This window comes from Dokdonia sp. LLG6352-1 (assembly GCF_045055815.1).
Classification (GTDB): domain Bacteria; phylum Bacteroidota; class Bacteroidia; order Flavobacteriales; family Flavobacteriaceae; genus Dokdonia; species Dokdonia donghaensis.
Genome location: NZ_CP159329.1, coordinates 345,375 through 437,500, shown reverse-complemented (window position 1 = coordinate 437,500; position 92,126 = coordinate 345,375). Strand labels below are relative to the sequence as shown.

At 39.4% G+C, this 92,126-nt stretch carries 80 protein-coding genes, 1 tRNA gene and 1 other RNA gene (1 of these 82 only partly in view); 38 read left to right on the top strand and 44 right to left on the bottom strand.

Going from position 1 to position 92,126, the window contains the following annotated elements; genetic code table 11:
- Positions 1–25 precede the first annotated feature (25 nt).
- A complete protein-coding gene (locus ABVM49_RS02020; RefSeq protein WP_375253249.1) occupies positions 26–247 on the bottom strand; it encodes a DUF6095 family protein in 222 nt (73 codons plus the stop codon).
- Positions 234–1,049, bottom strand: coding sequence for an N-acetylmuramic acid 6-phosphate etherase (gene murQ, locus ABVM49_RS02015; RefSeq protein WP_405202809.1), 816 nt, complete (start codon positions 1,047–1,049; stop codon positions 234–236). The genes ABVM49_RS02020 and murQ overlap by 14 nt, the downstream gene beginning before the upstream one ends.
- A gap of 296 nt (positions 1,050–1,345) precedes the next feature.
- Here murQ and ABVM49_RS02010 point away from each other — a divergent pair, with 296 nt between their 5' ends.
- The 14 genes from ABVM49_RS02010 to ABVM49_RS01945 all read left to right on the top strand — a co-directional run bounded on the left by ABVM49_RS02010 (position 1,346) and on the right by ABVM49_RS01945 (position 13,433).
- Positions 1,346–1,636 (top strand): hypothetical protein, encoded by a 291-nt coding sequence (locus ABVM49_RS02010; protein WP_035327369.1) that lies wholly within the window; start codon positions 1,346–1,348, stop codon positions 1,634–1,636.
- A gap of 6 nt (positions 1,637–1,642) precedes the next feature.
- Positions 1,643–1,933 (top strand): cell division protein ZapA, encoded by a 291-nt coding sequence (locus ABVM49_RS02005; RefSeq protein WP_035327370.1) that lies wholly within the window; start codon positions 1,643–1,645, stop codon positions 1,931–1,933.
- 54 nt (positions 1,934–1,987) lie between these two features.
- Positions 1,988–2,110, top strand: a non-coding RNA gene (ssrS, locus tag ABVM49_RS02000) — 6S RNA.
- A 125-nt stretch (positions 2,111–2,235) separates the two neighbouring features.
- Complete coding sequence (gene rny / locus ABVM49_RS01995; protein ID WP_038599361.1) at positions 2,236–3,801, top strand: ribonuclease Y; 1,566 nt, start codon at positions 2,236–2,238, stop codon at positions 3,799–3,801.
- Positions 3,802–4,240: 439 nt separating this feature from the next.
- Positions 4,241–4,858, top strand: coding sequence for a GNAT family N-acetyltransferase (locus ABVM49_RS01990; protein ID WP_035336340.1), 618 nt, complete (start codon positions 4,241–4,243; stop codon positions 4,856–4,858).
- The gene (gene argG / locus ABVM49_RS01985) at positions 4,858–6,039 is read left to right on the top strand and encodes an argininosuccinate synthase (protein WP_035336342.1); all 1,182 of its coding nucleotides are present in this window, start codon (positions 4,858–4,860) and stop codon (positions 6,037–6,039) included. The genes ABVM49_RS01990 and argG overlap by 1 nt, the downstream gene beginning before the upstream one ends.
- The gene (gene argC, locus ABVM49_RS01980; protein WP_405202807.1) at positions 6,036–7,010 is read left to right on the top strand and encodes an N-acetyl-gamma-glutamyl-phosphate reductase; all 975 of its coding nucleotides are present in this window, start codon (positions 6,036–6,038) and stop codon (positions 7,008–7,010) included. Before argG ends, argC begins: the two co-directional genes overlap by 4 nt.
- A 16-nt stretch (positions 7,011–7,026) precedes the next feature.
- The gene (gene proC, locus ABVM49_RS01975) at positions 7,027–7,815 is read left to right on the top strand and encodes a pyrroline-5-carboxylate reductase (protein ID WP_405202806.1); all 789 of its coding nucleotides are present in this window, start codon (positions 7,027–7,029) and stop codon (positions 7,813–7,815) included.
- Between the two features lie 18 nt (positions 7,816–7,833).
- On the top strand, positions 7,834–8,958 hold the full coding sequence (locus ABVM49_RS01970) for an aspartate aminotransferase family protein (RefSeq protein ID WP_405202805.1): 1,125 nt from the start codon (positions 7,834–7,836) through the stop codon (positions 8,956–8,958).
- Complete coding sequence (locus ABVM49_RS01965) at positions 8,955–9,920, top strand: N-acetylornithine carbamoyltransferase (RefSeq protein ID WP_405202804.1); 966 nt, start codon at positions 8,955–8,957, stop codon at positions 9,918–9,920. The genes ABVM49_RS01970 and ABVM49_RS01965 overlap by 4 nt, the downstream gene beginning before the upstream one ends.
- Complete coding sequence (argB, locus tag ABVM49_RS01960; RefSeq protein WP_405202803.1) at positions 9,910–10,695, top strand: acetylglutamate kinase; 786 nt, start codon at positions 9,910–9,912, stop codon at positions 10,693–10,695. The genes ABVM49_RS01965 and argB overlap by 11 nt, the downstream gene beginning before the upstream one ends.
- The gene (locus ABVM49_RS01955; protein WP_405202802.1) at positions 10,686–11,756 is read left to right on the top strand and encodes a M20 family metallo-hydrolase; all 1,071 of its coding nucleotides are present in this window, start codon (positions 10,686–10,688) and stop codon (positions 11,754–11,756) included. Before argB ends, ABVM49_RS01955 begins: the two co-directional genes overlap by 10 nt.
- Before the next feature lie 54 nt (positions 11,757–11,810).
- Positions 11,811–13,094, top strand: coding sequence for an argininosuccinate lyase (gene argH, locus ABVM49_RS01950; RefSeq protein WP_405202801.1), 1,284 nt, complete (start codon positions 11,811–11,813; stop codon positions 13,092–13,094).
- A 57-nt stretch (positions 13,095–13,151) separates the two neighbouring features.
- The gene (locus ABVM49_RS01945; protein ID WP_405202800.1) at positions 13,152–13,433 is read left to right on the top strand and encodes a DUF2188 domain-containing protein; all 282 of its coding nucleotides are present in this window, start codon (positions 13,152–13,154) and stop codon (positions 13,431–13,433) included.
- A gap of 166 nt (positions 13,434–13,599) precedes the next feature.
- Here ABVM49_RS01945 and ABVM49_RS01940 read toward each other — a convergent pair whose 3' ends face one another.
- From ABVM49_RS01940 to ABVM49_RS01920, 5 genes are all read right to left on the bottom strand, one after another.
- Entirely contained in the window at positions 13,600–14,496 is an 897-nt protein-coding gene (locus ABVM49_RS01940; RefSeq protein ID WP_405202799.1) for a hypothetical protein, read from the bottom strand.
- A gap of 155 nt (positions 14,497–14,651) precedes the next feature.
- Positions 14,652–15,767, bottom strand: coding sequence for a 3-isopropylmalate dehydrogenase (gene leuB, locus ABVM49_RS01935; RefSeq protein ID WP_405202798.1), 1,116 nt, complete (start codon positions 15,765–15,767; stop codon positions 14,652–14,654).
- 77 nt (positions 15,768–15,844) lie between these two features.
- Positions 15,845–16,435 carry a 3-isopropylmalate dehydratase small subunit gene (gene leuD / locus ABVM49_RS01930; protein ID WP_405202797.1) on the bottom strand — a complete coding sequence of 197 codons (591 nt, stop codon included), beginning with the start codon at positions 16,433–16,435 and terminating at the stop codon, positions 15,845–15,847.
- Positions 16,435–17,820 (bottom strand): 3-isopropylmalate dehydratase large subunit, encoded by a 1,386-nt coding sequence (leuC, locus tag ABVM49_RS01925; RefSeq protein WP_405202796.1) that lies wholly within the window; start codon positions 17,818–17,820, stop codon positions 16,435–16,437. The genes leuD and leuC overlap by 1 nt, the downstream gene beginning before the upstream one ends.
- A 50-nt stretch (positions 17,821–17,870) precedes the next feature.
- Positions 17,871–19,043 carry a 2-isopropylmalate synthase gene (locus ABVM49_RS01920; protein ID WP_405202795.1) on the bottom strand — a complete coding sequence of 391 codons (1,173 nt, stop codon included), beginning with the start codon at positions 19,041–19,043 and terminating at the stop codon, positions 17,871–17,873.
- 118 nt (positions 19,044–19,161) lie between these two features.
- On the opposite strand from ABVM49_RS01920, the gene ABVM49_RS01915 reads away from it, so the two are divergent.
- Positions 19,162–20,724, top strand: coding sequence for a hypothetical protein (locus tag ABVM49_RS01915; protein WP_405202794.1), 1,563 nt, complete (start codon positions 19,162–19,164; stop codon positions 20,722–20,724).
- Positions 20,725–20,770: 46 nt separating this feature from the next.
- Positions 20,771–21,631: a DMT family transporter gene (locus ABVM49_RS01910; RefSeq protein WP_405202793.1), complete on the top strand. Its 861-nt coding sequence runs from the start codon at positions 20,771–20,773 to the stop codon at positions 21,629–21,631.
- Positions 21,632–21,638: 7 nt separating this feature from the next.
- Here the strand turns inward: ABVM49_RS01910 and ABVM49_RS01905 are convergent, their stop codons facing one another.
- Positions 21,639–22,328, bottom strand: a complete 690-nt coding sequence (locus tag ABVM49_RS01905; protein ID WP_035336357.1) for an RluA family pseudouridine synthase — start codon at positions 22,326–22,328, stop codon at positions 21,639–21,641.
- Between the two features lie 34 nt (positions 22,329–22,362).
- Positions 22,363–23,181, bottom strand: a complete 819-nt coding sequence (gene panB / locus ABVM49_RS01900) for a 3-methyl-2-oxobutanoate hydroxymethyltransferase (protein WP_035327403.1) — start codon at positions 23,179–23,181, stop codon at positions 22,363–22,365.
- A gap of 60 nt (positions 23,182–23,241) precedes the next feature.
- Between panB and ABVM49_RS01895 the strand changes: the two genes are divergently transcribed.
- Positions 23,242–23,751 carry a nuclear transport factor 2 family protein gene (locus tag ABVM49_RS01895; protein ID WP_405202791.1) on the top strand — a complete coding sequence of 170 codons (510 nt, stop codon included), beginning with the start codon at positions 23,242–23,244 and terminating at the stop codon, positions 23,749–23,751.
- A gap of 13 nt (positions 23,752–23,764) precedes the next feature.
- Here the strand turns inward: ABVM49_RS01895 and ABVM49_RS01890 are convergent, their stop codons facing one another.
- From ABVM49_RS01890 to gldJ, 9 genes are all read right to left on the bottom strand, one after another.
- On the bottom strand, positions 23,765–24,514 hold the full coding sequence (locus ABVM49_RS01890) for a hypothetical protein (RefSeq protein WP_405202790.1): 750 nt from the start codon (positions 24,512–24,514) through the stop codon (positions 23,765–23,767).
- 79 nt (positions 24,515–24,593) lie between these two features.
- Positions 24,594–26,030 carry an L-serine ammonia-lyase gene (locus ABVM49_RS01885; protein ID WP_405202789.1) on the bottom strand — a complete coding sequence of 479 codons (1,437 nt, stop codon included), beginning with the start codon at positions 26,028–26,030 and terminating at the stop codon, positions 24,594–24,596.
- Positions 26,027–26,536, bottom strand: coding sequence for a GNAT family N-acetyltransferase (locus tag ABVM49_RS01880; protein WP_405202788.1), 510 nt, complete (start codon positions 26,534–26,536; stop codon positions 26,027–26,029). The genes ABVM49_RS01885 and ABVM49_RS01880 overlap by 4 nt, the downstream gene beginning before the upstream one ends.
- Before the next feature lie 6 nt (positions 26,537–26,542).
- Positions 26,543–27,067: a type II CAAX prenyl endopeptidase Rce1 family protein gene (locus ABVM49_RS01875; RefSeq protein WP_375252602.1), complete on the bottom strand. Its 525-nt coding sequence runs from the start codon at positions 27,065–27,067 to the stop codon at positions 26,543–26,545.
- 187 nt (positions 27,068–27,254) lie between these two features.
- On the bottom strand, positions 27,255–28,277 hold the full coding sequence (gene galE, locus ABVM49_RS01870) for a UDP-glucose 4-epimerase GalE (protein ID WP_405202787.1): 1,023 nt from the start codon (positions 28,275–28,277) through the stop codon (positions 27,255–27,257).
- Between the two features lie 50 nt (positions 28,278–28,327).
- The gene (locus tag ABVM49_RS01865; RefSeq protein ID WP_405202785.1) at positions 28,328–29,971 is read right to left on the bottom strand and encodes a solute:sodium symporter family transporter; all 1,644 of its coding nucleotides are present in this window, start codon (positions 29,969–29,971) and stop codon (positions 28,328–28,330) included.
- Positions 29,972–30,151: 180 nt separating this feature from the next.
- Entirely contained in the window at positions 30,152–33,331 is a 3,180-nt protein-coding gene (glpK, locus tag ABVM49_RS01860) for a glycerol kinase GlpK (protein ID WP_405202783.1), read from the bottom strand.
- A gap of 90 nt (positions 33,332–33,421) precedes the next feature.
- A complete protein-coding gene (gene murF / locus ABVM49_RS01855) occupies positions 33,422–34,696 on the bottom strand; it encodes a UDP-N-acetylmuramoyl-tripeptide--D-alanyl-D-alanine ligase (protein WP_405202782.1) in 1,275 nt (424 codons plus the stop codon).
- 70 nt (positions 34,697–34,766) lie between these two features.
- Positions 34,767–36,428: a gliding motility lipoprotein GldJ gene (gldJ, locus tag ABVM49_RS01850; protein WP_405202781.1), complete on the bottom strand. Its 1,662-nt coding sequence runs from the start codon at positions 36,426–36,428 to the stop codon at positions 34,767–34,769.
- A gap of 213 nt (positions 36,429–36,641) precedes the next feature.
- Here gldJ and porU point away from each other — a divergent pair, with 213 nt between their 5' ends.
- From porU to ABVM49_RS01800, 10 genes are all read left to right on the top strand, one after another.
- On the top strand, positions 36,642–40,451 hold the full coding sequence (porU, locus tag ABVM49_RS01845; RefSeq protein ID WP_405202780.1) for a type IX secretion system sortase PorU: 3,810 nt from the start codon (positions 36,642–36,644) through the stop codon (positions 40,449–40,451).
- A 46-nt stretch (positions 40,452–40,497) separates the two neighbouring features.
- The gene (porV, locus tag ABVM49_RS01840; protein WP_405202779.1) at positions 40,498–41,688 is read left to right on the top strand and encodes a type IX secretion system outer membrane channel protein PorV; all 1,191 of its coding nucleotides are present in this window, start codon (positions 40,498–40,500) and stop codon (positions 41,686–41,688) included.
- 33 nt (positions 41,689–41,721) lie between these two features.
- Positions 41,722–42,204 carry a cytidine deaminase gene (locus ABVM49_RS01835; protein WP_405202778.1) on the top strand — a complete coding sequence of 161 codons (483 nt, stop codon included), beginning with the start codon at positions 41,722–41,724 and terminating at the stop codon, positions 42,202–42,204.
- A 183-nt stretch (positions 42,205–42,387) separates the two neighbouring features.
- Positions 42,388–43,386, top strand: a complete 999-nt coding sequence (gene pdhA, locus ABVM49_RS01830; RefSeq protein WP_038599444.1) for a pyruvate dehydrogenase (acetyl-transferring) E1 component subunit alpha — start codon at positions 42,388–42,390, stop codon at positions 43,384–43,386.
- A gap of 3 nt (positions 43,387–43,389) precedes the next feature.
- Positions 43,390–45,036 (top strand): pyruvate dehydrogenase complex dihydrolipoamide acetyltransferase, encoded by a 1,647-nt coding sequence (locus tag ABVM49_RS01825; protein WP_405202777.1) that lies wholly within the window; start codon positions 43,390–43,392, stop codon positions 45,034–45,036.
- Between the two features lie 63 nt (positions 45,037–45,099).
- Positions 45,100–46,110 carry a M28 family metallopeptidase gene (locus ABVM49_RS01820; RefSeq protein WP_405202776.1) on the top strand — a complete coding sequence of 337 codons (1,011 nt, stop codon included), beginning with the start codon at positions 45,100–45,102 and terminating at the stop codon, positions 46,108–46,110.
- A gap of 22 nt (positions 46,111–46,132) precedes the next feature.
- The gene (locus ABVM49_RS01815) at positions 46,133–46,813 is read left to right on the top strand and encodes an SDR family NAD(P)-dependent oxidoreductase (protein ID WP_405202775.1); all 681 of its coding nucleotides are present in this window, start codon (positions 46,133–46,135) and stop codon (positions 46,811–46,813) included.
- Positions 46,814–46,816: 3 nt separating this feature from the next.
- Entirely contained in the window at positions 46,817–47,413 is a 597-nt protein-coding gene (locus ABVM49_RS01810) for a SprT-like domain-containing protein (protein WP_298351547.1), read from the top strand.
- An 8-nt stretch (positions 47,414–47,421) separates the two neighbouring features.
- Positions 47,422–48,507 (top strand): mannose-1-phosphate guanylyltransferase, encoded by a 1,086-nt coding sequence (locus ABVM49_RS01805; protein WP_405202773.1) that lies wholly within the window; start codon positions 47,422–47,424, stop codon positions 48,505–48,507.
- Positions 48,507–49,997 (top strand): DUF389 domain-containing protein, encoded by a 1,491-nt coding sequence (locus ABVM49_RS01800; RefSeq protein ID WP_405202772.1) that lies wholly within the window; start codon positions 48,507–48,509, stop codon positions 49,995–49,997. Before ABVM49_RS01805 ends, ABVM49_RS01800 begins: the two co-directional genes overlap by 1 nt.
- A gap of 88 nt (positions 49,998–50,085) precedes the next feature.
- Here ABVM49_RS01800 and ABVM49_RS01795 read toward each other — a convergent pair whose 3' ends face one another.
- The 7 genes from ABVM49_RS01795 to gcvP all read right to left on the bottom strand — a co-directional run bounded on the left by ABVM49_RS01795 (position 50,086) and on the right by gcvP (position 58,406).
- Positions 50,086–50,847, bottom strand: a complete 762-nt coding sequence (locus ABVM49_RS01795; protein ID WP_375252423.1) for an ABC transporter ATP-binding protein — start codon at positions 50,845–50,847, stop codon at positions 50,086–50,088.
- Positions 50,848–51,585, bottom strand: coding sequence for an ABC transporter permease (locus tag ABVM49_RS01790; RefSeq protein WP_038599464.1), 738 nt, complete (start codon positions 51,583–51,585; stop codon positions 50,848–50,850).
- Positions 51,586–51,659: 74 nt separating this feature from the next.
- On the bottom strand, positions 51,660–52,751 hold the full coding sequence (locus ABVM49_RS01785; protein WP_405202770.1) for an alkaline phosphatase: 1,092 nt from the start codon (positions 52,749–52,751) through the stop codon (positions 51,660–51,662).
- Between the two features lie 64 nt (positions 52,752–52,815).
- On the bottom strand, positions 52,816–53,667 hold the full coding sequence (locus tag ABVM49_RS01780) for a glycosyltransferase family 2 protein (RefSeq protein WP_405202769.1): 852 nt from the start codon (positions 53,665–53,667) through the stop codon (positions 52,816–52,818).
- 1 nt (position 53,668) lies between these two features.
- The gene (locus ABVM49_RS01775) at positions 53,669–54,190 is read right to left on the bottom strand and encodes a methyltransferase (RefSeq protein ID WP_405202768.1); all 522 of its coding nucleotides are present in this window, start codon (positions 54,188–54,190) and stop codon (positions 53,669–53,671) included.
- A 55-nt stretch (positions 54,191–54,245) separates the two neighbouring features.
- Positions 54,246–55,304 carry a 3-oxoacyl-ACP synthase III family protein gene (locus ABVM49_RS01770; RefSeq protein ID WP_405202767.1) on the bottom strand — a complete coding sequence of 353 codons (1,059 nt, stop codon included), beginning with the start codon at positions 55,302–55,304 and terminating at the stop codon, positions 54,246–54,248.
- 252 nt (positions 55,305–55,556) lie between these two features.
- Positions 55,557–58,406 (bottom strand): aminomethyl-transferring glycine dehydrogenase, encoded by a 2,850-nt coding sequence (gene gcvP, locus ABVM49_RS01765; protein ID WP_405202766.1) that lies wholly within the window; start codon positions 58,404–58,406, stop codon positions 55,557–55,559.
- Positions 58,407–58,536: 130 nt separating this feature from the next.
- On the opposite strand from gcvP, the gene ABVM49_RS01760 reads away from it, so the two are divergent.
- On the top strand, positions 58,537–59,388 hold the full coding sequence (locus ABVM49_RS01760) for a hypothetical protein (protein ID WP_405202765.1): 852 nt from the start codon (positions 58,537–58,539) through the stop codon (positions 59,386–59,388).
- Here the strand turns inward: ABVM49_RS01760 and ABVM49_RS01755 are convergent.
- The 7 genes from ABVM49_RS01755 to ABVM49_RS01725 all read right to left on the bottom strand — a co-directional run bounded on the left by ABVM49_RS01755 (position 59,369) and on the right by ABVM49_RS01725 (position 63,137).
- A complete protein-coding gene (locus tag ABVM49_RS01755; protein ID WP_375252430.1) occupies positions 59,369–59,620 on the bottom strand; it encodes a hypothetical protein in 252 nt (83 codons plus the stop codon). The two genes, ABVM49_RS01760 and ABVM49_RS01755, sit on opposite strands and share 20 nt — an antisense overlap.
- 81 nt (positions 59,621–59,701) lie before the next feature.
- Positions 59,702–60,253 (bottom strand): sigma-70 family RNA polymerase sigma factor, encoded by a 552-nt coding sequence (locus ABVM49_RS01750; protein ID WP_405202764.1) that lies wholly within the window; start codon positions 60,251–60,253, stop codon positions 59,702–59,704.
- A 69-nt stretch (positions 60,254–60,322) separates the two neighbouring features.
- Positions 60,323–60,799 (bottom strand): SRPBCC family protein, encoded by a 477-nt coding sequence (locus ABVM49_RS01745; protein ID WP_405202763.1) that lies wholly within the window; start codon positions 60,797–60,799, stop codon positions 60,323–60,325.
- A gap of 5 nt (positions 60,800–60,804) precedes the next feature.
- Positions 60,805–61,719 (bottom strand): TIGR01777 family oxidoreductase, encoded by a 915-nt coding sequence (locus ABVM49_RS01740; protein ID WP_405202761.1) that lies wholly within the window; start codon positions 61,717–61,719, stop codon positions 60,805–60,807.
- Positions 61,720–61,722: 3 nt separating this feature from the next.
- Positions 61,723–62,103 (bottom strand): hypothetical protein, encoded by a 381-nt coding sequence (locus tag ABVM49_RS01735; protein ID WP_405202760.1) that lies wholly within the window; start codon positions 62,101–62,103, stop codon positions 61,723–61,725.
- A 5-nt stretch (positions 62,104–62,108) separates the two neighbouring features.
- Positions 62,109–62,546: a hypothetical protein gene (locus tag ABVM49_RS01730; protein WP_299150621.1), complete on the bottom strand. Its 438-nt coding sequence runs from the start codon at positions 62,544–62,546 to the stop codon at positions 62,109–62,111.
- A gap of 87 nt (positions 62,547–62,633) precedes the next feature.
- Positions 62,634–63,137 carry a GbsR/MarR family transcriptional regulator gene (locus tag ABVM49_RS01725; protein ID WP_298351593.1) on the bottom strand — a complete coding sequence of 168 codons (504 nt, stop codon included), beginning with the start codon at positions 63,135–63,137 and terminating at the stop codon, positions 62,634–62,636.
- Positions 63,138–63,225: 88 nt separating this feature from the next.
- Here ABVM49_RS01725 and ABVM49_RS01720 point away from each other — a divergent pair, with 88 nt between their 5' ends.
- A complete protein-coding gene (locus ABVM49_RS01720) occupies positions 63,226–64,446 on the top strand; it encodes a glycosyltransferase family 4 protein (RefSeq protein WP_405202759.1) in 1,221 nt (406 codons plus the stop codon).
- Between the two features lie 40 nt (positions 64,447–64,486).
- Here the strand turns inward: ABVM49_RS01720 and ABVM49_RS01715 are convergent, their stop codons facing one another.
- The 3 genes from ABVM49_RS01715 to ABVM49_RS01705 form a co-directional block, all read right to left on the bottom strand.
- Complete coding sequence (locus tag ABVM49_RS01715; protein ID WP_405202758.1) at positions 64,487–66,517, bottom strand: M3 family metallopeptidase; 2,031 nt, start codon at positions 66,515–66,517, stop codon at positions 64,487–64,489.
- A gap of 258 nt (positions 66,518–66,775) precedes the next feature.
- Positions 66,776–67,255 carry a 5-(carboxyamino)imidazole ribonucleotide mutase gene (gene purE, locus ABVM49_RS01710; protein ID WP_298351604.1) on the bottom strand — a complete coding sequence of 160 codons (480 nt, stop codon included), beginning with the start codon at positions 67,253–67,255 and terminating at the stop codon, positions 66,776–66,778.
- 10 nt (positions 67,256–67,265) lie between these two features.
- Complete coding sequence (locus ABVM49_RS01705) at positions 67,266–68,420, bottom strand: 5-(carboxyamino)imidazole ribonucleotide synthase (protein ID WP_038599502.1); 1,155 nt, start codon at positions 68,418–68,420, stop codon at positions 67,266–67,268.
- Between the two features lie 138 nt (positions 68,421–68,558).
- On the opposite strand from ABVM49_RS01705, the gene ABVM49_RS01700 reads away from it, so the two are divergent.
- From ABVM49_RS01700 to ABVM49_RS01685, 4 genes are all read left to right on the top strand, one after another.
- The gene (locus ABVM49_RS01700; RefSeq protein ID WP_081965013.1) at positions 68,559–69,674 is read left to right on the top strand and encodes an adenylate kinase; all 1,116 of its coding nucleotides are present in this window, start codon (positions 68,559–68,561) and stop codon (positions 69,672–69,674) included.
- 50 nt (positions 69,675–69,724) lie between these two features.
- Positions 69,725–70,723: a GTPase ObgE gene (obgE, locus tag ABVM49_RS01695; RefSeq protein ID WP_405202756.1), complete on the top strand. Its 999-nt coding sequence runs from the start codon at positions 69,725–69,727 to the stop codon at positions 70,721–70,723.
- Between the two features lie 65 nt (positions 70,724–70,788).
- Positions 70,789–71,319, top strand: coding sequence for a DUF4136 domain-containing protein (locus ABVM49_RS01690; protein WP_405202754.1), 531 nt, complete (start codon positions 70,789–70,791; stop codon positions 71,317–71,319).
- Between the two features lie 43 nt (positions 71,320–71,362).
- Positions 71,363–72,334, top strand: a complete 972-nt coding sequence (locus ABVM49_RS01685) for a tetratricopeptide repeat protein (protein ID WP_405202753.1) — start codon at positions 71,363–71,365, stop codon at positions 72,332–72,334.
- Positions 72,335–72,336: 2 nt separating this feature from the next.
- Here the strand turns inward: ABVM49_RS01685 and ABVM49_RS01680 are convergent, their stop codons facing one another.
- The 8 genes from ABVM49_RS01680 to ABVM49_RS01645 all read right to left on the bottom strand — a co-directional run bounded on the left by ABVM49_RS01680 (position 72,337) and on the right by ABVM49_RS01645 (position 88,049).
- Entirely contained in the window at positions 72,337–73,074 is a 738-nt protein-coding gene (locus tag ABVM49_RS01680; protein ID WP_405202752.1) for a M15 family metallopeptidase, read from the bottom strand.
- A complete protein-coding gene (locus ABVM49_RS01675) occupies positions 73,071–74,006 on the bottom strand; it encodes a GNAT family N-acetyltransferase (protein WP_405202751.1) in 936 nt (311 codons plus the stop codon). The genes ABVM49_RS01680 and ABVM49_RS01675 overlap by 4 nt, the downstream gene beginning before the upstream one ends.
- A 23-nt stretch (positions 74,007–74,029) precedes the next feature.
- Positions 74,030–74,311, bottom strand: coding sequence for a GNAT family N-acetyltransferase (locus tag ABVM49_RS01670; RefSeq protein WP_035327485.1), 282 nt, complete (start codon positions 74,309–74,311; stop codon positions 74,030–74,032).
- A 72-nt stretch (positions 74,312–74,383) separates the two neighbouring features.
- Positions 74,384–75,532: a gliding motility-associated C-terminal domain-containing protein gene (locus ABVM49_RS01665; RefSeq protein WP_405202749.1), complete on the bottom strand. Its 1,149-nt coding sequence runs from the start codon at positions 75,530–75,532 to the stop codon at positions 74,384–74,386.
- A gap of 4 nt (positions 75,533–75,536) precedes the next feature.
- Positions 75,537–76,163 carry a hypothetical protein gene (locus ABVM49_RS01660; RefSeq protein WP_405202747.1) on the bottom strand — a complete coding sequence of 209 codons (627 nt, stop codon included), beginning with the start codon at positions 76,161–76,163 and terminating at the stop codon, positions 75,537–75,539.
- Between the two features lie 155 nt (positions 76,164–76,318).
- Positions 76,319–77,047 (bottom strand): hypothetical protein, encoded by a 729-nt coding sequence (locus ABVM49_RS01655; protein WP_038599522.1) that lies wholly within the window; start codon positions 77,045–77,047, stop codon positions 76,319–76,321.
- A 7-nt stretch (positions 77,048–77,054) separates the two neighbouring features.
- A complete protein-coding gene (locus ABVM49_RS01650; RefSeq protein WP_405202746.1) occupies positions 77,055–78,509 on the bottom strand; it encodes a hypothetical protein in 1,455 nt (484 codons plus the stop codon).
- Positions 78,510–78,524: 15 nt separating this feature from the next.
- Entirely contained in the window at positions 78,525–88,049 is a 9,525-nt protein-coding gene (locus tag ABVM49_RS01645) for a hypothetical protein (protein ID WP_405202745.1), read from the bottom strand.
- Positions 88,050–88,368: 319 nt separating this feature from the next.
- Here ABVM49_RS01645 and ABVM49_RS01640 point away from each other — a divergent pair.
- Positions 88,369–88,441, top strand: a tRNA-Gly gene (locus ABVM49_RS01640).
- 59 nt (positions 88,442–88,500) lie between these two features.
- On the opposite strand, the gene pepE is transcribed toward ABVM49_RS01640, so the two are convergent.
- Positions 88,501–89,205 (bottom strand): dipeptidase PepE, encoded by a 705-nt coding sequence (gene pepE / locus ABVM49_RS01635; RefSeq protein WP_405202744.1) that lies wholly within the window; start codon positions 89,203–89,205, stop codon positions 88,501–88,503.
- 156 nt (positions 89,206–89,361) lie between these two features.
- Between pepE and ABVM49_RS01630 the strand changes: the two genes are divergently transcribed.
- The 4 genes from ABVM49_RS01630 to ABVM49_RS01615 form a co-directional block, all read left to right on the top strand.
- Positions 89,362–90,126 carry a carboxypeptidase-like regulatory domain-containing protein gene (locus ABVM49_RS01630; RefSeq protein WP_405202743.1) on the top strand — a complete coding sequence of 255 codons (765 nt, stop codon included), beginning with the start codon at positions 89,362–89,364 and terminating at the stop codon, positions 90,124–90,126.
- Complete coding sequence (locus ABVM49_RS01625) at positions 90,119–90,892, top strand: hypothetical protein (protein WP_038599534.1); 774 nt, start codon at positions 90,119–90,121, stop codon at positions 90,890–90,892. The genes ABVM49_RS01630 and ABVM49_RS01625 overlap by 8 nt, the downstream gene beginning before the upstream one ends.
- 71 nt (positions 90,893–90,963) lie before the next feature.
- Positions 90,964–91,458 carry a DUF6702 family protein gene (locus tag ABVM49_RS01620; protein WP_405202742.1) on the top strand — a complete coding sequence of 165 codons (495 nt, stop codon included), beginning with the start codon at positions 90,964–90,966 and terminating at the stop codon, positions 91,456–91,458.
- A gap of 63 nt (positions 91,459–91,521) precedes the next feature.
- On the top strand, positions 91,522–92,126 hold the 5' portion of the coding sequence (locus ABVM49_RS01615) for a M1 family metallopeptidase (protein ID WP_375252657.1). The gene runs 1,702 nt beyond the window's last position; only the first 605 of its 2,307 coding nucleotides appear in the window; the start codon lies at positions 91,522–91,524; the stop codon falls past the right edge of the window.

The window sequence follows — 92,126 nt, the reverse complement described above, 5'->3', positions numbered from 1 at the left end:
AGTTTATAGATTGTTACTTTGATAACTAATCATTAAAGAGTGCTCCCATAAGAGTGCGTATTCCTTTGAAACCAAAATAAATCGCTGCAACCAGTAGAACTATGCCTATGCCTAATACAGGTATAAACATAGGGTGGTCTTGATTCTTAAACGAAGAGTTGAGAACAATAGGAGCTGTAATGAGAAGTATTAATGTACCGCCCATAAGCTTAACACCTTTTAGTAATTTTTCTTTATTTGTGTGCATAGTTGTCTATCGCTTTACGCACGCTACCGTGTGCTGTTAGTAATCTATTGGCCTCGTTGTAGTCTATTTTCAAGTGGTTTGCAATCATTTTTGTGCCGCGATCTACTAGCTTATCATTGCTAAGCTGCATATCCACCATTTTATTACCTTTAACGTGACCCATTTTAATCATCGAAGCTGTTGAGATCATATTCAGTACAAGTTTTTGTGCTGTACCTGCTTTCATACGCGAGCTGCCAGTTACAAACTCGGGTCCTACAACTACTTCTATAGGATAAAGAGCCGTTTGTGCAAGAGGACTCCCAGCATTGCAAGTGATACAACCTGTTGTAATAGCATTTGCATTACAGGCCTCAAGAGCAGCTATTACGTAAGGTGTGGTGCCAGATGCGGCAATACCTATTACCACATCGTCGCTTGTTACATTGTGTGCCTTAAGGTCATTCCATCCTTGATTTGTGCTATCTTCGGCAAACTCGACAGCATCTCGTATAGCTTTGTCACCACCCGCAATTATTCCTACTACTAGATCTTTACTTACACCAAATGTAGGTGGACACTCGCTGGCATCTACCACTCCTAGTCTTCCGCTAGTGCCTGCTCCCATATAAAAAAGGCGTCCTCCTTTTTTCATTTTGAGAACAATCAATTCTATAAGTTTTTCAATTTGAGGCAGCGCTTTTTCAACAGCAAGCGGTACCGTTTTATCTTCTGTATTGATATTAATGAGCAACTCTGAGGTACTCATATGTTCTAAATTGTCGTAGCGAGAATCCGTTTCGGTTGTTTTTGTAAAAGTCACAGTAGGTAATTGGTTTTTACAAAAATAGGTATAATGGCCCACAAGAACATTTGTTATTAAGTTTATGCTTATACATTTTACTAAGAGTTGACACGTCTAGTATTTAATTTTGATAATTGTTATTAGGATAATAAGGGGTGTGATTACGCTTTCGCGAAAGCGTAAAAAAGAAAATTTGTCATTAAAAATGTATTGATTTACTACCACAAATTGCGACTTTTAAATTTTAACGACTATCCATTGCACGGCTATTTTTCAAATGTTAACTTTGTGTTACGTAGAAATGCAGATGTTTTATGAGTAGTCTTTCTGAAGTTGTAGATTCTCTTGAGTACAAAATCGCTGCTTTGTTGAAACAATACAAAGATGTGAAGCAAACGCGGGTAGAACTGGAAACGGAACTTACCGCATTGCAACAAGAAAATCTAAAACTAAAAGAGGTGTTAGAAAATCGTGAGCAGAAGATAAAGACTCTCAAAACCGCAAATGCATTACTAGGCAGTAACGATTATAAAAGGGAAACCAAACTAAAGATAAACTCTTTAGTGCGTGAGATAGATGCTTGTATTGCATCACTTGCAGAATAATAAATTATGGCAGACAAGCTCAAAATCAAGTTGTCTATAGCAGATCGTGTGTACCCACTCACGATTCATCCATCCCAAGAAGAGGGATTGCGTAAAGCAACAAAAGAGATTGAGGCAATGGTCAAGCAATTTGAGCAAAGCTATGCCGTTAGAGATAAACAGGATGTACTCGCAATGTGTGCACTTCAATTTGCATCTCAGGTTACCCAAAAAACTATAAGTGAAGACTCACTAAGTGAGGAAACTGCGGCTAGATTACAAAAGCTGGCAGACCTTCTAGATGATAGTTTGTCATAACGTTCTTTACATACAACAGCATATTACTGCCTGCATTGATTATTATTTTGATAAACTCAACAGTTATTTTTTATAAAGAGTGACTCTAAGTTGTAAAAGCACGCCGTTACTAGACTTGTTCTAGGTAGACGGAACCTTGATCAGCTTTATAGCTCTAATCCTTACTATTAGGAGTTTATACGAAATGCACTATCAATGTGGGCTTTTTTTATATCTCATCGCGAGATAGTGAGGTTTTTAAAAACCTTAACAATCAACCATCAGTAGCGCCTGTAAAGGCATTATAATATTAAGTCAAAATTATGGAACATAACGCACTCTTGTTTATAGTAGGTGTGATTGCTCTTGCACTAGGATTCCTTATTGCAAAAATGTTAGAACGTAACAATGCATCACAAATCATTAAACGCGCAAAGAAAAGTGCTCAGGGCATCTTAAAAGAAGCTAAGTCTGAGGGCGAGTCTATCAAAAAAGATAAAATACTTCAAGCCAAAGAAAAATTTATCGAGCTTAAAGCAGAGCACGAAAAAGTAATCTTAGGAAGAGATAAAAAAATGAACGAGGCCGAGAAGCGCACTCGTGACAAAGAATCTCAAGTAAGTGGTGAGCTTTCGCGAAATAAAAAATTAAATCAATCTCTTGAAGATAGAATTAAAGATTACGATAAGCGCTTAGAATACGTCGATAAGAAAAAGGCCGAAGCTGAAAAAATGCACCAGAGTACGGTGCAGCAACTTGAGGTAATCTCTGGACTGTCTGCCGAAGAAGCAAAAAGTCAACTTGTAACTACTTTGAAAGACCAAGCCAAGGCAGATGCTATGAAGCACGTGCAAACTTCTATCGAGGAGGCAAAAATGACTGCAGAGCAAGAGGCCAAAAAAATTATCATTAATACCATACAACGCATAGGAACAGAGGAAGCAGTAGAAAACTGTGTATCTGTTTTTAACCTTGAAAGTGACGATGTAAAAGGTAGAATTATAGGTAGAGAAGGTCGTAATATACGTGCTATTGAAGCAGCAACAGGTGTTGAAATTATTGTAGATGATACTCCAGAGGCAATTATACTTTCTTGTTTTGACAGTGTGCGCCGTGAGGTAGCTCGTTTATCATTACACAAACTTGTAACAGATGGTCGTATACACCCAGCAAGAATTGAAGAAGTTGTACAGAAAACAACGAGACAAATTGAGCAAGAGATTGTAGAAGTAGGAAAGCGCACAGTAATCGACTTAGGAATACACGGTTTACACCCAGAGCTTATTAAAGCGGTAGGGCGTATGAAGTACCGTTCTTCTTATGGTCAAAACCTATTACAACACAGTAGGGAGGTTGCAAAACTTTGTAGTGTGATGGCAGCAGAGTTAGGCGTAAATGCAAAACTTGCTCGTAGAGCTGGACTTTTACACGATATAGGTAAAGTGCCAGATACAGAGACAGAAACACCACACGCAATCTTAGGAATGCAATGGGCAGAGAAGTATGGAGAGAAGCCAGACGTATGTAATGCTATAGGTGCTCACCACGATGAGATTGAGATGACAAGTTTACTTTCTCCTATTGTACAGGTTTGTGATGCTATAAGTGGAGCGAGACCAGGTGCACGTCGTCAGGTATTAGATTCATACATACAACGTCTCAAAGATCTTGAGGAAATAGCTTTTGGATTCCAAGGTGTGAAGAAGGCTTATGCTATTCAAGCAGGACGTGAACTACGTGTTATTGTAGAGAGTGAGAAGGTTAATGATGATAAAGCTTCATCACTATCTTTTGAAATTTCTCAAAAAATCCAAACAGATATGACCTACCCAGGTCAAGTAAAAGTTACCGTAATACGAGAGACCAGAGCGGTCAATATTGCAAAGTAACTGTAAGATTTAGTTATTATTTTTATAAAGAGGCTAGCGCATTATGCGCTAGCCTCTTTTGTTTTAAACCCCTTATGTTGAGTATTTCACAATCTAAAACCCATTAATTAAGATTCTTATAGTCAAGTCTAAAAATCTTATTTAATTACATAAAAAAGGTAGTTTTTATATAATTAATTCTAAAAGTGCATTGCTAGCTCAAATAAGTTGCTACCTTTGAGCCATTAGTATGAATAGAATAATTGCACATATCTCAAATAGCCTTACAGCACTTCTTGCTGCAAGACCTGCTATGCAATTACTTCCTGTTCCTGTACGACGCTTCCGCCGCCGCCCGTAAGGGTAGCTCATTAATGAGGGATGGCAGGTGAGTCCTATCCCGTTTTCCACAAAAGGAACCGTCACATTTTCAATATACATTTTAACTTAAATCATCGCTATGCAAATTGTTGTAGCCACGATTTCGCACACACCATATGCTCAGATTATCTGTGATACCATCGCAGAGTCATCTAAGGTACGTGGTACAGGAATCGCTCGTAGAACTCCAGAATATGTCATCTCAAAGATGGAAGCAGGTAATGCTGTCATCGCTTTAGAGGGTGACGTTTTTGCGGGCTTCTGTTATATAGAAGCTTGGGGACACGAGAAATTTATTGCCAACTCTGGACTTATTGTACACCCAGACTTCAGAGGACAGGGACTTGCCAAAAAAATTAAAGGAGAGATATTTACGCTTTCGCGAAAGCGTTATCCAGACGCAAAAATCTTCGGAATCACTACGGGTCTTGCTGTGATGAAGATTAATAGTGACCTAGGTTATAAACCCGTCACGTTTTCTGAACTCACAACAGATGAAAGCTTCTGGAAAGGTTGCCAGACCTGCAAGAACTTTGATGTACTCACACGTACAGAACAAAAGATGTGCTTATGCACGGGGATGCTCTATGACCCATCAAAAGAATCAAAATCTACAGAAAAAAATACTGTAAAAGCACCTGTTTTTAACAGGCTGAAACAAATAAAGGAAAAGCTATTCCTTAAAAAAAATAAGTAATGAAAAAATTAATCTTAGCATACTCAGGAGGACTCGATACAAGCTATTGTGTAAAATATTTTACTGCAGAAATGGGGTATGAAGTACACGCTGTAAGTGTAAATACAGGCGGATTTACAGATCAAGAAATCGCAAATAATAAAGAGAAAGCGCTTGCACTAGGAGCGACATCATATACAAACATAGATGCCATAGCTACTTTTTATGATACGGTGGTAAAGTATCTAATTTTCGGTAATGTACTTAAGAACAACAGTTACCCACTTTCTGTAAGTGCAGAGCGTATCGTACAAGCCATAGAGATTGCAAAATTTGCCAAAGCTCAAAACGCAGATGCTATTGCTCACGGTAGTACGGGTGCAGGTAACGATCAGGTGCGTTTTGATATGACGTTCCAGACCATTGTGCCAGAGTTAGAAATAATAACGCCGATAAGAGATCAAACGCTTTCGCGAAAGCAAGAAATCGATTACCTACAGAGTCACGGTATTTCTTGGTCTTGGGAGAAGGCACAGTATTCTATAAATCAAGGTTTGTGGGGTACAAGTGTAGGGGGTGCTCAAACTCTAACCTCACATCAAACACTGCCTGAGGATGCATATCCTAGTCAGCTGGAGGCTAGCGATTCACAAACCTTAAAGATTGGCTTTACACAAGGGGAACCTACTTCACTCAATGGAAAGCAAGGTTCACCAGTAGAGATTATAGAGCAACTAGAAGACATCGCAAGCAAGTATGCCATAGGTCGCGGGATGCACGTGGGAGACACCATTATTGGTATAAAAGGAAGAGTAGGTTTTGAAGCTGCAGCTCCAATAATTATACTCGAAGCACATCGTACTCTTGAGAAACACACGCTTTCAAAATGGCAATTACAACACAAAGAAAACATTGCGTTGTGGTATGGAACTCACTTACATGAGGGATTATACCTAGAGCCTGTAATGAGAGATTTTGAAGCATTTTTACAGAGCAGCCAGAATACGGTGACTGGAGAAGTAGAAGTAGTATTACATCCATATAGATTTGAGGTAGTAGGCATCACATCAGATTATGACCTTATGCAATCTAAGGTGGCAAGTTATGGAGAAGAAAACCAAGGATGGACCGCCGCCGAAGCAAAAGGGTTTATAAAAATATTAGGTAATCAGTCTAGAATCATAGCAAACCAAAACAAATGAAAAAAATAGGAATTATAGGTGGCGCAGGTTATACTGCTGGGGAGCTCATTAGACTACTTATTCATCACCCAGAAGTTGAGATAGATTTTATATACAGCACAAGTAATGCTGGTAATGCAGTAGGTATTGTTCATCAAGATCTTGCTTATGTAGATCTTGCTTTTACAAGTGAGTTAAACACAAGTGTAGATGTAGTTTTTTTATGTCTAGGTCACGGTAACTCGGGTAAATTTCTGGAGCAATATAACTTTTCTTCAAGTACGAAGATTATTGATTTGAGTAATGAGTTTAGACTCAAAAGTGATGTCACTTTTAAGGATAGAACATTTGTTTACGGCTTGCCAGAAATCAATAAAGAGGAAATAAAAAATGCGCAAAACATTGCAAACCCTGGCTGCTTTGCCACTGCTATTCAGCTGGCATTATTGCCGCTGGCGAGCGCTTCATTACTCAGCCAAGATGTGCATATTAATGCCGTTACAGGAGCTACGGGAGCGGGAGTTAAGCCTAGTGCTACTACGCATTTTGGGTGGAGAGATAATAACTTCTCACACTACAAGGCTTTCAATCATCAGCATCTTGGGGAGATAGGAGAGTCTGTCGTTCAGCTGCAAGAAAGTTTTGATAGCGAACTTCATTTCATTCCGCAGCGTGGTAATTTTTCTAGAGGGATTTTTGCAACTGCCTACACATTTTATGAGGGTACGATTGAAGAGGCATATGCGCTTTATGAGGATTTTTATAAGGACTCCGCTTTCGCGAAAGCGGTAAAAGCACCTTTACACCTCAAACAAGTGGTAAATACAAACTACTGTTTTATACACTTAGAAAAACACGGCAATAAATTATTGATCACCAGTGTGATTGATAATCTCTTAAAAGGAGCGAGTGGTCAAGCTGTAGAAAATATGAATCTAATGTTTGGTTGGGCTCAAGATACGGGACTCCAACTCAAAGCAAGTTATCTCTAATAGTTAAGATAGACATATGAAAATAGCAATCATAGGAACGGGAAATTTAGGTCTTGCCATCGCAAAAGGACTCATCACAAACAATGCGGTGACTAGCTTATATCTTACTAAAAGAGATATTTCTAGCATCGAAAAATGGGATGCCTACAAGGAAGTAATAACGACTAGCGATAACCGTGAGGCTGTTGTAAAAAGCGACATTCTCATTTTTGCAGTACAGCCAGGTCACTTTGCAGGTATACTTGAAGATATTAAAGAATTACTTACAGAGAAACACATTATTATCTCTACGATAACTGGTTTCAAAGTGCCACAAATCGCTGAAATTGTAGGAGACGATCAATTTATTATACGAGCGATGCCCAACACAGCTATTGCTGTAGGGCAAAGTATGACTTGTTTATGCAGCAATTCAGTAGGCGAAAAGCGCATTGCCATAGCCGAAGCCATTTTTAATAAACTAGGCACAAGTCTTATTATTCCAGAAGGACAGATGCAAGCTGCTACGGTAATCTGTGCGAGTGGTATTGCTTTCTGGATGCGATTGATAAGAGCAACTACGCAGGGTGCCATACAACTAGGTTTTGACGCAAAAGAAGCGCAAGAACTTGCTATGCAAACCTGTCTAGGAGCTGCCACGCTCGTTATTAAATCTGGAAACCACCCAGAAGCAGAAATTGATAAAGTAACTACGCCAAAAGGCTGTACCATCGAAGGTCTCAATGAGATGGAACACTCAGGTTTAAGCTCGTCTCTCATAAAGGGAATCGTGGCTAGTTATCAAAAAATTAATAGCATCTCATAGTGCTTAAAAATAAAGAGTATGAAATTATTTGATGTATATCCACTTTATGATGTTGCTCCTCTTAAGGCTAAGGGATGCTATGTGTACGATCAAAGTGGTCAAGAGTATCTTGATTTATATGGCGGTCACGCTGTGATCTCTATAGGTCACGGGCATCCTCACTACATAGAGAAATTAAAAACGCAGATGGATGCCATTGGGTTTTATTCTAATGCAGTTCAGAATCCGCTGCAGGTGGAGGTTGCTCAGAAATTAGGAGCACTTTCTGGTTGTGAAGATTATGATTTGTTTTTCTGTAATTCTGGCGCAGAGGCAAATGAGAACGGATTAAAACTAGCGTCATTTGACACAGGTAAAAGTCGCGTGGTAGCCTTTAAAAATAGCTTTCACGGGAGAACATCTGCCGCCGTAGCAGCTACCGATAATCCTAGCATCGTTGCGCCTATAAATGCACAACACCAAGTATCCATACTTGACTTGGGTAATACAGAGCAACTAGAGGAAACTTTGCAACAAGGAGATTGCTGTGCGGTGATTTTAGAATTTATACAGGGCGTAGGAGGTTTAGATCAATCTACAGAGCTGTTTTATCAAGATGTTGCCGCGCTTTGTAAAAAATATGATGTAAAACTCATTGCAGACGAGGTACAATCTGGTTTTGGTAGATCTGGAGAGTTTTTTGCTTTTCAGAAATATAATATCACTCCGGACATTATCACGATTGCAAAAGGAATGGGTAACGGCTTTCCCGTGGGCGGTGTGCTGGTGCATCACTCTATTGAGGCGCGATATGGGATGCTTGGAACGACCTTTGGCGGTAATCATCTTGCTTGCGCTGCTACACTTGCGGTTCTCGAAGTGATTGAAAAGGAACATTTGATGTCTCACGCAAAGGAAATGGAAACCTACTTTAGGGAGAAAGCACTTGCCTTTGGCAACAGGGTGACTGTAAAAGGTCGCGGATTAATGCTAGGGCTAGACTTAGGCTACGATGTAGGAGCATTACGCAAAAAACTAATTTACGAGTATCACATTTTTACGGGAGGAGCAAAAAACAAACACGTGCTCAGAATACTTCCACCACTTACAATTCAAAAACCACAGATAGATTTACTATTTGAAGCATTACACAAAGAGTTATGAAGAACTACATATCCATAAATGATATTCCTAATTTAGAAATGGCGATTAAAGAAGCGCTGTATATGAAGGAGTATCCGTACGCTTTCGCGAAAGCGGGAAAACAAAAAACCTTAGGTCTTCTATTTTTTAACTCAAGCTTACGTACAAGACTAAGCACCGAAAAAGCTGCCAAAAACCTTGGGATGGAGACAATGACACTCAATGTAAATAGTGATAGCTGGCAACTAGAGTTTGAAGATGGTACTGTGATGGATGGCACAAAAGCAGAGCATATTAAAGAGGCTGCGCAGGTGTTATCGCAATATTGTGATGTGCTAGCTGTGAGAGCTTTTCCAGGGCTGTTAGATAAAAGTCAAGATGAGCTAGAGGTCGTACTTGCTGCATTTATGCAATATGGGAGTGTGCCCGTTGTAAATCTAGAAAGCAGTACGGCGCATCCGCTACAAGGCTTTACAGATGCAATCACGATTTACGAACTCACCGAAAGTCTACGTGCAGCAAATAAAAAGCCTAATATCGTGTTGACCTGGGCACCACACCCTAAAGCCTTGCCGCACGCAGTTGCAAACTCATTTGTACAAACGATGCAGAAGGCAAATGTAAATTTCACAATTACTAATCCAGAGGGTTATGATCTCAATCCAGAAATACGTGGAGAAGTACCGGTGATTCATAACCAGAAAGAAGCCTTTGCAAATGCCGATATCATTTACGTAAAAAACTGGAGCAGCTATGAAGATTATGGCAAGGTGCAATCGCAAGACAGTAACTGGATGATTAATACCGAAAAACTTAAGGGAACCAATCAAGCCAAAGTTATGCATTGCCTTCCCGTGCGCCGTAACGTTGTCATTTCAGATGATGTGCTAGACACCGCGTCAAGCGCTGTAATTCAGCAAGCTGGTAATAGAACGTGGGCTGCACAATGGGTGCTTAAAAACATACTGGACAATGATAAATAAACAGCAACTCACCGTAGTAAAAATAGGTGGAGACATTGTAGATTATGATGAGCTGCTCACCTCATTTTACACGCATTTTAAGGCAATTTCTGGTCCTGCTATTATCATACACGGTGGAGGAAATAAAGCTTCCGCTTTACAAGAGCAGCTGGGTTATGTCCCAGTAAAAGTAGAAGGGAGAAGGGTGACAGATGAGACTACGCTGGAGGTTGTAACAATGGTGTATGCCGGACTTCTCAACAAGAAGCTTGTCGCTGGCCTACAGGCAAAAGGTAAAAACACCATAGGACTTTCTGGCGCAGATGGTGATGCCGTGAGAGCGCATAAACGCGAAGTGACGACGGTAGATTATGGTTTTGTAGGAGATATAGATAGAGTCAATGTGAGTTTTATAAATGACCTCCTTTCTGACGGTAAAGTGCCTGTATTTTCGGCAATTACGCACGATGGTAATGGGCAATTACTCAACACCAATGCAGATACACTCGCTGCCAAAATTGCGATAGCAATGAGCTCTTTCTACAACGTTCAGTTGTTTTATTGTTTTACAAAACCAGGTGTCCTTGAAGATGTAAATAATGATGAATCGATAGTGACGAGCATAGATAAAGGGCTTTATAAAGAGATGAAAACAGCGGGACAAATATTTGAAGGTATGATTCCTAAACTGGATACTGCTTTTGAGGCGCTAGATCAAGGCGTTATGAGAGTGCATCTGGGCGAGGTTGATATATTGAGCGATAACACTATAAAACACACGACACTATGTCTTTAAAAACTCAAATAGATAGCGCCGTAGCATTACTACAATCACTCATTGAGACACAAAGTTTTTCTAGTGAAGAAGATGGCACAGCTTTACTTATAATAAACTGGCTAGAGGAGAAGGGGATTACGCTTTCGCGAAAGCGTAACAACATCTACGCATTTAATAAACATTACGACGCATCAAAACCGTTATTGCTTCTCAACTCGCATCACGATACGGTTAAGCCAAATAAAGGATATACAAGAGATCCTTATAATGCCGAAATTAAGGACGGAAAATTGTACGGTCTAGGAAGTAACGATGCAGGTGCAAGTCTTGTAGGATTGCTTACTGCGTTTGTACATTTTTATGAGCGTGAGGATTTATCTCATAATATTGTAATTGTAGCTTCTGCCGAAGAAGAGTCAAGTGGTCCAAATGGTCTTAATAGTATGCTTGCGCATCTGCCTGAGATAGATGTTGCCATTGTAGGCGAGCCTACATTAATGAACCTCGCCATTGCCGAAAAGGGGTTGGTTGTTTTCGATGCCGTAGTAAAAGGAACGGCAGGTCACGCAGCGCATATAAAGGGGAATATGGCTATTTATAATGTGATAGAAACCCTGCAGTGGTTTGAAAATACAACTTTTGAAAAAGTGTCTGATACGCTGGGTGCTACTAAGGTTACCGTAACTCAAATTAATGCGGGTAGTCAGCATAATGTAGTGCCTAGTCAGGTAGAACTCGTCATAGATGTAAGAGTAAACGAGCATTACAGCAACCAAGAAATCGCCGATTATATGGTGGCAAATGTGCCGTGTGACACAATACAGCCACGGTCATTGCGATTAAATAGTTCGCGTATTTCAAAGGAGCACAAATTAGTACAAGCAGGAATAGCGTTAGGTAGAGAAACCTACGGTTCGCCTACCTTATCTGATCAAGCCTGCTTGAGTTGTCCATCTTTAAAACTAGGTATAGGCGACAGCACTCGCTCTCATATGGCAGATGAGTTTGTCTATGTACACGAGATAGAGCAGGGGATAGCATTATACATCGAGCTCTTAGAAAAATTTTTAACCGCATAAATAATATGGGTTGTTGCAATAGTGTGAACAGCATAACCTACAAATAAGATACCTATGAAACTTTGGGAAAAAGGAATACCAACAGATCAAAAAATAGAAGCATTTACGGTGGGTAATGATCGTGAGATTGACATCCATATTGCTAAGTATGATTTGCTAGCTAGCAAGGCACACGCGACGATGCTTGCATCTGTAGGCTTGCTTACACAAGAGGAGAGCGAGCATTTAAATAAGCAATTAGACCTTATGCTCAAGCAAGAGCAGGAAGGAACATTTGTTATAGAAGCAGATTTTGAAGATGTACACTCTAAGATAGAAAGTGATCTTGTAAAAGCACTGGGAGATACCGGTAAAAAAATACACACAGCGAGATCTCGTAATGATCAAGTTATTGTGGCGTTAAACCTTTATTTTAAAGCAGAATTATCTCAAATTACACAAGGAGTAGAGAAATTGTTTGACACACTTTTAAAGCTTGCAGAGGCGCATAAAAACACCCTACTACCTGGATATACGCACCTTCAAGTGGCGATGCCGTCATCATTTGGGCTTTGGTTCTCTGCCTATGCAGAGTTACTTATAGATGACCTTTACTTACTCAAAGCAGCGCAGAAGGTGGTAGATCAAAATCCGCTGGGGAGTGCAGCTGGTTATGGATCTAGTTTTCCTATCGATAGAGAGATGACTACCAAGCAACTTCAATTTGCCGATTTAAAATACAATGTAATTGCAGCTCAACTATCAAGAGGGAAGTCTGAGCGTACGGTAACACAAGCTGTAGCAAATATTGCCAATACCTTGAGTCGTTTTGCAATGGATATATGTCTGTACTGCTCTCAAAATTTTGGGTTCATTAAGTTTCCAGATGCACTTACTACGGGGAGTAGTATAATGCCGCATAAAAAGAATCCAGATGTTTTTGAATTGCTTCGTGGTAAGTGCAATCAGTTGCAAGCAATCCCAAAAGAAATGATTATGATAACAAATAATTTACCAAGTGGTTATCATAGGGACTACCAGTTACTCAAAGAAAATGCTATCAAGTCTGTTGAGGACCTTAAGGTCGTGTTAGATATTTTTGAATTTTCTATTGCTCAAGTACAAGTGCAGGATGTTAATCTGGATGATGAGAAGTATCAACACCTTTTTACCGTAGATGCTATTAATGATCTTGTAACCGCTGGTGTGCCTTTTAGAGAAGCATATAAGCAAATAGGGGAGCAGGTAGAAAATGGTTCTTTTACAGCAGGAAATACAAAGGAGCACTCACACTTAGGAAGCATACATAACCTAGGTCTTGATAAGATACAAGCCAAATTCGACAAGGCGGTATCTTAATGAGTATGGAAGGCTCTATACACATAATGAGCTTATGTAAAATAGTATCTTCGTATTATGAGTAGTATTAAAACCTTTTTGCGTTCATTACTAGAAATAGTAGAAAGCGTATATGAAAACTCTCACAAGGCAAGTAGAAAACGTACTTGGCATCAGCACGTTGTGCCCTATGAAGGGGACTGGGCTGTGAGGCGCGAGGGTAACAAGCGTATCACTTCAAAGCATCAAAAGCAGAGTACTGCCATACGTAAAGCAAAGAGTATTGCACGTAAACGCAAGGCAGATGTAATTATACATCGTGCCGGCGGTGGGATACGTGAGCGCATAAGTTATGACTAGGATAGCTATTTTTTATACAAATCAACCTTAGAACCATCTATGCTTGCATTTTGTAATGAAGCGATGCAAAACTCGCGGTAGGTAAAGCAAATGATAAGAAAATAAAAAAATCCCATCAATAGATTGATGGGATTTAAAGTTTTTAGATAGTACGATTATTGTAGCTCTACTCTATCAAAACAGCATTTTCAGGAACATCAAAATAGCTGTTTTCTATATCTTTTTTAAATGTAATATCAGATACATCAATAGTTGTGATATGCTCGCCAGCTTTTTCATTGTCGGTGAGCCAGTGGGTTTTATATCCTGTGGCAAACTCTATACCGTCTACAATAGTTGTTCCCTCTACAGTCATTAATTTTTCTGGTAGGTGACCACCATCAGGAAAATATTTAGGGTAAGAAACGATGTAACGTATTACCGCTAGTTTGTGATTATCTTTCCCAAAATAAAGTACATAATAATCATCTGGTGCGTCTCCCGTTCCTGCGGCAAATGTTACTTTTATAGCGTCATAGCTAGTATTATTAAGAGTTTTATCTGCAAGCTTTTCAAGATTAACACCTTCACCATCTAGTATAAAAGGCTGCGCTAGAAAGTAATAAGGAGTAAGTGCCCAAAAACGCATATCAAAAGGAAAAGCGGTAGAGTCTTTCACTTTTTTCCAAGTTTTCTCACCTGTCCACCCAAATTCTTGAGAGCGATCCTCTACGTGTTGATGACGTGCCTTATTACTCCAAGTATCAATGGTTTGATAAGTGTTACGGCGTGTGCTCCCATCTTCAGGTCTATAGTCAAAGTGAAAAGAAAGCGGTCCATTTTTAAAATAAGTATCCAGTCCGCCGTGTGCTTCCATCGCTTGCCACACTATTTTTCCGGCATCTGTTTTAGTAAGTCTAGCTTGCGCTTCACCTACACGTTTCTCAATCCACGAGTCTGGCTTTACAGCAAGATCTGGATTTATAGCTACCTCGTTAGATGTTGTCGTGGTTTTAGTTTTTGTTTCTTGGCAAGACACACAGGCAAGTATTGCAATACCTAATGCTAGAATAATCTTCTTCATCTTTTTAATATGTTGGTGAGTAAAGAAAGTTTGGTCTATTTCTATTCTTCTAACTTACATAGCAGTGTATTAAATAAATGCTAAAACATCATAGAGATAAAATAAGAGTGGAATTACGCTTTCGCGAAAGCGTAACTCTTACAACTAAAGTCTTATTAAATAATCGTGCTCTGTCCTGCGTGTATGTTATTAAAATTACGGTTGGTGTCTTCTGGGTTTAAGATATAATCTGCAATAAAGTCACCCACTTTTGAAGTACTTAACGGGTTTTCTGGTTTGAGATCTTCTGTTGTAAAACCTAGTTCTAAAGATTTTTCTACAGCGGTTTCTATACTTTCAGCCTCGTCTTGAAGCCCGAGATGTCTCAATAACATCGCAGCAGATAAGATAGAAGCCAGCGGATTTGCAATTCCCTTGCCAGTAGCTTGCGGGTAAGACCCGTGTATAGGCTCAAAAAGTGCATTTTCTGTACCTATAGAGGCAGAAGCTAGAAGTCCTATAGAACCACCAATTACACTTGCCTCATCAGATATAATATCACCAAACAAGTTTTCTGTTAAGATCACATCAAACTGCTTTGGGTTTAAAATCATTTGCATCGCTGCATTGTCTACAAAGAGAAAATCTACCGCTACATCAGGATATCCTTTGGCAATCTCAGTTACTGTTTTTCTCCACAGCCTTGATGTTTCTAGCACGTTTGCTTTATCTACGAGCGTCAATTTTTTTCGTCTGTTTTGAGCCTCTTTAAAGGCTAGATGTGCCATTCTTGTAATTTCTTTTACAGAATATGAGCAACCGTCTGAGGCTACTTGACCATCATCACTAAGATGTTTCTCACCAAAATAGATGCCACCTGTGAGTTCGCGATAGATAGACATATCCGCGCCAGAAATGATCTCTCTTTTAAGAGGTGAATTATCTATAAGTTGCTCGTAAGCCTTTACAGGGCGTACATTACAAAACAATCCTAGTGACTTGCGAAGTCTCAAAAGGCCTTGTTCTGGGCGAACTTTGGCTGTAGGGTCATTGTCATATTTGGGATCACCAATGGCCCCAAACAATATAGCGTCAGATGCCTCACAAATGTCTAGTGTTTCCTCAGGAAGCGGATTGCCCGTCGCGTCTATGGCGCAAGCACCCATCATTGCTTCTGTATATGTAAAGTGATGTCCGTATTCGTCTGCCACTGCCTCTAGGGCTTTTTTTGCTTGAGCAGTAACTTCTGGTCCTATCCCGTCTCCAGGTATGATTGCAATATTAAAATCCATAGTGTGTGTTTGAATTATGTACTAAATCCCCGCCTTAGTAGGCGAGGATCTGGTAACCATTTATATATTGTGTTCTTTTAAAACACCATTCGTTCTTTTTCAAAGGCTTCTATTTCGGCCTTTTTACTTAGTAGAAAGTCGATATCATCATATCCATTAATCATACAAACCTTCTTGTAAGGATCTATTGCAAATTCCGCTTTCGCGAAAGCGGTTTCAACCACCTGATTTTTTAGATCTATTGTAATAGGTAACTCAGGATTTGCTTCTATACCTGCTAGTAATTCCTTAAGGTATTCTGGCGTCACCTGAATAGGAAGCAAGCCGTTGTTAAGTGCATTACCTTTAAAAATATCTGCAAAAAAGCTTGAGATGACTACTTTGAATCCATACCCTACAATTGCCCAAGCAGCGTGCTCACGGCTAGACCCACAACCAAAGTTATCTCCAGCTACCAGAATTTTTGCTCCAGCATATTGTGGTTTATTAATAGGGAACTCTGCATCCAGCGTTCCATCTTTTTTAAAACGCCAGTCTCTAAAAACGTTATCACCAAAACCTTTCTTATCTGTCGCCTTCAGGAAGCGCGCAGGGATAATCTGGTCTGTATCAATATTTTCTATAGGTAGTGGTACTGCTGTGCTTATGAGTTTTGTAAATTTTTCCATTAGGCTACAGCTTCTTTTGTGACGTCTACTATTTTACCAGCTATTGCGGTTGCAGCAGCAACAAGGGGGGATGCAAGAATCGTCCTTGCGCCTTGTCCCTGGCGACCTTCAAAATTTCTATTTGAGGTAGAAACACAGTACTCTCCAGCGGGAATTTTATCGTCATTCATCGCTAGACAGGCTGAACAGCCAGGCTGCCGTAAGGCAAACCCAGCCTCTTCAAACACCTCTTTAAGCCCCTCTTCTTCGAGTTGCTTTGCTACTTGTTGTGAGCCAGGTACTAGCCAGGCGTTCACATTTGCAGCTTTATGTTTTCCGCGCACGTATGATGCGGCTATTCTAAAATCTTCTATTCTTGAGTTTGTACAACTTCCTAAAAACACATAATTAATAGGCGTGTCTAGTAATTGTGCTCCACCTTTGAAGTTCATATACTCCAGCGCTTTCTCAAAGGTCATATCGCCTTTTTCGGGTATAGCGCCGTTTATTTTTATTCCCATTCCTGGGTTTGTGCCGTAGGTGAGCATAGGTGCTATATCTTCGGCATCAAAGTGATATTCTTTGTCAAAAGTGGCATCTTGGTCTGTAGGGAGTGTTTTCCAGTAGGATACCGCTTTCGCGAAAGCGTCACCCTGCGGAGCAAATTTGCGTCCTTCTACATAATCAAAAGTGGTTTGATCTGGGGCAATCATACCGCCACGAGCACCCATCTCGATACTCATATTACAAACCGTCATACGGCCTTCCATACTCATCTCTTCAAAAACGTTACCTGCATACTCACAGAAGTAACCTGTACCAGCGTTTGTGCCAATTTTTGAGATGATGTACAAAATGACGTCCTTAGGAGAAACGTGCGGTGCAAGAGTTCCATTTACAGAAACGCGTAAGCTTTTAGGCTTGTTAAGTAACAAGCTCTGACTCGCAAATACTTGTCCCACCTGGCTCGTCCCGATACCAAAGGCAATAGTGCCAAAGGCTCCGTGTGTTGAGGTGTGACTATCGCCACAAACCATTGTCATACCTGGTTGTGTGATGCCCAGTTCTGGTGCCATCACGTGTACAATACCATTGTATTTGTGACCTAGACCGTAGAGGGTGATGTTATGTTTCTCACAGTTTTTTGTGAGTTGTTGTAATTGCTTGCGAGACATCTCATCTCTAATAGGTAAATGTTGATCTTGAGTTGGGGTATTATGATCTGCCGTGGCAACTATTTGATCTGGACGCGCTACAGCAATGCCACGTTCCTCAAGCTCATTAAATGCCTGCGGACTCGTCACTTCGTGTATCAAGTGCTTGTCTATATATAAGATTTGGGGTCCGTTATCTACCGTGTCTACCACGTGTGCATCCCAGACTTTATCAAATAGTGTTTTTCCCATTGCTATGTATACTCTCGTAAATTACGTGTGTAATTATGATGTTTTATAAGTTATGCTACGGCTCCAGCTTTGCACTGTATGTGTTGCATAATCATATGTATGTCGTTGTCTTTTACTTCCTTTTGTCTATCTGCCACATTAAGAAACTGCTCATAAGCAGCATCTAGTTGAAGTTTTGTTAGTTCGTATCCTACTTTTTTTGATCTGTAAGCAAGTGCTGCTCTACCGCTTCTTGCTGTAAGCACGATAGATGTCTCGTTTACTCCTACATCTTTAGGATTCATAATCTCGTAGGTCTCTCTGTTTTTTATCATACCATCCTGATGGATTCCTGAGCTGTGCGCAAAGGCATTTGCACCTACAATGGCCTTGTTAGGTTGTACGACCATTCCCATCTTATCACTTACCATACGGCTCGTGTCAAAAAGGAGTTGAGTATTTATGTCTGTATGAAGATTAAGTGTGGGGTGTTGTTTAAGGATCATTACTACCTCCTCTAGAGAGGTGTTACCTGCACGCTCACCTATACCGTTTATGGTACATTCTATCTGTCTTGCTCCATTTATCACACCTGCAATACTGTTTGCAGTGGCTAGGCCAAGATCATTGTGACAGTGGCAAGAGAGGGTTACGTTTTCTATACCCTTCACGTTTTTACGCAAGTATTTAATTTTTGCTCCATATTCTTCAGGTAAACAATATCCTGTAGTATCTGGAATATTAAGAACGGTTGCTCCGGCTGCGATGACTCGCTCAAGCACCTTTGCAAGAAATGCATTATCTGTACGACCCGCATCTTCTGCATAAAACTCTACATCATCAACAAAATTTTTCGCGTAAGCGGTTGCTTTTACAGCGCGCTCTATAATCTGCTCTGGTGTTGCATTAAATTTATACTTCATATGCGACTCGCTAGTACCTATACCAGTATGTATTCTAGGTCTAACTGCATATTTTAAAGCTTGTGCGGCAACCTCAATATCTTTCTCTACTGCGCGAGTGAGACCGCATACGGTTGCGTTTTTTACAAGTTTTGAAATCTCCTCTACAGAGCTAAAATCTCCAGGAGAGGAAATAGGAAAACCAGCTTCTATAACATCTACACCTAAAACATCGAGACGCTCTGCTATAGAGAGCTTTTCTTTTTTGTCTAGTTTACAACCAGGTACCTGCTCTCCATCACGAAGAGTCGTGTCAAAAATCTGAACTTTGTCGTTTTGCATAGCTTTCATTTCTACACGAATTTATACCTTGCTTATTCTTTGAGAATCTTTCAAATGAGAGGTCTTACGATATCAAGGTTAATTTTAGTCTAATCAAATATCTGTATTTCAATTAGTTATGAGAAAAATCATTACAACGCTTAATGATCATAATGACTCTTTATTTATTTTAATAAAGTCATTATCTAAGAGTGAAAAACGACAGTTCAAGCTGTACGTAGGCCGACTAGTGGGAAATAGCGAGGCAAAATTTTTACAACTTTTTGAATTTTTAGACAAAGAGAAAACATACAATGAGGCTGCTATTTTAAAGTCTGGAATTGTTACCAAAACACAACTATCTAACCTCAAAGCGCATCTTTATAGGCAACTTTTAATAAGCCTGCGGCTTACTCCTGCACATCAAAATATACGTGTGCAAATACGAGAGCAGCTTGATTTTGCAACCATACTATATCAAAAAGGGTTGTACAAGCAAAGCCTTAAAATTCTAGATAAAGCCAAAACTATGGCGCTAGAGAATGAGGAGAAAAATGTTGCATACGAGATTGTAGAGCTAGAAAAAATTATAGAAACCCAGTATATCACCAGAAGTATAGCCACCCGTGCAGATGAGCTTGCTGTGCAAGCCAAAAGCCTTAGTGAACAAAACGTTATGGCGAGTAAGCTATCTAACTTGTCGTTGCAACTTTATAGTATTATGCTCAAAACGGGCTATGTAAAAAGTGATAAGGAAAAGCAAGAGCTTACAGATTACTTTGATGGACACTTGCCTAATTATGATTACGACTTGCTCAATTTTAGAGAAAAGATGTGGTTATATAAAGCGCATCTCTGGTACAGTTTTCTTATTCAAGATTTTCTTTCTTGTTACAAGTATGCAGATCGTTATGTGCGCTTATTTGATGAGAACCCTTTAATGATAAAACAGAACCCTGTTTTTTATCTCAAAGGGATACATTATTTACTAGAGTCATTATTTTACCTCAAACACGAGTCAAAATTTAGAGAAGCGCTAGAGAAGCTCACCACTGTAAAGGAAAACCCTAACTTCCCTAAAGGTGATAATCTAGATACACTCCTGTTTTTATATACGAGTAGTAACCGCTTTAATCATCGCTTTATGATCGGCGAGTTTAAAGATGGTGAAGATCTCGTTAAGGAGGTGCTCACTGGATTAAAATTGCCCAAATACCGTATAGATGAGCATCACGTGATGATCTTTTATTACAAGATGGCGAGTCTATATTTTGGGGCGGGTGATAACATAAAATGTATTGAGTACTGCCAGAAAATTATAAATAATCATAGCCTTAAGAGCCGTGAAGACTTGATGTGCTTCTCACGTATTCTTAATCTCATCGCTCATTATGAAGCTGGCAAAGATTACCATCTTGAGTCATTGTTAAGAAGCACCTATAAGTTTCTTATTAAGATGGATGATATGCACGAGGTACAAAAGGAGATGATTAAATTTGTGCGCAACCTGGGAGATATCTATCCTCACGAACTTAAAGCCGAGTTTAAAAAACTTCATAGTACGCTCAAACAATACGAAGACGATCCTTACGAGCGCAGAGCCTTCTTATATCTAGATGTGTTGTCTTGGCTAGAAAGTAAGATAGAAAATAGACCGGTTGCAGATGTGATTAAAGAAAAAGCGCAAAAATTAATAAGGTAATCTTCTACTTTATCTTTTTACAACATACATACCCTAACACCATTTAATGTCAAATAACACCACCCGCCATATATTAGAAATTAACCTAGCAATGCTTTTTGTAAGCACCTCGGGAGTACTAGGTAGATACATCGATTTGCCTCCAGCCGTAACCATCGGTATACGCTCATTTCTTGCAATGTTACTACTGGGGCTATTTGTAAAATGGAAAGGTTTTTCTTTTACGCTTGCGCGAAAAGACATACTCGCAATTGCCCTATCTGGAGTTTTTATGGGGCTACACTGGATTACCTATTTCTACTCATTACAATTGTCTAACGTGGCGATAGGGATGTTATCGTTATTTACATATCCAGTAATGACAAGCTTACTCGAGCCTGTGTTTTTAAAAACACAGTTTTCAAAAATGCACTTGCTACTAGGGGTACTTGTCTTGATAGGCATTTACTTTCTTGCGCCTTCTTTTGATACAGAAAACGACTACTTCCTTGCGATATTAATAGGTTTACTGTCGGCATTATGTTTTGCAATACGTAACCTCTTGGTAAAAACAAAAATAGGCTCCTACAACGGGTCTGTAGTGATGTGGTATCAAACGCTGGTGATAGCAATAATGCTTATACCAGCATATTTCATTTTTGAGGCCGAAGGATTTGTAAAAGAGCTTCCTTATATAGGGATGCTTGCCCTTATAACTACTGCTTTGGGACACACGATGTTTCTCTTTAGTATTAAAAGGTTTTCTGTGACGGCTGCTAGTTTAATGGGAAGCGTACAACCTATTTACGGAATCATCCTTGGTATTATTTTTCTTAACGAAATACCTGGATGGCGTACCGTTTTAGGAGGTTCTCTTATTTTATTTAGTGTAGTGGTAGAGAGCTTAAGAGCGTCGCGAAATAAGTAGGAAGCCCCTAGTTACAGGCCTTCCACACAGCATCTCCTTCGGGCACTTGAGCTACAAAGGTCATTTCTTCCTTTTTTACGGGGTGGGTGAGGGTAAGCTTTCGCGAAAGCAAACTTATACTACCATCAGGATTACTGCGGTCAAAACCATATTTAAGATCTCCCTTTATAGGGCAACCTATGGCCGTAAGCTGTGCGCGTATCTGGTGATGTCTTCCAGTGTGTAGGTCTATCTCAAGAAGATAAAATGTCTTAAGCTTTTTAATCACTCTGTAATCTAGAATAGCCTTTTTACTGTCTGGCACTTCGTGTTTGTGAGCGTAGCTTTTGTTTTGTTTTGGGTTGCGTTTTAAAAAGTGGGTAAGCGTGCCACTCTCTGCCGGAGGCGGATTTTTTACAAGTGCCCAGTATGTTTTTTTAGTCTGTCGCTCAGAAAACATCTTGTTAAGACGTGGTAACGCCTTGCTGGTACGGGCAAAAATAACAATGCCAGAAGTAGGTCTGTCTAGCCTGTGTACCACACCTAGATAAACCGCTCCTGGCTTATTATACTTTACTGCAATATATTTTTTTACAACTTCGCTTAGTGGCAAGTCTCCCGTTTTATCTCCTTGCACAATATCACCACTACGTTTATTAACCACGATAATGTGGTTATCTTCATATATAACGTTGAGGTTTTCTGGCGTGGAGTGCATTGTGGGTGGTTACCGCTTTCGCGAAAGCGTACTATTAATACTGCTCATCTTCATTAGGGAAGTCCTGTGATTTTACATCTGCACTGTACTTCTCAAAAGCAGAGGTCATCTCAGTATGCATATCTAGATAACGACGTAAAAATCGCGGGTTGAACTCGTGAGTCATACCCAGCATATCGTGTGTTACAAGTACTTGTCCATCTACTCCAGCACCAGCACCAATCCCTATAACGGGTATGGTTAAACTCTCAGCTACTTCTTGAGCAAGCTTAGCAGGTACTTTTTCTAGTACGAGAGCAAAACAACCTGCTTTTTGAAGCATAAGGGCATCTTCTTTGAGTTTTTGAGCTTCTTCTTCTTCCTTAGCTCGTACTGTATATGTACCAAATTTATAGATACTTTGAGGGGTAAGTCCTAGGTGACCCATTACTGGGATACCTGCGTTAAGGATACGTTTTATGCTTTCTTTTACTTCTTTACCACCTTCAAGTTTTATAGAGTGACCTCCAGATTCTTTCATAATACGTATGGCAGATCTTAGCGCTTCTTTAGGATCACTTTGATAACTACCAAAAGGTAGATCAACCACTACTAACGCTCTGTTTGCCGCTCTTACAACAGAAGAGGCGTGGTAAATCATCTGGTCAAGAGTGATAGGTAATGTTGTCTCGTGGCCAGCCATTACGTTTGATGCGCTATCACCTACAAGAATCACATCTATACCCGCACCGTCTACAATTTGAGCCATTGTATAATCATAGGCTGTGAGCATTGATATTTTCTCTCCTCGAGATTTCATCTCAGTAAGAGACTTTACGGTTACTCTTTTATATTCTTTCTTGGCTGTAGACATTTGTTTATTTTTTCTGTTACAAAAGTAGTAAATTAGATACCTATGTGTTAAACATTATAGATGCGACTCAAATATCTTTTTATTCCTATGATTGCGGTGTTCTTATTATTTGCCTTTGTAAAGGCAGATAAAGATTACTACAAGACTGCAAATCAAGATGTTTATAGTGAACAGGTAGTTAAGGAGGTGGTGCAAACTTTTTTTGAGGGATTTCACACTCAAGACTCTATTTTAATTAAAAAGGTCGTACATCCAGATGTAATGATGCAATCTATAGGCAAGGGAGAACTAGGCGAGGTACAACTGAGCAAGCAAGACTTTAGTGGGTTTTTAAAGTCTATTTGTAGTATACCTGCGAGTACCACGTTCGAAGAGCGTATAGATAGCTATGAGATAAAAATGGATGGCAAGATGGCAAATGTCTGGACACCATATTCTTTTTACATAAATGGTAGTCTAAGTCATTGCGGGACTAATAGCTTTCAACTTTTTAAGCGCAACGGTGTCTGGAAGATATTTTACATAGTAGACACACGTGATCGCGAGGGTTGTGGCGAGAAGCGAGGATAGCTGCAGTAGCTCTCTAATCTAGCTTGTATATTAATCTAAAGTCCATATTAAATTCAACACCGGTTGTGAAACCCTCGATACGCTTTGGGTCTGTATCGCCGAAGAAAAAGTTATCTTCAAAATCAAATCTATTAAAGGTTGGATTTTGAATATCACTATATCTATTATCTTTAAAACGTATACCAAGACCAAAGTTAACACGGAGCATAAGTTTATTTGATAATCTAGTGTACTCTCCAAAATTTACTAAAAATCCATTTTTCACACGTTGATAATCTGCACGCTCGTATGATACTTGTGTAACAGTTCCATTTAAATCATTTACTGGCTCAAAAGTGTCAAAAAGTAGTGTTTCTTTACTGTTTATGTAAAACAACTCTAGCCCAATATAATTTGTATACTTTTCACCTTTGCCTATAAAGTAAAGTACCTCTGGACGTATTTCAAACAATCTATAGTTCTCAGACTCTTCACTAGTAAATGGTAGTCCTTGAAAACCTACTCCCACACTACCGCCTACAGACCAGTGAGTGTTAAGCGATCTCGTGTACCCTACATTTATTCTAGGAAAAGGCGTGATAGGACTTACTAAACTAAGACTCACATATGATTTTACGGGTATTCTTGAGATGCTATCTCTCCGCTCTATTTTTTTAATACGCTTCTCTACACGTATTGCTTTTCTTTCTTCTCTGGTAGTTTGTGATAGTGCAAAGTGAGTTGTAAATAAAAAAAGAATAAGTAGGCTTCTAGTAATTCTCATTTGTGGTAGGATTTAGTGAGGATTCTTTACCAAGATACAGAATAGCAATTAAGGTTGCGTGATAGGTGGTTTTATATTTTTAACAATCTGACATTGCAACATTTATCGCAAGACCACCTTCTGAGGTTTCTTTGTACTTTGTGTTCATATCTTGTGCTGTTTGCCACATAGTCTCTATGACTTTATCTAGTGGGACTTTAGCATTTGCAGCATCTGCATCTAGCGCCATCTCACAGGCATTAATTGCTTTTATAGCTCCCATTGCATTGCGCTCTATACAAGGTATCTGTACAAGACCGCCTATAGGGTCACAAGTAAGACCTAAGTGATGTTCCATTGCAATCTCTGCTGCCATAAGAACTTGCTCTGGAGTACCGCCCATAAGCTCTGTAAGACCCGCTGCTGCCATAGCGCTAGAGACTCCTATTTCTGCCTGACATCCACCCATTGCAGCAGAGATGGTTGCTCCTTTTTTGAAGAGACTTCCTACCTCTCCGGCTACGAGCAAGAACCTTTTAATATCTTCAAAATTTGCATCGTGATTTTCTATAACGATGTAGTACATAAGAACAGAGGGTATTACGCCTGCGCTTCCGTTAGTAGGAGCGGTCACGACGCGGCCAAGAGATGCATTTACCTCATTTACTGCCAGAGCAAAGCAGGATACCCATTTTAATATTTCGCGAAAGCGTACTTCTTGCCCACGTATAGCTTCTATCCACTCGTACTTATCTGTGTATGCTGTGTTTTTTTGTAAGCGTAAGTGTGTGTCAAAAGCGCGTCTTCTCACATTGAGACCACCTGGGAGCGTTCCCTCGGTGTGACAGCCTGTATACATTGAGTCAAGTATTACATCCCAAATCTGTGTAAAACGCTCATCAATCTCCTCTTGAGTATTGAGGTACAATTCATTTTCTAAAATAATTTCAGAAATGGACTTGCCTTCTTGCTTACAGAATTTAAGTAATTCGGTTGCTTTTTCTATAGGCCTAGGGAAACATTCAAAGGCTATCTTCTTGCGCTGTGCTCTCTTTCTTTCTTTTTGAATTACAAAACCACCGCCTATCGAGTAGTACACCTCTCTTACTTTCTTCCCATTAGTAAGTGTTGCTGTAAAGCGTATTCCGTTAGGGTGAAAAGGGAGAAATTTTCTATTAAAAATAATATCCTCTTCTGGGTCAAAACTAAAGGTGAGTGACCCATCCAGCTCTAACCTTCTAAAGAGTTTTATGTGTTCTACCGTAGTCGGGATGTCTTCTATACTGCAGGTTGTAGGGTCTGCACCCGTAAGTCCCATAATAACGGCAACATCTGTGGCGTGCCCCTTGCCAGTGAGAGATAATGAGCCGTAGAGGTCTACTTTTAAACTCTCTATGAGCTCAAAGTTACCTTTGATCTTAAGTTTTTCAATAAATCTAATGGCCGCTCTCCACGGTCCTAGCGTATGAGAACTCGAAGGTCCCACACCTATTTTAAGCATATCAAAAACAGAAATAGCCTCTATTTGCTTGTTCATAGATCAAGTCGCATTATATAATCGGTTTGAATCTCTGCAATCATATCATAATCGTGAGTGCCTACTATCTTAAAACCGTGTTTTTTATAAAATTTTATGGCCTCTGGATTTTCTTCCCAAACGCCCAGCCAAATGTAGTTTTTTTCTAACTCCTTTGCTTTAGAAATCGAAAATTCTATAAGCTCGCTTCCATAGCCTTTTCCTAAGTAGGGGATATCTATGTAGATACGTTCTACTTCTAATCCATTTTTTTCTTGAAATTCTGTTTGTGCCTTGCCTGTATTGAGTTTTAAATAGCCTAGAATCTCCTCTTGGTCTTTGTAAAAATACCAGTATGAATCTGGGTTAGATAGTTGTTCTTTAAGGTGCGCTTTCGCGAAAGCGTATTCATAATACCTCTCAATCACACCAGGTGCATTTTTTGAAGCAAAAGCTGCCGAGTATGTGCGCATAGCAAGATCACGTAGGGTAGAAAGATCTTTTAATGTGATAGGAGTGAGGCGCATACTGACCTAGCTTGTTGTGGTACGAGAAATAATTAAAATAATGATTACAAAACCGTTATTCATCGCGTGGAGTGCCATAGGCCAAACGATGTTTTCATTTTTGATTTTAAGTAATCCCATCATAAATCCTGAAATTATTCTAGGTATAATAAGGGCAATAAGCGCTGCATTAAGCACAAAGGTGTCTACATAATTATTAATATGTACCATACCAAAAAGTAGCGAACTCACAACAAGAACAACCGTAGAATGTCGTGATAAAAAGTTGCGTATTTTGAGGGTGCTTTGCTCGGGTATAAGCTGTTTGAGAATTGTAAACACGGTAAATAAGAACACGGCTATAAACCCAAGTTTTACAGCCCAATGCACATCTGTAGGGATAAATTTATTTGAGTAAAAAAGTGGCCAGGAGCATAAAAGCAATATCACATCTGCGTGAGAAGGTTTTATAAGCGTGCGGAACATCATCTCCTCAATAATGGGAGCAAATATTACCGCGAGTACAAATAACTTAAGCGGGTTGTCTTGCAAGAGTTCCTTTAAGAAACTTTGCTCATATTGCGCTTCAAATAGATCTGGAAACTGAGTTTTTACAATGCCAAATGCAATGAAAAATACGATGTATAACGCCCAGAGATAGAGGTAATACCTTACGAGATTTGAGGTCTTATTGATAAGCTAGTTTTTGAGTAGAGTGACTTTTATTGAGAGAATAAAGTTACTCAATACTTCGCACTTTTTGCTCCCATTTCCAAGCGCTTGCTAGCATATCATCTAGACTACTTTTTGCAGTCCAGCCTAGCTCTTGATTTGCAAGTGTGGTATCTGCATAAGCAGCAACTACGTCACCAGGTCTTCTATCTACAATTTTGTAATTTAATTTTTTACCAGAAACGTTTTCAAAAGAAGTGATAACATCCATCACAGAGCTACCGGTACCAGTACCTATATTAAAGACCTCGTAGTTAGATTTGTTCTTGTTATTAAGTAAACGCTCCAGAGCTACGACGTGCGCTTTTGCTAGATCTACTACGTGTATATAGTCGCGTATGGCTGTGCCGTCTGGAGTAGGGTAGTCGTTACCATAAACAGATAGCTCTTCTCTAAGTCCTATAGCCGTCTGAGTGATATAGGGAACAAGATTTGCTGGTACTCCCAGCGGTAATTCACCTATATGTGTAGAAGGATGTGCTCCTATGGGATTAAAGTATCTTAATGCTATCGCCTTTAGTTCTGGCATTATTGAGCAGGTATCTCTTATAATCTCTTCACCTATCTGCTTTGTGTTTCCATATGGAGAGGCTGCTGGTTTAACGGGTGCACTTTCGGTTATAGGTAACTCGTCTGCCTGCCCATAAACGGTACACGAAGAACTAAAAATAAATGTAGGAAGCTCAAGTTTTTTAAGCTGTTGTAGTATGTATGTAAGTGTCCCTATATTATTTTCATAATACAGAAGCGGGTTTTTTACACTCTCACCCACCGCCTTTGAAGCGGCAAAATGAATTACTCCACCTATGTCTGCGTGTTTACTAAAAAAATCCTCAACAAGCTTTTTCTCACGTAGGTCAAAAATCTCTAAAGCTGGCTCTATACCCGTGATGGCAGTTATACCCGCAAGCACCTCTTGAGAAGCATTAGAACAGTCGTCTATAATAATAACATCGTAGCCTTTAGCTTGTAGCTCTACAACGGTATGAGAACCTATAAACCCTAATCCGCCGGTGACTAATATTTTCATAGTGGTGCGTGTTCTTTTTTTGCTTTCGCGAAAGCGTACTCAACCCTTTTTTAAAAAATGAAATACGTGCTTAATACGAGTAAAACGATACAAAGACCTACAATCCAAGCATATTTCCAAGGTGTAGTGTCTATGGCTTCCGTTTGTTTTGGGACGTAGATATCTTGCTTTGGCTTTATCATACCTACAACTACCATTATAAGAATATTTACTACAAATAAGATACCCATCACGTGTAAAAAGTGAGGAAAAGCCTCTGCTTCTATAATTGCCAGTTCTCCAGCGTCTGTAATTCCATTTACAGCAGCTTCGGTAAGAGCATTTTCTTGAAAGATAGGACGTAGGTACATACTTATTAAGTACATAATCACTCCGGCAATCATCACGATTTTTGCTCCTATTGCTGGCACTCGTTTACTCACAATACCTACTAATACTACCGAAAGTATAGGTACACTTAAACTACCTAGTGCTTGCTGTATATAATCAAATAATCCATCTGGCGCGTTTGCAATAAATGGAGCTATAATCATAGCTACAATCGCAAGGCCAAGTCCAAATATCTTACCTGCTTTTACGGCTTTATGCTCTGATGCGTCCCGTTTAAAAAATTTCTTGTATAAGTCAAAACCAAACAGTGTAGCACTACTATTTAATAAGCTATTAAATGAGCTTAATACCGCTCCAAAAAGTACGGCTGCAAAAAAGCCTACAAGGGCTGGAGGTAATACTTCTTTTACAAGGACAGGGTACGCCTTATCTGCAGATTCTAAGTTTTCACCAAAAAGGTGCCACGCAATGATACCTGGCAGTACTACTATCACAGGTATTAAGAATTTTACAAATGCTGCGAGCATCATCCCTTTTTGCCCTTCTTCAAGACTCTTTGCGCCAAAAACACGTTGTAAAATCGCTTGGTTAGTACCCCAGTAATAAATCTGAGCAATCATCATCCCAGTAAAAATAGTTCCAAAAGGAATAGAAGAGGTTACATCACCTGTGACATCAAATTTATCTTGGTTTTCTGTCCATAGCTCGTTGAGTCCATCACCCACATTACCGTCACCTATAAGCTTAAGTCCAAAATAAGGGATTAACAACCCACCTATTAAGAGGCCTATTGCATTTACAAGGTCAGATACGGCTACAGCTTTAAGTCCACCAAATATGGCATAAACAATACCTATAAGCCCTATCGTCCATACACATACCATTATGGTAGCAGCGTCAGACAGGCCTAGTAATTCTGGTAAGTCAAACATTGTACTAAATGCGATAGACCCAGAGTATAGTATAGTAGGAAGGAGAACTACCCCAAAGGCTAGTAAGAATAAGATCGAGAGTATGGCTTTTGTGTTTTCGTCAAAGCGTTCTTCTATAAACTCTGGTATGGTCGTGATACCTTTGTGCATATATTTTGGTAAAAAATAAACAGCCGTCACAACCATCGCAATGGCTGCTAGTGTCTCCCACGCCATTACTAAGATACCCTCAGAAAATGCTTGACCATTGAGACCTACTATTTGCTCTGCAGAGAGGTTTGTAAGTAGTAAAGACCCTGCTATGGTAAGTGCTCCTAAGCTTCTTCCTCCCAGGTAGTATCCGTCTGCACTTTTTTCGTCTGTGCCGCGGGTTTTCCACCAGGCGTATCCTGCTACTAGCAATGTAAATCCAAGAAATGAAATGAGTCCCATATGGTTAAGTATTTATTAGTCTAGGGTCTAAAATATGACTTTTTAATAGAATATTAGCACTTCTATTGCGAACCTTGTTACTATAACGTTTGCGTGTTTTTATTGCGCTTTCGCGAAAGCGGTCTCCTCATCATTGTATAATTCTCATTACTAATGGTTTTAACTATGGGGTGTAGTTTTTTAGGCAAACTCGCTTTCATAATAAGCACTTGCGTCTTGTAGTAAGAGATCGAGGTACTTGTTTTCTTTTGCCACACGAGCTTCGTCCCACCCTAAGTATTGTATCATATCTTCTTGCACAAGATCACGATAGAGATGTACAGAATGGATGTCAAAGTAAAGTCTACCCGTACGCCTCACAAAAAAGTCCGAAAGGCTGTTAGTCATCTCGTGGTGTACACTGTACCATACCTCTGCTCTTAGAAGTCGCTCTTCTGGATTATCATTTAAGAAGTAACTCATCTTTGAGATTATGGTATCACTTTGCTTACCATAAGTGGTGGCGAGGTACCAGCTCTGGTAGGAGTCTATGATACCCGCTGTCTCAAGTTGTTTTGCAATAGTGACTTGGTAAGCGTCTACCTCTTCGGTATTTGATAATGGAGTAGCAGTGAGGGGTATCTTATCTGTATACGAGGTGACGAGGTGACTTTTTTTCTTTTCTGGGATATCTTTAAGCACTCTATCTATTACTCGTTGAGCCATCTTGCGGTATCCCGTAAGCTTGCCACCAGCAATAGATATAAGACCCGTCTCTGAGACAAAAATCTCATCCTTTCTACTTAACTCAGATGGGTCTTTGCCATCTTCGTGTATAAGAGGGCGTAAGCCTGCCCAGTTTGACTCAATGTCATCTATTTTGAGTTGTAGGTCTGGAAACATATTATTTGTAGCGTCTAGTAAATATGTAGCATCTGCCTGTGTAGCAACCACTCTATTGAGATTGCCACTGTAATTTGTGTCTGTAGTACCTACATAGGTTGACCTTCCACGCGGAATGGCAAAAATCATACGTCCATCTGGCACGTCAAAATAGATAGATTGTGTAAGCGGGAAACGCTCTCTAGAGAAAACGATATGCACTCCTTTTGTGAGGTGAAGGTGCTTACTGTTCATAGAGTGATCTTTCTTTCTTAATAGATCTACCCAGGGACCTGCCGCAGAGACATAGTTTTGTGCTTTAAGTTTAAACGACTTATCGTTATTGTGGTCATAGCAGTGTAGGCTTTTGATTTTACCTTTTGAATCATACTTAAAAGAGGTCATCTCACAATAATTAATTATGGTAGCGCCAAAGCTTGCAGCTTTCTTAAGAAGTTCTACCGTAAGGCGCGCATCATCTGTGCGATACTCTGCATAGTAACCACCACCTATGAGATCTTTGGTATTAAGTAGGGGTTCTCGTGATGCAGTCTCTTCTGCGCTTAACATTTTACGTTTATCATCTCCCTCTACATTTGCAAGAAAATCATATACTTTAAGGCCTATTGCGGTCATCATCTTACCGTAAGTTCCGCCCTCTATTAGGGGTAATAACATCTTTTCTGGAACTACAAGGTGAGGAGCAAGTGTGTGCACAATAGCGCGCTCACTACCTGATTCTTTTACCAGACCTATTTCCATTTGTTTTAGGTAGCGCAAACCGCCGTGTATGAGCTTTGTAGATTTATTACTTGTTCCTGAGGCAAAATCATTTTTTTCTATAAGGCATACTTTCATCCCTCGTGAGGATGCGTCTAGAGCAATACCAGCCCCGGTAACGCCACCACCTATGATGATGAGGTCAAATTTTTCTCGCTGCGCTCGTTGTAATTGTCTTTGCCTATCAAGTACCGAAAACCTAAGTGGTGTGTCTTCTTGCGTAGCTAGCATTTGGTTTGTTGTGCTCTTTGTTCTTGCGACAGCATTTTTCCAACCGGTATATTTTTTTGATCGCTCATATTGAGTGATTTTAGGTTCAAAGATGGTGTCTACTTGGCGTATCTTGGCAATGTCTTTTTTGTTCCAAATACCAGACTGTATACCTGCAAGAAAGGCTGCGCCTAGTGCTGTTACTTCAAGCATTTTTGGGCGGTCTACTTGTACGTTAAGTAAGTCAGACTGAAACTGCATTAGGTAATTATTTGCCGTAGCTCCCCCATCTACTCTAAGGGTTTTCATTTGCTTGCCAGAGTCTTCTATCATTGCGTCGAGTACATCTCTGGTTTGGTATGCAATGGCATCTACCGTAGCCTTTATTATATCATTTTTTGTAGAGTCTAGTGTGAGACCATATATGGCTCCCTTTGCATCCATATCCCAGTGCGGAGCGCCTAGCCCTGCAAATGCGGGTACGATATAGAGATCATCTGTAGCTGGGGTGTTTACACAGATGCTTTCTGTGTCTTGAGCGTGATCTATAACATCTAGTTTATCACGTAGCCATTGTATAGAGGCGCCGCCTGCAAAAATGGATCCCTCTAGTGCATACTTTACCTTGCCATCTGGTAAGCTTGCACAGAGTGTAGTGAGTAACCCATTTTTAGATTTAAATGGTTTCTTTCCCGTATTCATAAGGACAAAACAACCGGTGCCGTAGGTGTTTTTTGCCACACCAGATTTGTATCCTCCTTGACCAAAAAGAGAGGCCTGCTGGTCTCCAGCAACACCACTTATAGGAATACTCGTACCATCTATTGTAATCTCGCCAAAATGTGATGCAGAGTTCTGTACTTGTGGTAACATTGAGCTAGGTATAGTAAGTGCATCTAGTAGTTTTTTATCCCACTCTAGATTTATGATATTGTAGAGCATCGTGCGGCTCGCGTTGGAGTGATCTGTAGCGTGTACCTTGCCATTTGTAAACTTCCAAATAAGCCAGGTGTCTATGGTTCCAAAAAGGAGGTCACCTTGCGCTGCTTTATCAGATGCGCTTGGTACGTTGTCTAAAATCCATTTTACCTTTGTGCCAGAAAAGTAAGAGTCTATGATGAGCCCAGTATTCTTACGCACATACTCGTCTAGGTTTTTTGATTTGAGTTGCTCACATATAGTTTTTGTACGCTTGTCTAGCCACACAATCGCATTATAAACAGGTTCTCCAGTATTTTTATCCCAGACTACGGTGGTCTCTCGCTGGTTTGTAATACCTATCGCAGCAATTTCTTCCGCACCAATATCAGAAGTTGATGTAACTTCTTTAAAAACAGATTTTTGGGCTTCATAAATTTCAAGAGGGTCGTGTTCAACCCAGCCGTGTTGTGGGTAATGTTGTTTGAGTTCTCTTTGGGCAATATTCTTTATAGTACCCTTATTGTCAAAAATGATAGCTCGTGTGCTGGTGGTACCTTGGTCAAAGGCAACAATATATTTTTTATCCATACTTTAAAAACCTTACTTGTACGTGGCTTTTAAAGTTAAGGTATTAACGGCAGTTCTTAAAACATCACCGCTTTATGTATGAAGCAATAGTTAAGAGGCGAGAATATCTAAAATACGCTCCATTTTCATACCTCGCGATCCTTTTATGAGTACTGTTGTGTCTGCTGGTATTTGTTTTGAGTACGCTTTCGCGAAAGCGTCATAACTCCCATAAACTTTTTGTTCAGGGTGAGGAGAAGAAGTTCCAAAATCTGGGCCTATCGCATAGACTTTTAAGATGTTAAGATTATGTGCAAGGTCTAAAATGGCTTGATGTTCTGCTTTTGAGGTTTCACCCACTTCAAACATATCTCCTATAAATGCAATTGCATTTGTGCCTGTGGCTTGCAGGTTTTTTAATGCAGCAGCCATACTTGTCGGGTTGGCATTGTAAGCGTCTAGTATAATCTTGTATGTGTCTTTGTCAATAATTTGTGATCTATTATTTGACGGCACATATTTTTCTATGCCATTTTTGATGTGGGTAAGTGGCACGTCAAAGTGATTGCCCATAGCCATAGCTACAGCAATATTTGAGAAGTTATATGTACCTATGAGATTACTTGTAATCGTAGTTCCACCCACAGTAATCTTTAAGTTGCCTGAGCCATCTTCTAGATATACTGGGTACTCGCTTTGTGATGAGCCAAAGGTTTTTGAAACAATATTTGCAGATTGTCGTACTTGAATCTCATCTTGATCATTTATAAAGACGAGCTCATTGTTTTCTCGGAGGTAATTATAAAGTTCACTTTTACCTTTTATAACACCTTCAAAACCTCCAAAGCCTTCTAGATGTGCTTTGCCAAAGTTTGTTACATACCCAAAATTAGGTTGTGCAATCTCACATAGCATTTTTATCTCCCCTTGATGATTTGCGCCCATCTCTACAATACCTATTTCTGTGCTAGCATCCATAGTGAGTAGGGTGAGTGGTACCCCTATGTGATTGTTGAGATTGCCTTTTGTGGCAATAACGTTGTACTGCTCAGACAGCACGGCATAAATAAGTTCCTTTGTAGTGGTTTTTCCGTTACTACCTGTGATGCCTATGATGGGTAAGTCTAGGTAGTTACGGTGATAATTTGCAAGTTGTTGTAAAGTACTTAAAACATCATCTACAAGTACAGACCTATCTGTAACATATTCTTTTTCATCTACAATTGCTAGAGACGCTCCAGATTTGAGGGCTTGCTGGGCAAATTTATTTCCGTTAAAATTTTCGCCTTTGAGCGCAAAATAAATTTGATTTTCTTCAAGGCTTCTTGTATCTGTACAAACACCATTGCTATCTAAAAAATGAAAATGCAACTCTGCTATAGTCATATCTTGTAAACTGTTGTATTAAAAAAGCCCTCACGAGAGAGGGCTTTTTGATATATGTTAATTAAGAGGGTTATCTAGCTCTCTTTCCGGTTTTTGATTTTGATCCTACACGAGACATCGCACAACGGAAACCAATATCATCTGTTGCCATACCTTGGGGTAAGAAACGGCGCTGTGCTGGGTCAAGCCAGTAAGCTCTGTCTCTCCAAGAACCTCCTTTGTAAACACGCACTTCGTCGTTTATTAAAGACGTTCTATTGTTAGATTCATCATAACGGCGCTCTATTGTTCCGGCACTATCTTGCTCAACTCTATGTTGTGGCGAGTTGTACATTTTTTTGCCAGATTCTGGGTTTTCTGCATCGTCATTAAACGACTCAAAGTATCTTGTAGATCTTCTGTCACCATCTCTAAAGTTACGGTTGTCACTTGTAGAAAACTGGGTTCTTAGGTAAGTCTCATCTTCATCTACCGGTACCTGTAGTATTTCTCCAGGTAAATCTCTTGCGATAATACTTCCGTTTGCAAGTGTGTCATATACGATAGAGTCTGTAGTAACTACTTTTACCTTTCCATCTTCTCCTATTGCATTCTTTGTGTAAACGTTACCACGGTAGTAGTTAAAGTCATTAAACTCATCATCTACTATAGGTCTATAAACATCTGCTACCCACTCAGACACGTTACCAGCCATATCGTAAAGGCCAAAGTCATTAGGCTCATAGCTCTTTACCTCTGCGGTAATATCTGCATTATCATCAGACCATCCAGAGATTCCTCCGTAATCACCATCTGCTTGTTTAAAGTTTGCTAAGTGATCTCCACGAGTACGTCTACTAGACGATCTTGTGTATGATCCATCCCAAGGATATTTTTTACGACCACGATAAACATTGTAGCTTCTTAACTCTGTAAGACCTAGAGCTGCATACTCCCACTCTGCTTCTGTAGGTAGTCTATAGTTTGGTAAAAGAACTCCGTCAGAACGTTGTACAAAAATGTTTGTACTATCATTTTGCTTCATTCTACGCTCACTAGCTTTTCCTCCACGAGCAAGACTATCACTTCCTCCATAGGTTAGTGTAGGTGCGTTTAAGTATGTTTCTGTATCAAAAGTAGAGCTTGCGTCTACATCAAATCTAGCGCCTCTAGCTGTAAATCCTTGCTCTTCTAGAATTAACTCGTTTACACGGTTAGATCTCCAGTTTGCATACTCTACAGCCTGTATCCAGCTCACACCCACCACAGGGTAGTTTGCATATGCAGGGTGACGTAGGTAGTTTTCTGTCATAGTCTCGTTAAAACCAAGACGGTTTCTCCATACTAATGTATCAGGAAGTGCTCCCTTGTAAATGTTTCTGTAATTTTCTTCTTCTGGTGGGAAAACCTTTTTAAGATAATCTAAGTACTCAAGATACATACCGTTAGTAACTTCAGTCTCATCTATGTAAAAAGATTGAACGTGCTGCTGGTTTGGAGAGTTATTCCAGTCGTGCATTACGTCATCTTGTACCTTACCCATTGTAAAAGTACCTCCCTCTACAAATACGAGTCCTGGTCCCGTAGCTTGCTCTTCATAATCTGTTTTAAGTTTAAAACCTCCGTTTTTACCGTCTACTTTCCAGCCAGTTCCTCTAGAGGAATCTTTGTAGTCGTTTGATTTACTGCAACTTGCTATTGAAAGAGATATCACAGCAAGCGCCAGCATTTTTAATGCTAAGTGTGGTTTCATAGGTATTAGGTTCATTAGATTTGGGGTTGCAATATAGTAATAACTCGTTAAAGTGCAAGCATTTTACGACGTCGAACCCAAAAAAATATTAACTAGTTATAGGTAACTCATTAGTAACGGCGTGATTTATTCTTTATTATTGTCCATACAAAAAAAATACTGCTATTGCCTCAGCTTTAATACTAAGCCCTGCGCCACTGCGTTACCATACTAATGAGATCTACCATTACCTTATTATTTTTATTACTTACAATCACTGCTTTCTCACAAACGGAGCAATTACGCCTTGATTGGGGTGAGATGACAAGGAGTACCAGTGCTGGCACCACATTAGAGTTTATTAATCTATCACAAGATAATGAAGGTAACTGGGAGTATCATACGCAATTTCCTACAGCTACTCGTCTGGATCCTGTCACAACACAGTTTGTAAACATACAGCTAGAGCCATTGCCATACGACCTACAGGGGCTAGTTAATAAGGATGATTTACCATCACAGGTGCGTCCTAAGATTAAGGCGGCTCGCGCTAGAGATAAAAATTATGGAGTTATTACATTTAATCCTTTTGTAAATCAAAATGGCCAAATAAAGAGAGTAGTGAGCGCTGGGGTTAATTACGCTTTCGCGAAAGCGCAATCTCAACAATTCTCATCCTTGCCTATTACAAATAGTGTACTTGCAACTGGTAATTTTTATAAGTTCTATGTAGAGGAAACTGGAGTGCACCGCATAAGCCGGAACTTTTTGCAAAGCCTTGGGATGAATGTAAACAACATAGATCCTTCAAAAATAAAAGTATATGGATATGGAGGTTCGCCGTTACCATTTCTCAATAGTGATAATACAGAGTTTGATTTAAGGGAGATTGCTGTGCAGATAGAAGGAGGTCAAGATGGCTCTTTTGACTCAAATGATGGTGTCTTGTTTTATGGAGAAAGCACCCGAAAATACCACGAAGAGTTAGACACACATATTAACCCCTATGCAGATAGGTCATACTATTATATTACTGTAGATGGAGATAATGGGCAGCGCATCCAGTCCTACATTGAACCTGCCGGGACACCTGCTGTAACTTATACTACGTATAACGACTATGAATTTTATGAAGAGGATGAGGTAAGTCTGGTTAAAATAGGAAGAAGATGGTTTGGAGAGTCTTTTAGTTTTGAGAATGAGCAGTCTTTTGATTTTGAGTTTACAAACGTAGTTCCCGGTCAGACAGCAAGCTTGCGAGTCGTGGCTGCAGCAACATCAGAGAGTTCTACGTCTTTTGATGTTTCGGTAAATGGTGCTGGTGTAGGCTCTATACCTATTTTACCTATCAATAGTATTGTGCTTGCAAGGGGAGATGAGCTTGAAGTGCAAGTTCCCATTACGAGTGAAGAAGTAACGGTTACCCTTACCTACAATAATAGTGGAAATCCTTCTAGTACCGGTTATTTAGATTTTATAAGTCTAGAGGTGCCGTCACAGTTAAGTGGTACAGGAGAGCAATTTAATTTTCGCAATGTAAATGCTGCTCTAGAGACAGGTGTAGGGGCATATACATTTTCTAATGCTCAGGGGTATTCTCAGATATGGGAGGTGACAAACCAGGCAAGTGTGCGTGCTTTGCAGATACAGGATCAGAGCGCTATTACTTTTAAAAGTAATCTTGGTACAGATAGGCGTTTTGTAGCGGTACACCCATCAGATTATTATGAGCCGCTTCGTGAGGGAGGTAGTGCCTTGGTAAGTAATCAAAATTTAAAGGGCACTATATTTTTGAATAGTAGCGGAAGCTTTCAAGATGTAGATTACCTTATGATAACTGATAACACACTGTTGTCACAAGCCGAAAGGTTAGCACAACATAATAGAGATTTTAGAGGTCTTAACGTCAAGACAGTAACGCTAGAGCAGATATATCAAGAGTTTGGTGGAGGTAAACAAGATATTGGGGCGATACGCAATTTTGTGAGATATGTTTATGAAAACGCATCGTCTGATGCAAATAGACTTAAATACGTATGCCTTTTTGGTGATACTTCTGTAGATTATAAAAATCGTATCACAGCTAATAATAATGTAATGCCCACATATCAAACTTTTGATAGTTTTAGTCTTGTGCGTTCTTTTATGAGTGACGATTTTTATGGTTCCCTAGATCCAGATGAGGGAAGGATGCTCGCCTCAGATAAATTAGATCTGGCTGTAGGGCGCATTGTGGCAGATACACCACAACTGGCAAATACAGTAGTAGATAAAATTATTAATTATGACGCAAGAGCATCTTATGGTAGGTGGCGTAATAATTTTGTCCTTGTCTCAGATGATGTAGATGAGGCATTTGAGTTTACTCAGCTTCAGGGCACGCTCGATAATCTAGGAGATCAGATAAGTGTAGAGAAGCCCTTTGTAAATGTGATAAAAATACATAGTGATGCTTTTCAGCAGCAATCTTCTGCTGGTGGGGATAGGTATCCTCAGGTAAATGAAGCTATAGAAAATGCTATAGAAGTAGGTTCACTCGTTGTGACTTACCTTGGTCACGGTGGAGAAGAACTCCTGGCAGCTGAGGCTATCGTTACTCAAAATGAAATTGACAATCTTGATAATGGTGAGCGATTACCGCTTGTAGTGACAGTTACGTGTGAATTTGGAAAATTTGATAACCCAGAGCGACCTACCGGTGGCGAAGAGCTTTTTTGGAATGCAGAAGGGGGAGCCGTAGGACTTGTTACTACAACTCGTGAGATAACAGTAACACTTGGAGTACAATTTAATAATGCACTCGTAGAGCAACTCTATTCTTTCGGGACTAATGAGGTACAGAGCGTCGCAGAAAATATAAGAGCTTCAAAAAATGGTATTTCTGATCCGTTAAGAAGGGTAATATTCTTTGTGGGCGATCCTGCTATGAAGCTAGCTTTTCCAAAACCAGATATACAATTGAGTGCGGTAAATGACGTACCCGTTACTGAGGAGTTACCTGTTCTGAAAGCACTGGATCTTGTAAAAATTAATGGACGAGTGACCACAGAATTCGGTCAAACGCTTACAAATTATACAGGCACACTTGCCGTGACTCTATATGATAAACGTATAGAGAGACAAACACTAGGTAATGACGGAGTACAAATAGGAGGAGATCTTGCAATAATGGATTTTACTACACTAGGAGCTGTACTCTATAGAGGTCAGGCCTCAGTGACTAATGGTAATTTTGAGTTTACATTTAGAATGCCACGAGATACAGCAATACCACTAGGTAACGGGAGACTCAATTTTTATGCAGAACGACTGGGAGTTTTAGAAGATCAGGCAGGAGTAAATGAAACCATAATTGTAGGGGGTCTTAACGAAGATGCTCCAGAAGATAACCTCGGACCTAGGATACGTCTTTTTATGAATGATGAAAACTTTGTAAACGGTGGTATTACAAATGACTCTCCTATTATTCTGGCAAAACTCGAAGATGAGAATGGTATAAACACTGCTAGTGGTATAGGTCACGATATAGTAGCGATTATAGATGGAGATGAAACTAATCCTATTATTATGAATGACTTCTATGAGACCGAAGTTGATAATTTTATGAAAGGAACAGCTGCTAGAAAAATTAGAAATTTAGAGCCGGGTCCTCATACACTTTCTTTTAAAGCTTGGGATGTATATAATAATTCATCTACGGCAGAGCTGCAATTTGTTGTTCTTGGAGATGATGAGATAGAGCTTGAGAATGTTCTTAACTACCCTAATCCATTTGTAAATTATACAGAGTTCTGGTTTAATCATAATCGCCCGTTTGAGCCTCTTGATGTTCAGGTTCAGATATTTACGGTTACAGGTAAGGTTGTGAAGACTATAAATCAGTCTGTGATGACAGAGGGATTTTTGTCTCGTGATATCACCTGGGATGGTCTAGATGACTTTGGGCAAGCAATAGGAAAAGGTGTGTACATCTATAAGATAACCGTAAAATCTACGTTAACAAACAAGCGAGTGGAGAAAATCGAGAAGCTTGTGATCTTATAATTATAAAAAAAATAAAAGTCTATATTTACCAAAATTACCCTTTAGTATGAATAAGTTTTTATCGCTGTTAGTAGCAGCTTTTATTTTGTCTAATGTGTCAGTTCAAGCACAAGATGACACAAATACAATTACCACTGCAGTTCCTTTTCTTGCTATCGCAGGAGACGCGCGTGCTGCAGGTATGGGAGAGCAGGGAGTTGCAACGAGCCCAGATGCTTATGCGGTGCAATGGAACCCGGCAAAGCTAGCCTTTCTGCCAGATCAACATAATGTGGGTATAAACTACACTCCCTATTTAGGAAATCTAGTAAACGACATAGGACTGCTCCAGGCAGTCTACGCAAACCGTATTGATGATCGTAGCGCATTTGCGGCTAGTCTACGTTATTTTAGTCTTGGTACAATTAATACAAGAACCGGTGCAGAAGGTCCTGGTTTAGATATCAAGCCAAATGAATTTTCTATAGACGCAACATATGCTCTTAAGCTAGATGATCAGTTCTCTATGGCGGTATCTGGACGTTTTTTACAGAGTAACTTACGTATACAGCAACTTGATGAGTTTGCAGATGCGAGTCCAGCGAGTTCATTTGGGGTAGATATCTCAGGTTATTACCAGTCTGAAGAGCAGGTATATAACAACTTTGATGGTAGATGGAGAGCAGGATTTAACATCTCAAACATAGGTCCTAAAGTAAGTTATGACGATGCTGGTCAAGAAAACTTTATCCCAACTAACCTAAAGTTAGGAGGAGGTTTTGACTTCATACTAGATAGTTATAATAAAATATTTGTAGGCCTTGAGTTTAATAAATTACTTGTACCTACACCACCTTTAAGAGGAAGAGTAGATACTAATGGGGATGGAGAAATCACATCTGAAGATGATGTTGTAATCATAGCAGGTCAAGATGATGATGTAAACTTCTTCTCAGGTATTTTTCAATCTTTTGGAGATGCACCAGATGGATTTAGTGAAGAGTTAAAGGAAGTGACCTGGTCACTTGCAACAGAGTATACATATAATGATGTGTTTGCTTTAAGAGCGGGATACTTTAATGAGAGCGATATAAAAGGAGCACGTAAATTTGCAACACTAGGAGCTGGGTTTGAATTTAACTCAATAGACCTAGATCTATCTTATTTATTTTCGACGGGATCTGTAAGAAGTCCTCTGGACAACACGCTTCGTTTTGGACTTACATTTACCTTTGGTGAAGAGTACGACGAGTACTAGAATTAAGACTTTCGCTTAAAGCGAAATAACTTTATGGAAAAAATAAAAATCGAATCGTTTCTTGATGTGTATTCCTCTAAGGATGAGCTTCCAGAAACGATTTCATCTTTAATGGATGCAGCATTTGCTGCCAGGGAGCGAGCGTATGCTCCATATTCTAACTTCTTAGTAGGTGCAGCACTTCTGCTAGATAATGGAGAAATTGTTACAGGTAATAATCAAGAGAATGCTTGTTATCCCGCTGGTCTATGTGCAGAACGCACAGCTATATTTTATGCCTCATCGCAGTATCCAGACGCAAAGATGCTCACGATGGCAATCACAGCACGCGCCAGAGATAAAGAAACAACAGATCCTATACCACCTTGTGGCGTGTGTAGACAGGCTATTGCAGAGTATGAGATCAAGCAAGCGGCGCCTATTGAGCTTTATTTTATGGGAGAAAAGGGCAAGGTGGTTAAGAGTGCATCTTTAGAAAACATACTTCCGCTGCTATTTACTTCAAAGTATCTATAATTGGTTCATTAGTAAAACCTAGGTTATGATGGGTGTGAGTACGCTTTCGCGAAAGCGTAAAAAGGCAACTATTTATTACGAAAGCGATTGCGTAATTTTTCCTCTCTTACAGTTTTTACATATTCCTTTAAATCGTTATTTTTGTTATTCGCCTAAAAATGGGTGGCATTTATACGCTTTTAAATGAAAAAAATCACGAAGGAAACCTACCTTAATTGGTACGAAGAGATGCTCTTCTGGCGCAAGTTTGAAGACAAGCTAGCTCAAGTATATATTCAGCAAAAAGTACGTGGCTTTCTACACCTGTATAATGGGCAAGAAGCAATACTAGCTGGATCACTACACGCAATGGATTTATCTAAGGATAAAATGATTACAGCATACCGTAATCACGTGCAACCTATCGGGATGGGAGTAGACCCAAAGCGAGTAATGGCAGAGCTTTATGGTAAAGGAACCGGTACCTCACAAGGTCTTGGAGGTTCTATGCACATATTTTCTAAAGAAAAAGGATTTTACGGAGGTCACGGTATCGTAGGTGGGCAAATCCCACTAGGTGCAGGAATGGCTTTTGGAGATAAGTATAACAAGACAGGTGCGGTGACGCTTTGCTACTTTGGAGACGGAGCAGCAAGACAAGGGTCATTACACGAGACATTTAATATGGCAATGCTCTGGAAACTTCCAGTAGTATTTTGTGTAGAAAATAATGGGTACGCAATGGGAACTTCTGTTGCACGTACTGCAAACCACGAAGATATCTGGAAACTAGGATTAGGATATGAGATGCCTTGTGGACCTGTAGACGCGATGAACCCAGTAGCCGTAGCCGAAGCGATGGACGAAGCTATCGAGAGAGCTCGTCGTGGTGACGGACCTACATTTTTAGAACTAAAAACATACCGTTATAGAGGTCACTCTATGTCTGATGCACAACACTATCGTACAAAAGATGAGGTGGCAGAGTATCAAAAAATAGATCCTATCACTCAAGTTAAGGAGGTTATCTTAGAAAAAGGTTATGCAACCCAAGAAGAGATAGATGAAATGGGCAAAAACGTTAAGAAACGCGTAGCAGAGTGTGAGAAGTTTGCAGAAGAAAGCCCGTTCCCAGATGTAAATGTTATGTACGACGTAGTGTACGATCAAGAAGATTATCCATTCATACCTCATAGATTATAAGTTATGGCAGAAGTAATAAATATGCCGCGTCTGAGCGACACGATGGAAGAAGGAACAGTCGCTACCTGGTTAAAAAGCGTAGGTGACAAGGTAGAAGAAGGAGACATACTAGCAGAGATCGAGACAGATAAAGCTACAATGGAGTTTGAGTCTTTTAACGAGGGTGTTTTATTACACATCGGGATAGAAGAGGGGCAAACTGCAAAGGTAGATACCCTACTTGCCATTATAGGTGAAGAAGGAGAAGATATCTCAGGACTGCTTAATGGTGACGCTTCCGCGAAAGAAGAAGAAACTTCAACTTCAGACTCAAGTGATTCAGAAGATAACGCAGAGGCAACAGCCGAAGATGATACTCAAGAAGAATCATCTAGCGATGTGCCAGAAGGAGTTATTGTTGTGACAATGCCTAGACTCTCAGACACAATGGAAGAGGGGACTGTAGCTACCTGGCTTAAAAGCGTAGGGGATATGGTAGAAGAAGGTGATATTCTTGCAGAGATAGAAACAGATAAGGCTACAATGGAGTTTGAGTCTTTTCAATCTGGAACGCTATTGCATATAGGTATCAATGAAGGTGAAACTGCAAAGGTAGATGCCTTACTCGCTATTATAGGCCCAGAAGGGACAGATGTCTCTGGAGTTATAAAAAGTGGTGGAGCCCCTGCAAAATCTGCACCTAAAAAAGAAGAAAAGAAAGAGGAGGAAAAAGAAGCGCCAAAAGCTTCAAAAGAAAATACAACCAGTGCGCCTAAGGCTGCTGCTCCAGCAAAAGCAACTACAACTACTAGCACAAGCGGAGGACGTATTTTTGTATCACCTCTAGCAAAGAAAATAGCAGAAGAGAAAGGTATAAATCTTGCTCAAGTAAAAGGAACTGGAGAAAACGGTCGTATTGTAAAGAGTGATGTTGAGAACTTCATACCTTCAGCAGGCGGTTCTGTGCAGCAGTTTGTTGCAACCGGAGAAGAAAGCTTTGAAGAGATAGAAAACTCTCAAATGCGTAAAGCGATTGCTCGTGGTCTTGGTAAATCTAAGTTTACAGCACCTCATTATTACCTGAACGTTGAGTTCAATATGGAGAATATGATGAGTTTCCGTAAGCAGTTTAACACACAGCCAGATACAAAGGTTTCTTTTAATGATATGATCATTAAAGCAACTTCTATTGCGCTTAAGCAACATCCTCAGGTAAACTCTCAATGGTTTGATGATAAGATGCGTCTTAACCACCACGTGCACATAGGTGTAGCTGTGGCTGTGCCAGATGGACTTGTTGTACCTGTAGTAGAGTTTGCAAATGAGAAGTCATTACAGCAAATTAATGCAGAGGTAAAAACACTAGCTGGTAAAGCGCGTGATAAGAAGCTTACCATCCCAGAGATGGAAGGTTCTACTTTTACGATATCAAACCTTGGTATGTTTGGAATAACAGACTTTACGTCTATTATTAACCAGCCTAACTCGGCAATATTATCTGTAGGAGCTATTGTAGAGAAGCCAGTTGTAAAGAATGGTCAGCTTGCAGTAGGTCACACGATGAAGCTTACGCTTGCTTGTGATCACCGCACAGTAGATGGTGCAACAGGAGCACAATTCTTACAAACGCTTAAAACATATATTGAGAATCCTGTACTTATGCTTGCATAGGCACACAGTAATTATAAATGTATAAACCCACGCATCTGCGTGGGTTTTTTTATCTTTAGCTTTATGAGAAAATTTGTAGTAATAAGCACAGCGGTACTACTTGCCGCTTGTAATTCAGGAGCACCATTAGTAGGTGTTAAGGGGGAGAATGTACCAGAGGCAAAAGCGTCTAGCCCTACTCAGGTAACGATGGTGATGCCAGACATCAAGAAGATGAAATCTGTAGAAAACACGATGACCTTCTTGGCGTCAGATGAGTTGCAAGGCCGTGATACGGGTAGTGAAGGTATAGAGATGGCTGCTCAGTTTATAGAGGCTCGCTTTAAAGATGCAGGGGTAAAACCGTATTATAATACTTATCGAGATAATTTTGAAGCAAAGGGGCGTGATGCTTATAATATTGTAGGAGTGCTTGAGGGTACAGATCCTGCGCTTAAAGACGAGGTTATTGTTATAGGTGCTCATTACGATCACATAGGTAATGGTAAAGCTGTAGATGGTGATGTAATTGCAAACGGCGCAAATGATAATGCAGCCGGTACAACAGCTGTACTAGCTCTTGCAGATCATTTTGCTAAGACAAAGAACAATAAACGAACACTCGTATTTACATTATTTTCGGCAGAAGAAAAAGGATTGTTAGGCTCTAAGCATCTTGCTAAAGAAATGAAAGTCGCAAACACTGCTGTCTATATGGTTTTTAATATAGAGATGATAGGAGTGCCTATGGTAGGAAAAGATCACACAGTGTATGCGTCAGGATATGAGATGTCTAATTTTCCCGAGGTGTTTAATAAATATGCTGGATCTAAGGTGGTAGGCTTTTTACCAAAGGCTAAAGAGTTTAACTTATTTATGCGAAGTGATAACTACCCGTTTTTCTTAGAATTTGGTGTTCCTGCACATACGATTTCTTCTTTTGACTTCACAAACTTTGATCATTACCACGGTGTAAATGATGAGGTAGAAGAGATGGATATCGCTTTTATGGAAAAAGCCATAAAACAATTTATACCAGGTCTAGAGGGACTGGTAAATAGCAAGACCCAAGAAGTAAAGGTTGTAAAGCAATAGCAAAGAGTAGATAAGACAGGTTATGAAAAGAGTTATTATTACCGGTACAAGTAGAGGGATAGGTTTTGAGCTTGCAAAGCAGTTTGCAAAGGAGGGGCATCAGGTACTTGCGCTTTCGCGAAAGCATAAAAGTTGTGCAGATATTAATCTACAAAACCTTACTGCATTTCCATTTGATATTACAAATCAAGATGATTTTCAAAAAGTTGTAGACTTTATAGAAAGCGACTGGGAAGGTGTCGATATCTTAATTAATAATGCAGGTGCATTATTAAACAAACCATTTGCAGAGACCACCATTGCAGATTTTGAGCAAGTCTATCGTGTCAACGTTTTTGGTGTAGCAGAGATGACTCGTACAGTGCTGCCTTATATGAGCAAAGGAAGCCACGTAGTGACTGTATCAAGTATGGGAGGAATACAAGGGAGTATGAAATTCCCTGGCCTTGCGGCTTACAGCTCAAGTAAAGGAGCAGTTATCACCTGGAACGAACTTCTAGCAGAAGAGTATAAAGAAAGCGGTATCGCTTTTAATGTGCTAGCTCTAGGGGCTGTACAAACAGAGATGCTAGAAGAAGCATTTCCGGGTTATGAGGCGCCGCTTAGTGCAGTGCAAATGGCAGATTATCTTTACGACTTCTCTCGTAAGGGTAATGCTTTTTATAATGGTAAAACACTGCAAGTGTCTGCAAGTACACCTTAATGTATGGTTGAAACCTTAAAAAAATACATTCCGGAGCGGGCAGCACCACCTGTTTTTGAGCTTATAAAAGAACACGGAGTGTATCTTAAAATTGTAAATGAGCGACTTACCAGGCACGGAGATTATAGAATATTACCAGACGGGCAACACCAGATTACCGTTAATGTAAGCCTTAACAAATACAGATTTCTCGTCACGCTAGTACACGAGATAGCACATCTCGTTGCGTTTAAAAAATACGGTAGGCGTATAAAACCCCACGGGAAAGAGTGGAAGCATACCTTCCAGCACCTTATGTTACCCTTTATACGGCCAGAGATATTTCCTCAAGATTTATTGCCTTATCTCGCAAGACATTTTAAAAATCCAAAGGCAAGTAGTGATACAGATGCACATCTTTCTGTAGCTTTAAAAATGTACGACCCACCGTCTGATAAAAATTATATATTTGAAATACCTACAGGAAGCACCTTTAGAATCCAAAATGGAAAAATTTTTCAGAAAGGAAATAAAAGAGTTAAAAGGTATGAGTGTGTGGAAGTTGCAACCGGAAAAGTGTATCTTTTTCAACCTAATGCAGAGGTAGAACAATTAAAATAAACACAAGTATGAAAGACAATAAAAACTATTATGCCCTTCTTATGGCAGGAGGTGTAGGTTCTAGGTTTTGGCCTGTAAGTACGCAAGCTTTCCCAAAGCAGTTTCACGATATGCTAGGTACGGGAGAAACTTTATTACAAAAAACGTTTAAGCGTCTTTCAAAGCTTGTTCCAGAAGAGCAAATACTTGTGCTTACTAATGTAGATTATAACGATCTCGTAAAAGAGCAATTACCAAAAATCGCACAAAAAAATATTGTGCTAGAGTCTGCAATGCGTAACACGGCTCCTTGTATTTTACTTTCGGCACTTAAGGTAGAAAAGGAAAACCCAGATGCGGTGATGATTGTAGCACCTAGCGATGCCTGGATTGAGGATGAAGATGCCTTTGTAGGTGATTTACAAAAAGCCTTTGATGCGGCAGAGAAGGAAGAGGCTATTGTAACTTTAGGTATACAGCCCACTTTTCCTAATACGGGGTACGGTTATATAAATTATGATAAGAGTGATAACGCTTTCGCGAAAGCGGTAAAACGTTTTACAGAAAAGCCAGATTACCCTACTGCCAAAGAATTTGTAGCCAGCGGAGAATACCTCTGGAATGCCGGAATGTTTATCTGGAGTGTAGAAACTGTGGTAAATAGTTTTAAAGAGTTTTTACCAGAGATGTATACGTTATTTAACAAGGGGAATGCTGTTTATAACTTGCCAGAGGAGCAAGCCTTTATAGATGAAGAGTATCCAAAGGCAGAAAATATAAGTATAGATTTTGGCGTGATGGAAAAACATCAAAATGTAAAAGTTGTCCCAGCTACTTTTGACTGGAATGATTTAGGTACTTGGGGGTCACTATATGATAAAATGCAAGGCGATTCTGGTGAAGATGCCGTAGTAAATGCACGTGTGATTGCAACAAACACATCGGGGAATATTATAAGAACGGCTAGTGATAAAGTGGTAGTTGTAGACGGACTTAAAGACTACATTATCGTCGAAAAAGAAGATGTTCTCGTTATTGTGCCAAAAAGTAAGGAGCAAGACATCAAGGAGATTCGTAATGAGGTACAATCAAAATTTGGTAATAATTTAGGATAGTGGAAAATAAAGATAATATAGGGGCAAATCCTGACCCAAAGCCTAGCGAGTTAGATATAAATCCTAAAGAAGATATGCGCGATGAGGCGCAGAGTGTCTGGGAGTCTATAAAGCAATTTTTAAACGATCTTCTTGATATACGAGAAGACACAGATCGCTCTACTACGGTAGAGGCGATACGTAAGGATATCCCTTTTAAAGGGCACAACGCGTGGATTCTTATATTTTCCATTTTTGTGGCGAGTATAGGTCTTAACGTGAGTAGTACGGCAGTAGTGATAGGAGCGATGCTTATAAGTCCGCTTATGGGACCTATTGTGGGTGTAGGACTTTCTATCGCTATAAACGATGCGCTTATGATGAAGCGCTCGTTTGTAAACCTTGCCGTTATGATTGTACTTAGTGTGCTCACGGCAACGCTATATTTTAGTTTATCACCAGTAAAGGAAGAAACTCCAGAGCTTATGGCTCGTACCTGGCCTACTATACTTGATGTATTTATAGCCATCTTTGGTGGTCTTGCACTTATTGTAGCAAAGACTAAGTCTGGTACAATTGCCAGTGTTATTTTTGGTGTAGCGATTGCAACGGCACTTATGCCGCCTTTATGTACTGTAGGGTATGGATTGTCACAATCTATTATAGGTAACAGTGAGGGGCTTTACTGGGCGCTTGGGGCGATGTATTTGTTCTCTATAAATGCTGTATTTATAGCACTAGCAACATTTACAGTATCAAAGCTTCTCAAATTCCCGCTTGTAAAATATGCAAATCAAAAAAGAAGGAAACGTACAACACGTATTGCTACGCTCATAGCGGTACTTGTTTTAGTACCTAGTGTATGGACTTTCTTAAGACTGCTCAATCAGCAAATTTTTATCGCAAAAGCAAAAGCTTTTGTGACGAATACGATTAAGTATGAAGGTGCAGAGATTGTAAAAGAAACTGATGACGCCGAGAAAAAACGAATAGATGTCTACCTTATAGGGAGTCTAGTGCCTCAAAATATTATAGATAGGTGGGAAGATGAATTTAAAAAAACAGAGGACTGTGAGAACTGTACGCTCGTAGTACATCAAGGTGCAGATCAAAGCGGAGAGCTAGCCGCTAGATTAAGTACAGAGGTGCGTTCTGGAATCTTAGAAGATCTATATGTAAAAAATCAAGAAGCAATGAGCTCAAAAGATGAGCAAATAAGATTGCTAGAAAATGAGGTGACACAACTTAGAAGTACTGCTTTGCCATTTGCATCTATGCGCAATGAGGCTAAGATTAATTATGATGGGCTCAAGCGTTTTGGGTATGCGACTGAGATTACTACAGACTTTAGTGGCGCTATAGATACACTCACCGTCGTGCGTGTGATGTGGGCAGATAGTTTATCTCAAGAGGTAAGATCAAGACAAGAACAAAAAATGGGTCTCTGGATTAAAGAACGTTTTACGCTAGATACTGTTGTGGTAAGTGGTAATGTTGAGGTAAGAAAGTAACGGAAAGTGTGGCTCTTCTCCATTACTGAGACAGTTGTGCTATTAGTATTTTGATTACGCTTTCGCGAAAGCGCAATTAAAACCTTTCTTACTTTGCGTTTTGAGCTTCTCTCACCATTTTAAACAGGTTAGAAGAATAGACAAAGTTTGTCACATCTTTATTATCTGTTTTAAAAATCTCGTGACGCGTTCCTTCCCAAGCGAGATGGCCTTTTTGTAAATATACAATGTGATCACCTATCTCCATTACAGAGTTCATATCGTGGGTGTTTATGATTGTGGTAATATCATATTCTATAGTAATCTCACGTATGAGATTATCTATTACCGTTGCCGTATTTGGATCAAGACCAGAGTTGGGCTCATCACAAAAAAGATACTTAGGGTTGTTTACAATAGCACGGGCTATGGCAACACGTTTTTGCATTCCTCCAGAAATTTCTGAGGGAAGTTTATGGTTTGCATTTTCGAGATTTACACGCTGTATCACTTCATTTGCTCTGGCGATGCGTTCCTTTTTTTTCATTTTGGTAAACATCTTGAGCGGGAAAGCGATGTTCTCTTCTACCGTCATAGAGTCAAAGAGGGCACTCCCTTGAAAAACCATTCCTATTTGCTCTCTCAGGTCACGTTGCTGCTCTTCATTAAGATCTGAGTATGCATTACCGTCATAAATGATCTGACCGCTATCTGGCTTGTGAAGACCTAACATTGTTTTTAAGAAAACCGTTTTTCCAGATCCAGACTGACCAATGATTAGGTTAGTTTGACCTGGTTTAAATGTGGTAGAGAATCCCTTGAGAACCTCAACATCTCCAAAACCTTTGCGTATGTTTTTTACCTCTATCATCTAGCTTAGTAATAATTGAGTTACTATAAAGTTTACAAGGATAATTGCAACACTAGTCCACACAAAGGATGTTGTACTGGCCTTACCTACCTCTAGTGCTCCTCCTCTCATAAAATACCCGTGATATGAGGGTATGGTTGCTAGTAAAAAGGCAAAAAGGAATGTCTTGAAAAAGGCATAAAATAATTGGAATGGTATAAAGTCTTCTTGTAGCCCAGATAAAAAGGCATCATTTGAGGTAAAGCCTCCGTAAACTGCAGCAGTATATGCGCCTATGATGCCTAAGAACATTGCTATTGCAATCACAAATGGATATACAAGCATTGCAACGATTTTAGGAAATATGAGGTAGTTAAGAGAGTTGATACCCATAACCTCTAGGGCATCTATCTGTTCTGTTACACGCATTGTACCTATACTAGATGTAATAAAAGACCCTACCTTACCTGCCATAATAATAGAGATAAATGTAGGTGCAAATTCTAGTATAACAGACTGTCTTGCTGCAAACCCTATAAGTGACTTTGGGATAAGAGGATTATTAAGGTTAAGCGCTGTCTGTATAGCAACTACACCTCCCACAAAGAAAGATATAAATGCTACAATACCTAGAGAGCCTATAATAAGGTCGTCTATTTCTTTAAAAATAAGATCGCTCAATACCTTACCTTTTGTAGGTTTTACAAAGGTGTCTTTGATCATTATAAAGTACGCTCCTATAGAGTGTAGGTATGACATTGAAGTAATTTAGAAAGCTAAAGTAGGGATTTATCAGTATGTTAAAATAGTATTTAAGATACCTTTATGAATACCTACTCTTTTATAAGAGCTTTAATCTTAGTGTAAATTGCGGTATTTTCATAAATACCCATAAACTCTGCAGCGCCCGGGCCATAAGCAAAAACAGGTACCATAGTAGCACTGTGACCACCAGTAGAAAATGAAGGGTTTATTTTATTATAGTCTCCCTCATCAGATGCGAGGGTAAAACCTCCCGTCTCGTGGTCTGCAGTTACGACTACAAGTGTATTTCCATCTTTTACGGCATAGTCAAGTACTTGACCTATTACAGTATCAAAATCTATAAGCTCGCTTACTAGATATTCTCCATCGTTATTATGTCCACCCCAATCTACTTGAGAGCCTTCTACCATTAAGAAAAAACCTTCTTTGTTTTTTGAGAGTCTTTTTATTCCCAGTTTTGTAGCATCATAAAGAAAAGAACCTCTGCCTTCTAGTACTTTAGGCATTCCTGAGTCTGCAAGTAAAAAGCCGTATTTTTTTGAGGCTTTCATTTTAAGTAAAGGGTCAAGACGATCTAAGTACATCTCATATCCAGAACCTTCTAGGGCAGCAACAAGATTATTGCCATCTTCTCTGTTTTCAAAAAACTTACGTCCTCCACCGGCAAAAAAGTCTACACCAGATGAGACAAGATCTTGAGCAATCTCAAGTTCCATTTTTCTATATTTCTGGTGTGCATAAAAACTTGCAGGCGTCGCGTGTGTAATCGTTGAGGTGGCAATAACACCAGTTGCAAAATTTCTTTTCTCCAGGTCTTCAAGTATAGTAGGTACAGCTATGGTATCTGTATTTACACCTATAGCTCCATTATATGTTTTTACTCCTGCAGAAAATGCTGTTGCTCCAGCTGCAGAGTCTGTTATAAGGTCACTGGCAGATGAAGTTTTAATAAGCCCTATGTGTTTAAATCTGTCATAGTTAGACGGCTGTGAGTTGTAAAACTGACTTGAAGAGATCTGACTTAAACCAGTTCCGTCTGCTATCATAAGGATAACATTTTTTGGTTTTTTGTTTTGTGCTGTGGTCTTTACAGAGGCGCAAGAAATAGTAAGCCCAATAAGGCAAAGAGATAGATATTGTGTAAAAGAGGTAAACTTCATTATGAGTCAATTTTTGTAAATGTAGTTAATGTCTACGGTACTGTTTTAAAGAAAAAGTTAAGAATTAGAGCCCTAGCTTTTTTCTTATACCAGCCCAGCGGGTAGTTCTTATAAAAGCACCCTCCTGTGGAGTCACGAGGTATTCTTTTTTTGCAGCTTTTGCTTTAAGATAGCCACTTATATAGTCTTTGAGCAATTTTATATTACCTTTTCTTTTAGCGAGCTTGGTAGATGCTATGAGTGTGAGTATAAGGCCATAGCGCATACCATAAAACGCTTCGCCTTGTTTGTATTGTGCACTTTTATTATAGGTATTTCCGGTAGGTTTAAGATGTTTTACGTGCAGAGTATCATCTGTGTGAATCTCCCATTTATGATATTTTGCGAGTAGCTCATCTATAGTATCCCATCCCATAGCTTTCTTTATACCGCCTATATCTTTAAAACAAGCTTTGCGGTATGCCTTGAGTGCACCTCTTATATGATCTTCATTAGTAAGGTTTTCTAGCTGCCATTTTCCGTCTTTTTCAATGTAACAGAAACCGCCTGCCATTCCAATAGCGTTGTTTTCTGTAAAAGCATTATTTACCTTTTCTATGTAGTTAGGCGGAAAAATGAGATCTGCATCATACTTGCAAATCACATCATACTCATCGTCTAGGCTTTCAAAACCTTTATAAAAAGCGTTTATGACTTTGCTTCCTGGTAGATGCTTGTCGCTACTTGTGATGTTGAGTAGGTGTATGTATGAGTGCGCTTTCGCGAAAGCGGAAACAATCTCGGCACTATTATCTGTGCTTTGGTCATTTACGACTACCACTTTTTTAGGAAGATGCGTTTGCGCTACCAAAGATGCAAGCGTCTGACCAATAAAAGCCGACTCATTGTGACAAGGGATGACAATATAAAAATCCATCTTACTTGCGAGTGGCGTAAATCAAATAATATCGAGGCGTAAAGAGACGTAGCAAGGGGCGGAAGCCTAGCTTTTTTACGGGATTAGTAAACTTCTCACGCTTTTGTATCTCCCATCCAGCCTTTTCAAATAACCAGTCAAACTGCCAGTCTTCAAACTCGTGATAATGTCTGTCCCACATATCTGTTTTAGATCTGTAGGCTGGAGAGAACCATAATTTGAGAGGCACGCTCGCCACTATCTTATTTGCTTTTATGTCTTGCAATACGGTAAAAGGAGAGAGTAGATGTTCAAAAATTTCAAATGCCGTAACGACCTCTGCATCTGCATTTTTTACAGCGGTGGTGTCTAGATCTAGGTCTTCGCCAGTTGTGTTTTGTACGTTGTAACCTTCACGCTCCATATATGCTACAAAGGGATTGCGCACGCCCAAGTCAAGTATGCTCTGGTCTGTGCTTACCACATCTTTTAAAAAATGTAGCGTGTGCTTATAGCGCTTGTTTGGAAACGTGTTTTCGTACAAGAATAATTGATTAAATGGTTATGCTTGATAATTTATTTACAAAAGTAAAGGTTGTCTAGTAACGATAAATCATCGCATTGATATTCATCCCCGCACCTACACTTGCAAAAATAACAACATCACCTTTGTTAATCTCGTGATTTTCTAACGCGCCTTGACGTACAAGGTCAAAAACGGTAGGTACTGTAGCAACTGAGCTGTTACCTAGTTTATTTATACTCATAGGCATAATGTGCTCTGGCATTTCTAAATCGTGCAGTTTGTAAAAACGACTCACGATAGCCTCGTCCATTTTCTCATTTGCCTGATGGATAAATATTTTCTTTACCTCGTCTATGCTACATCCGCTTTTTTCTAAACAAGACTTCATAGCTTGAGGGACTTGTGTAAGGGCAAAGTTGTAGATCTTGCGACCGTACATCTTGATGTATTTTGTGTCTTGGTTTGCCTCTGCGTTATATGAAGAGCCATTAAAGAGGAAGTAAGCCTCATCATAGGTAAATGTAGCCGTCTCAAAAGCAAGTATACCTGTATCGCTGTCATCTTCTTCTATGACACTAGCCCCAGCGCCATCACTATAAATCATACTATCACGATCGTGATCATCTACCACTCGAGATAACATCTCTGTACCTATAACCAGACATTTTTTTGCCATACCAGCCTTAATAAATGCTTGAGCTTGTATAACACCTTCAATCCATCCTGGGCAGCCAAAGAGGATATCATAAGCCACACATTTAGGGTTTTGAATACGTAAGTTGTGTTTTATACGTGATGCAAGACTAGGTACAATATCACTAAAATTTGAACCCTTTTGTACATCACCATAATTGTGAGCACAGATGATATAGTCTAGTGTTTCTGGATCTATTCCTGCATCTTTAATCGCACGCTCTGCAGCTTTTGAACCTAAGTCTGAAGAGTTCATCTCGCTAGGTGCGTAACGTCGCTCTTCAATTCCTGTAATGGCTTTAAATTTTTCTATAATAATTCCATTTTCTGAAGTTATTGCAGAGCCGTCCATATTCAAAAATGTATGATTTTGGAACTGGTCGTTTTTTTGAATCACATCAGGTATAAAACTGCCTAAACCTGTAATTTTAATTGCCATAAAGGGTGTTTTGTAATCTGGTAAAGTTACTAAAATGTATCGGGATAGCGGTGAGGCTTTGTTAATCTGACTTATTTTATGAAATCTATAATTTTCAACCTATTAAACGCCATTTAAAGCGAGTTATGATACGCACTTACACTATCATTGATATATTGTTAATTTTAAATAATGTTTTATACTTTTTCTTATAATATAAATGGTCTAAAGCATACGCTTTAGACCATTTCATTAATAGATTAGATAGGAGGGTTAGGCCTCCATATATTCTTCTATAGGCGCACACGTACATATTAAATTACGGTCACCATATGCATCATCTACACGGCGTACGGTAGGCCAGAATTTATTTTCGGCAACGTAGCTTAGTGGGTATGCTGCTTGCTCTCTACTGTATGTAAAGTCCCAAGTATCTGCTGTGAGCATTGCTAGGGTGTGAGGAGCATTTTTCATAATATGATTAGGCTCATCTGCCGTAGCTGTTTCTATCTCTTTTCTTATTGATAACATCGCATCACAAAAACGATCTAGCTCTTCTCTGCTTTCACTTTCTGTAGGCTCTATCATAATAGTTCCTGCAACCGGAAATGATACTGTAGGTGCGTGAAAACCATAATCCATAAGTCGCTTTGCAATATCTGTCACTTCGATACCTTTTGCTTTAAACGGGCGGCAGTCTATAATCATTTCGTGAGCTGCGCGACCGCGTTCTCCTACATAAAGACACTGGTAAGCACCATCTAGTCTTTCCTTAATATAGTTTGCATTAAGGATTGCATACTCAGTAGAGTGACGTAGTCCTGGTTCACCTAGCATAGTGATATATGCATAAGATATTAAGCAAGCTAGAGCAGACCCCCAAGGAGCAGCACTTATGGCTGTAATAGCTTTATCTCCTCCGGTTGTAATTACAGGGTTAGATGGTAAAAATGGAACTAGTTGCTTTGCAACACAAATAGGTCCTACTCCTGGACCACCGCCTCCGTGAGGAATAGCAAAGGTCTTATGTAGGTTAAGGTGACACACATCTGCACCTATCGCACCTGGGTTAGTAAGGGCAACTTGTGCATTCATATTTGCACCATCCATATATACCTGGCCACCGTTATCGTGTATGAGTTGCGTGATTTCTTTTACAGCACTCTCATAAACACCGTGTGTAGATGGATATGTAATCATAAGTGCGGCAAGATTGTCCTTATGCTTCTCAGCCTTCTCACGTAAGTCGTCTACATCAATGTTTCCATTTTCTAGCGCTTTAGTTACCACTACTTTCATACCTGCCATTACTGCACTTGCAGGATTTGTTCCGTGTGCAGAAGATGGAATGAGGCAAATGTTTCTATGGCTGTCTCCACGAGACTCGTGGTATGCTCTTATAACCATAAGACCTGCATACTCACCTTGTGCACCAGAGTTAGGTTGTAATGAAGTGCCTGCAAAACCAGTGATTTCGGTAAGTTGATCTTCTAGTTTTTTAAGCATTGTCTGGTACCCTTCTGCTTGGTCTAATGGTGCAAATGGGTGCATATTCCCCCACTGCGGATCAGAAAGTGGTAGCATTTCAGAAGCAGCGTTAAGCTTCATCGTACAAGACCCTAAAGAGATCATTGAGTGATTTAATGATAAATCTTTACGCTCAAGTTTTTTGATGTAACGCATTAACTCTGTTTCAGAGTGGTATGTGTTAAAGACTGGAAGCGTTAAAAATGATGTCTCACGTGCTACTGCTTCAGGTATCGCATTTCCTTCGGCGATTTCTGTTACTGTGATTGTTTCTTTTGAGTACGCTTTCGCGAAAGCGGAAATAATATCATTTACATCTTGAAGTGTTGTTGCCTCGTGTATAGATATGGCCACTGTCTCTGCATCTGGATAGTGGAAGTTAATCTCCATCTCTTGAGCCACTGCAGCTACCTTTGCAGCATCTGCCTTAATCTGGATAGTGTCAAAGTAACTCTCGTTTACTTGATATAATCCTAATTTTTCAAGTGCATCTGCTACAGTTGCCGCAGTATTGTGTACTTTATTTGCTATATTTTTTAATCCTTCTGGACCGTGATAAACACCGTACATACCTGCCATAACTGCAAGTAGTACTTGTGCGGTACAAATGTTTGACGTTGCTTTATCGCGTTTGATGTGTTGCTCGCGTGTTTGAAGTGCCATACGTAGAGCACGCTTACCATCTGTGTCTTTTGTCACACCGATGATACGGCCCGGGATACTTCTCTTATAAGCTTCCTTAGTTGCAAAGTATGCGGCGTGAGGACCTCCGTACCCTAGCGGAATACCAAAACGTTGTGTGGTACCTACCACCACATCTACTCCAAACTCGCCTGGAGCACGTAGTTTTACAAGGCTTAATATATCTGCAGCGACGGCTACTTTAATTTCGGCAGCATTTGCTTTTTCTACAAAGGCAGCATAATCATATACTTTTCCAGATACTCCTGGGTATTGTAAAATAGCCCCAAAGTATTCACTAGAAAAGTCAAAGTCTTCGTGCTTACCTACTACAAGTTCTATTCCTATAGGAGTAGAGCGTGTTTGTAGTAATGACAGCGTTTGTGGTAATATCTCTTCAGACACAAAAAACTTGTGTACACCTTCCTTCTTTTGTGCACGACTACGTACAGAAAATAGAAGTGCCATAGCCTCTGCAGCGGCTGTTGCCTCATCAAGCAGGGAAGCATTTGCAAGCTCCATACCCGTAAGGTCTGTAATCATAGTCTGGTAGTTGAGCAAAGCTTCAAGTCTTCCTTGTGCAATCTCTGCTTGGTACGGCGTGTATGCCGTATACCATCCCGGATTTTCTAAAATATTACGTTGAATTACTGCAGGAGTAATCGCTTGATTATACCCTAGACCTATAAATGATCTGTATACTTTGTTTTTGTTAGAAAGTGCAGTAATGTGAGCAGCAAACTCGTGCTCACTTATGGCTGGATCTAATGATAATGGATTGTCGAGTCTGATGTTATCTGGAATGGTCTCAAAAATGAGTTGTTCCATAGTCTCAACTCCTACGGTTTTAAGCATCTCTGGGAGATCACTTCTACGTGGGCCTATGTGGCGTAATGCAAACGAATCTGTATTCATCGTATTGATTTATTTAAGGATGCACAAAAATAATGCAATGAAACCGATTTTTAGTACATAATTCACAATGGGAGTACTAATGTTTTCAACCATATAGGTGGCTTATTAACAGTTGTAGTACTTTTGTCTAATGCAGCGCATAAAACGTCTTTTTGATTTTTATATAAATAGTAGTACTCACGTGAGTTTATCTGTTGTAGCACTAGGTTGGATTACCTATTTATCATTAGACATAAACGTTAATTTTATGGTGCTAAGTTTTTTGTTTTTTAGCACAGTGACGGGATATAATTTTGTTAAATATGCCGAAATAGCTGGTTTACATCACCGTAGTCTAGCACAATCCCTAAAAACAATCCAGATATATTCGGTTATATGTGGAGTAGGTATGCTGGTAACTTCCTTATTTATGTCACTAGAGGTGTGGGTTGCCTGTGGCATACTGGGGCTTGTGACGCTGCTGTATGCTATCCCTTTTTTTATGCCAAAAAACACAGCTTCACAAGTAAAAGGAAATTTGCGTAGTGTAGCTGGTCTCAAGATTTTTATAATAGGTGTCGTGTGGAGTGGGGTTACCGTAATCTTGCCGGTCTTGCAAGATGGAACTATTACTTGGGATGTAGGTGTTATATGTGTACAGCGCTTATTATTTGTGCTAGCGCTTATGATCCCTTTTGAAATACGAGATATGGTTTTTGATAATCTAGCTCTCAAAACTTTGCCTCAAGTAGTGGGTGTAAAAAAAGCCAAAATCATTGGAGTGACCTGGCTTTTATTATGCTGTATATTAGAATTCTTTAAAGATGAATTTAATCTTGATACCTTTTTAAGTCAGCTGTTTATTATGATGGTAACTAGTATTTGTATCTACCTATCACAAAAACGCTCTGCGGCTACAATGTACTTTTCTTCCTTTTGGGTAGAAGGAATACCATTATTATGGCTGTGGCTTGTACTTGTGATTAACTATTTGAGCTATTAAGCTGTTCTTGGAGGCGTTGTTTCATAACCTCTTTTTCAGAGGTACTTACCGTTTGCACAGTAGGATTATTTACAGCCTTCGTGAGTTTAGAATTTCTCATAGAGTATTTTCTACAAGCACGGCAGTAAATAAGGTGTATATTGAGACGCACCTTTTCCAAAAAAGTAGCCTCTTTATACTGGTTCTTGTCGCAAATGTGGTTAGCCTCGTGACATTCTGTTTTTAATTTCATTTCTTAAAATTTAGACCCTTGAGAGGGTTTCTTTTTAACTATGTAATCATATTGATTACGATTTTTTTATTCAGCTTGGGGTTATAGCCAGTCTTTTTCCATACAATTTGCCATAGCCGTTCGGGCTCTGTGTATGATCACCCAAAAATTAGACGGAGTAATATCAAATTCATTACAAATGGCTTCAGTATCAAAGTCATCTATAGTTTTCATCTTAAAAATACGGGCTTGTTTTTCTGGTAGTTTACCTAAGCAATTAAAGATTGCCTCGCCTAGCTCTACGTTTTGTATGCTATCTTCAGCTGTTTTATCAAAGGGGTCTGCTACGCGTTCTTCTAGCCAGTCGCCTTCACTTTCTTCATCCTTATAATTTATACGTACTTCTGCCTTACCCTTTTTAGAGTTGCTCTTACGATAATGATCTATAATTTTACGTTTTAAGATCGAGATGAGCCAGGTGCGCTCTGTCGCCTCACCCTTAAAATTCTTCATAGATTTTAATCCTGCAAGAAATGTTTCGGAAATAAGATCTTGTGCCACTTCGCGATCATTTACACGGGCAATCGTATAATTAAAGAGGTAGTCAGAATATTGATCTACCCACTTTGTTGGGTCTATTTGATTAGTTGCCATAAAGTAAAGGTCGCATTTGTAGGATGTAAATAACAGCTAAATATAAAATTTTTCTTTTGAACAGTATTTTTACGCTTTCGCGAAAGCGGAATCTCCACCGTTTTCTAGTGTGTATTTGAGATGCGCGTTCCTTTTCTTAATAAGACGAGTTAAATAATTATAGAGGATTGTTTTATCAAAAAAGTCTCCAGCAAGACCATATGGAGTTTTATAAGTAATGATATCCTGCATTTTAGTGCTACCATTCTGGTCTATGAAAATGTGCTTGTGGTGGAAAGATTTAAACCTACCTTTAATCATTTCATCTACAAAGGTTGTATAGGGTTCGTACTCTGTAATAAGACTCGCGTACGTTAACCAGAGGCCGAAATGTTTTCCTCGCCAGGTAACTGTTTCACCCTTTTTAATACAACCAGAAGTTACACCTGCTATCGCTTTTTCTTGCGATTGATCCATAGACTGCATATGAAAGTCTATGTTGAGCGATAGTTTAAAAACAGCCGCTACCGGAGCATTAATTATGGTTTCAAGTTGTATGGTGCTCATAGTTATTAAGCTAGTAAGTTATATAGTGCTTTCTTTAATTCTGGGTGTGTAAACGTAAATCCAGCTTTTATTAACCGTTCTGGTATCACATACCTGCTTTTAAGAAGTAATTCGGTTTCTGTTCTAATGATAAAAGCTCCTATCTCTAAAAGTGGTTTTGACGCAGGCAGACCAAAGGGAACTTTCAAAACAGATCTCATATACCTCATAAGTTCGCTATTAGTTGTGACCATAGGGGAGACTATATTAAATGGCCCTTTTAAAATATCGTTTTTAATTAAAAAGTCTAAGCTTCGCACAAAGTCATCTTGATGTACCCAGCTGAATTTTTGTTTACCATCGCCTTGTTTGCCACCTAGATCTAACTGAGTTATTTTTTTGATAGGTTGTAGTGCTCCTCCATCCTTCCCTAAAACGATAGAAGTGCGTAGCGCAACTTTGCGAGTAAGTGGAGTATCGCTGTCAAAAAAAGCTTGCTCCCACGCCTTTGCAACTTCTACAGAAAAGCCAGTGCCTACCTCACCATTTACCTCTGTCATAGGTGTTTCTAGCGAGTGTCTGTATATAGTAGCTGTAGATGAGTTAAGCCACACCTGTGGCGGATTGCTGCACTGAGAGATAGCCTTACCTATAATGGTTGTCGTGTCTACTCGTGAGTTTAAAATTGCGTCTCTGTTCTTTTTGTGATAACGACAGTCTACAGATCTACCAGCCATATTTATGACAACATCTGTATCTTCAAATTCGTTTTTCCATCCTGCTATATTTTTTGCATCCCACAGTACTGTACGAACATTGTGAGAAGATGCTTTTTGCTTTCGCGAAAGCAAAACTATTTCCTCAAATTGATTTTGAAAGTGGTTAATAAGTATACTGCCTAAAAAGCCACTACCGCCAGCGATTATTAATTTTTTCATCATTGCCTAAATTGTTTTATTTGATACGATTGATATGTCTTTTTCTTGCGAGGTAAGTGTATACTCGCTCTGCTTGTAGGTGAGTATTAAAAAGTAGATGCTTAGAGCAATGCCTAGTATGATAGGAAGCCAAAACAAGAAGTCAAACGATGAGAAATAGTTTAAACATAAAAGAAGCGAAAGGCTCAAGACTGTTACAACTCCATATATTATAAAGTACTTCTTAAGATGGGGCGCTACGTCAGACCAGCGAAATAGGAGGTACACAAAGCAACATAATTGTATGGCACCAGTTATGGGCAGGAAAAGTAGTCCGCCATAGACTGTTATAAATAAAATCGCATTAGTAATAATAAGCGTCTTGTTGATTAGGAATATTGTTTTCATTATTATCAGTTTAAAAGAGATGAGACATTATTAATAAATAGAATTGTAAAGACTACTGCAAAGAGCACAAAAAGTATATTCATACAATAGCCTCCTATTTTGAAAATTTTATCTTTAGGGATATCATACATAGGGTAGTATGCAATCTGTGTAGCTACTTTACCTACCCAGTAAGCTGCGATTAACCCTGTGAGAGCTATTGCTAGTTTGCTTTGGTTTTGTAATTCATTTGTAAGAAGTATTGCTATAAGTCCAAAAGAAAAGTTTAAACCCTGTATATACCTACCGTAAGTTTTTGCAATTTCTTGATTGAGTGGTTTTAATTTTTTCACATCAGTATACCAGTCAAAAACGCGATGGCGGATATATGGATATATCAATGCTGTAAAAATCTGGCCTATACCGCCTATAATAATTAACCAATTTGGAATGGGAATATTCATAATATTTATATTTCAGAAATTATTGAAACTTTAAGTGAAATAAAAAGCACTTTTACAGTGCCCCTTAAATGTTGAGGTTAACAATTGTTACTTCATTAACTTCATAATTGTTTTTGTAATCCAGCTTTCTTTATAGTCTGTAATTTTTTCTAGCATACTATCTGCCCTAGATACAAACTCATAAAGCTCTGCCGTTTTGGTCTTGAAGTGGGCAGCCTCTGTAGAGCCTGTTTCTTCTATACTACTTACTTCTTGCAGGACACGTAGCGTAGGTTTTATCTCTCTCTTGCTTCTTTCTTTGGCTATTTTTCTAGCAAGCTCATCTATGTTACTTTCGGCTACAAAATACTCTCGGCGTTCACCCGTTTTATACTCTTTAAAGATAATTCCCCAGTCTATAAGTGCTCGCAGGTTCATACTTGCGTTTCCTCTAGAGATATAAAGCTCGCCCATAATATCTTCCATACTGAGCGCCTCTGGAGACACCATAAGCAAGGCGTGTATTTGAGCCATTGTCTTATTAATACCCCATTGCGTACCTAGCGCTCCCCAAGTTTGTATAAACTTATTTTTTGCTTGATCAAATTCCATACGTCAAATATAAGAATGTTATTGTAATTTCAATAATAAATGAAAGTTAAATTTTTACTGTCAGTTTTGTTATCCCTATTTTTGGATTATGAATGTACTTGTAATCTCAACAGTTTGGGTGGAGCCCACTTCTTCGGCAGCAGGAAGTAGGATGTTACAGCTGCTTACTATTTTTAAAGAAAAAGGCTGGGATGTCACCTATGCAAGTACAGCCGGAACTTCTCAAAATGCAATCTCACTTAGTGATTTTGATATTGAGACCGCAACGATACAGCTTAACGATGATTCTTTTAACGCTTTCGCGAAAGCGTACAACCCCACCATCGTACTCTTTGATAGATTTATGGCAGAGGAGCAATTTGGCTGGCGAATAGACGAAGCGTGCCCCAATGCTCTAAAAATACTAGACACCGAAGATCTGCACTGCTTAAGAAAAGCAAGAGCGAAAGCCGTAAAAGAAGAACGAGTTTTTGAACACAAGGACTTAATTTCTGATATCGCCAAAAGGGAGATAGCCTCCATTTACAGATGTGATCTCACCTTAATGATCTCAACAGTAGAGATGGATTTGCTACAAACTTTTTTCAAGGTTCCTGCGTCATTATTGCACTATGTGCCCTTTCTAGTTTCTACACTTGAGACTGATTTTGTTCCTTTTAAAGAGCGCGCACATTTTATAGCCATAGGCAATTTTATACACCCGCCTAACTGGGATGCCACCCTAGAGTTAAAAAAATATATTTGGCCACACATACGCCAGCAATTGCCGCAAGCAGAGATGCATATTTATGGTGCTTACGTGCCAGAGAAGGCATTACAGCTGCATAATCCCAAAGAAGGGTTTTTGGTAAAAGGAAGAGCAGAGAGTGCTCACCAGGTGATAAGAAATGCCAGAGTTTTACTAGCGCCGCTTAGGTATGGGGCTGGTCTTAAAGGTAAATTTATAGATGCGATGCAATGTGGCACTCCATCTGTAACAACTACGATAGGAGCAGAGGGAATGAGCCAGCACCTAGACTGGCCCGGCAGTGTAAATGATGATTATGATGCATTTATAAAAGCTGCAGTCTCCTTATATAGTAATGAGTTAAAATGGCAAAAAGCCCAAGAAAATGGCGTAAGGATAATTAATACCAATTTTCAAAAAGATACTTATGCCAGCCTGCTTACAGATACATTACAGGATCTAATGGATAATTTGATTATGCATCGTGCTGCAAACTTTACAGGCCAGATGCTACAACATCACACAATGCGCAGCACACTCTTTATGTCAAAATGGATAGCAGAAAAAAATAAAAAGGAGTAAGCCACGCTTACTCCTTTTTATTTTTAATCGACTTAATATATTAATCTATAAGTCCTGCTCTTTTGAGTAGTGCTTCTGGTTTAGGTTCTTGACCTCTAAAACGTTTATAGAGTGTCATAGGGTCCTCAGTTCCTCCTTTTGAGAGTACGTGGTCCTTAAACTTAGTAGCCACGTCTTTATTAAATATCCCTTGTTCTTTAAAATATTCAAAAGCATCTGCATCTAGTACTTCTGCCCATTTGTAACTATAATATCCAGATGAGTAACCTCCTTGAAAGATGTGAGCAAAGGCTGTACTCATACAGGTCTCAGGAGTGTCTGGATATAAAGCAGTGTTGCCAAAGGCTTCTTTTTCAAAAGCTTTTACATCTGTTATATTACTCGGGTCTTGCCCGTGCCACGACATATCTAGCAACCCAAAGCTAAGTTGTCTCAATGTTTGCATTCCTTCTTGAAACGTTGCTGCGTCTTTTATTTTTTGAACAAGCTCCATAGGGATTACTTCGCCAGTTTCATAATGTGTTGCAAAAAGTTCTAGAGCTTCTTTTTCATAACACCAGTTTTCTAGCACTTGGCTAGGTAACTCTACAAAGTCCCAGTAAACAGAAGTTCCAGATAGGCTAGGGTAGGTAGTATTTGCTAGCATACCGTGTAACCCGTGACCAAACTCGTGAAAGAGTGTTGTAACTTCATTAAAAGTAAGTAGGGATGGCTTGCTAGGTGTAGATGGCGTGAAGTTACAAACGTTAGATATGTGTGGTCGCTCATTTACTCCATTCTCAATTTTTTGACCTTTAAAAGAGGTCATCCAGGCACCACCACGTTTTCCCTTTCTTGGGTGAAAATCTGCATAAAAAAGAGAGATGTAATTACCATCTACATCTGTAACTCTATAGGTTTTTACATCCTTATGATATACATCTACATCTGTTACCTGCTCAAACTGCAACCCAAAGAGACGTGTTGCTACTTCAAACACACCATTTATTACATTTTCTAATTTGAAGTAAGGTTTGAGTTGCTCGTCATCTAGGTTAAAGAGTTCTTTTTTTAGTTTTTCAGAATAGTAAGAGCCATCCCATTTTTGAAGTGCGTCTATACCGTCTTGTGTTTTTGCAAAATTTTCTAATTGTGCAAACTCTCTCTCTGCTGCAGGTTTTGCTTTTTCTAAGAGTTCGTTTAGAAAATCTTTAACCTTAGTTGGCGTTTGTGCCATACGTTCTTCAAGTACAAAATGTGCGTGCGTGTCATAACCTAGTAGCTGTGCACGCTCGTGACGTAGGTTAACAATCTCAATGACGTTTTTTTGATTATCGTACTCATTACCTTTAAAGGCTTTACTGCCAAAGGCAAGAGAAAGCTCTTTGCGTAGCTCACGATTATCTGCATATTTCATAAAGGGAATGTAACTAGGGTAGTCAAGTGTTACTACCCAGCCTTCTTTGTCTCTAGAAGCTGCCTCTGCTGCAAAGGCTTCTTTTGCACTTGCAGGGACTCCAGCAAGATCTTCTTCATTTGTGAGGTGAAGCTCGTAGCTGTTTGTTTCTGCCAAGATATTTTCGCCAAAACTGAGTTTTAATTTTGCGAGAGCTGTATCAATTTCGCGTAAGCGTGATTTTTTATCTTCAGGTAGGTTTGCCCCATTACGAGCAAAACTTTTATATTTTTTTTCTAGCAACGTTTTTTCTTCTACAGAAAGATCCAAATCATCTTTCTGGGCGTATATACTTTTAATGCGCTCAAACAGTGTCTCGTTAAGAGTAACATCATTGCTAAAAGCGGTAAGAAGTGGCGATACTTCTTGTGCTATTTTTTGAATAGCCTCAGAGGTCTCTGCGCTATTAAGGTTAAAAAACACACTAGAAATACGATCTAGTTGTTGTCCAGAATAGTCAAGAGCAGCAATCGTATTTTGAAAGGTAGGTGCCTCAGTATTATTTGTAATAGCATCTATCTCATTACGATTTATTTGTATCGCTTCTATAAAGGCTGGCTTAAAGTGCTCGTCCTTAATAGTATTAAATGGAGCTTCATTAAAGTCTTGTAAAAGAGGATTAGATGTAAGTGACATATGTGCTTTGAAAATTAGAATTCGTTATAAATGAGTCATTTATCGAAAAAATAACGCATTTTGTCGATATATGCGATATTTTTTTTATGTTCGCTCTGTCTATTTGAAATAGATATATATTTGAGAAAATATGAAATTGATTTCCCCCAATCGATGTAGATATTAAAAAGGTTTGATTAATATTTAGAATGGTTAATAAATACAGTATCAATCCCCCACAACTGCATTGATAAAGACCGCTCGTAAGAGCGGTCTTTTTTATTTAATGCTTTTTGCGCCTTCTATAACTTTTTGCTTGAGGCCTTCTTTATAGGCTAGCATTTTGTCTTGTAGTGCGCTATCTCTTGCGCCTAGAATTTGTGCGGCAAGTATTCCAGCATTTTTTGCGCCGTCTAGTGCTACTGTTGCAACAGGTACTCCGCCTGGCATTTGTAATATAGAGAGCACAGAGTCCCACCCATCTATCGAGTTGCGAGACTTAACTGGTACGCCTATCACTGGTAATGGTGATAAAGAAGCAACCATACCTGGAAGGTGAGCAGCGCCACCAGCACCAGCTATAATTACATTTATGCCACGCGTATGTGCATTTTTACTATAATCAAAAAGTTTATCTGGTGTGCGGTGTGCACTTACAATGTCTACCTCTATATCGATATCCATCTCTTTTAAGAAGTCTATAGCTTCTTGCATTACTGGGAGGTCACTCGTGCTTCCCATTATGATTCCTACTTTCATCGTGTTTGATTTATTGTGCGATTACTTTTATGCTTCCTTTTACCTTTTCGGCTACAGTTCTTGCTTTTTCTATATTGTGATCTACAATAGTTACGTGACCCATTTTTCTAAAAGGGCGCGTCTCCTTTTTACCATAAATATGAGGGGTTACCCCGTCCATACCCATTATATGCTCTATGTTTTCATATTTTACTGGGCCAGTATAGCCTTCATCTCCTACTAGATTTACCATTACAGAAGCCACTTTACTATCTGTATTGCCTAGCGGTAGATCTAAAATGGCTCTGAGGTGCTGCTCAAACTGGTTTGTAAAACTTCCTTCTATACTGTAGTGACCACTATTATGTGGTCTTGGAGCTACTTCATTTACAAGAATCTCATCATTTTCTGTCTGAAACATTTCTACAGCAAGTAATCCCACGTGACCAAAAGCGTTAGAAACCTTCTCTGCAATATCTCGTGCTTTTTGAGCTACGGTCTCATCTATACGAGCTGGGCAGATAACATACTCTACTTGGTTTGCCTCTGGATGAAACTCCATCTCTACCACAGGGTAGGTTTTAACCTCTCCAGATACATTGCGAGCTACTATTACGGCTAGCTCGTTTTTAAATGGGATCATCTTTTCGGCTATGCAAGGTACTTCTGGTAAAGTGTCAAGGTCACTTGCGGTGCGCACTACAGATACTCCTTTGCCATCATAGCCTCCTGTACAAGATTTCCAAATAAATGGTAGGTTGTCTAGCCATTGTGGAGATTCTTTTACCGCTTTCGCGAAAGCGTACTTCTCATAACTTGCCGTCGGGATGTTGTGCTTTTTATAAAAGTCCTTTTGTACACCTTTATCTTGTATGTTGCGTAAAACTGATGGTTGAGGATACACTTGTATGCCTTCCTTTTCTAACGTCTCTAGGGCATCGATGTTTACACTCTCTATCTCAAAGGTGAGTACATCTACTTTACGGCCAAATTTTACTACAGTATCATAGTCCATAAGACTACCTTGTGTAAAATGGTTGCAGGCAATCTTGCAGGGAGCCTCGTTGCTTGGGTCAAGTACGTAGGTCTGTATATCATACTTTCGGGTGTCGTAAAGCATCATTTTACCTAGTTGACCACCACCTAAGATGCCTAATTTAAATTGAGAAGAGAAGTAATTTTTCATAGCATATAAGTTTTCGCGAAAGCGAAAAATAGTGGTTCAAAAATACAAAATCGTCTGAGAGTAACTCATAATTATGTATTCATATCGAGATAGCTATAAGGACTGATTTTCAAATACTATCTTTGCCCTTTATTATTTATGAAAAATACAATTACACTTCACGACCTAACGTTTGAAAAATCTATTTCAAAAACAGATGTGCAACACGCTGTAAACGGTGTGGCTGTGCGTCTTAATGAAGATTATAGAGGTAAGCGACCGGTGTTTCTTACAGTGCTTAATGGTGCTTTTTTATTTAGTGCAGAGCTTATAAAAAAGTTTGACCACGAGTGCGAGATGAGCTTTATCAAGGTAGCTAGTTATGATGGAACTCAACAAAGCGATGAGATTCATACTGTAATGGGGGCAGAGCCATCACTAAAAGGACGAGATGTAATTGTGGTAGAAGATATAGTAGACTCTGGTAATACCATAGAGACTATTATAAAAATACTTGAACAAGAAGAGGTAGCGTCATATCGTATAGCCTCACTTTTATATAAACCAGAAGCCTATAAGAAGCCGTATAAGGTAGATTATATAGGCCTGGAAATTTCTAATGATTTTGTGGTAGGGTTTGGTCTAGATTATAATGGTCTAGGGCGTAACCTCACATCAATATATAAACTTAAAAAAACTCATATGACCAATCTGGTTTTATTTGGCCCTCCAGGTGCCGGTAAAGGAACACAAGCCGAAGTTTTAAAAGAGAAGTATGACCTAGTACATATAAGTACTGGTGATGTTTTTAGATACAACATAAAAAACGCTACAGAACTTGGAACACTGGCAAAGTCTTATATAGACAAAGGACAGTTAGTGCCAGATACTGTTACGATAGATATGCTTAGTGCAGAGGTAGAGAAAAATGCAGATGCAAAAGGATTTATTTTTGACGGTTTTCCACGTACAGAAGCTCAGGCAGATGCTCTTGCAACATTACTAGCTTCAAAAAATACAGAGGTTGCAGGTATGGTTGCATTAGAGGTAGATGATGAGGTGCTTGTACAGCGATTACTTGAGCGTGGTAAAACTTCTGGTCGTGCAGATGATGCAGATGAGGATGTGATACGTAATCGTATAAAAGTATATTATGCAGAGACGGCAATCTTAAAAGGATATTACGAGAAACAAGATAAGTACCACGGAGTAGATGGGGTAGGTAGTATAGAAGAGATTACTGCAAGATTAAGTGACGTGATTGACACGTTATAGATTAGTGAAGAACTAATCATTACAATTAAATATAAAAGGCTAGCTGAAAGATGACTGAAGGAAATTTTGTAGACTATGTAAAGATTCACACAACCTCTGGTAATGGGGGGTCTGGATCTGCGCACTTACACCGCGAAAAGTTTATAGAAAAAGGAGGCCCAGACGGAGGTGATGGTGGTCGTGGTGGACATATTATAGTGCGAGGTAACTCAAACTTATGGACACTTATCCACCTTAAATTTAAACGTCACTTGAGAGCTGGTCACGGAGGTAATGGTGCAAAGTCAAGATCTACTGGTCTAGATGGAGAAGATACCTATATAGATGTGCCTCTAGGTACTACAATAAAAGATACAGAGACAGATAAAGTCTTGTTTGAAATCACAGAGGATGGTCAAGAGTTTATCGCTGCCGAAGGTGGTATGGGAGGTCGTGGTAACTGGCACTTTAAAAGTAGTACTAACCAGACACCTAGATATGCACAACCAGGTATAGATGGTTATGAAGTCTCACTTACCTTAGAGCTTAAAGTTCTGGCAGACGTAGGTCTGGTAGGTTTTCCTAATGTAGGGAAGTCTACATTACTAGCATCTATCACAGCGGCCAAACCAAAAATCGCAAATTATGAGTTTACTACTCTTAAGCCTAACTTAGGTATTGTAGAGTACCGCGATTATAGGTCATTTGTAATGGCAGATATACCAGGTATTATAGAAGGAGCCTCAGAGGGTAGAGGGATAGGCCACCGATTTTTACGCCACATAGAGCGTAACTCTACATTGCTCTTTATGATTCCGGCAGATGCAGATAGTATCTCAGAGCAATATGAGATTTTGCTCAATGAGCTTAAAAAGTATAATCCAGAAATGCTCGACAAGAGCAGAATGATTGCTATTACAAAAAGTGATATGCTGGATGATGAGCTTAAGGCAGAGCTTTCTGAAGAGCTAGATAGAGAGGTTCCTATTCCTTATTTATTTATCTCTGCAGTTGCGCAACAAGGTCTTGTAGAACTTAAAGACGCCTTGTGGAAAATGATGAATGAGTAGTTAAGAACTAACAAAATATAATAATCCGTGTAAACCTTTGTTATCTTTATGCAAAACAAAGATTTATGCGGATTTTTTTATGCCTCATTATATGTGTACTACTCACGAGTTGCGGGACAACATTTGTAGACTATGACTATGATACAAAGGTAGATTTCTCAAAGCTTACCTCTTATAACTATGACTTCTCTGAATCAACTGGGCTACTTGAATTTGACGAGCGTAGAGTGGTGAAGTATACAGATAGTATGTTGCAATCTCGCGGTTATATTAAGGCAGAGACTAATGACTTTTTTATAAAAATTACATCCGAAGAGTATGAGACACGCTCTAGAAACACCTTAGGCGTAGGTGTAGGAGGCGGTGGCGGTGGAGGTACTGTAGGCGTAGGTGTAAGTGGCGGTATACCCATAGGCGGACCAGAGCGACACCTCAAGATGGTTGTTACTGTTTACAAAGCATTAGGTAATCAAGCCACGGTATGGGAGGCTATATGTGAGAGCGATATTAAAGTAAAGGCAAAACCTGATAAGCGGGATGCACATTTTAAAAAGTTAGTAGAAAAAATTTTTAACAAATTTCCGCCAGAGCAGTAATTGTACTTTGGCACCATAATGGTATATATTTGATTAAAATAATATGATGAAAAAGTGGTTTATTATTCTATTGTTTCCTGTAGCGCTTTGTGCTCAGAATGGGAGTGATAACGCTTTCGCGAAAGCGGAAAGCTATTTTAAACAATCTAAGTACAAACTTGCAAAGTCGCTCTTTTTAAATTATTTAAAAACACATCCTAAAGACCCTCAAACTCTAGAATATCTTGGAGATATAGAAGGATATACAAAAAACTGGGATGGAGCAATTCCTTATTACGAAGACCTAGTAGAAAAGTATCCAAACAACGCAAACTATCATTATAAATATGGGGGTGTACTGGGTATGAAAGCGCTTGCTGTAAACAAGCTGAGAGCTGCTACAATGATAGGAGATATAAAAGAACAATTTGAAACTGCAGCGACTCTCGATCCATCACATATAGAAGCACGCTGGGCACTTGTAGAGTTTTATATTCAGATACCAGGAATAATAGGCGGTAGTGAGGCAAAAGCAAGAAAATATGCAGACCAGCTACTAGATATATCAAAAGTAGATGGATATCTCGCTCACGGCTATATTGCAGAGTATAATGATAAACCTAAGCAAGCAGAGTATAATTATATAAAAGCTGTTGAGGTAGGTGGTTCTGTTACTTGTTATGCAAAATTACAAGAGCATTACGAGAAGAATAACGAACCACAAAAAGCCTTTGAAACGGCTTATGAGGCACAACAAAAACACGCTCAAGAAAACAGGTTGCAGTACCAGCTAGGTAAGGTAGCTGGGCAGTATGGTATAGGCCTCGATCAAGGTATTACAGGTTTACACCATTATATAAAATATCACTCTGCGGCAGATGGTGTGCCTAAGGATTGGGCCTATCTACGTCTTGCTCAAATCTACAAGCATAAAGGTGATAAAGAGAAAGCAGAGCAATGGATAAATAAAGCACTTGCTAGTAGGTCAGATTTTAAAGAAGCTCTGCAAGAGCGCAAAGCCATTATGAATTTATAATACTAAGGAAGTAGCGCAGGATTGATATCACCTACATTTTCCTTAAGATAGCGCTCTATAAAAGAGTCTGTAAAGTACTCACTTCCTAGTAAGTTTGCAGCTTGTAATTGCGACTTTATATCAAGCGCTTGATATGCTTTGAGGTAGTCTAAAGAGAGTGCTTTGTAGCTATAATGCCAGGGTTCATATTTAAAGCCTTTCCTGTCATACGTATCAGTGTAGACTAGATAAAAGCCAAAACTATTTGCGTGTGCATCCATCCATTCTTTAAACTTACAGAAGGGACCACTTCCGTGAAATTTTGACGGAACCAGTAATCCGCTAGTAACTCCTGGTGTTGCATCTACTATATCTATATCTGTACCCCAGTGATGCCTTGAGGTGCCAGGTATGGTAGAGTACTCAATAATTTTATTGATGGTTGCAAGGTGGCTTAGACCGCTTTCGCGAAAGCGTTTATACTTACGCTCCCATATTCTGTTTTGATGATTATAATCTCTGTAGCTTGACACTACTTGAAATTTTATACCATCTTTAAGAGCAGCGGCTTTCATCTCTTCAAAAGCGATGGCGGCATCTGGTCTAAGTCTATAAGTTGAAGTCTTGGTGAGCAGAGGTGAACCTTTGCCTAGTAGCTCATCTCTGTCTATCATCTCCAGGATTGCTGACCTAGCCGTAAGTGGGAGGGAAGCGGCAAGTATACCTAATGCTGTGAGTTTTGAAAATGATCTTCTATTCATAAGAGCTGCTTTTTCATTCTATAATGAGGTCCTACTTTAGGAATATCAAACAAGGTGCCATCTACTTGATAACCTAGGTTTTTATAAAACTGTAAAGCAACAACTCGGGCATTAAACCATAGTAGTGTTTTACCTTTTTCTTTAAGTAGTGCCTCGCCTCTTTTTAATAGGAGTTCTGCAATGCCTTTTCTTCTATACTCTGGTAAAACCGCCATTCCTCTTAGTCTATATTGTGCGCCAGTAAAGCCCTCGTGACTGTCATCCATAAAACTCGCAACGCCTATAATCTCATTATTATGAAACATACCCAGGTGAAAGGTACTTGCCTGCTCATCTGCCTCCATATAGACATCTTCTAGCGGGCGCCCTTTTCTCAAAACTGGATGCCGTACGGGCCAGGTTTCTTTGGCGCTTATTTCTTTGAGTTGATAAGCCTCATTTTTGAGATGATATAACCTAGTAGGCATATCGTGATGTGTGATGTTGTTTACAAAAACAAAGTTTAGCTTTTTTAAAACCTTTTGAGAAGCGGTATTGTTGTTATGAGTTCGCGCTATTATATAGGGTAGGTGAAGTTGTTTAAAAGCGTAGCTTATGCAGGCCTCACTAGCCTCGGTTGCATAGCCTTGATTCCAGTACTTTTCAAAAAACCTAAAGCCTAGATCTACCTGGCGATTATCTTGATTAAACTTAAGGCCACACCAACCTAAAAAAATATTGTCACTCTTGCGTGTTACTGCATACCTCCCTAAACCTGTTTGAGTCGTAGTATGAGCTTTGTGGTAGACTGTTGTAATATAGTTTTTTATAAAGGCTTGTGCTTCTTCTATGTTTTTAAAAGGAGCATCACCTGTATATTTAATTACCTCTAGATTTGTATTAAGGGCGTAAAGGTTTTCTGCATCTTGTGATGTAAATGGTTTAAGATACAAACGTTTTGTCTCGAGCACAGTCATTATGCCAGTACATCTTTATAATCTGGGTTACGATCAAATTGAACTTCGGCAAAGGGGCAAAGTGGATTTATTTTTAACCCTCTTTCTCTTGCAAAATCAACAGTGTGAGCCACAAGCCTTGATGCAAATCCTTTGCCTTCTTCTGGTATTTTGGTTTCTGTGTGGTCTATCGTGATTACTGAATCTCTATCTTTTGAGTAAGCGAGTTCTGAGATGATACCATTATCTCCCTTCATATAAAAAACACCTCTATCTTCTCTTTCTTTATGCTGGATATTCATATCTCTCCTTTTTCTGTTAAAGGTTGAAATATAGATTAAAGTGTTCTAGCAATGAGTGATTTTAGGAAAAATTTAGCGGTTTATGTAAAATGCACCGGCTTGATCTTTTTGATCTTTAAGTTTAAGGACATAGTAATAGGTTCCTACAGGCAGTTTGTTATCTTCTGCAATAGTGACTCTTCCTTGTGAAGTTCCATCAAAAGAGTTGTCATAGTTTTTCATACTAAAAACTTCTACACCCCATCTATTAAAGATAAACAGTTCATTATCTGGACTAGTTTCAAGACCTTCTATCACAAAGGTTTCATTAATTCCATCTCCGTTTGGAGAGAAGAATGTATAGACATTTATACCACTTCCAGCTTTGAGAACAGATCCAAGTGTGTATGCCGAAAAGTCGTTAGGGTCAAAAAGATCAGAAGTAATCTCGCCATTTACCTCATCGCCAGAAAAACTAGCATTTCCCAAATTCACCCATCTATTTAAAACATTAGAAAAGCCTACAACACGCAGTGAGCTCAAGCCATCTGCAAGTACCGGCACTTGAGTATCTTCATCCCAAGTCAGTTTTGCTTGTACTGGTAGCGGCCCGTTCAAATCCCAATACTCATTAGGATCTATAATAGACAATGTGTTTTCAAACAGGTCTGTGTTAAATGATCCAGGTAATGTACTTGGAGTATCTGGATCTTCAAAAAAGTATGCAGCTTGATAGGTAGTTATAGCCGGGTTGAGAGGAATCACCGTAAGCTGGCGAATTTTAAAGTCATCTCCTATGGGAAAGTCAAATTCTAGGTTACCTTGATTTGTAACATAACCATCTACGTGATTACTATCGCTTTCACCCAGATAGATCGCATTGTTTGTGAAGTCAAGATTAATACCAAGGTCTTCACGAGGAGTGGTAATTCTACCATTTATAAAATCTAGTAGGCTAGTGACTCCTACAGATACCTCAAAGTTGAGGTCATTTGGCACGTCAACTTCCATATTGAAGAATACAGGCTTGTTATTACCTAGTACAAAAAGTTCTTCAGTTGGATTGTAAAAGCCAGCGAGACCAAGATTGTTATCAAAATCACCGTCATTGATTAAATCCCCGTGAAAACCAATCGCACCGTCTTGATGAATCTGGATATTTCCAAAGTTGTGTAGGGATTCTTGCGCTTTCGCGAAAGCGTTAAAAAGAACAATGAAGGCAACTATAAGTCTAATTTTCATAATATTATAGTTTTGTTATTGAGGCATTAGTAAAAACGGCATTTAAATTTTGACCTCCTGCATTGAGAACATATTGAAAATTTATAATGTCATTTGCATTAAAGCTATAGGAAATAGTTCCAGAAGAACCCCAGTAGTCTCTGCTAGGTAAGGTTACAAAACCTCTAGAAAGATAACCTATAAGATTACCATTTTGTCTAGCTGCTAAGATATATTTTGTATTTCCGGCTGGCATATTGCTGGTAGATAACGATGCAGATAAGGCGTAAACGCCATCTTGCTCTATTCGTATTTCTGAATTTCCGACCACGGTAAATAAATCTTGGTCATTAGTCTGTATATGAGCGCTGGTAAGGGGCAAGTCAAAATAGGTGTTTGTTGCTGTTGGAAGAATTCCATTACCTCCATTTCTATTTAAAACGATTGTTCCTTTTTGACTACTTTGTAAAGTTTGCCACGCAACACCGTCATAAACTTTTAACCTATCTAGAGTAGTGTCATAAACAACCATCCCTTCTTTTGCCTCTGTTATAGCTTCAATATCTACTGTTGTAGCTTGATTAACACGCAGTAGGAGCTCTGCATTAGGAACTTGTGCGTTAGTAAAAGTGATAGCGCTTAATGCAAGCAAAACAAATAGTGCACAGTTTTTAAGAGTACCTCTTTCAGATTTTAGAATAGTTAAATTTAAGCTCAAAGTGAACATCATAATTTGTTCTTTCTTATTAGAAAGTTTATTTCTTAGCATAGAAGCAGGCTGCTTGTGATATGTTGTGCTATATCTCATTACTTATAAGCTGTGTATAAAACTAGTAGCGCCTCATTATTAACATCGTCAGGTTGTACGTCCACCAATGGGTTTGTGCTGTTTGCAGTAATTGTACCATTTGTATAATTTACAGTAATAGTAAACCCATCTGCAGTAAAGGAGGTAAATGCTCCTTCTATTTTACCTAGACTACTACCATTTTGATCACCGTATCGTATACCTATACAGTTGCTACTGCTGGCATATCTAGAGTTGTCATTTATAGAATTTCCGTGTCCTCCAGAATACATCACTTGTTGCGTTATTGTGCCGTCATCATCTCTTGCAAACCCTTTCATTGACCCAAAAGAGTTGTCAATGCCTCTATCATTGTTTCCTACGCCATTATCAGAATCAATATCCCGACTCTCTACATTTGCTGCCGCCGAAAAGGTTACCTGTGATGGCGTAAATGGAATGTCGCTTACTGTGACTACTCCTTCGCCAGAAATGATAAACCATCCAGTGTATATATTCTTCTCTGTAAGAAGTTCCAAAAATCCATTATTTGTATATTCAAAAATCCTATTTTCATCTGTATTATAAACGAGCATACCAATCTCTAGATCTGCGGGATCGTATGCGTCAATCTCTAACTGTGATGCCTTCTGTACATTAACTAAATATGCAGGGTCTGTGGTTTGCGCTTTCGCGAAAGCGTAAACAAACACAAGAAGTATAGTTATATATAAGGGGTTACGTTTCATAGTAATTTTATTCGTATGCTGTAAATAGAACAATTACAGATTCATCTAGTATGTCATTTTGTACTGCTGCCGAACCTGTCGTACCTAGTGTGTACGTTACATTAAGATTAAATCCATTTGCAGTAAAGCTTGCCATAGATGCAGAGATAACACCTAGATTATTTCCGTTATTGTTAGTATATCTTAAGCCTATGCACTGTGCATTATTAGCATATCTAGATATGTTATTTATAGAGCTACCACTTCCGCCAGAAAATATAACCGCCTGTGCAATAGGGCTACCTGCACGTGCAAATCCATTCATTGCCCCAAACGTGTTTTCTAGTAAACCAGTATTATTTGCTCCTAGCGCATTGTCATCATTAATGTTAAACGAACCTATGTTAGGATGCGCCTTAAAAGTAACCTGCGACGGTTGGAATGGAATGCCAACAATAGCCTGAGTATATGTCCCGGTAGTGGTAAGTGTTGTATTATCTATTATAAAAAAACCAGTATATGTACCTGATGGCCCTACGGGTCCTTGTGGTCCTGTTGCTCCATCTGCACCTGCGGGTCCAGCCGGTCCTTGAGGTCCTGTTGCTCCGTCTGCACCTGCGGGACCTGCTGGTCCTTGTGGTCCTGTTGCTCCGTCTGCTCCTGCAGGTCCAGCCGGTCCTTGAGGTCCCGTTGCTCCGTCTGCTCCTGCAGGTCCTGCAGGTCCCGTTGCTCCGTCTGCACCTGCAGGTCCAGCTGGTCCTTGAGGTCCTGTTGCTCCGTCTGTACCTGCAGGTCCAGCCGGTCCTTGAGGTCCTGTTGCTCCGTCTGCTCCTTTAGGTCCTACTGGTCCTTGTGGTCCTGTTGCTCCATCTGCCCCTGCCGGACCTGTTGGTCCTTGTGGTCCTGTTGCTCCGTCTGCTCCTGCCGGTCCTACTGGTCCTTGCGGTCCTGTTGCTCCATCTGCTCCTGCGGGTCCTGTTGGTCCTTGCGGTCCTGTTGCTCCGTCTGCTCCTGCCGGACCTATTGGTCCTTGTGGTCCTGTTGCTCCATCTGCCCCTGCGGGACCTACTGGTCCTTGCGGTCCTGTTGTTCCGTCTGCTCCTGCGGGTCCTTGTGGCCCTTGAGCTCCATCTGCACCTGCCGGTCCAGCTGGTCCTTGAGGACCAACAATACCTACAGTTACAGGAATGTTATTTTCATTTGTATATGTAGCAGTTCCATTACCATTATCTACGAGTGTGGTAACAGTTTCAGAAACATCAACTTCAGTCAGTATAGCCAAAAATCCTGAGGCGGTATATTCAAATATGCGGTTTACATCCGTATTATAGACTAACATCCCTATTTCCAGATCTGCTGGGTCATAAGCGTCTATTTCTGACTGTGATGCTTTCTGCACATTTATTAAATATGCGGGGTCTGTGGTTTGCGCTTTCGCGAAAGCGATCACAGAGATAAACAGAATAAATAATATTTTTTTCATAATAGGGGTAGGGGATTAAAATCCTGGAATGGTTAATACTGTAAACATAAATTCTGAGTTGAAGAATGCACGGTCAGAACCACCATTGTCATTATCTCCAATGTTAACTGTAAATCCAGCTCCAGATTGTGCCGAGTATGATATACCTGGATCATCATTTCCTGCGCCTGCTCTTCCTGGCTGGCTTAACTGAATGATATAATTTGCATTAGGTAGAGCAGTAGTAAATGTTACTCTATATGTTCCTGTGCCTATATTTACTACAGTTGCATTAAAAAGTGCTCCACCACCAGCAGCACCTACTTTTCCTACTGAATAAACCGTAGGAGCGACTGCCATAAATGCTCCACCATCTGTTCCGACAGAGAGCGCATTGTCTGCATCTGCACTTACAACTTGAGCGGTAAAAGGATTACCAGCCTCATCAGTATAGGTAATCTCTCCTGTTGCTGTAGCATCTGTGGTAGTAGGGGTGTCGTCTTGTGCAAAAGTTGTAACTGTTTCTGCTGCGGCATCTGCCCATTCTGTGCCGGTTGCAGTAGCTGTTAGTACTTGTCCTACTGTTCCAGGTAAATCATTTTCGTCAAGTACAGGCCCGTCAAGGTCTAAAGTTTCATTAATTGTTACTGTTGTTGCGTTACTAGTCTCATCAATATTGATTGCTTCTATTCCTCCAACCGTTAATCCAATTTCATCTGCCGCAGGACTGTACATTCCTGTATTTGTGTCATCTGTAAATCTATACGCAGGTTCGCTAGCATTACCATCAGAATTTAAAAAACCTGCAGAACGAATAGCTCCCGTTACTTGTAGCTTGTTATCTGGTGTATTAGTACCAACTCCCAATCTATTATTTGCAGCATCCCAAAATAACTGGTCATTATCTTCAGTAGGGGTTTCGTCTGCTCCTGCAAAGAAAATAGAACCTTCAGTTCCTGTATGTTCTAGTGAACTTAAATCTACTGGGTTTGGAGTGCCGGTTTCATCTATAAACTCTAACTCGTTTGTAGTGTCGTCAAAGGTTAGTGAAGTTACTGTTTCTTCAATAGCAAAAGGAGTTGCACCTTCATTATTATATGTTGCAATAAGATTTGTATTTGCCGCTGTATTTAAGTCTGTAACGTCTGTGATTGTTTCATCAATTTCAACTGCTGTTCCATCTGCGTTTGTAACTGTTGCGATAAGGTTACCTGCAATAACATCTGTGATTGCGACACCATTTGTATCGATGATAACATCAGAACCATCATTATTTGTGAATGTGTATGTTCCGTCCGCATTATCTGTGATGTCAGCTTTAGCTACGGTGATTGTTGCACCTGCTTCGTTTGTGAAGGTTACGTTTCCGTCAGTTTCATCAGAGATTGTAGTAACTGTTTCAGCAATTGTAAAAGCTGTTGCGTCTTCAGCATTATAGGTAGCAATGGTGTTTGTAACTGCCGCTGCATTTAAGTCAGTAACGTCTGTGATTGTTTCATCAATTTCAACTGCTGTTCCATCTGCGTTTGTAACTGTCGCGATAAGGTTACCTGCAATGACATCTGTGATTGCGACACCATTTGTATCGATGATAACATCAGAACCATCATTATTTGTGAATGTGTATGTTCCGTCCGCATTATCTGTGATGTCAGCTTTAGCTACGGTGATTGTTGCACCTGCTTCGTTTGTGAAGGTTACGTTTCCGTCAGTTTCATCAGAGATTGTAGTAACTGTTTCAGCAATTGTAAAAGCTGTTGCGTCTTCAGCATTATAGGTAGCAATGGTGTTTGTAACTGCCGCTGCATTTAAGTCAGTAACGTCTGTGATTGTTTCATCAATTTCAACTGCTGTTCCATCTGCGTTTGTAACTGTCGCGATAAGGTTACCTGCAATGACATCTGTGATTGCGACACCATTTGTATCGATGATAACATCAGATCCATCATTGTTTGTGAATGTGTATGTTCCGTCTGCGTTATCTGTAATGTCAGCTTTAGCTACAGTGATTGTTGCACCTGTTTCATTGGTGAATGTTACGTTTCCGTCAGTTTCATCAGAGATTGTAGTAACTGTTTCAGCAATTGTAAAAGCTGTTGCGTCTTCAGCATTATAGGTAGCAATGGTGTTTGTAACTGCCGCTGCATTTAAGTCAGTAACGTCTGTGATTGTTTCATCAATTTCAACTGCTGTTCCATCTGCGTTTGTAACTGTCGCGATAAGGTTACCTGCAATGACATCTGTGATTGCGACACCATTTGTATCGATGATAACATCAGATCCATCATTGTTTGTGAATGTGTATGTTCCGTCTGCGTTATCTGTAATGTCAGCTTTAGCTACAGTGATTGTTGCACCTGTTTCATTGGTGAATGTTACGTTTCCGTCAGTTTCATCAGAGATTGTAGTAACTGTTTCAGCAATTGTAAAAGCTGTTGCGTCTTCAGCATTATAGGTAGCAATGGTGTTTGTAACTGCCGCTGCATTTAAGTCAGTAACGTCTGTGATTGTTTCATCAATTTCAACTGCTGTTCCATCTGCGTTTGTAACTGTCGCGATAAGGTTACCTGCAATGACATCTGTGATTGCGACACCATTTGTATCGATGATAACATCAGATCCATCATTGTTTGTGAATGTGTATGTTCCGTCTGCGTTATCTGTAATGTCAGCTTTAGCTACAGTGATTGTTGCACCTGTTTCATTGGTGAATGTTACGTTTCCGTCAGTTTCATCAGAGATTGTAGTAACTGTTTCAGCAATTGTAAAAGCTGTTGCGTCTTCAGCATTATAGGTAGCAATGGTGTTTGTAACTGCCGCTGCATTTAAGTCAGTAACGTCTGTGATTGTTTCATCAATTTCAACTGCTGTTCCATCTGCGTTTGTAACTGTCGCGATAAGGTTACCTGCAATGACATCTGTGATTGCGACACCATTTGTATCGATGATAACATCAGATCCATCATTGTTTGTGAATGTGTATGTTCCGTCTGCGTTATCTGTAATGTCAGCTTTAGCTACAGTGATTGTTGCACCTGTTTCATTGGTGAATGTTACGTTTCCGTCAGTTTCATCAGAGATTGTAGTAACTGTTTCAGCAATTGTAAAAGCTGTTGCGTCTTCAGCATTATAGGTAGCAATGGTGTTTGTAACTGCCGCTGCATTTAAGTCAGTAACGTCTGTGATTGTTTCATCAATTTCAACTGCTGTTCCATCTGCGTTTGTAACTGTCGCGATAAGGTTACCTGCAATGACATCTGTGATTGCGACACCATTTGTATCGATGATAACATCAGATCCATCATTGTTTGTGAATGTGTATGTTCCGTCTGCGTTATCTGTAATGTCAGCTTTAGCTACAGTGATTGTTGCACCTGTTTCATTGGTGAATGTTACGTTTCCGTCAGTTTCATCAGAGATTGTAGTAACTGTTTCAGCAATTGTAAAAGCTGTTGCGTCTTCAGCATTATAGGTAGCAATGGTGTTTGTAACTGCCGCTGCATTTAAGTCAGTAACGTCTGTGATTGTTTCATCAATTTCAACTGCTGTTCCATCTGCGTTTGTAACTGTCGCGATAAGGTTACCTGCAATGACATCTGTGATTGCGACACCATTTGTATCGATGATAACATCAGAACCATCATTGTTTGTGAATGTGTATGTTCCGTCTGCGTTATCTGTGATGTCAGCTTTAGCTACGGTGATTGTTGCACCTGCTTCATTTGTGAAAGTAACGTTTCCGTCAGTTTCATCAGATATTGTAGTAACTGTTTCTGCAATTGTAAAAGCTGTAGCATCTTCAGCATTATAGGTAGCAATGGTGTTTGTAACTGCCGCTGCATTTAAGTCAGTAACGTCTGTGATTGTTTCATCAATTTCAACTGCTGTTCCGTCGGCGTTTGTTACTGTCGCGATAAGGTTACCTGCAATGACATCTGTGATTGCGACACCGTTAGTATCAATAATTACATCAGATCCATCATTATTTGTGAATGTGTATGTTCCGTCCGCATTATCTATGATGTCAGCTTTAGCTACGGTGATTGTTGCACCTGCTTCATTTGTGAAAGTAACGTTTCCGTCAGTTTCATCAGAGATTGTAGTAACTGTTTCTGCAATTGTAAAAGCTGTAGCATCTTCAGCATTATAGGTAGCAATGGTGTTTGTAACTGCCGCTGCATTTAAGTCAGTAACGTCTGTGATTGTTTCATCAATTTCAACTGCTGTTCCGTCGGCGTTTGTAACTGTTGCGATAAGGTTACCTGCAATGACATCTGTGATTGCGCCACCATTTGTATCAATGATAACATCAGAACCATCATTATTTGTGAATGTGTATGTTCCGTCTGCGTTATCTGTGATGTCAGCTTTAGCTACGGTGATTGTTGCACCTGCTTCGTTTGTGAAGGTTACATTTCCGTCAGTTTCATCAGAGATTGTAGTAACTGTTTCTGCAATTGTAAAAGCTGTTGCGTCTTCAGCATTATAGGTAGCAATGGTGTTTGTAACTGCCGCTGCATTTAAGTCAGTAACGTCTGTGATTGTTTCATCAATTTCAACTGCTGTTCCATCTGCGTTTGTTACTGTCGCGATAAGGTTACCTGCAATGACATCTGTGATTGCGACACCATTTGTATCGATGATAACATCAGATCCATCATTATTTGTGAATGTGTATGTTCCGTCTGCGTTATCTGTAATGTCAGCTTTAGCTACAGTGATTGTTGCACCTGTTTCATTGGTGAATGTTACGTTTCCGTCAGTTTCATCAGAGATTGTAGTAACTGTTTCAGCAATTGTAAAAGCTGTTGCGTCTTCAGCATTATAGGTAGCAATGGTGTTTGTAACTGCCGCTGCATTTAAGTCAGTAACGTCTGTGATTGTTTCATCAATTTCAACTGCTGTTCCGTCGGCGTTTGTAACTGTTGCGATAAGGTTACCTGCAATGACATCTGTGATTGCGCCACCATTTGTATCAATGATAACATCAGAACCATCATTATTTGTGAATGTGTATGTTCCGTCTGCGTTATCTGTGATGTCAGCTTTAGCTACGGTGATTGTTGCACCTGCTTCGTTTGTGAAGGTTACATTTCCGTCAGTTTCATCAGATATTGTAGTAACTGTTTCAGCAATTGTAAAAGCTGTTGCGTCTTCAGCATTATAGGTAGCAATGGTGTTTGTAACTGCCGCTGCATTTAAGTCTGTAACGTCTGTGATTGTTTCATCAATTTCAACTGCTGTTCCATCTGCGTTTGTAACTGTTGCGATAAGGTTACCTGCAATGACATCTGTGATTGCGACACCGTTAGTATCAATAATTACATCAGACCCATCATTGTTTGTGAATGTGTATGTTCCGTCTGCGTTATCTGTAATGTTAGCTTTAGCTACGGTGATTGTTGCACCTGCTTCATTTGTGAAAGTAACGTTTCCGTCAGTTTCATCAGAGATCGTAGTAACTGTTTCAGCAATTGTAAAAGCTGTTGCGTCTTCTGCGTTATAGGTAGCAATAGTGTTTGTAACTGCCGCTGCATTTAAGTCAGTAACGTCTGTGATTGTTTCATCAATTTCAACTGCTGTTCCATCTGCGTTTGTAACTGTTGCGATAAGGTTACCTGCAATGACATCTGTGATTGCGACACCATTTGTATCGATGATAACATCAGAACCATCATTATTTGTGAATGTGTACGTTCCATCTGCGTTATCTGTGATGTCAGCTTTGGCCACGGTGATTGTTGCACCTGCTTCGTTTGTGAAGGTTACATTTCCGTCAGTTTCATCAGAGATCGTAGTAACTGTTTCAGCAATTGTAAATGCTGTTGCGTCTTCAGCGTTATAGGTAGCAATGGTGTTTGTAACTGCCGCTGCATTTAAGTCTGTAACGTCTGTGATTGTTTCTTCAGCCGTTACATCTACAAACAATGCTCCGTCTGCACCTGCAGTGATGTTGTTATCTGCATCTGCTGATATTAGATTTACATTAGCATTAGTAGCATCTTCGTTTGCGTAAGTAAGTTCCCCAGCGGCGATTGCTAGTTCCGTTACTGTTTCTTCTATAGCAAAAGGAGTAGCATCCTCATTGTTATATGTTCCAATCAGGTTTGTGTTTGCTGCAGCATTTAGATCTGTAACATCGGTTACTGTTTGTTCAGCCGTTACATCTACAAACAATGCTCCGTCTGCACCCGCAGTGATGTTGTTCTCTGCGTCTGCTGATATTAGATTTACATTAGCATTTGTAGCATCTTCGTTTGCGTAGGTAAGTTCCCCTGCAGCAATTGCTAATTCAGTTACTGTTTCTTCTATATTAGTTAGTGTTCCGTCAGCTTCTGTGATAGTTGCAATAACCTTTCCATCATTAATATCTGCAACAACTATCCCATTTGTGTTTATGACTACATCAGACCCATCATTATTAGTAAATGTGTAAGTTCCGTTTCCATTATCTGTGATATCTGACTTAGCTACTGTTTGTGGATCTCCATTTTCATCTGTATAGGTAATTAAACCATCCATTGCATCGGCAAATGTTGTTACAGTTTCATTAATATCTGTTGCATTTCCTGCCGCGTCAGTAACCGTTGCAATTGTATTGCCTGCTACAGTATTTGTGATATTAAAGCCGTTGGTATCAATTACTGTGGTTATTCCTGTTTCATCGGTATAACCATAAGTTCCATTGCCATTATCAACTAGGGTTGATACAGAAGTGTCTGCGATGGTCGTTGTTGTTCCGCTTGCGTCTGTGAAATCATATGTTCCGTCACCGTTATCTACTAAGGCTACTGTTCCTGCCGCTGCGTTGATTTCGTCTATAGCATCTTGCACGTTTGTGGCTACGAGTCCTGAAGTCGTATTGTCATAAGGATTTGCAGAAGCGTTTGTGTCGATTACTTGTGTTGCTCCTGTTTCATCTGTGTATGTGTATGTTCCGTCTGCGTTGTCTACGAGTGTTGATATCGAAGTATCTGCGATAGTCGTTGTTGTTCCACTTGCGTTTGTGAAATCATACGTTCCGTCTCCATTATCTACTAGCGCTACTGTTCCTGCCGCTGCGTTTATTTCATCAATAGCATCTTGAACATTTGTTGCTACGAGTCCTGAAGTTGTATTGTCATAAGGATTTGCAGAAGCGTTTGTGTCGATTACTTGCGTTGCTCCTGTTTCATCTGTGTAGGTGTATGTTCCGTCTGCGTTGTCAACGAGTGTTGATATCGAAGCATCTGCAATAGTCGTTGTTGTTCCGCTTGCGTCTGTGAAATCATATGTTCCGTCTCCATTATCTACTAGCGCTACTGTTCCTGCCGCTGCGTTGATTTCATCAATAGCATCTTGAACATTTGTTGCTGCTAATCCAGATGTTGTATTGTCATAAGGATTTGCAGAAGCGTTTGTGTCGATTACTTGCGTTGCTCCTGTTTCATCTGTGTAGGTGTATGTTCCGTCTGCGTTGTCAACGAGTGTTGATATCGAAGTATCTGCAATAGTCGTTGTTGTTCCGCTTGCGTCTGTAAAATCATACGTTCCGTCTCCATTATCTACTAGCGCTACTGTTCCTGCCGCTGCGTTGATTTCATCAATTGCGTCTTGAACATTTGTTGCTACTAGTCCTGACGTTGTGTTGTTATATGGATTTGCAGAAGCGTTTGTATCGATTACTTGTGTTGCTCCTGTTTCATCTGTGTATGTGTATGTTCCGTCTGCATTGTCAACGAGTGTAGAGATAGATGTATCTGCGATGGTCGTTGTTGTTCCGCTTGCGTCTGTGAAATCATATGTTCCGTCGCCATTATCTACAAGTGCTACTGTTCCTGCTGCTGCGTTTATTTCGTCTATAGCGTCTTGCACATTTGTTGCTGCTAATCCAGATGTTGTATTGTCATAAGGATTTGCAGAAGCGTTTGTATCGATTACTTGTGTTGCTCCTGTTTCATCTGTGTATGTGTATGTTCCGTCTGCATTGTCAACGAGTGTAGAGATAGATGTATCTGCGATGGTCGTTGTTGTTCCGCTTGCGTCTGTGAAATCATATGTTCCGTCGCCATTATCTACAAGTGCTACTGTTCCTGCTGCTGCGTTTATTTCGTCTATAGCGTCTTGCACATTTGTTGCTGCTAATCCAGATGTTGTATTGTCATAAGGATTTGCAGAAGCGTTTGTGACAATTACTTGCGTTGCTCCTGTTTCATCTGTGTAGGTGTATGTTCCGTCTGCGTTGTCAACGAGTGTTGATATCGAAGTATCTGCGATAGTGGTTGTTGTTCCACTTGCGTCTGTGAAATCGTAAGTTCCGTCGCCATTATCTACGAGTGCTACTGTTCCCGCAGCTGCGTTTATTTCGTCTATGGCATCTTGCACATTAGTTGCTACGAGTCCTGACGTCGTGTTGTCATATGGATTTGCAGAAGCGCTTGTGTCGATTACTTGCGTTGCTCCTGTTTCATCTGTGTAGGTGTATGTTCCGTCTGCATTGTCAACTAGCGTTGAGATCGAAGTGTCTGAGATAGTTGTTGTATTTCCTAAAACATCTGTGAAAGTATATGTGCCGTCATTATTATCTGTAAGTGTTACGTTTACGGAGTTTATTTGGCTTAAGATTTCATCAATAGCATCTTGAACATTTGTAGATACTAAACCAGATGTTGAATTGTCATACGGATTTGCAGAAGCGTTTGTGTCTATATTTTGTGTTGCTCCTGTTTCATCTGTATAGGTGTATGTTCCGTCTCCATTGTCTACTAGTGTAGATATTGAGGTGTCAGAAATAGTTATAGTAGTGCCACTTGCATCTGTAAATTGATAAGTCCCATCGCCATTATCTATTAGGCCTACCGTACCTATAGCCGCGTTTATTTCTTCGATAGCATCTTGAACATTTGTAGAAAGTAAACCTGTCCCTGTATTATCAAAACTATTACCCTCGGCTGAAATGTCTATAATTTGCGTTGCTCCTGTTTCGTCTGTATATGTGTACGTTCCGTCTCCGTTATCTACTAAGGTGGAGATAGAAGTATCTGCGATAGTCGTGGCTGTTCCACTTGCATCTGTAAAAACGTAAGTACCGTCTCCATTATCTACAAGGGCTACTGTTCCTGCTGCTGCATTGATTTCGTCTATAGCGTCTTGCACATTTGTCGCAACAAGCCCTGATGTTGTGTTATCATAAGGATTTGAAGATGCCTGAGTGTTTATGATTTGCGAATTTCCATTTGCATCTGTATAGGTGTATGTCCCATCTCCATTGTCAATTATCATTGAAGCCATCTGGCATAGACTTAGCCAGTTAGATCCATCATATTGATAAAAACAGCCCTCGTCTGTATTAAAAACAAGACCTCCTGCAAGAGGAGTTATACTGTTCATTTGAGAAGTACTAACTCTTGTTGCCACAAGAACCTTGCTCGTGCTTTCAAGTTCGAGTAGCGATGCTGCATCTATAGTATTCGGATTATCACCTACCTTAACCTGACCAATGGCAGATATAGATAGTATGAGAAAACTTGTTAGGGTAAGTAGTTTTTTCATTTGAGGGATCATAAAATTAGCAATTTTCATTTTCGCGGAATTTACACATTTACTTGTACAAATTTTGTTAAAAATATATACGTAATGCAAAGCTTATTAGTTCTAATTTAGAATAAAATTTATTCTAGGTTCAAAGTTAAAATAAGGGCATTGTAAATCAGTAACTTTCAGACGAAGCGCAGTTTTGTATCGATGAAATGCATATTTTATAAAAATGTTGCATTCAAATATTTTTTAATTTTTTCCTTGTGTATCGTTTAAAAAGATTTATTTTTGCCTCGCTTTAATATTTAGGCTTGTTAGTAAAGCCTTTTGTTAATTACCTTTTGAAGAACAATCTTCAATAAATGCGGGAGTAGCTCAGTTGGTAGAGCGTCAGCCTTCCAAGCTGAATGTCGCCAGTTCGAACCTGGTCTCCCGCTCAAAGAAAAAGCCCTGTATATCTACAGGGCTTTTTTATTTTATTTCGCGAAAGCGTAATCTATAATTTAATTGTAGACAAAGAGTCAATCTCATAAGGCTCCTTATCTTGTTTAAATACTCGAGCTGTGTGGTCACCCTGTAATGTAATTTCTTTATCCTTTACTCGTATCCAGCTTCCTTCTCGCATTCCTAACACTGGGACTGTATTGTAAATGTGGTATTCTTTAATACGTGTCTCTCGGGTTTCACCCATATGCGTAGAGTCTGTATCTGGATCTAGGTAATGCGGGTTTACATTAAAAGGTAAAACTCCCAATGTTTTAAAACTTGGCGGGTAGGCAATAGGCATATCATTTGTAGTTTGCATCGTGAGGCCACAAAGGTTACTCCCAGCGCTTGTGCCTAGGTAGGGAGTGCCGTTTAAGATTACATCTCTGAGTGTGTGCATTACATCTAGTTTGTATAACTGGTTAACTAGTACAAACGTATTTCCTCCACCTGTAAATATACCTTGAGCAACCTTTAGGGCTTCTGTTGCGTCTTTATAAGTATGGAGGCCTCTTACAGAGATATTAATTTTTGAGAAAGCTTTTTGAGCAATAGTGGTATAATCATCGTGAGTGATGCCACCTGGTCGAGCATACGGTATAAATATAATCTCAGTTACATTATGAAATAACGTTTTAAGTTCTGGAAGGAGATACTCTAAATAAGTGCCTCCGTAAATAGTAGAGGTGCTTGCGGCGATAATATTTTTTGGCATATCAATTCTTTATTCAAAAATACAAACTAGAGCAGGTAAAGTGAATTAACAAAACATTAAACCTAAAGCGTAAAGAGCTGACCTATTTTTACAACCAACATAAAACAGTATACTATCGCGAGACATTACATCTATATAATTCCCATATTGTTATGTATGAGTAGTTTACTCACTGCTCAAAATAGCTCAATGTTAGAAGGTAAAATTCTTAATGATAGTATTGAGGTTGCTTCCATAACAGTTGTAAATATTAATATGCGCGCGGGTACTGTTACTAATCTAGATGGGGTTTTTGAAATACCAGTGCGAGTAAATGACACGCTTAACATAAGTGCTGTGCAGTATGAGAGTAAGCGCATAATAATTACTCCAGTCATATATAAACGTATGAAACTCTCACTTTATCTCATACCTAAACTCAATGAGCTAGATGAAGTGGTCATAAGTAACATTGATCTTACGGGAGATATAACTAAGGATCTCAAGGCAGTGCCACTTAAGAGGTTTATCTCGCCGTCATCTTTAGGTATACCAGAAAATGCAAAACCTTCGATGACAGTAGAAGAGCGTAGAGTTTATAGTGCTACTGCAGGAGCTGGTCCACTAGGCTCCCTTATAAACGCCATAAGCGGGCGTACCAAAATGCTAAAAAAGCATTTAAAAATTTCAAAATTTAAGATGATGGTTGAGCAAAATCATCAAACATTTTCTGATAGTACATATATGAAGTCTTTAAATATACCAGAAGACCTTATAGAAGATTTTGTATACTATGTTTTTGAAGATAAAAAAGCCGTACGTTTATCAAATCAAGGCGACACAATGGCTATCTTAGGTTTAATGTTACAAAAATCTACCGCATATTTGAAACGTAAGGAGTCTGAGGGCGTCTTACTTAATAAATCTACTAACGATGATTAAGTATATAAACTTCTGTTTGTTTTTTTTAATTTCCACAGTGTTATATTCTCAAGATGTAATAATGCTAGAGGGTCAAGTTCTTAATGATACTATAGATAAGGCAAATCTTACCGTGGTAAATATGACATTAAGAACAGGGACGATAACCTCACAAAACGGAAAATTTGTTATAAAAGCGAGGCTTAATGATACCATAAATGTGAGCGCAGTACAATATGAGCCTAGACAGTTTGTGGTAAATAATACGATGTTCAATAGAGGTAAAATCACCTTGTATTTAATACCAAAAATTACAGAGCTTGATCAAGTAACGATAAGTAATATAGATCTCACTGGTGATATAACAAAAGACGTGGGTACTACAGAGTATGAGATAAAAATCACACCTACAGATTTAGGTATACCAGAAAACACAGCCCCACCGCGCACGGTAGAAGAGCGTCGCTATTATACAGCTGTAACCAGTGGGGGAGGCATCCCGCTAGACGGACTCATAAACTCAATCACTGGCAGATTAAAAATGCTCAAAAAACATATTGAAATATCAAGGTTTGAAAAACTAGTGCAAGAAAGTAGGCACAGCTTTTCAGATAGTGTGTATATGAATGAGCTAGCTATAAATAAAGAATCTATAGAAGATTTTGTGTATTATACCTTTGAAGACCCAAAGGCAAAAGAGCTCGTAGATACAGATAATGTCTTGGGACTGCTTGAGTTTATGATGAAAAAGTCAGAAGACTATAGAAAACTTGTACCTCAAGATTAAGTAATGGCACATTTATTGAAAATTTTATAGTACGCTTTCGCGAAAGCGTAAACCCATCATCTAAATTCATTATGAGAAAAGTTCTTTTACTATTTATAATCGCTCCATTGCTTATGGGAGCCTCATTACATAAATATTACCTCAGTGTTACGGATGTAGTGTATGACGAGCAAGAAAAATCCATACAAATGATATCGCGGTTATTTTATGATGATCTTGAAGCTGTGCTCCAAGAGCGTTATGATGAAACCATTGTAGTAGATGCAACCGCAAATCAAGAAAAACTGGACCTTTACCTAAATAAATACCTTCAAAAAAAGCTCATAATAACCGTAAATGGAGAAAAAAGACAGCTCCAGTTTTTAGGTAAGGAGTATGAAGATGATTATGTGGTTTGCTATGTAGAAATCACAGATGTAGAACTAATTAAAACATTTGAGATAGATAATGAGCTACTTATGGATTTGTTTCCAGACCAAAAAAATATGGTACATACTACTATAGGAAAGAACAAGAAAAGTTTTCTACTTACTGCGGGAAATGCTAAAGGGTTGTTAAAATTTTAAAAATTATCCCAAAACACTGCTAAGGATGGCTATTTTTAGAGCTAAAACTAATTCAACACACTTATGATTCGTTACTCGTATATGCTGCTCGCAGCATTTTTACTTCTAGGCACAAGCGCTTTTGCTCAAGAAGAACAAACAGAAGAGCGTGCAATGGGGCACGAAAACACAAACAGGTTTAGACAACTTTACAATGAAATGTCTACACCTAACCAGTACAGAACAGCCTCTGGAGCGCCAGGTCACGCATACTACCAGAATAATGCAGATTACAAAATGCAAATAGAACTTAATGATGATACACACATCATTAATGGGTTTGAAACAATTACGTACACAAATAACTCTCCAGACGATCTTGAGTATCTATGGGTACAACTTGATCAAAACGTAAGAGAGAAAGATTCACCTGCCAAAGAGAAAAACGGTGGAGGAGTTGGAGCTGTATCGCAGCCAGGTTCTTTTGTGGGATCATATATGAAAAGTGAGCCTTTTGATGGAGGTTTTAAAATAGAAGAGGTAAAGTCTAATGGTCGTAGCCTTAACCACACCATCAACTGGACGATGATGCGCATAGATATGCCACAGCCTCTTAAAGCTGGCGAGTCTTACACATTTTCTATAAAGTGGAACTATCTTATACCAGAACACACGGTAGATCGTGCTAG

What these genes read in the sequence shown, in the direction of transcription:
- ABVM49_RS01890 (WP_405202790.1), bottom strand. Translation starts at nt 24,514, where the DNA reads ATGAGAATTACTAGAAGCCTACTTATTCTTTTTTTATTTACAACTCAC.
- ABVM49_RS01740 (WP_405202761.1), bottom strand. Translation starts at nt 61,719, where the DNA reads ATGATGAAAAAATTAATAATCGCTGGCGGTAGTGGCTTTTTAGGCAGT.
- ABVM49_RS01655 (WP_038599522.1), bottom strand. Translation starts at nt 77,047, where the DNA reads ATGAAACGTAACCCCTTATATATAACTATACTTCTTGTGTTTGTTTAC.
- purE (WP_298351604.1), bottom strand. Translation starts at nt 67,255, where the DNA reads ATGAAAGTAGGAATCATAATGGGAAGCACGAGTGACCTCCCAGTAATG.
- ABVM49_RS01730 (WP_299150621.1), bottom strand. Translation starts at nt 62,546, where the DNA reads ATGAATATTCCCATTCCAAATTGGTTAATTATTATAGGCGGTATAGGC.
- proC (WP_405202806.1), top strand. Translation starts at nt 7,027, where the DNA reads ATGAAAATAGCAATCATAGGAACGGGAAATTTAGGTCTTGCCATCGCA.
- argG (WP_035336342.1), top strand. Translation starts at nt 4,858, where the DNA reads ATGAAAAAATTAATCTTAGCATACTCAGGAGGACTCGATACAAGCTAT.
- glpK (WP_405202783.1), bottom strand. Translation starts at nt 33,331, where the DNA reads ATGGATAAAAAATATATTGTTGCCTTTGACCAAGGTACCACCAGCACA.
- ABVM49_RS01965 (WP_405202804.1), top strand. Translation starts at nt 8,955, where the DNA reads ATGAAGAACTACATATCCATAAATGATATTCCTAATTTAGAAATGGCG.
- ABVM49_RS01725 (WP_298351593.1), bottom strand. Translation starts at nt 63,137, where the DNA reads ATGGAATTTGATCAAGCAAAAAATAAGTTTATACAAACTTGGGGAGCG.
- ABVM49_RS01780 (WP_405202769.1), bottom strand. Translation starts at nt 53,667, where the DNA reads ATGGATTTTTATATTGTCATCCCTTGTCACAATGAGTCGGCTTTTATT.
- ABVM49_RS01910 (WP_405202793.1), top strand. Translation starts at nt 20,771, where the DNA reads ATGTCAAATAACACCACCCGCCATATATTAGAAATTAACCTAGCAATG.
- pepE (WP_405202744.1), bottom strand. Translation starts at nt 89,205, where the DNA reads ATGCCAAAAAATATTATCGCCGCAAGCACCTCTACTATTTACGGAGGC.
- ABVM49_RS02005 (WP_035327370.1), top strand. Translation starts at nt 1,643, where the DNA reads ATGGCAGACAAGCTCAAAATCAAGTTGTCTATAGCAGATCGTGTGTAC.
- ABVM49_RS01795 (WP_375252423.1), bottom strand. Translation starts at nt 50,847, where the DNA reads ATGATAGAGGTAAAAAACATACGCAAAGGTTTTGGAGATGTTGAGGTT.
- ABVM49_RS01790 (WP_038599464.1), bottom strand. Translation starts at nt 51,585, where the DNA reads ATGTCATACCTACACTCTATAGGAGCGTACTTTATAATGATCAAAGAC.
- ABVM49_RS01770 (WP_405202767.1), bottom strand. Translation starts at nt 55,304, where the DNA reads ATGGCAATTAAAATTACAGGTTTAGGCAGTTTTATACCTGATGTGATT.
- ABVM49_RS01650 (WP_405202746.1), bottom strand. Translation starts at nt 78,509, where the DNA reads ATGAAAAAAATATTATTTATTCTGTTTATCTCTGTGATCGCTTTCGCG.
- ABVM49_RS01945 (WP_405202800.1), top strand. Translation starts at nt 13,152, where the DNA reads ATGAGTAGTATTAAAACCTTTTTGCGTTCATTACTAGAAATAGTAGAA.
- ABVM49_RS01645 (WP_405202745.1), bottom strand. Translation starts at nt 88,049, where the DNA reads ATGAAAATTGCTAATTTTATGATCCCTCAAATGAAAAAACTACTTACC.
- ABVM49_RS01835 (WP_405202778.1), top strand. Translation starts at nt 41,722, where the DNA reads ATGGAAAAAATAAAAATCGAATCGTTTCTTGATGTGTATTCCTCTAAG.
- ABVM49_RS01705 (WP_038599502.1), bottom strand. Translation starts at nt 68,420, where the DNA reads ATGAAAAATTACTTCTCTTCTCAATTTAAATTAGGCATCTTAGGTGGT.
- ABVM49_RS01665 (WP_405202749.1), bottom strand. Translation starts at nt 75,532, where the DNA reads ATGAAAATTAGACTTATAGTTGCCTTCATTGTTCTTTTTAACGCTTTC.
- ABVM49_RS01895 (WP_405202791.1), top strand. Translation starts at nt 23,242, where the DNA reads ATGCGACTCAAATATCTTTTTATTCCTATGATTGCGGTGTTCTTATTA.
- ABVM49_RS01885 (WP_405202789.1), bottom strand. Translation starts at nt 26,030, where the DNA reads ATGAACAAGCAAATAGAGGCTATTTCTGTTTTTGATATGCTTAAAATA.
- ABVM49_RS01940 (WP_405202799.1), bottom strand. Translation starts at nt 14,496, where the DNA reads ATGAAGAAGATTATTCTAGCATTAGGTATTGCAATACTTGCCTGTGTG.
- ABVM49_RS02020 (WP_375253249.1), bottom strand. Translation starts at nt 247, where the DNA reads ATGCACACAAATAAAGAAAAATTACTAAAAGGTGTTAAGCTTATGGGC.
- murF (WP_405202782.1), bottom strand. Translation starts at nt 34,696, where the DNA reads ATGACTATAGCAGAGTTGCATTTTCATTTTTTAGATAGCAATGGTGTT.
- ABVM49_RS01865 (WP_405202785.1), bottom strand. Translation starts at nt 29,971, where the DNA reads ATGGGACTCATTTCATTTCTTGGATTTACATTGCTAGTAGCAGGATAC.
- ABVM49_RS01815 (WP_405202775.1), top strand. Translation starts at nt 46,133, where the DNA reads ATGAAAAGAGTTATTATTACCGGTACAAGTAGAGGGATAGGTTTTGAG.
- ABVM49_RS01955 (WP_405202802.1), top strand. Translation starts at nt 10,686, where the DNA reads ATGTCTTTAAAAACTCAAATAGATAGCGCCGTAGCATTACTACAATCA.
- porU (WP_405202780.1), top strand. Translation starts at nt 36,642, where the DNA reads ATGAGATCTACCATTACCTTATTATTTTTATTACTTACAATCACTGCT.
- ABVM49_RS01915 (WP_405202794.1), top strand. Translation starts at nt 19,162, where the DNA reads ATGAGAAAAATCATTACAACGCTTAATGATCATAATGACTCTTTATTT.
- ABVM49_RS01990 (WP_035336340.1), top strand. Translation starts at nt 4,241, where the DNA reads ATGCAAATTGTTGTAGCCACGATTTCGCACACACCATATGCTCAGATT.
- ABVM49_RS01760 (WP_405202765.1), top strand. Translation starts at nt 58,537, where the DNA reads ATGCAGCGCATAAAACGTCTTTTTGATTTTTATATAAATAGTAGTACT.
- gcvP (WP_405202766.1), bottom strand. Translation starts at nt 58,406, where the DNA reads ATGAATACAGATTCGTTTGCATTACGCCACATAGGCCCACGTAGAAGT.
- ABVM49_RS01700 (WP_081965013.1), top strand. Translation starts at nt 68,559, where the DNA reads ATGAAAAATACAATTACACTTCACGACCTAACGTTTGAAAAATCTATT.
- ABVM49_RS01720 (WP_405202759.1), top strand. Translation starts at nt 63,226, where the DNA reads ATGAATGTACTTGTAATCTCAACAGTTTGGGTGGAGCCCACTTCTTCG.
- ABVM49_RS01680 (WP_405202752.1), bottom strand. Translation starts at nt 73,074, where the DNA reads ATGAATAGAAGATCATTTTCAAAACTCACAGCATTAGGTATACTTGCC.
- ABVM49_RS01745 (WP_405202763.1), bottom strand. Translation starts at nt 60,799, where the DNA reads ATGAGCACCATACAACTTGAAACCATAATTAATGCTCCGGTAGCGGCT.
- ABVM49_RS01785 (WP_405202770.1), bottom strand. Translation starts at nt 52,751, where the DNA reads ATGAAGTTTACCTCTTTTACACAATATCTATCTCTTTGCCTTATTGGG.
- ABVM49_RS01880 (WP_405202788.1), bottom strand. Translation starts at nt 26,536, where the DNA reads ATGCGCCTCACTCCTATCACATTAAAAGATCTTTCTACCCTACGTGAT.
- porV (WP_405202779.1), top strand. Translation starts at nt 40,498, where the DNA reads ATGAATAAGTTTTTATCGCTGTTAGTAGCAGCTTTTATTTTGTCTAAT.
- ABVM49_RS01690 (WP_405202754.1), top strand. Translation starts at nt 70,789, where the DNA reads ATGCGGATTTTTTTATGCCTCATTATATGTGTACTACTCACGAGTTGC.
- leuB (WP_405202798.1), bottom strand. Translation starts at nt 15,767, where the DNA reads ATGGATTTTAATATTGCAATCATACCTGGAGACGGGATAGGACCAGAA.
- ABVM49_RS01750 (WP_405202764.1), bottom strand. Translation starts at nt 60,253, where the DNA reads ATGGCAACTAATCAAATAGACCCAACAAAGTGGGTAGATCAATATTCT.
- ABVM49_RS01625 (WP_038599534.1), top strand. Translation starts at nt 90,119, where the DNA reads ATGATTAAGTATATAAACTTCTGTTTGTTTTTTTTAATTTCCACAGTG.
- ABVM49_RS01755 (WP_375252430.1), bottom strand. Translation starts at nt 59,620, where the DNA reads ATGAAATTAAAAACAGAATGTCACGAGGCTAACCACATTTGCGACAAG.
- panB (WP_035327403.1), bottom strand. Translation starts at nt 23,181, where the DNA reads ATGTCTACAGCCAAGAAAGAATATAAAAGAGTAACCGTAAAGTCTCTT.
- ABVM49_RS01825 (WP_405202777.1), top strand. Translation starts at nt 43,390, where the DNA reads ATGGCAGAAGTAATAAATATGCCGCGTCTGAGCGACACGATGGAAGAA.
- obgE (WP_405202756.1), top strand. Translation starts at nt 69,725, where the DNA reads ATGACTGAAGGAAATTTTGTAGACTATGTAAAGATTCACACAACCTCT.
- pdhA (WP_038599444.1), top strand. Translation starts at nt 42,388, where the DNA reads ATGAAAAAAATCACGAAGGAAACCTACCTTAATTGGTACGAAGAGATG.
- ABVM49_RS01810 (WP_298351547.1), top strand. Translation starts at nt 46,817, where the DNA reads ATGGTTGAAACCTTAAAAAAATACATTCCGGAGCGGGCAGCACCACCT.
- galE (WP_405202787.1), bottom strand. Translation starts at nt 28,277, where the DNA reads ATGAAAATATTAGTCACCGGCGGATTAGGGTTTATAGGTTCTCATACC.
- ABVM49_RS01620 (WP_405202742.1), top strand. Translation starts at nt 90,964, where the DNA reads ATGAGAAAAGTTCTTTTACTATTTATAATCGCTCCATTGCTTATGGGA.
- argC (WP_405202807.1), top strand. Translation starts at nt 6,036, where the DNA reads ATGAAAAAAATAGGAATTATAGGTGGCGCAGGTTATACTGCTGGGGAG.
- argB (WP_405202803.1), top strand. Translation starts at nt 9,910, where the DNA reads ATGATAAATAAACAGCAACTCACCGTAGTAAAAATAGGTGGAGACATT.
- ABVM49_RS01805 (WP_405202773.1), top strand. Translation starts at nt 47,422, where the DNA reads ATGAAAGACAATAAAAACTATTATGCCCTTCTTATGGCAGGAGGTGTA.
- ABVM49_RS01715 (WP_405202758.1), bottom strand. Translation starts at nt 66,517, where the DNA reads ATGTCACTTACATCTAATCCTCTTTTACAAGACTTTAATGAAGCTCCA.
- ABVM49_RS01905 (WP_035336357.1), bottom strand. Translation starts at nt 22,328, where the DNA reads ATGCACTCCACGCCAGAAAACCTCAACGTTATATATGAAGATAACCAC.
- ABVM49_RS01630 (WP_405202743.1), top strand. Translation starts at nt 89,362, where the DNA reads ATGAGTAGTTTACTCACTGCTCAAAATAGCTCAATGTTAGAAGGTAAA.
- ABVM49_RS01735 (WP_405202760.1), bottom strand. Translation starts at nt 62,103, where the DNA reads ATGAAAACAATATTCCTAATCAACAAGACGCTTATTATTACTAATGCG.
- rny (WP_038599361.1), top strand. Translation starts at nt 2,236, where the DNA reads ATGGAACATAACGCACTCTTGTTTATAGTAGGTGTGATTGCTCTTGCA.
- ABVM49_RS01820 (WP_405202776.1), top strand. Translation starts at nt 45,100, where the DNA reads ATGAGAAAATTTGTAGTAATAAGCACAGCGGTACTACTTGCCGCTTGT.
- ABVM49_RS02010 (WP_035327369.1), top strand. Translation starts at nt 1,346, where the DNA reads ATGAGTAGTCTTTCTGAAGTTGTAGATTCTCTTGAGTACAAAATCGCT.
- ABVM49_RS01920 (WP_405202795.1), bottom strand. Translation starts at nt 19,043, where the DNA reads ATGCAAAACGACAAAGTTCAGATTTTTGACACGACTCTTCGTGATGGA.
- ABVM49_RS01970 (WP_405202805.1), top strand. Translation starts at nt 7,834, where the DNA reads ATGAAATTATTTGATGTATATCCACTTTATGATGTTGCTCCTCTTAAG.
- argH (WP_405202801.1), top strand. Translation starts at nt 11,811, where the DNA reads ATGAAACTTTGGGAAAAAGGAATACCAACAGATCAAAAAATAGAAGCA.
- ABVM49_RS01685 (WP_405202753.1), top strand. Translation starts at nt 71,363, where the DNA reads ATGATGAAAAAGTGGTTTATTATTCTATTGTTTCCTGTAGCGCTTTGT.
- leuD (WP_405202797.1), bottom strand. Translation starts at nt 16,435, where the DNA reads ATGGAAAAATTTACAAAACTCATAAGCACAGCAGTACCACTACCTATA.
- gldJ (WP_405202781.1), bottom strand. Translation starts at nt 36,428, where the DNA reads ATGAAACCACACTTAGCATTAAAAATGCTGGCGCTTGCTGTGATATCT.
- ABVM49_RS01670 (WP_035327485.1), bottom strand. Translation starts at nt 74,311, where the DNA reads ATGAATATCCAGCATAAAGAAAGAGAAGATAGAGGTGTTTTTTATATG.
- leuC (WP_405202796.1), bottom strand. Translation starts at nt 17,820, where the DNA reads ATGGGAAAAACACTATTTGATAAAGTCTGGGATGCACACGTGGTAGAC.